This window comes from Herbihabitans rhizosphaerae, assembly GCF_004216555.1.
In the GTDB taxonomy this organism is placed as follows: Bacteria; Actinomycetota; Actinomycetes; order Mycobacteriales; family Pseudonocardiaceae; genus Herbihabitans; species Herbihabitans rhizosphaerae.
In genome coordinates this window covers 48146-162455 of record NZ_SGWQ01000003.1, presented here as the reverse complement: position 1 = coordinate 162455, position 114310 = coordinate 48146, and the positions used below count along the sequence as shown (strand labels likewise).

108 protein-coding genes, 1 tRNA gene and 1 riboswitch (1 of these 110 only partly in view) are annotated in these 114310 nt (G+C 70.1%); of the genes, 59 read left to right on the top strand and 50 right to left on the bottom strand.

The genetic code is table 11. The annotated features are described in order from the left end of the window. Both EV193_RS10380 and EV193_RS10375 read right to left on the bottom strand, forming a co-directional pair. Positions 1 to 1305, bottom strand: partial view of a phosphocholine-specific phospholipase C gene (locus EV193_RS10380; protein ID WP_130343841.1) — the 5' portion only. The gene continues 792 nt to the left of window position 1, outside the view; the window shows 1305 of its 2097 coding nt (coding positions 1-1305); it begins with the start codon at positions 1303 to 1305; the stop codon falls past the left edge of the window. Positions 1306 to 1380: 75 nt separating this feature from the next. Next, on the bottom strand, positions 1381 to 1821 hold the full coding sequence (locus EV193_RS10375) for an OsmC family protein (RefSeq protein ID WP_130343840.1): 441 nt from the start codon (positions 1819 to 1821) through the stop codon (positions 1381 to 1383). 136 nt (positions 1822 to 1957) lie between these two features. On the opposite strand from EV193_RS10375, the gene EV193_RS10370 reads away from it, so the two are divergent. Next, positions 1958 to 2815 (top strand): NAD(P)-dependent oxidoreductase, encoded by an 858-nt coding sequence (locus tag EV193_RS10370; protein ID WP_130343839.1) that lies wholly within the window; start codon positions 1958 to 1960, stop codon positions 2813 to 2815. Here the strand turns inward: EV193_RS10370 and EV193_RS10365 are convergent. Further along, positions 2801 to 3583, bottom strand: coding sequence for a M15 family metallopeptidase (locus EV193_RS10365; RefSeq protein WP_130343838.1), 783 nt, complete (start codon positions 3581 to 3583; stop codon positions 2801 to 2803). The genes EV193_RS10370 and EV193_RS10365 overlap by 15 nt on opposite strands. Before the next feature lie 79 nt (positions 3584 to 3662). Between EV193_RS10365 and EV193_RS10360 the strand changes: the two genes are divergently transcribed. The 3 genes from EV193_RS10360 to EV193_RS10350 all read left to right on the top strand — a co-directional run bounded on the left by EV193_RS10360 (position 3663) and on the right by EV193_RS10350 (position 7663). Next, positions 3663 to 4844, top strand: a complete 1182-nt coding sequence (locus EV193_RS10360) for a glycosyltransferase 87 family protein (protein WP_130343837.1) — start codon at positions 3663 to 3665, stop codon at positions 4842 to 4844. Then, positions 4801 to 5607, top strand: a complete 807-nt coding sequence (locus tag EV193_RS10355) for a putative RNA methyltransferase (RefSeq protein ID WP_130343836.1) — start codon at positions 4801 to 4803, stop codon at positions 5605 to 5607. The genes EV193_RS10360 and EV193_RS10355 overlap by 44 nt, the downstream gene beginning before the upstream one ends. A gap of 277 nt (positions 5608 to 5884) precedes the next feature. Further along, positions 5885 to 7663 (top strand): serine/threonine-protein kinase, encoded by a 1779-nt coding sequence (locus EV193_RS10350; protein ID WP_242613274.1) that lies wholly within the window; start codon positions 5885 to 5887, stop codon positions 7661 to 7663. A gap of 214 nt (positions 7664 to 7877) precedes the next feature. On the opposite strand, the gene EV193_RS10345 is transcribed toward EV193_RS10350, so the two are convergent. Next, positions 7878 to 9374 (bottom strand): dolichyl-phosphate-mannose--protein mannosyltransferase, encoded by a 1497-nt coding sequence (locus tag EV193_RS10345; RefSeq protein WP_242613344.1) that lies wholly within the window; start codon positions 9372 to 9374, stop codon positions 7878 to 7880. Positions 9375 to 9583: 209 nt separating this feature from the next. Between EV193_RS10345 and rsmI the strand changes: the two genes are divergently transcribed. After that, entirely contained in the window at positions 9584 to 10426 is an 843-nt protein-coding gene (gene rsmI, locus EV193_RS10340; RefSeq protein WP_242613273.1) for a 16S rRNA (cytidine(1402)-2'-O)-methyltransferase, read from the top strand. Here rsmI and EV193_RS10335 read toward each other — a convergent pair whose 3' ends face one another. After that, entirely contained in the window at positions 10427 to 10864 is a 438-nt protein-coding gene (locus tag EV193_RS10335; RefSeq protein WP_242613272.1) for a nitroreductase family deazaflavin-dependent oxidoreductase, read from the bottom strand. Between the two features lie 62 nt (positions 10865 to 10926). Between EV193_RS10335 and EV193_RS10330 the strand changes: the two genes are divergently transcribed. The 6 genes from EV193_RS10330 (at position 10927) to EV193_RS10310 (ending at position 15223) form a co-directional block, all read left to right on the top strand. Beyond that, a complete protein-coding gene (locus EV193_RS10330; RefSeq protein ID WP_130343835.1) occupies positions 10927 to 11505 on the top strand; it encodes a pyridoxamine 5'-phosphate oxidase family protein in 579 nt (192 codons plus the stop codon). Between the two features lie 26 nt (positions 11506 to 11531). After that, positions 11532 to 11801: a DUF4185 domain-containing protein gene (locus tag EV193_RS34550; RefSeq protein WP_341273152.1), complete on the top strand. Its 270-nt coding sequence runs from the start codon at positions 11532 to 11534 to the stop codon at positions 11799 to 11801. After that, the gene (locus EV193_RS10325; protein ID WP_341273151.1) at positions 11753 to 12520 is read left to right on the top strand and encodes a DUF4185 domain-containing protein; all 768 of its coding nucleotides are present in this window, start codon (positions 11753 to 11755) and stop codon (positions 12518 to 12520) included. Before EV193_RS34550 ends, EV193_RS10325 begins: the two co-directional genes overlap by 49 nt. Before the next feature lie 61 nt (positions 12521 to 12581). Then, positions 12582 to 13565, top strand: coding sequence for an aldo/keto reductase (locus EV193_RS10320; RefSeq protein WP_130343834.1), 984 nt, complete (start codon positions 12582 to 12584; stop codon positions 13563 to 13565). A gap of 71 nt (positions 13566 to 13636) precedes the next feature. Continuing rightward, positions 13637 to 14896 carry an amidase domain-containing protein gene (locus EV193_RS10315; protein WP_130343833.1) on the top strand — a complete coding sequence of 420 codons (1260 nt, stop codon included), beginning with the start codon at positions 13637 to 13639 and terminating at the stop codon, positions 14894 to 14896. Positions 14897 to 14899: 3 nt separating this feature from the next. Further along, on the top strand, positions 14900 to 15223 hold the full coding sequence (locus EV193_RS10310) for a hypothetical protein (protein WP_130343832.1): 324 nt from the start codon (positions 14900 to 14902) through the stop codon (positions 15221 to 15223). 3 nt (positions 15224 to 15226) lie between these two features. On the opposite strand, the gene EV193_RS10305 is transcribed toward EV193_RS10310, so the two are convergent. Continuing rightward, positions 15227 to 17578 (bottom strand): tetratricopeptide repeat protein, encoded by a 2352-nt coding sequence (locus EV193_RS10305; protein ID WP_165401313.1) that lies wholly within the window; start codon positions 17576 to 17578, stop codon positions 15227 to 15229. 143 nt (positions 17579 to 17721) lie between these two features. Between EV193_RS10305 and EV193_RS10300 the strand changes: the two genes are divergently transcribed. The 3 genes from EV193_RS10300 (at position 17722) to EV193_RS10290 (ending at position 19787) form a co-directional block, all read left to right on the top strand. Further along, complete coding sequence (locus tag EV193_RS10300; protein ID WP_130343830.1) at positions 17722 to 18153, top strand: hypothetical protein; 432 nt, start codon at positions 17722 to 17724, stop codon at positions 18151 to 18153. Positions 18154 to 18164: 11 nt separating this feature from the next. Further along, positions 18165 to 19376 (top strand): transglycosylase SLT domain-containing protein, encoded by a 1212-nt coding sequence (locus tag EV193_RS10295; RefSeq protein ID WP_130343829.1) that lies wholly within the window; start codon positions 18165 to 18167, stop codon positions 19374 to 19376. Positions 19377 to 19583: 207 nt separating this feature from the next. Continuing rightward, positions 19584 to 19787, top strand: coding sequence for a cold-shock protein (locus tag EV193_RS10290; protein ID WP_130343828.1), 204 nt, complete (start codon positions 19584 to 19586; stop codon positions 19785 to 19787). 244 nt (positions 19788 to 20031) lie between these two features. Here the strand turns inward: EV193_RS10290 and EV193_RS10285 are convergent, their stop codons facing one another. From EV193_RS10285 to EV193_RS10275, 3 genes are all read right to left on the bottom strand, one after another. Further along, a complete protein-coding gene (locus EV193_RS10285) occupies positions 20032 to 20799 on the bottom strand; it encodes an ABC transporter permease (RefSeq protein ID WP_130343827.1) in 768 nt (255 codons plus the stop codon). Next, entirely contained in the window at positions 20789 to 21763 is a 975-nt protein-coding gene (locus EV193_RS10280; RefSeq protein WP_130343826.1) for an ATP-binding cassette domain-containing protein, read from the bottom strand. The genes EV193_RS10285 and EV193_RS10280 overlap by 11 nt, the downstream gene beginning before the upstream one ends. A gap of 90 nt (positions 21764 to 21853) precedes the next feature. Next, positions 21854 to 22927 carry an alkene reductase gene (locus EV193_RS10275; RefSeq protein WP_130343825.1) on the bottom strand — a complete coding sequence of 358 codons (1074 nt, stop codon included), beginning with the start codon at positions 22925 to 22927 and terminating at the stop codon, positions 21854 to 21856. 116 nt (positions 22928 to 23043) lie between these two features. Between EV193_RS10275 and EV193_RS10270 the strand changes: the two genes are divergently transcribed. After that, positions 23044 to 23409: a MerR family transcriptional regulator gene (locus EV193_RS10270; RefSeq protein ID WP_130343824.1), complete on the top strand. Its 366-nt coding sequence runs from the start codon at positions 23044 to 23046 to the stop codon at positions 23407 to 23409. Here EV193_RS10270 and EV193_RS10265 read toward each other — a convergent pair. Continuing rightward, on the bottom strand, positions 23366 to 23986 hold the full coding sequence (locus EV193_RS10265) for a PadR family transcriptional regulator (RefSeq protein ID WP_130343823.1): 621 nt from the start codon (positions 23984 to 23986) through the stop codon (positions 23366 to 23368). The two genes, EV193_RS10270 and EV193_RS10265, sit on opposite strands and share 44 nt — an antisense overlap. Positions 23987 to 24034: 48 nt before the next feature. Then, the gene (locus tag EV193_RS10260) at positions 24035 to 25420 is read right to left on the bottom strand and encodes a M20/M25/M40 family metallo-hydrolase (RefSeq protein WP_130343822.1); all 1386 of its coding nucleotides are present in this window, start codon (positions 25418 to 25420) and stop codon (positions 24035 to 24037) included. Positions 25421 to 25505: 85 nt separating this feature from the next. Here EV193_RS10260 and metG point away from each other — a divergent pair, with 85 nt between their 5' ends. The 11 genes from metG (at position 25506) to EV193_RS10205 (ending at position 40244) form a co-directional block, all read left to right on the top strand. Beyond that, on the top strand, positions 25506 to 27299 hold the full coding sequence (gene metG, locus EV193_RS10255) for a methionine--tRNA ligase (RefSeq protein ID WP_130343821.1): 1794 nt from the start codon (positions 25506 to 25508) through the stop codon (positions 27297 to 27299). Beyond that, positions 27296 to 28153 carry a TatD family hydrolase gene (locus EV193_RS10250; RefSeq protein WP_130343820.1) on the top strand — a complete coding sequence of 286 codons (858 nt, stop codon included), beginning with the start codon at positions 27296 to 27298 and terminating at the stop codon, positions 28151 to 28153. Before metG ends, EV193_RS10250 begins: the two co-directional genes overlap by 4 nt. Before the next feature lie 372 nt (positions 28154 to 28525). Beyond that, the gene (locus tag EV193_RS10245; RefSeq protein WP_242613271.1) at positions 28526 to 30034 is read left to right on the top strand and encodes a resuscitation-promoting factor; all 1509 of its coding nucleotides are present in this window, start codon (positions 28526 to 28528) and stop codon (positions 30032 to 30034) included. Positions 30035 to 30325: 291 nt separating this feature from the next. Continuing rightward, complete coding sequence (gene rsmA / locus EV193_RS10240; protein WP_242613270.1) at positions 30326 to 31210, top strand: 16S rRNA (adenine(1518)-N(6)/adenine(1519)-N(6))-dimethyltransferase RsmA; 885 nt, start codon at positions 30326 to 30328, stop codon at positions 31208 to 31210. Between the two features lie 97 nt (positions 31211 to 31307). Further along, a riboswitch (SAM riboswitch) is annotated at positions 31308 to 31399 on the top strand. 185 nt (positions 31400 to 31584) lie between these two features. Further along, complete coding sequence (locus EV193_RS10235) at positions 31585 to 32598, top strand: methionine ABC transporter ATP-binding protein (protein ID WP_130343819.1); 1014 nt, start codon at positions 31585 to 31587, stop codon at positions 32596 to 32598. 82 nt (positions 32599 to 32680) lie between these two features. Then, entirely contained in the window at positions 32681 to 33646 is a 966-nt protein-coding gene (locus EV193_RS10230; protein WP_130343818.1) for a 4-(cytidine 5'-diphospho)-2-C-methyl-D-erythritol kinase, read from the top strand. 105 nt (positions 33647 to 33751) lie between these two features. After that, a complete protein-coding gene (locus EV193_RS10225; protein ID WP_165401312.1) occupies positions 33752 to 35332 on the top strand; it encodes a hypothetical protein in 1581 nt (526 codons plus the stop codon). A gap of 15 nt (positions 35333 to 35347) precedes the next feature. Further along, on the top strand, positions 35348 to 36178 hold the full coding sequence (locus EV193_RS10220; protein ID WP_130343816.1) for a pentapeptide repeat-containing protein: 831 nt from the start codon (positions 35348 to 35350) through the stop codon (positions 36176 to 36178). Then, entirely contained in the window at positions 36175 to 36606 is a 432-nt protein-coding gene (locus tag EV193_RS10215; protein ID WP_242613269.1) for an ASCH domain-containing protein, read from the top strand. Before EV193_RS10220 ends, EV193_RS10215 begins: the two co-directional genes overlap by 4 nt. A 175-nt stretch (positions 36607 to 36781) precedes the next feature. After that, complete coding sequence (locus EV193_RS10210; RefSeq protein WP_130344338.1) at positions 36782 to 38554, top strand: ABC-F family ATP-binding cassette domain-containing protein; 1773 nt, start codon at positions 36782 to 36784, stop codon at positions 38552 to 38554. 19 nt (positions 38555 to 38573) lie between these two features. Continuing rightward, entirely contained in the window at positions 38574 to 40244 is a 1671-nt protein-coding gene (locus tag EV193_RS10205; RefSeq protein ID WP_130343815.1) for a fatty acyl-AMP ligase, read from the top strand. Positions 40245 to 40265: 21 nt separating this feature from the next. Here the strand turns inward: EV193_RS10205 and EV193_RS10200 are convergent, their stop codons facing one another. The 6 genes from EV193_RS10200 to EV193_RS10175 form a co-directional block, all read right to left on the bottom strand. Then, positions 40266 to 40529: a DivIVA domain-containing protein gene (locus tag EV193_RS10200; protein WP_130344337.1), complete on the bottom strand. Its 264-nt coding sequence runs from the start codon at positions 40527 to 40529 to the stop codon at positions 40266 to 40268. 10 nt (positions 40530 to 40539) lie between these two features. Continuing rightward, positions 40540 to 41124, bottom strand: a complete 585-nt coding sequence (pth, locus tag EV193_RS10195) for an aminoacyl-tRNA hydrolase (RefSeq protein WP_242613268.1) — start codon at positions 41122 to 41124, stop codon at positions 40540 to 40542. A 156-nt stretch (positions 41125 to 41280) separates the two neighbouring features. After that, complete coding sequence (locus EV193_RS10190) at positions 41281 to 41925, bottom strand: 50S ribosomal protein L25/general stress protein Ctc (RefSeq protein ID WP_130343813.1); 645 nt, start codon at positions 41923 to 41925, stop codon at positions 41281 to 41283. A 200-nt stretch (positions 41926 to 42125) separates the two neighbouring features. Next, entirely contained in the window at positions 42126 to 43607 is a 1482-nt protein-coding gene (locus EV193_RS10185) for a flavin-containing monooxygenase (protein WP_130343812.1), read from the bottom strand. Next, the gene (locus EV193_RS10180; protein WP_130343811.1) at positions 43604 to 44449 is read right to left on the bottom strand and encodes an SDR family oxidoreductase; all 846 of its coding nucleotides are present in this window, start codon (positions 44447 to 44449) and stop codon (positions 43604 to 43606) included. The genes EV193_RS10185 and EV193_RS10180 overlap by 4 nt, the downstream gene beginning before the upstream one ends. Next, positions 44446 to 45354, bottom strand: coding sequence for a patatin-like phospholipase family protein (locus EV193_RS10175; RefSeq protein WP_242613267.1), 909 nt, complete (start codon positions 45352 to 45354; stop codon positions 44446 to 44448). The genes EV193_RS10180 and EV193_RS10175 overlap by 4 nt, the downstream gene beginning before the upstream one ends. An 81-nt stretch (positions 45355 to 45435) precedes the next feature. Here EV193_RS10175 and EV193_RS10170 point away from each other — a divergent pair, with 81 nt between their 5' ends. Next, on the top strand, positions 45436 to 46068 hold the full coding sequence (locus tag EV193_RS10170) for a TetR/AcrR family transcriptional regulator (RefSeq protein WP_130343810.1): 633 nt from the start codon (positions 45436 to 45438) through the stop codon (positions 46066 to 46068). On the opposite strand, the gene EV193_RS10165 is transcribed toward EV193_RS10170, so the two are convergent. Beyond that, positions 46031 to 46483 (bottom strand): winged helix-turn-helix transcriptional regulator, encoded by a 453-nt coding sequence (locus EV193_RS10165; protein WP_130343809.1) that lies wholly within the window; start codon positions 46481 to 46483, stop codon positions 46031 to 46033. The genes EV193_RS10170 and EV193_RS10165 overlap by 38 nt on opposite strands. 79 nt (positions 46484 to 46562) lie before the next feature. Between EV193_RS10165 and EV193_RS10160 the strand changes: the two genes are divergently transcribed. Next, entirely contained in the window at positions 46563 to 47183 is a 621-nt protein-coding gene (locus EV193_RS10160) for an NAD(P)-dependent oxidoreductase (RefSeq protein WP_165401311.1), read from the top strand. Positions 47184 to 47292: 109 nt separating this feature from the next. On the opposite strand, the gene EV193_RS10155 is transcribed toward EV193_RS10160, so the two are convergent. From EV193_RS10155 to EV193_RS10140, 4 genes are all read right to left on the bottom strand, one after another. Then, a complete protein-coding gene (locus tag EV193_RS10155) occupies positions 47293 to 48273 on the bottom strand; it encodes a ribose-phosphate diphosphokinase (RefSeq protein ID WP_130343807.1) in 981 nt (326 codons plus the stop codon). Further along, positions 48270 to 49781, bottom strand: coding sequence for a bifunctional UDP-N-acetylglucosamine diphosphorylase/glucosamine-1-phosphate N-acetyltransferase GlmU (gene glmU / locus EV193_RS10150; protein ID WP_130343806.1), 1512 nt, complete (start codon positions 49779 to 49781; stop codon positions 48270 to 48272). Before glmU ends, EV193_RS10155 begins: the two co-directional genes overlap by 4 nt. 101 nt (positions 49782 to 49882) lie before the next feature. Then, on the bottom strand, positions 49883 to 51613 hold the full coding sequence (locus EV193_RS10145) for a GGDEF domain-containing protein (protein WP_130343805.1): 1731 nt from the start codon (positions 51611 to 51613) through the stop codon (positions 49883 to 49885). 49 nt (positions 51614 to 51662) lie between these two features. Beyond that, positions 51663 to 51733 (bottom strand) — tRNA-Gln (locus tag EV193_RS10140). 309 nt (positions 51734 to 52042) lie between these two features. On the opposite strand from EV193_RS10140, the gene EV193_RS10135 reads away from it, so the two are divergent. From EV193_RS10135 to EV193_RS10120, 3 genes are all read left to right on the top strand, one after another. Next, on the top strand, positions 52043 to 53008 hold the full coding sequence (locus tag EV193_RS10135) for an acyl-CoA desaturase (protein ID WP_130343804.1): 966 nt from the start codon (positions 52043 to 52045) through the stop codon (positions 53006 to 53008). A 63-nt stretch (positions 53009 to 53071) separates the two neighbouring features. Continuing rightward, positions 53072 to 53674, top strand: a complete 603-nt coding sequence (locus EV193_RS10130) for a TetR/AcrR family transcriptional regulator (RefSeq protein ID WP_130344335.1) — start codon at positions 53072 to 53074, stop codon at positions 53672 to 53674. Positions 53675 to 53844: 170 nt separating this feature from the next. Beyond that, a complete protein-coding gene (locus EV193_RS10120; protein ID WP_207222582.1) occupies positions 53845 to 54639 on the top strand; it encodes a maleylpyruvate isomerase family mycothiol-dependent enzyme in 795 nt (264 codons plus the stop codon). A 75-nt stretch (positions 54640 to 54714) separates the two neighbouring features. On the opposite strand, the gene EV193_RS10115 is transcribed toward EV193_RS10120, so the two are convergent. Further along, entirely contained in the window at positions 54715 to 55926 is a 1212-nt protein-coding gene (locus tag EV193_RS10115; protein ID WP_130343802.1) for a PQQ-dependent sugar dehydrogenase, read from the bottom strand. Between the two features lie 67 nt (positions 55927 to 55993). On the opposite strand from EV193_RS10115, the gene EV193_RS10110 reads away from it, so the two are divergent. The 3 genes from EV193_RS10110 to EV193_RS10100 all read left to right on the top strand — a co-directional run bounded on the left by EV193_RS10110 (position 55994) and on the right by EV193_RS10100 (position 59288). Beyond that, on the top strand, positions 55994 to 57580 hold the full coding sequence (locus EV193_RS10110) for a hypothetical protein (RefSeq protein WP_130343801.1): 1587 nt from the start codon (positions 55994 to 55996) through the stop codon (positions 57578 to 57580). A gap of 52 nt (positions 57581 to 57632) precedes the next feature. Further along, a complete protein-coding gene (locus EV193_RS10105; RefSeq protein WP_130343800.1) occupies positions 57633 to 58403 on the top strand; it encodes an enoyl-CoA hydratase/isomerase family protein in 771 nt (256 codons plus the stop codon). 237 nt (positions 58404 to 58640) lie between these two features. Beyond that, positions 58641 to 59288, top strand: a complete 648-nt coding sequence (locus EV193_RS10100) for an HAD-IA family hydrolase (RefSeq protein WP_165401309.1) — start codon at positions 58641 to 58643, stop codon at positions 59286 to 59288. Positions 59289 to 59485: 197 nt separating this feature from the next. On the opposite strand, the gene EV193_RS10095 is transcribed toward EV193_RS10100, so the two are convergent. After that, positions 59486 to 59911, bottom strand: a complete 426-nt coding sequence (locus EV193_RS10095; RefSeq protein WP_130343798.1) for a VOC family protein — start codon at positions 59909 to 59911, stop codon at positions 59486 to 59488. 23 nt (positions 59912 to 59934) lie between these two features. On the opposite strand from EV193_RS10095, the gene EV193_RS10090 reads away from it, so the two are divergent. Both EV193_RS10090 and mfd read left to right on the top strand, forming a co-directional pair. Then, positions 59935 to 60588 (top strand): GntR family transcriptional regulator, encoded by a 654-nt coding sequence (locus EV193_RS10090; protein WP_130343797.1) that lies wholly within the window; start codon positions 59935 to 59937, stop codon positions 60586 to 60588. A gap of 75 nt (positions 60589 to 60663) precedes the next feature. Then, positions 60664 to 64251, top strand: coding sequence for a transcription-repair coupling factor (gene mfd / locus EV193_RS10085; RefSeq protein WP_130343796.1), 3588 nt, complete (start codon positions 60664 to 60666; stop codon positions 64249 to 64251). Here the strand turns inward: mfd and EV193_RS10080 are convergent. Next, positions 64223 to 65038 (bottom strand): NAD(P)H-dependent oxidoreductase, encoded by an 816-nt coding sequence (locus tag EV193_RS10080; protein WP_130343795.1) that lies wholly within the window; start codon positions 65036 to 65038, stop codon positions 64223 to 64225. The genes mfd and EV193_RS10080 overlap by 29 nt on opposite strands. Positions 65039 to 65179: 141 nt before the next feature. Here EV193_RS10080 and EV193_RS10075 point away from each other — a divergent pair, with 141 nt between their 5' ends. From EV193_RS10075 to EV193_RS10055, 5 genes are read left to right on the top strand one after another with little or no spacing between them, the layout of a single operon-like run. Continuing rightward, positions 65180 to 65479, top strand: coding sequence for a hypothetical protein (locus tag EV193_RS10075; RefSeq protein WP_130343794.1), 300 nt, complete (start codon positions 65180 to 65182; stop codon positions 65477 to 65479). Then, complete coding sequence (locus EV193_RS10070) at positions 65479 to 66618, top strand: DUF6973 domain-containing protein (RefSeq protein ID WP_130343793.1); 1140 nt, start codon at positions 65479 to 65481, stop codon at positions 66616 to 66618. The genes EV193_RS10075 and EV193_RS10070 overlap by 1 nt, the downstream gene beginning before the upstream one ends. A 56-nt stretch (positions 66619 to 66674) precedes the next feature. After that, positions 66675 to 67628 carry a hypothetical protein gene (locus EV193_RS10065; protein ID WP_130343792.1) on the top strand — a complete coding sequence of 318 codons (954 nt, stop codon included), beginning with the start codon at positions 66675 to 66677 and terminating at the stop codon, positions 67626 to 67628. Then, the gene (locus tag EV193_RS10060) at positions 67625 to 68608 is read left to right on the top strand and encodes a nucleoside triphosphate pyrophosphohydrolase (protein ID WP_130343791.1); all 984 of its coding nucleotides are present in this window, start codon (positions 67625 to 67627) and stop codon (positions 68606 to 68608) included. Before EV193_RS10065 ends, EV193_RS10060 begins: the two co-directional genes overlap by 4 nt. Before the next feature lie 9 nt (positions 68609 to 68617). Further along, the gene (locus EV193_RS10055) at positions 68618 to 71824 is read left to right on the top strand and encodes a S41 family peptidase (RefSeq protein ID WP_130343790.1); all 3207 of its coding nucleotides are present in this window, start codon (positions 68618 to 68620) and stop codon (positions 71822 to 71824) included. Here the strand turns inward: EV193_RS10055 and EV193_RS10050 are convergent, their stop codons facing one another. Together EV193_RS10050 and EV193_RS10045 are read right to left on the bottom strand one after the other, a co-directional pair. Further along, positions 71825 to 72142, bottom strand: coding sequence for a DMT family transporter (locus EV193_RS10050; protein ID WP_130343789.1), 318 nt, complete (start codon positions 72140 to 72142; stop codon positions 71825 to 71827). It abuts the gene before it with no gap. Beyond that, the gene (locus EV193_RS10045; protein WP_130343788.1) at positions 72139 to 72765 is read right to left on the bottom strand and encodes an FMN-dependent NADH-azoreductase; all 627 of its coding nucleotides are present in this window, start codon (positions 72763 to 72765) and stop codon (positions 72139 to 72141) included. Before EV193_RS10045 ends, EV193_RS10050 begins: the two co-directional genes overlap by 4 nt. Positions 72766 to 72843: 78 nt before the next feature. Here EV193_RS10045 and EV193_RS10040 point away from each other — a divergent pair, with 78 nt between their 5' ends. Further along, entirely contained in the window at positions 72844 to 73407 is a 564-nt protein-coding gene (locus EV193_RS10040; RefSeq protein ID WP_423202155.1) for a TetR/AcrR family transcriptional regulator, read from the top strand. A 3-nt stretch (positions 73408 to 73410) separates the two neighbouring features. Here the strand turns inward: EV193_RS10040 and hppD are convergent, their stop codons facing one another. Beyond that, a complete protein-coding gene (hppD, locus tag EV193_RS10035) occupies positions 73411 to 74604 on the bottom strand; it encodes a 4-hydroxyphenylpyruvate dioxygenase (RefSeq protein WP_130343787.1) in 1194 nt (397 codons plus the stop codon). A 150-nt stretch (positions 74605 to 74754) separates the two neighbouring features. Here hppD and EV193_RS10030 point away from each other — a divergent pair, with 150 nt between their 5' ends. Beyond that, positions 74755 to 75234 (top strand): Lrp/AsnC family transcriptional regulator, encoded by a 480-nt coding sequence (locus EV193_RS10030; RefSeq protein WP_130343786.1) that lies wholly within the window; start codon positions 74755 to 74757, stop codon positions 75232 to 75234. Between the two features lie 93 nt (positions 75235 to 75327). On the opposite strand, the gene EV193_RS10025 is transcribed toward EV193_RS10030, so the two are convergent. The 4 genes from EV193_RS10025 to EV193_RS10010 all read right to left on the bottom strand — a co-directional run bounded on the left by EV193_RS10025 (position 75328) and on the right by EV193_RS10010 (position 78648). Then, the gene (locus tag EV193_RS10025; RefSeq protein WP_130343785.1) at positions 75328 to 76809 is read right to left on the bottom strand and encodes a DHA2 family efflux MFS transporter permease subunit; all 1482 of its coding nucleotides are present in this window, start codon (positions 76807 to 76809) and stop codon (positions 75328 to 75330) included. Between the two features lie 77 nt (positions 76810 to 76886). Continuing rightward, complete coding sequence (locus EV193_RS10020) at positions 76887 to 77387, bottom strand: MarR family winged helix-turn-helix transcriptional regulator (RefSeq protein ID WP_130343784.1); 501 nt, start codon at positions 77385 to 77387, stop codon at positions 76887 to 76889. Between the two features lie 115 nt (positions 77388 to 77502). Beyond that, entirely contained in the window at positions 77503 to 78003 is a 501-nt protein-coding gene (gene greA, locus EV193_RS10015; protein WP_130343783.1) for a transcription elongation factor GreA, read from the bottom strand. 195 nt (positions 78004 to 78198) lie between these two features. Next, complete coding sequence (locus EV193_RS10010) at positions 78199 to 78648, bottom strand: DUF4307 domain-containing protein (protein WP_242613265.1); 450 nt, start codon at positions 78646 to 78648, stop codon at positions 78199 to 78201. A gap of 133 nt (positions 78649 to 78781) precedes the next feature. Between EV193_RS10010 and mca the strand changes: the two genes are divergently transcribed. Further along, entirely contained in the window at positions 78782 to 79663 is an 882-nt protein-coding gene (gene mca / locus EV193_RS10005) for a mycothiol conjugate amidase Mca (protein WP_130343781.1), read from the top strand. After that, positions 79660 to 79947: a hypothetical protein gene (locus EV193_RS10000; protein WP_423202154.1), complete on the top strand. Its 288-nt coding sequence runs from the start codon at positions 79660 to 79662 to the stop codon at positions 79945 to 79947. Before mca ends, EV193_RS10000 begins: the two co-directional genes overlap by 4 nt. Before the next feature lie 5 nt (positions 79948 to 79952). Here EV193_RS10000 and EV193_RS09995 read toward each other — a convergent pair whose 3' ends face one another. The 5 genes from EV193_RS09995 to EV193_RS09975 all read right to left on the bottom strand — a co-directional run bounded on the left by EV193_RS09995 (position 79953) and on the right by EV193_RS09975 (position 86655). Further along, on the bottom strand, positions 79953 to 80384 hold the full coding sequence (locus EV193_RS09995; protein ID WP_130343780.1) for a roadblock/LC7 domain-containing protein: 432 nt from the start codon (positions 80382 to 80384) through the stop codon (positions 79953 to 79955). After that, on the bottom strand, positions 80381 to 82567 hold the full coding sequence (locus EV193_RS09990) for a sensor histidine kinase (protein WP_130343779.1): 2187 nt from the start codon (positions 82565 to 82567) through the stop codon (positions 80381 to 80383). The genes EV193_RS09995 and EV193_RS09990 overlap by 4 nt, the downstream gene beginning before the upstream one ends. Before the next feature lie 266 nt (positions 82568 to 82833). Then, positions 82834 to 84618 (bottom strand): bifunctional serine/threonine-protein kinase/glutamate ABC transporter substrate-binding protein, encoded by a 1785-nt coding sequence (locus tag EV193_RS09985; protein WP_130343778.1) that lies wholly within the window; start codon positions 84616 to 84618, stop codon positions 82834 to 82836. A gap of 40 nt (positions 84619 to 84658) precedes the next feature. Next, on the bottom strand, positions 84659 to 86068 hold the full coding sequence (locus tag EV193_RS09980; protein WP_130343777.1) for an AAA family ATPase: 1410 nt from the start codon (positions 86066 to 86068) through the stop codon (positions 84659 to 84661). A gap of 23 nt (positions 86069 to 86091) precedes the next feature. After that, the gene (locus tag EV193_RS09975; RefSeq protein WP_130343776.1) at positions 86092 to 86655 is read right to left on the bottom strand and encodes an RNA polymerase sigma factor; all 564 of its coding nucleotides are present in this window, start codon (positions 86653 to 86655) and stop codon (positions 86092 to 86094) included. Positions 86656 to 86858: 203 nt separating this feature from the next. On the opposite strand from EV193_RS09975, the gene EV193_RS09970 reads away from it, so the two are divergent. The 6 genes from EV193_RS09970 to EV193_RS09945 all read left to right on the top strand — a co-directional run bounded on the left by EV193_RS09970 (position 86859) and on the right by EV193_RS09945 (position 95484). After that, positions 86859 to 88340, top strand: a complete 1482-nt coding sequence (locus tag EV193_RS09970; protein WP_130343775.1) for a class I SAM-dependent methyltransferase — start codon at positions 86859 to 86861, stop codon at positions 88338 to 88340. Between the two features lie 92 nt (positions 88341 to 88432). Further along, complete coding sequence (locus EV193_RS09965) at positions 88433 to 89470, top strand: polyprenyl synthetase family protein (protein ID WP_242613264.1); 1038 nt, start codon at positions 88433 to 88435, stop codon at positions 89468 to 89470. A 102-nt stretch (positions 89471 to 89572) separates the two neighbouring features. Continuing rightward, a complete protein-coding gene (locus tag EV193_RS34015) occupies positions 89573 to 91381 on the top strand; it encodes a sunset domain-containing protein (RefSeq protein WP_242613263.1) in 1809 nt (602 codons plus the stop codon). Between the two features lie 318 nt (positions 91382 to 91699). After that, positions 91700 to 92686: an OmpA family protein gene (locus EV193_RS09955; protein ID WP_130343774.1), complete on the top strand. Its 987-nt coding sequence runs from the start codon at positions 91700 to 91702 to the stop codon at positions 92684 to 92686. Between the two features lie 11 nt (positions 92687 to 92697). Further along, positions 92698 to 94899, top strand: a complete 2202-nt coding sequence (locus tag EV193_RS09950) for a sunset domain-containing protein (protein WP_130343773.1) — start codon at positions 92698 to 92700, stop codon at positions 94897 to 94899. 66 nt (positions 94900 to 94965) lie between these two features. Beyond that, positions 94966 to 95484, top strand: a complete 519-nt coding sequence (locus EV193_RS09945) for a hypothetical protein (RefSeq protein WP_130343772.1) — start codon at positions 94966 to 94968, stop codon at positions 95482 to 95484. Positions 95485 to 95488: 4 nt separating this feature from the next. Here EV193_RS09945 and EV193_RS09940 read toward each other — a convergent pair whose 3' ends face one another. The 5 genes from EV193_RS09940 to EV193_RS09920 all read right to left on the bottom strand — a co-directional run bounded on the left by EV193_RS09940 (position 95489) and on the right by EV193_RS09920 (position 100414). Then, positions 95489 to 95872: a hypothetical protein gene (locus EV193_RS09940; RefSeq protein ID WP_130343771.1), complete on the bottom strand. Its 384-nt coding sequence runs from the start codon at positions 95870 to 95872 to the stop codon at positions 95489 to 95491. 72 nt (positions 95873 to 95944) lie between these two features. After that, positions 95945 to 97009 (bottom strand): 2-oxoacid:ferredoxin oxidoreductase subunit beta, encoded by a 1065-nt coding sequence (locus EV193_RS09935; RefSeq protein ID WP_130343770.1) that lies wholly within the window; start codon positions 97007 to 97009, stop codon positions 95945 to 95947. Then, positions 97006 to 98967, bottom strand: coding sequence for a 2-oxoacid:acceptor oxidoreductase subunit alpha (locus EV193_RS09930; protein ID WP_130343769.1), 1962 nt, complete (start codon positions 98965 to 98967; stop codon positions 97006 to 97008). Before EV193_RS09930 ends, EV193_RS09935 begins: the two co-directional genes overlap by 4 nt. A 204-nt stretch (positions 98968 to 99171) precedes the next feature. After that, positions 99172 to 99933 (bottom strand): enoyl-CoA hydratase, encoded by a 762-nt coding sequence (locus EV193_RS09925; protein WP_130343768.1) that lies wholly within the window; start codon positions 99931 to 99933, stop codon positions 99172 to 99174. Positions 99934 to 99943: 10 nt separating this feature from the next. Beyond that, positions 99944 to 100414, bottom strand: a complete 471-nt coding sequence (locus EV193_RS09920) for an Lrp/AsnC family transcriptional regulator (RefSeq protein ID WP_423202153.1) — start codon at positions 100412 to 100414, stop codon at positions 99944 to 99946. Positions 100415 to 100480: 66 nt separating this feature from the next. Between EV193_RS09920 and ddaH the strand changes: the two genes are divergently transcribed. Beyond that, on the top strand, positions 100481 to 101374 hold the full coding sequence (ddaH, locus tag EV193_RS09915; protein ID WP_341273150.1) for a dimethylargininase: 894 nt from the start codon (positions 100481 to 100483) through the stop codon (positions 101372 to 101374). Positions 101375 to 101662: 288 nt separating this feature from the next. On the opposite strand, the gene EV193_RS09910 is transcribed toward ddaH, so the two are convergent. The 3 genes from EV193_RS09910 to EV193_RS09900 all read right to left on the bottom strand — a co-directional run bounded on the left by EV193_RS09910 (position 101663) and on the right by EV193_RS09900 (position 103783). Further along, a complete protein-coding gene (locus EV193_RS09910) occupies positions 101663 to 102589 on the bottom strand; it encodes a hypothetical protein (RefSeq protein WP_130343766.1) in 927 nt (308 codons plus the stop codon). A 270-nt stretch (positions 102590 to 102859) separates the two neighbouring features. Further along, complete coding sequence (locus EV193_RS09905; protein ID WP_242613262.1) at positions 102860 to 103216, bottom strand: hypothetical protein; 357 nt, start codon at positions 103214 to 103216, stop codon at positions 102860 to 102862. Positions 103217 to 103243: 27 nt separating this feature from the next. Continuing rightward, the gene (locus EV193_RS09900) at positions 103244 to 103783 is read right to left on the bottom strand and encodes a dihydrofolate reductase family protein (RefSeq protein ID WP_130343765.1); all 540 of its coding nucleotides are present in this window, start codon (positions 103781 to 103783) and stop codon (positions 103244 to 103246) included. Between the two features lie 102 nt (positions 103784 to 103885). Here EV193_RS09900 and EV193_RS09895 point away from each other — a divergent pair, with 102 nt between their 5' ends. Further along, a complete protein-coding gene (locus EV193_RS09895; protein ID WP_130343764.1) occupies positions 103886 to 104581 on the top strand; it encodes a TetR/AcrR family transcriptional regulator in 696 nt (231 codons plus the stop codon). On the opposite strand, the gene EV193_RS09890 is transcribed toward EV193_RS09895, so the two are convergent. Both EV193_RS09890 and EV193_RS09885 read right to left on the bottom strand, forming a co-directional pair. Beyond that, complete coding sequence (locus tag EV193_RS09890; protein WP_130343763.1) at positions 104572 to 106458, bottom strand: FUSC family protein; 1887 nt, start codon at positions 106456 to 106458, stop codon at positions 104572 to 104574. The genes EV193_RS09895 and EV193_RS09890 overlap by 10 nt on opposite strands. 139 nt (positions 106459 to 106597) lie before the next feature. After that, complete coding sequence (locus tag EV193_RS09885; protein ID WP_130343762.1) at positions 106598 to 107176, bottom strand: helix-turn-helix domain-containing protein; 579 nt, start codon at positions 107174 to 107176, stop codon at positions 106598 to 106600. Between the two features lie 13 nt (positions 107177 to 107189). Between EV193_RS09885 and EV193_RS09880 the strand changes: the two genes are divergently transcribed. Then, positions 107190 to 107717: a GNAT family N-acetyltransferase gene (locus tag EV193_RS09880; RefSeq protein ID WP_423202152.1), complete on the top strand. Its 528-nt coding sequence runs from the start codon at positions 107190 to 107192 to the stop codon at positions 107715 to 107717. A gap of 48 nt (positions 107718 to 107765) precedes the next feature. Here the strand turns inward: EV193_RS09880 and htpX are convergent, their stop codons facing one another. From htpX to EV193_RS09865, 3 genes are read right to left on the bottom strand one after another with little or no spacing between them, the layout of a single operon-like run. Then, on the bottom strand, positions 107766 to 108626 hold the full coding sequence (htpX, locus tag EV193_RS09875; protein WP_130343760.1) for a zinc metalloprotease HtpX: 861 nt from the start codon (positions 108624 to 108626) through the stop codon (positions 107766 to 107768). 58 nt (positions 108627 to 108684) lie between these two features. Next, positions 108685 to 109482, bottom strand: coding sequence for a siderophore-interacting protein (locus EV193_RS09870; RefSeq protein ID WP_165401307.1), 798 nt, complete (start codon positions 109480 to 109482; stop codon positions 108685 to 108687). 19 nt (positions 109483 to 109501) lie between these two features. Further along, positions 109502 to 110572 (bottom strand): TetR/AcrR family transcriptional regulator, encoded by a 1071-nt coding sequence (locus EV193_RS09865; RefSeq protein WP_130343758.1) that lies wholly within the window; start codon positions 110570 to 110572, stop codon positions 109502 to 109504. 103 nt (positions 110573 to 110675) lie between these two features. Between EV193_RS09865 and EV193_RS09860 the strand changes: the two genes are divergently transcribed. The 5 genes from EV193_RS09860 to EV193_RS09840 all read left to right on the top strand — a co-directional run. Further along, positions 110676 to 111833, top strand: coding sequence for a cytochrome P450 family protein (locus EV193_RS09860; protein ID WP_130343757.1), 1158 nt, complete (start codon positions 110676 to 110678; stop codon positions 111831 to 111833). Continuing rightward, positions 111800 to 113017: an ATP-dependent Clp protease ATP-binding subunit ClpX gene (gene clpX, locus EV193_RS09855; protein WP_130343756.1), complete on the top strand. Its 1218-nt coding sequence runs from the start codon at positions 111800 to 111802 to the stop codon at positions 113015 to 113017. Before EV193_RS09860 ends, clpX begins: the two co-directional genes overlap by 34 nt. A gap of 75 nt (positions 113018 to 113092) precedes the next feature. Further along, a complete protein-coding gene (locus EV193_RS09850; protein WP_130343755.1) occupies positions 113093 to 113923 on the top strand; it encodes a helix-turn-helix domain-containing protein in 831 nt (276 codons plus the stop codon). After that, the gene (locus tag EV193_RS09845; protein ID WP_423202151.1) at positions 113920 to 114144 is read left to right on the top strand and encodes a DUF397 domain-containing protein; all 225 of its coding nucleotides are present in this window, start codon (positions 113920 to 113922) and stop codon (positions 114142 to 114144) included. The genes EV193_RS09850 and EV193_RS09845 overlap by 4 nt, the downstream gene beginning before the upstream one ends. Next, positions 114069 to 114310: DUF397 domain-containing protein (locus EV193_RS09840; RefSeq protein ID WP_423202162.1), on the top strand; the 242-nt coding region annotated here is incomplete at its 3' end. The genes EV193_RS09845 and EV193_RS09840, both read left to right, overlap by 76 nt.

The window sequence follows — 114310 nt, the reverse complement described above, 5'->3', positions numbered from 1 at the left end:
GTCCACGAACCCGCCGACCGTCCACGGCGACACGATCGTCATCGGCACCCGCGGCCCGAGCCCGAGCGGTTTGCCGTCGTAGAAGTCGGCCTCGTTCACCGACGCGGGCACGGGCGCCGGCACGTGGTCGAAGTAACCGTCGTTCTCGTCGAAGTTGATCAGCAGCACGGTCTTGGACCAGGTGTCCACATCGGACGCGATCGCGTCCAACACCTGGTAGATCAGGTTCGCGCTGCCGACCGGGGTGGACGCGCCGGGGTGCTCGGACAGCGCGGCGGTCGGCACCAGCCAGCTCACCTTCGGCAGCGTGCCGGCCGCGATGTCCGCGCGCAGCCGGGCCGCCAGGGTGTCCGGCTCACTGCGGTACGCGCCCCGGTCGAACAGCGCGCGCTCCTCGGGCGTAAGCACCGCGCGACCGGCCTCGAACTCCTCGAGCAGCCGCCGCCGCTCCGGCTCAGGCTTGTCGAACAGCGCGTAGTAGAACTCCTCGGTCGTCCGGTACTTACCGTTAACCTTCGAGAAGATTTTGTGGCCGATCTTCTTGTACGGGAGGAAGTACTCGAGCGCGTTGTCGGTGAAGTTGTCCCACTCCTGGTACACCTGCCAGGACACGCCGGCCGCCTGCAGCCGCTCGGGGTAGCTGGTCCACTCGTAGCCGGCATGGTCGTAGGAGTACGCCGCGTTGGTGACCGCGCGCTTGGTCGTGCCCGGCTCGTAGCCCGTCGTGCCGGACATCAGGAAGTTGCGGTTCGGGTTGGTGGAGCCGTGGATCGAGCAGTGGTACGCGTCCAGGATCGTGAACGTGTCGGCCAACTCGTACTGCAGCGGAACATCGGCCCGGTCGTAGTGGGTCATGGTGGCCGCGCCCTTGGCCGGCACCCAGCCGTTGTTCCACCCGTTCGCGCGCGCGGCGCTCGCGTCGGTCCACCCGTGCGGAAGGTCGCCGAGGTACTGGATGTCGGTGCCCGGCCGGCCCTCCCGCGCGGCCGCCTCACGCAGCGAGAACGGCAGCACCTCGCCTATCCCGTTCGGCTGGTGGAACACCGAGCGCCCGTTCGGCTGACGCAGCGGGTCGTGATCGCCGAACCCGCGCACCCCGCGCAGCGTGCCGTAGTAGTGGTCGAACGAGCGGTTCTCCTGCATCAGCACGATCACGTGCTCGACGGCGCGCAGCCCGCCGGGGCGCACCGGTGCCGCCATCGCGCGGTGCAGCGACGGTGGCAGTAGCGAGTGCGTGGCCGCCGCGCCGCCGACCACCGCGCCCGCTCGCAGCAGGCTCCGCCGGGAGATGCCGTCACGTGTCATGCCTGGACTCCGTTCGCGTGGTGGGAGGTCAGCGTCGGACACCGAGATTGCCGACCGGCGAACTGCCGATGACGGCTACTCGGCGATGTGGTTGGCCACCGGGGTGCCGAGCTCGACCGTGCGGGACACCGTGCACAGCCGGTCGTGCGACTGCTGGACCGCGCGCGGCAGCACGCCGCGCGCCGCGTCGCCGGCCTCGCCGTCCGGGAACGCGATGTCGTAGGTGATCGCCAGGTTGGTCATCCGGTTGCCGGACTCGTCGCGGATCTTGTCGCCGGTGACCGTGACGGTGAACGTGTCCGCCTCGGCCCGCTTCGCGGTGATGAAGTCGATGTCGATCGCGCCGCACCCGCCGATCGCGGCCAGTAGCAACTCGACCGGGGTGAAGTCGGTGTCCTCGTCACCGTCTCGGCCGCCGGTGCCGATCTCGATCGTGCCGCCGCGCCGGTTGGTGACCCGGTAGCGGCCGTGCCCGATCCGCTCCATGCTCACCGATCGCAGGGTTTCCTCGGCCATTCTTCCTCCGCTACCGACTCGTTTTCCCATTTACCGGAATGGATTCTTACTTCGCGGTAAGTGACTCACTTAATTGTGCGTACTTGATCGTACTCGGCTGTTTGTTCGAGCATCGGGAGGACCTCGGGAAAGGGGAATGATGAAGGTTTCCGTGATCGGCCTCGGTCTGATGGGCGCGGCACTGGCCAGGGCGATGCTGGCCGACGGCCGCTCGACCACCGTGTGGAACCGCACGGCCGCGCGGGCCGGCGCGCTGGTGGCCGAAGGCGCGGTGCGCGCCGGCACGGTCGCCGACGCGTGCGCGTCCGACCTGGTGATCGTGTGCGTGCTCGATCACGACGCGGTGTGGGAGGTGCTGCGCGACGGTGAGGCTGCGCTGCCCGGCAGGACGCTGGTGAACCTGACCACCGGCACCCCGGCGCAGGCCCGTGCGGTGGCCGTGTGGGCCGCCGAGCGCGGGATCACCTATCTGGACGGCGGGATCATGGCCTCGCCGTCCATGATCCACACGCCGCACGCGACAGTGCTCTACAGCGGGTCCGAGGCGGCGTTCGACCGGCATCGCGGCACGCTGGAAACCCTTGGTACGACGGTGTTCCTGGGGTCGGATGCCGGCCACGCGTCGGCGTACGACCTGGCCATGCTGTGCGGGATGTACGGGATGCTGGGCGGCCTGTTCCAGGGCATCGCGCTGGCCGGCGCGGAGGGGATCACGCCGACCGCGTTCACCGAGCGGCTGCTGCCGTTCCTGCGTGCCACGATCGCGTTCCTGCCCGACGAGGCGCGCGCGATCGAGGCCGGCGATCACTCCACCAAGGAGAACAGCCTCGCGATGCAGTCGTCCGGATTCCGCACGTTCGCCGCCGCGTGCGCGGACGCCGGCGTGCCGTTCGACCTCGTCGCGCCGGTGCGGGACCTGGTCGACCGCCGGGTCGCGGACGGATTCGGCGAGGACGGACTCAGCAGCGTCGTGGAGTTGCTAAGAGCACAGTGATCCCCGGGAAACCGGAAAGTCGAAGTAGGTGTCCGGGAACGGCTCGTCGATGAGCGTGTAGTGCCACCATTCCTCGGGCAGATTGCGGAAACCGACGGCGGCGAGGGTGCCCCGCAGCAGATCGCGGTTCGCCCTCGCCTCGCCGGTGATCCGCGGGTCGTCGGTGTGCGACAGCGTGTCGAAACAGTCGAATCCGGTGCCCATGTCGACCATGTTGTCCGCGAAGCGCTCGCCGGCCGGGGCGAAGCACGGCACCAGCGGCGTGCCCGGCCGGAACGGCGGCTGGTGCTTGGATGGCAGCTTCACCAGCGTCACGTCCAGCGTGCTTCCCCTGCTGTGGCCGGACTTCTCGGCGATGTAGCCGTCGGCGAACAACCGCGACTTGTCCACCCTCGGGTAGAACTCGGTCTTCATCCGCTCGTCGGCGAGATCCTTGGCCCAGCGAACGAAGTGGTCCACGGCGCGCTGCGGGCGGTAGCAGTCGTACACCTTCAGCGTGTAGCCCTGGCGCAGCAGCGTGTGCTGCGCGGTGCGCAGCGCCTCGGCGGCCGGGCGGGTCAGGACGCACATCGGCTGCCGGTACCCGTCGATCGGTTCGCCGACGAAGTTGTGCCGGCCCTTGTACCGGATCTCCTGCACGATCGTCGGGGCCACGTCGCGCAGCGCGACGAACTCGGCCGGCGCGCGAACCGGTGCCGCCGCCTGTGCCGGGGTGACGAGCGCGGTCATGGTGGCCAGTGCCGCCGCGAGCATGGTCAGCGTCCGCATCGCCCCGTCCTACCAGGAAACCGCCTGCGGGTAAACGCGCTTGGGTATCGTGCGGGTCCTGCGTGGCAGAGGGGAATCCATGTCCGACGACGACAGTCGTGTGTCGACGCGCGTGCCGCTCGTGGCATGGGTGGTCGGCGCCGCCGTGCTCGCGGTGTCGGTGTGGTGCTGGGCGACCGGGTATCCGGCCGGCGTGGACAGCGCGGTCTACCGGGCCGGTTCGCTGGCCGTGCTGCGCGGCGAATCGCTGTACCAGCCGCTGACCTCGATGCCGTCCTGGGCGCCCGGGCTCCCGTTCACCTACCTGCCGTGCGCCGCGCTGCTGTTCGCGCCGCTGGCCGTGCTGCCCGCGCAGCTCGTGTGGGGCGTGCTCGGGCTGCTGTCCGCGGTCGCCGTGGGGCTGACGATGCGGCTGGCGGTCGGCGGCGGCCGCGCGCTGACGGTGGGCCTCGGCACGGTGGCCGTGCTCGGGCTGGAGCCGGTGTGGCGGTCGGTCGGCCTCGGGCAGGTCAACCTGTTGCTGATGGCGGTGATCGCGCTGGACGTGTTGGCGCTCAAGGGTTCCCGGTACTCCGGGGTGCTCATCGGCGTGGCGTCGGCGATCAAGCTCACACCGTTGATCTTCGTGCTGCACCTGCTGGTCACCGGGCGGCGGGCGGACGCGGCGCGGGCGCTGGCCACCTTCGCCGGGCTGAACCTGCTCGCCGCCGTACTGTTGCCCGGCGACACGGCCGCGTTCTGGTCCGGCACGCTGCTCGGCGGCAACAAGGCCACCTCCAACGGGTGGGTGGGCAACCAGAGCATCAACGGGTTGCTGCAGCGGTCCGGGCTCGGCTCGGCGACCATGGCGCTGTACGTGCTGCTCGCCGTGGTGTGCCTGGTGGTCGCGGCCGTGGTGGTGCGGCGGCTGCACGACCGTGAACCGATGGGCGCGCTGCTGGTCACCGCGCTGTGCGGGCTGCTGGTGAGCCCGATCTCGTGGACGCACCACTGGGTGTGGGTGGTGCCGGCGGTCGGGCTGCTGCTGCGTCCGTGGACCGGGGTGTGGCGCTGGGTGGCGCTGGCCGCGACGGCCGTGGTGTTCAGCGGCTGGCAGTTCACGCTGGTGCCCAGCGGTGCCGGCGTGGAGGTCGAGTGGCACGCCGGCCAGTGGCTGCTGGGCAATGTGTACCTGCTCGCGGCGGCGGTGGCGGTCGGCGTGCTCGTATGGTTGGCGCGTGCTCAGCGACGTTCTGCCGTTCCTGGCATGCCCGCACTGTGACGGCGGACTGTCCCTTGTGGACGGTTCGGTCCGGTGTCCCGGGCGGCACAGCTTCGACGTCGCGCGCCAGGGATATGTGAGCCTGCTGCCCGGTGACACTCCCGGCGGGGTGGGCGACACCGCGGCGATGGTGGGCGCGCGGCAGCGATTCCTGGCGGCGGGCCACTTCGCGCCGATCGCCGCCGCGGTGGCGTCGGCCGCGCGGGGTGCCACCGGTGCGGTGGCCGATCTGGGCGCCGGCAGCGGCTACTACCTCGCACGAGTGCTCGACGCCGCGCCCGCGTATGGGATCGCCCTGGACGTGTCGAAGTACGCGCTGCGGGTGGCCGCGCGGGCGCATCCGAGGATCGGCGCGGTGGCGTGCGACGTGTGGCGGCGGATCCCGGTGCGCGACGGCGTGGTGTCGGTGGCGCTGAACGTGTTCGCGCCCCGCAACGGTGCGCAGACGCACCGGATTCTCGAGCCGGGCGGCACGCTGGTCGTGGTCACGCCGACCGAGCGGCACCTGGCGGAGTTGGTGGCCGCGTTCGGGTTGCTGACCGTGGACGAGCGCAAGGAGGAGCGGCTCGCGACCGAGCTGTCGCCGCACTTCACGCCGTCGGCGCGGGAGGATGTGGAGTACGCGATGTCGCTGCGGCCGGAGGACGTGGACGCGGTGATCGGCATGGGCCCGAGCGCACGCCACGGCGACACCCGGCTCGACTCCGACGTCCAGACGACGGTCACCGCGTCGGTCACCGTCCGCACCTACACCCGCCGCTGATCTGAGCTCCCGCCGCACCCGCACCCCACACGCGACAGTCCACAGAGGACACCCTTCGCGCTGGCAACGCACCCCCACCCACACCGGGGGCGGCCCTCGAGCCAAGTGTAGTCGGCGATGGTGGTCGAGCGGCGAGAGTCGGTCGGCTTGTGGATAACCTGAGCCTGTGGATAGCCGCGCGGGTGCGCGCGCGAGAGTTGACGGTTCCCCGGTCAGCGATCGGCGATCCACATAGGGTGGTGCGGGGCGCCGGGCGGGCACGACGAGGAGGGATCAGGTGGACGGACTCGTTCAGCTGGCCGCCTCCGTGCTGTCCCTCGCCCACGACATCTTCGGCCCGGACATCTGCCCTGGTGACTGGGTGTGGGCCACGATGATGTCCGGCGTCATCCTCGCGCTGTTCCCCATGTTCGGCGCGATCGTCATCGCCATCGTGCGCAAGGGCACCGGCAACCGCTACAACGGCGGCGTGCTGATCACCATCGGCGTGATCGGCGGCATCCTGGTGTTCCTGCTGCCGTGGCTGTTCGCCAGCGGGATCTCCGAGGTGTTCCACGCGGCGTTCCGCCGGCCGACGCCGGACGCCACCGGTCTGTCCAGCGTCGAGCTGGCGAGCCTGCGCACCGGCACCTGCTGGGTCGGCGAGCAGCGCGTCTACCTCGGTGGCAAGTCCACCGTCTACGAGGCGCTGATCTACTCCTCCGGCAACGCGCTGGACTACATCGCCAGGCTCGTGTTCCTGGTCGTCGTCCCGCTGCTGTGCCTGCTGTTCGTGTGGCTGCAGATCCGCGCGGCGCTGCGCCGTGGCCCGAAGTGGCCCGGCCGCCTGTTCTGGCTGCCGTTCGTCGCGCTGTGGCTGTTCAGCGCCCCGCTCGGCGCGAACGTCGCGACCTTCCTGTGGCTCGGCTTCCTGCCGGCCAGCGTGCTCGGCATGATCCCGGTGCTGCTGGTCGGGCCGCCGCGCTGGTCGGTCATCGGGCGCTCCGAGCAGCGGCCCGAGCCGCCGTTCGTGCCGGCCCAGCAACCGCCGCCGTACCAGCCGCCGCCCTACCGGCCGCCCACCCAGGCACCCGCGCCGCCGCCGTATCAGCCGCCGCCGCCGAGTCCGCCGCCCGGGCCGCCGCGTCAGGAGTTGGCCGCGGCACCGGGTCCGCTGCCGTTCGGGGACAACGAGCGCACCACGAGCATGTGGCATAACACCGGACGGTTCCGCAAGGTCCGGGCGCTCGGCCACGGCGGGTTCGGCACCGTGTGGCTGGCGCGCGACACCCAGCTCGACCGCACGGTCGCGGTGAAGATGGCGCACGCGCCGGACGCCGAGGCCGAGGAACGGATGTACCGGGAGGCCCGCGCGCTGGCCGCCGTGCACCACCCGAACTGCGTGCGGGTGTACGACATCGTGGAGGACACCGACGGGCTGGGCCTGGTGATGGAGTACATCGAGGGGCAGGCGCTGGCCGACGCGGTGCACGACCGCGGCGCGCTGGACGACGTGGCCTCCGCCCGACTGTGGATGACCATGGCCGGCGCGCTGTCCGCCGCGCACGCGAAGGGTGTGTTGCACCGCGACGTCAAGCCCGCCAACGTGATCGTCGACCCGCGCGGCGCCCCGCACCTGATCGACTTCGGCATCGCGCGCAGCCGCGGCGACTCCACGCTGACCAGCGCGGGCATGATGGTCGGCACGCCGGACTTCCTCGCGCCGGAGACCGCCGCCGGCCGGCAGGCAACCCCGGCGTCGGACGCGTGGCAGCTCGCCGCGACCGTCAGCTACGCGCTGACCGGGCACCCGCCGCGCGGAGTGCGGGACAACGCGATGGCCTCGCTGCTCGCGGCGTCCCGGGCCGAGCCGGTGAGCATGCTGCCCAAGCGCAGCGCGCACCGGCGGCTGCTGCTCGCCGCGCTGGACGCGGAGCCGGCGCGACGGCCCACCCTCGGCACGGTGTCCCGTGCGATGAGCGACTGGCTGGCCGACTCCGGGCACGCGGAGGAGGGCCCGGTCACCAAGATCGCCCCGCGCCCCGACCCCGACCGCACCCGCCCGTCCCACGGCTGATCACCCGCACGGTCAACCATCCACAAGTACCGTTTTATCCACATGTGGATCTTGCCGCCCCTCCCGCCCGCCACCCACGACTAGACTGGCTAGCGGGGTGCCCCCGGTGAGGGTGGGGGCAGCCACAACGGTGTAGGGAACGGCCAAAGCGCGCGATGTGGTCCATTGTGGACTGTCTGATGTGGACTGTCGCGTGTAGACGGACGGGCTGGTGTCAGCGCCAGGACGGCAGCCAGAGTTCGGCCTGCCAGCGGTCCTCGGTGATCGCCTCGCCGTTGAGGATCGGCCACAGCCACACGAAGTTCGCCACGACCAGACCGACGTACAGCGCCACCACGAGCGCACCGGTGCCACGTCGCTCGTAGCCGGCGCGCGCGCTGCCCAGTATCTGGCCGAGTATCAACACCAACCCCAGCACCAGGAACGGCGCGATCGGCGTGGCGTAGAAGAAGTACATCTGCCGGTCCAGATTGGTGAACCAGGGCAGCAGCCCGCCGAGGTAGGGCACCAGCACGGCGGCGAACCGCCAGTCCATCCTGGCCATCCACCGCCACAGGCCGTAGGCGACCATCGGCAGCGCGAGCCACCACATCGCCGGCGTGCCGATCAGCATCGTGGCCCGCACGCACTTGTCGTCGCCGCAGCCGAAACTGGTCGCGCTGTTGTCGTAGTAGTAGAGCATCGGCCGCAGCCCCATCGGCCACGTCCACGGCTTGGACTCCCACGGATGCGGGTCACCGTCCGGAGTGGACAGGTTCTCGTGGAAGTTCAGCACGGTGCCGCCGTACTGCCACAGCGATCGCAGCGCCTCGGGGAAGAAGTCGTACCAACCCGAGTGCCTGCCGCGCTCGGCGAGATGCCGGTCGACGCCGGTCTCGCTGGCGAACCACGCCCACCAGGTGGCCAGGTACGCGAGCACCGGAATGACCAGCAGCGCCCACAGCGACGGGAGCAGGTCGCGGCGCAGGGTGCCCAGCCACGGCCGCTCGATCCCCGCCGCGCGCCGCGCCGTGACGTCCCAGAACACGCTGAGCAGGCCGAACGAGGCGACGAACCACAGACCCGACCACTTCGCCCCGCAGGCCAGACCCAGCGAGACACCGGCGGCGAAGCGCCACCAGCGCACGCCGAGCCGTGGCCCGTACCGCGTGGCCTCGGTCCAGCCCTCGCTGACCGCGACGGCGAGCCGGTCGCGCACCTGGTCGCGGTCGGCCAGCAGGCAGGCGAACGCCATGAGCACGAACAGCGCGAGGAAGATGTCCAGCATCCCCATGCGGCTCTGCAGGTGGCTCAGCCCGTCGCAGATCAGCAGCACGCCGGCGAGCGCGCCGAGCAGCGTCGAGCGGGTCAGCCGGCGGGCGATCCGCACGATCAGGATGATCATGATCGTGCCGGCGACGGCCGCGGAGAACCGCCAGCCCCAGCCGTTGTAGCCGAACATCCACTCGCCGATCGCGATCAGCTGCTTGGCCAGCGGCGGGTGCACGGTCAGCTCGTAGCCGGGGTTGTCCTCGATGCCGCCGTTGCGCAGCATCTGCCACGACTGCGGCACGTAGTGCTTCTCGTCGAAGACCGGCGTGGTGCTCGGGTCGGCCGGCCAGCCGAGGTTCTGCAGCCGGATGATCCCGCCGATCAGGCCCAGGATGATCGTGACGACCCAGCCGCGCAGCCGGTCGCTCGGCATGGGCGCGCCGAACAGCGACCGGCGCACCTCCTGGACCTCGGAGGTGTCCTCGGCAGGTGTGTGCGCCGCGCCTTCGTCGTCGTCCAATTGGTCGGCCGACGCCGGCGCGCGCACCTGGCCCTTCGGCACGAGCAGACTCACGGAGGAGGATCGTAGGCGGATCGGTGTGCGATGTGTGTTCGGATTGGCGGTTTAGTGCTTCCATGACGATGTCGAGCCGGCCGTACGGTGTGCTGGTGAATGACGACGATGGGCGACTGGTGCTCGCCGCCACCCCACTCGGCGACTGGCGCGACGCGTCGCCGAGGCTGGTCGAGGCGCTGCGCACGGCGGACGTGATCGCCGCCGAGGACACCCGCCGCGCCCGTGCGCTCGCCGCCGGGCTCGACGTGACGCCGACCGGCCGGATGGTCAGCTTCTACGACGCGGTGGAGACCGCGCGGCTGGGCGGGCTCCTCGAGGCGATCCGATCCGGCCAGACGGTCGTGCTGATCACCGACGCCGGCATGCCCAGCGTGTCCGACCCCGGCTACCGGCTGGTCGCCGCCTGTGTCGCCGAGGACCTGCCGGTCACGTGCCTGCCCGGCCCGTCGGCGGTGACCACCGCGCTCGCGCTGTCCGGCCTGCCGTGCGACCGGTTCTGCTTCGACGGTTTCCCGCCGCGCAAGCAGGGCGAGCGCCGGCGCTGGCTGACCGAGCTGGCCGGCGAGCGGCGCACCGTCGTGTTCTTCGAGTCGACGCACCGCATCGCGGCCACCCTGGCCGACGCGGCCGAGGTGATCGGCGCCGAGCGGCGGGCGGCGGTGTGCCGCGAGTTGACCAAGACGCACGAGGAGGTTCGCCGCGGCACCCTCGCGGAACTCGCCGAGTGGGCCACCGGCGGCCCGCGCGGGGAGATCACCGTCGTGCTGGCCGGCGCGCCCGCTCCGGACACCGCCGATCTGACCGAGCTGGTGCGCGAGGTGGAGGAGCGGGTCGAGGGCGGCGAGCGGCTCAAGCAGGCCGCGGCCGCCGTGGCCGCCGAGTCGGGCGCGAGCAAGAAGGCGCTCTACGACGCCGCGGTCGCGCGCCGGACGTGATCAGCCCGCCCGGCGCAGCCCCACCACCGGAATCGTCCGGTCGGTCCGCTCCTGGTAGACGGTGAATCCGGGAACCTCGCTGGTGATCCGGGCCCAGGCGACCTCCCGCTCGCCGGCGTCCAGCGGGGTGGCGGTCGCCTCGTAGGTCTCCTCGCCGGTCTCCACCGTGACATCCGGGTTCGCCAGCACGTTGTGGAACCACGACGGGTGCCGCGTCGCACCCGCGTTCGAGGCGACCACCAGCAGCCGGTCGCCGTCCGGGAAGTAGACCATCGGCGTGGTGCGGCGCTGCCCGCTGCGCGCGCCCGTCGTGGTCAGCAGGATCATCCGCGCGTCGGCGAACCGGCCGCCGACCTTGCCTCTGTTCGCGCGGAACTCCTCGATGATCGGCTCGTTCATCCGCGCGGCGGCCTCTGCGGTGTTGTGCGGGTGCGCCATGGACCGTGTTCCTCTTCTCACGCTTCGCTTTTCCCGGCCTATCGCACGGTAGCGTGGCGGGTGTGGGGAAGCTGCATGAGCGCATCGACGACCGGCTTCGCGAGTTCATCGCCAAGCAGCCCATGTTCTTCGTGGCCACCGCGCCGGACGAAGGCGGGCACGTGAACGTGTCGCCCAAGGGGTACACCGACTCGTTCGCGGTGATCGACGACCACACGTTCGCCTATCTGGATCTGTTCGGCAGCGGCGCGGAGACGATCGCGCACGTGCGGCAGAACGGCCGGATCACGATCATGTTCTGCTCGTTCACCCGCAACTCCAACATCCTGCGGCTGTTCGGCACCGGGCGGGTGGTGCGCCCGGACAGCGAGGAGTTCGACCGGCTGCGGCCGCACTTCGGGCTCCAGCACCCCGGCCTGAGGTCGATCATCGTGGTTGACGTGGAGCGGATCGCCGACTCGTGCGGCTACGGCGTGCCGTACATGGAACTGGTCGACGAGCGGCCCGTGCTGGACAAGCACCAGGAGCGGCGCACCGCGGACGAGTGGGCCGAGCGCGTCGCGGGCGTGAACGCGAAGAGCATCGACGGCCTGCCGGCGCTGGAGCCGGACCACCCGCTGCCCACGTCGATCGAGCGCTGACCGCCCGCGCCACCTACGGTCGACCCATGGTGCGGGTGACCGGCACGACGCGGCTGGCCCAGGTGACCGGCGACGAGTCGATCAACGAGACGGGCCGGCGGTTCGGCATCGTGGCCACCGATCTCGGCGCGATGTGGGACGACGACGCCGGCCGGGTGTTCGTGGTGTTCGGCGACACGTTCGGCACGGGCTGGGGCGGCCACGGTGGCGGCCCGGCCGGGCGGACTGGCGGTGCAACGTGCTCGCCGTGTCCACGACCACCGAGTTGGACGGCGGCCTGCTGTTCGACGAGGTGATCACCCGCAGGGACGGCATGGCCGGGCAGATCCTGGCGCGCGACCGCAGGCGCGACGAGGTGACGGTGATCCCCAACTCCGGGATCTTCGTGGACGGCCGGCACTTCCTGCACTACATGTCCGTGCGCAAGTGGAACGAGCCCGGCCACTGGAGGACCAACTACGCCGGGCTCGCGGTGTCCTCCAACGGCGGCCGTACCTGGTCCAAGCCGCGGTCGGCGACCTGGATCAACCGTGCGGAAGGCGATCACCCGTTCCAGATCTGCGCGTTCGCACACGACGAGGCGTACGTGTACCTCGTTGGCACCACGAACGGTCGGTTCGGGCCGGCGTATCTGGCGCGGGTCACGCCGCCGGAGATCCTGGACGCGCGCGCCTACGAGTACTGGAACGGCCGGGAATGGTCGCGTGGCAACGAGTTCGACGCCGTGCCGGTGCTGCCGGGACCGGTCGGCGAACTGTCCATCGTGTACAACTCGCACTTCGGTCAATGGCTCGCGTTGTACCAGGACGAGGAGCGCGCGGAGATCGTGTTGCGCACGGCCGGCGAGCTGACCGGGCGGTGGAGCGAGCCGGCGACGGTACTGACCGGTGCGGAATACCCGGGGCTGTACGGCAGCTTTCTGCACCCGCGTTCGGCGGACGGGCCGGCGATGTACTTCACGATGTCGCAGTGGGGGCCGTACAACGTGTTCTTCTTCAAGTCCGCGCTCACTTGACCTGGAGCGCGCTCCAGCGGGTTGAGTCGTCGTCGTGGGAAGAAACGACGGAGGGACTCTGATGGACAAGCGCACACTCGGCGGGCTCGAAGTGTCCGCGATCGGGCTCGGCTGCATGGGGATGTCCAACGTGTACGGGCCGGCGGACACCGAGGAGTCGGTGCGGACCGTGCGGCGCGCGCTCGATCTCGGTGTGTCCTTTGTGGACACCGCGGACGTGTACGGCGACGGGCACAACGAGGAGCTGCTGGGCAAGGCGATCAAGGGCCGCAGGGACGAGGTGGTGCTGGCGACCAAGTTCGGCATCACCGGGGTGGACCTGGCGACGGCCGAGCTGACCGTGGACTCGTCGCCGGCCTACGCGCGCCGGGCGGTCGAGGCGTCGCTGCGCCGGCTGGACGTGGACACGATCGACCTGTACTACCTGCACCGGCGCAACCCGGACGTGCCGATCGAGGACACCGTCGGCGCGCTGGCGGAGCTGGTCGAGCAGGGCAAGATCCGGCACATCGGGCTGTCCGAGGTGCGTGCGCAGACGCTGCGACGTGCGCACGCGGCGCACCCGATCGCGGCGCTGCAGAGCGAGTACTCGCTGTTCGCGCGTGATCTGGAGACCGAGCTGCTGCCGACCTGCGCGGAGTTGGGCGTGGGCGTGGTGCCGTACTCGCCGGTCGGGCGCGGATTGTTCACCGGTACGGTGCGGGACGTGGAAGCGTTGGCGGACAACGACTTCCGGCGATCGCTGCCGTGGTTCGAGCGGGAGAACCTGCGGCGCAACGTGGTGCTGGCCGACCGCGTCCGGGAGATCGCCGACCGGATCGGCGCGACGCCGGTGCAGGTGGCGCTGGCGTGGCTGTTGACGCGGGGAGAGCACGTGGTGCCGATCCCGGGCACCAAGCGGGTGCGCTACCTGGAGGAGAACGCGGCGTCCGCGTCGATCACGCTCACCCGCGGACTGCTGGACGAGATCGCCGAGGCCGTGCCGGCGGCGGAGATCGCCGGCGAGCGCTACCCGGAGGCCGGTCTGGCGTCCGTGAACACGTAGCGGGCGTCCAATCCTGTCCAATCTTGTCCAACGGCCGCGACGGCGTTCGCTGACCGGCGACCATTTCGGGCATGGTCACCTATCAGCAGCTCAGGGACGTGAAGCCGGACAAGTTCGCCGACGCGGCCGACGACTGGCTCAAGCTCGCCAAGGAGGCGGAGGCCGCGTCGGAGGCCCTCTACGAGCGCGGTGGGAAAGAGCTGGCGAAGAACTGGGAGGACGCGCTCGGAGAGAAGGCCCGTGCCCACTGCCGGAAGATCGGACAGGACTTCCAGGCAGCGGGCATGACCGTCCGGGGCGTGGTGACCACGCTCGACGGGCTCGCCGACGCGCTGGAGATGGCCAGGCAGAACCTCGTCTCCGCGGTCGACTTCGCCACCAAGGCCGGCCTCAAGGTCGACGGCGACGGCAAGGTGGCGGTCCCACCGGACGCGAGAGACCCGCGGGCGGCGGAACAGGCCAAGCGGGCCGGCTGGCTTATCTGGGACGCGGTCAACGACGCCACCAAGATCGACAACGAGGCGGCGGCCAGCCTCAGAAGGTTGATCCAGCCCGCCGGCATCACCAAGACGCTGACGCAGCAGGAGTTGGCCGACCAGACCCTGAACGAGCCGGTGAAGCGGTCCGCGCACTCCGTCGTCAAGATGATCAAGCAGACGATGCCGCTCAACGCCGATCCCGCGACACAGGCGGCGTGGTGGAATTCGCTGACCCCGGCCCAGCAGAACGAATACATGCGGGCCGCGCCGGTCGAGCTGCACGACATGAAGGGAACTCCACAGGACGTCCGGCAGCGACTGATCGGCAACGACGGACTGAATCGGATCGAAATGATTCGCTGGGCGGAGAAGAACGGAACGAAATCGACCGGTGACGTGCCGGGCATGGACAACTGCACGAACTTCGTCTCGCATGTGTTGCGGGAAGGCGGCGGTATGCGTGAGAACGACAACTGGAATGAGGATTACCAGAGATGGCTTCCGGACGGCATGGGAATTGACAAGGAAGCCAACCAGCAATTACACACCCCTTCGTGGGGTGCGGCCAGTAATCAGCACGACTTCCTGATCAAGAACGGCGGGCAGACGGTACCCGTCAGCCAGGCGCGTCCCGGCGACATCGTGTACCTGGAGGATCAGAAAGTGCCGAGGCCAGAGAGTATTCATCACAGCTCGGTCGTCACGGCGGTCACCCCGGACGGCGGGCTCATGGTCACCCAACACAACGCGAACCACGCGAACATCAATCTGGACGATCGCCTGCCGACGACCGAGATTCGCGACGGTACGAACGACAAGGTCATCGTTGTCCGCCCCAAGGGTTGGAGTTAGGTCATGCCACCACCGGATATCAAAATGGACGCGAACGGCGTTCGGCAGACGGCTCAAAATCTCCGCGCCGACGCGGACAAGGCGAAGAACACCATCGGCACGCTTTTCGACAGCGGGAACGAGGCCGCCGGCGCGCATCCGGGCTGGAATTCCGCCGCCGCGTTGCGGGAATGCGGTCACACCTGGTGGAAAGAACTGACCACGCTGGTCGACCAGACGGCGTGGACGGCATGGAACATCGACCAGAGCGCGAAGACCAACACGGCCAAGGACAACGAGGCGCGGGAACGGCTCGGGACCGTCCTCGGCGGGCTGACGTCGAGCTGAGGCTCACCGCACCGACAGGGTGCGGACCGCGTCGCCGTCGGGATCGCCCAGCTCCTCGAAGGTGGCCAGCGCCTGGTCGAGGTGCTCGCGCGCCAGATCGTCCTGCCCCATGGCCGCCAGGGTGGTGCCGAGGCTGGCCCGAGTCCGGCCCGCCGCACGCCGGTCACCGACCGACTGGTGCGCGGCGAGCGCGCGCTGGTAGTGGTCGACGGCCTCCGCGTGCCGCTCGGTGTCCCGGTACAGATCGCCCAGTGTGCCCAGGGTGTAGCGCTGATCAGTGCGTTCTTGCAGCGTGAGCGCCTGCTCCAGCAGTTCGATGGCCTTGTCCGGCCGGCCGAGCCTGCGGTAGCCGTCGCCGAGATTGTTGAGGCAGATCGCCTCGCCCTGCGTATCCGCGCAGCGCCGGAACAGCTCCAGTGCGCGCAGGAAGTAGTCGACCGCGCCGGCCGGCCGCTCAAGATCGACGTTGGTCACGCCCAGGTTGTTCAGGCACCACGCCTGGCCGTAGACATCCCCTAGTTCCCCGTAGAGGTCCGCGGCCTGCTGGCAGCATTCGATCGCGTCGCCGAACTCGTGCAGATCACCGTGGGCGACACCCAGTCCGTTGAGGATCTTGGCCTCGGCGCGGCGATTGCCTGCGGACCGCGCGACGTCGAGCGCGACGCGGTGCGTGTCCAGCCAGTCGGTCCAGTGGCTGCGCAGATAGAAGAAGCGCATCAGCACGGCGGGCAACTGCCACGCGGCGTCGGTCAGATCGGCGTCGGCCGCGGCCCGCGCCGCCGCCACGAGGTTGGCGCGCTCGTCCTCGCACCAGGTCAGCGCGTCCGCGTAACTGGCGAAGGTCGGTACCGGTGCCGCCCCGACGTACCGGACCAGGTCGAAGGTCCTGCGGCGGCGCGGCTCGAGGGCCTGCCAGGCGGCGTCGGCCGTGTGCAGATACCAGGTCACGCAGTCGTACAAGGCCTTCCGCTGCCGTTGCGGCGTGTCCTCGGCCTCGGTCATGTCGTGGCCGAGCCGCCGCAGCAGGTCGTGGAAGCGGTACCGGCCGACGGTCTCCTGCTGGAGCAGGTGCTCGTCGAGCAGCGTCTCCAGCGCCGATTCGGTCTCGGCGACCGGACGGCGGACCAGCGCGGCAGCGGATCGGGGGGTGAAGTCGGTGCCGGGGTGCCGGCTGAGAAAGCGGAACACGCGCCGCAGCGCGGGCGGCAGGTTCCGGTACGACAGTTCCAGCCGTGCCATCGCCGGTGAGCTGCCCTCCTCCAGAACCGTGAGCCGCTCGGACAGATCGCGGACGGTCCACGCGGTTCTGGTCCGCAGTTGTCGCGCGGCCAGTGCCACCATGATCGGGAGATGGCCGCACAGATCGGCGACGCGCCGCGCGCCGGCGAGATCGGCGTCGACCCGCTCCGGGCCGGCGATCGTGCCGAGCAGCCTGACCGACTCACCGGGGGCGAACACCTCGATCGGGATCCGCTGCACGCCGTCGAGCCCCGACATGCTGTGCCGTGTGGTGATCATGACCAGGCAGCCGGCCGCACCGGGCAGCAGCGGCAGCACCTGCTCCTCGTTGGCCGCGTTGTCCAGCAGTACCAAGGCTTTCCGGTTGTCGAGGCGGTCGCGGTAGAGGGTCGCGCGCTCGGCGAGGTCGATCGGGATGTCGGACCCGCGCACGCCGAGTTGCCGCAGGAAGGTCTCCAGCACGACGGCCGGATCCGCCGGCCCCTGATTCGGGTCGAACCCGCGCAGGTCCGCCCACAGCTGGATCTCCTCGAATCGTCCCGCGCGGGTCAGTTGGTGTGCGGCGCGCACCATGAACCGGGTCTTGCCGACGCCCGCCATGCCCTCGATCGCGACGACCACGACGGCGTCGGCGTCGTCCCGCTCCGCCTCGCCCGCGAAGGCGAGCACGCGGTCGAGCTCGGCTTCCCGGCCGGTGAACTCGCCGATGTCGCGGGGGAGCTGCCGGTGCACGTCCAGTCCGTGCGCGGCCTCGCCGTTCTCGCGCGGCGGCTCGTGCAGGGCTCGCCAGGCGTTCTGCCAGCGGTGCACCTGATCGCGAACCCGCTGGGTGGACTCACCGCAGGCGGACAGGCAGCCGGTGACGAACGCCTCGACGAAGGTCAGCTTCGGCAGGCGCGGCAGGGTCTTGCCGGTCAGCACGTGCGAGGCGGTGCTGGGCGGCAGTGCCGCCACCTCGTCGCCGTCCGGTGTGGTGGTCGTCCCGGCCAGGCTGGACAGGCGGCGCAACGACGGCTGGCCGGCCCACAGCCGCAGCGCCTTCAGTGCCTCGACGAACTCGGCCGGTGTCGACGCCGTACCCGGGTCTGGCTGTGCGCCGTCCGTGCGGCCATCCATGCGTGCGTCCCCAGTCATTGGTCGTGCACGGTTCAGCGTACCGCGAATCCCGACCTGACCTGCTGATGTCCGTGCGGGCGGCCAATTCTGTCCAATTCCGTACAACACGCGCGCGAGCGCTCGTGGCTGATCACGATGCCGGTATGGGAAACATCGATCGGGCGCTCAACCCGTCGCGCTACGACGCGAACGGGAAACCTGGCGATCCCGCTCCGGCCGGCGGCACCCGCCCCTCGGGTGCCGGCGGCGGTGAGCCGGCCAACGGCTACAACGTCGACCCGGCGGCGCTGACCCGCGCGTCCAAGGCGGCGGCCGGCATGATGGACCGGCTCGGCAAGGACGGCCGGATTCCCGACGACACCAGCCAGTCGGCCGCGGGCCTGCTCAGCGGCGAGAACTTCCAGCTCGGTGGCGCGCTCAAGGGCACCGCCGAGACCTGGTACTCGCAGATCACCACGCTGCACCAGGCGTGTCACAAGATCGAGCAGAGCCTGGCGGCCAACGCCAAGGGATACCGCATGGTCGAGGACCGCAACGAGATGTCCATGGCCCAGATTTCCCAGCACTTCGAATAGGGGGCGGCGACGTGCTCAGTTACGAAAATCTCTACCACGCGCCGGTGCACGGGCTGAAGCAGGCCGTGGACGAATGGAATCAAGTCGCCGGGAAACTGGAGTCACTCGGTTCCGAGATGAAAAGTTCGGTCGGCAAGCCGATCACGGATTCGCGGTGGGGCGGCAAGGCCGCGCAGAGCGCGCAATCGTTCATCGGGGAGACGACGAAGGAATTCGGTGACGCCGTGAAGCAGGCGCGCGGAATTCACCGGATCCTCAACGAGGCGCACGCGAGGATCAAGGAGAACCAGGACGCGCTCTATCGGATCGCCGACCACGAGGCCCCGGCGAAGGGCCTGAAGGTCGACATGGCCGGCAACATCACCGCGAAGTTTCCGTTCGACATCAACGACAAGTCCACCTGGAGAGGGCAGACCAAGCTCGGGAACGGCCCGGCGGACGCGCATGCGCTCAAGGACAAGGTGGCGGCCGACGAACGGCACGCGATCGAGGCGATCAAAACCCGCATCAACCACGTGCTGCGTGCGGTGTCCGAGGTCGACCAGACGGCCGCATGGGCTTTGCGCGGCAATCTGGGGAACGACAAGCACGATTTCAACCAGCCAACGCACACCAGTATCGGCGGTGCGTGGAATGCCGGTGCGTGGAAACTGTCGGTCACCGGAAAGGGCAGCTTTCTCGAGCCGTACGGTCCGGAAATCATCGCGGCCGCCAAGAAGTACGGCATCAATCCGAAGGTACTCGCCGCGCTCCTCATTCAGGAGGGCGAGGGCAGAACGAAATGGAACGCGGGCGGGCTGCTCCGCGAACTGGAGAAGAACGGCGCGGCCGGCAGCTCGGTCGGGATCGGCCAGATGCAGGGGCAGACCGCGGCGAAGCTGTTGGAGAAGTACTACGGCGAGAAGGTGACGCCGGATGAGGCCATGCGCAGGGTCGCCAGCAGTGACTCGCTCGCGATCAACCTGGCCGCCGCGAACCTGCGTCACCTCAAGGAGACCTACGGGATCGACGACGAGAAGGCGTACACCGCCTACGCGGCCGACGACAAGCTGATCAAGGCCTGGTTGCGGGACGACTCGCGCTTCGAGGGCTACGGGAATATGACCGAGCGCTCGCACGGCTTCGCCCAGCGTTACAGCGAGGCCAACGATGTCGGCACCCTGGTGCGGGAGCCCCCGCGGCCGAATCCGCGGCCGGGACCGAGCCCCACACCCCCCGGTTGATCACGCTTGGGAGGGGTGCGATCCGGCCCGGTTGGTGGTTAGATATGCGGCGGTCGTTGTTTTTGTGTTCGTGCTTAACCCACGCATCGCAAAACGATGCGGGCGTATCGGTTTCCTCCAGGTCAGCCGCGGAAATCGCCGTCTGTGAACGGCTACGAACGCGCACAAGGCGCGCTCGTTGAAGGACACTGTCGAGGAGACATGGGTATGGCTCAGGGCACCGTGAAGTGGTTCAACTCCGAGAAGGGCTTCGGCTTCATCGCGCAGGACGACGGCGGCGCCGACGTCTTCGTGCACTACTCGGAGATCGAGGGCAAGGGTTTCCGCACCCTCGAAGAGAACCAGCGGGTCGAGTTCGAGGTCGGCCAGGGCCAGAAGGGCCCGCAGGCCACCGGCGTCCGCGTGATCTGACGAACGCCTCGAAGAAGCCCTCCACGCGATCGCGTGGAGGGCTTCTTCTATATCGAGGGCAAGGCCGCCGCTGGTTCGGCTTCGCTGAAAGGCCTGTGGTGACGTTGCGTGGGTGGTCATCTGCCGGGTTGGTGGGCTGCGTGTTTCGTGGGTGGTCGCCGAGACGCCTTCGGCGTGGCGGCGGTCGCCCTCGACTTTCTCGGCCGACCTCAGCGTGATTTGCGCCGGGGTCGGCTTTACCAGCTCAGGCGTTCTCCCGCTGGAATGTCCGCGCGCCCCACCACACGGCCAGCACCGCCATCACCAGCAGCACCACGCTCCCGGTGAACAGCGCGTCCATCGCGAAGTCGCCGCGGAACACCGCCCGGTTCGCGTCCACCACGTGTGTGAACGGGTTGATCCGGGACACCGCGTACAGCCAGTCCGGTGCGAGCCCGGTGGTGATCGGCATGATGATCCCGGACAGCAGCAGCACCGGGATCAGCACCGCCTGCAGGATCGCCGGGAACGCCTCCTCGCTCTTGATCCGCAGCGCCAGCCCGAACGACATCGACGCGAGGGCGATCGCCAGCAGCCCCGCGATGAGCAGGCTCAGCAGCACCCCGCCAAGCGGCGCGTCCAGGTCGAACACCACCAGCGCCAGCACGATGATCAGCACCGCCTGGAACAGCATCATCACGGCGTTGGTCAGCACCTTGCCGAGCAGCAGCGCCATCCGGCTCGCCGGGGTGACGCGCATCCGCTCGACCACGCCGCTGCGATAGTCGGCGAGCAACCCGAACCCCGCGAACGAGCTGCTGAACAGGCCGAGCTGGATGATCAGCGCGGGCGTCAGCACGGTCCACGCGTCACCGGGCGGGAACCCCGGCGTGTGCTTGATGACCGGCTCCAGCAGCGGCCCGAACAGGAACATGTACAGCAGCGGCTGCATGATGCCGATCCCGATCCAGGCCATGTTGCGACGCGCGCTTGTCATGTCCCGCTTGAAGATCAGCCACGTGTCACGCCACATCGGCCGGCTCCTTCCGCTCCGCGTCGCGCAGTGTTCGCCCGGTGAGGGTGAGGAACACGTCGTCCAGGGTCGGCCGGTGCACCTGCATCGCGGTCATCGTGATACCCTCGGAATCCAGTGCTCGCAACAGTTCTGGCATCGCGGTGTCGCCGCGCGGAACGCGGAACCGGACCGTCGTGTCCACTGTGGACACATCGTGCGCGCCGGGCAGCCGGCCGGCGATCTCGGCGGCGGCCCCCACTGATCCCGCGGGCACCACGATCGACGCCGCGTCGCCGGAAACCCGCTCCTTCAACGAGTCCGGCGATCCCTCGGCGACGATCTCGCCGTTGTCGATCACCAGAATCCGGTCGCACAGCGAGTCGGCCTCGTCGAGATAGTGCGTGGTGAGGAAGACCGTCACGCCGTGCTCGGCGCGCAGTGCCCGGATGTGCTCCCACAGGTTCGCCCGGCTCTGCGGGTCCAGGCCGGTCGTCGGCTCGTCCAGGAACACCAGCCTCGGCGTGTGCACGAGCCCGAGCGCGACGTCCAGCCGCCGGCGCTGACCACCGGAAAGTGTTGCGGCGTAACGCTTTTCCATGCCGGCCAGATCCAGCCGTTCGGCCAGCTCGGCGATCCGCGCCCGCACCGCGGGCACCGACATGCCGTACAGCCGGCCCTGCAACTCGATCTCCTCGGCCACCGTGAACCCCGGCCCGGTGCCGCCGCCCTGGGCGACGTAGCCGATGTTGCGGCGCACCCCGACCGGGTCGGCCAGCAGGTCGCACCCGCCGACGCTGGCCTCGCCCGCGGTGGGGCGCAGCAGCGTCGTGAGCATGCGCAGCGTGGTGGTCTTGCCGGCGCCGTTCGGGCCGAGGAAGCCGACGAGCTCGCCGTCGGCCACGTCGATGTCGACTCCGCGCACGGCGTCAACGGTGCGGCCGCGGGCGGAGAACCGCCGCGCCAGACCGCGTGCCTTGATCATGTGGACCCCTCGATGTAGTCAAGTTTGACCATCCGGTCGAGCCCAGTCTGGCCCAGGCTCGCCGGAATAGTCAAGTTTGACTATCCGAATTCACGTCGAGTACTGATACGCGGGGTAGGTCAGATAACCCGCGTCGCCGCCCTGGTAGTAGGTGGCCTCGTCGACCGGCGCGATCGGCAGTGTGTTGCGCAGTCGTTCGACAAGGTCCGGGTTGGCGATGAACGCGCGGCCGAAGCTGATCAGGTCCGCGCCCAGTTCGAGCCAGTGATCGGCCTCGGCACGTCCGGTCTGCTTGGGCCCCAACGGAAGTGTCGGGTTCATGATCAGGGTTCCCGGCCACGCGCGGCGCAGGTCGACCAGCACCTGCTCGTCGACGGTGGCTTCGAGATGGACGTAGGCCAGCCGGAGCGGAGCCAGCTCGTTCAGCAGCGCGGTGTAGAGCTGGAGGCTGTCGGTCTCGGCGACGCCCCAGAACGACGCGCCCGGCGAAAGGCGAATGCCGGTCCTGGCCGCGCCGACGGCATCGACGGTGGCGGACACCGCGTCGACGGCGAACCGGATCCGGTTGCGCACCGAGCCGCCATAGCGGTCCGTGCGCAGATTGGCGTTGGAGGAAAGGAACTGCGAGATCAGATAGCCGTTGGCGCCGTGCAGTTCCACGCCGTCGAAACCGGCATCGATGGCGTGCCGGGCGGCGACGGCGTAGGACCGAGCGTGCTCGGGCACCTCACTCGTGTCCAGGGCGCGCGGGGTCGGTGCGGGCCGAGGTCCGGCCGGGGTGAACACCTCGCCGGCGGCGGGCACGGCCGACGGACCAACCGGGCGCAGGCCCGTCGTGTCGGGATGTGAGACCCGTCCGCCGTGCATGAGCTGGGCGAAGATGCGCCCGCCGTTGGCGTGCACGGCCGCGGTCACCGGGCGCCACGCGGTGACCTGCTCCTCGGTGTACAGGCCCGGCGTACCCGGATTGGACTGGCCGATCAGGCTCGGCTGCGCCCCCTCGCTCACGATCAGCCCGGCCGTCGCCCGTTGCGCGTAATAGCTCGCCATCGACGGTGTGGCCAGGCCGCCGGGTGCGGCGCGGACCCGAGTCATCGGGGCCATCACCACCCGGTTCGGCAGGGCCAGGTCGCCGAGTCGGTAGCTGTCGAACAGGGTTGTCATGCCAGGCTCCTCGTCTGCTCCGCGGGTGACCGGTTTCGGTCCTGCGGCTACGCTAAAACCTGACATTGACGTCAGAGGCAAAGATGTGTGCCTCAGGTCATAGGCGGGAGCACGGCATGCGTATCGGGGAGTTGGCGGCACAGACCGGAGTCAGCGTCCGGTCCCTGCGCTACTACGAGGAGCAGGGGCTGCTCACCAGCGACCGAAGCGCCAGCGGGCAGCGGCACTACACGGCGGACAAGATCGAGCGGGTCAGGTTCATCCAGCGGATGTACGCCGCCGGCCTGTCCAGCGGCACCGTCTCGGAAGTGTTGCCCTGCGTCGAGTCGCCCAGCGAGGAGACCTCCGACGCCGCGCTGGAGCGAATGACGCGGGAACGCGACCGGTTGTCCGAGCACATCGCCGACCTCATCCGCACCCGGGACGCGCTCGACGCGCTCATCGCGACGAATCGGGAGCATCGCCGGAGTCTGCGGGTGTGACGGGCGAGCCGAACGAGGGGCCGTCGTCGGCCATCACGTACTCGCCGCGCTCCAGCCGCTCGATCAGGCCGCGCGTCCACTCCAGGTTGGTCGCGTTCTGGCTCTCCCACAGCAGGTACAACTCGCGCACGTGCTCCGGCTGACCCCACTCCTCGGCGTGCTCGAGCAGGTGCCTGATCGTGGCCAGCGAGCCGTCGAGCTGAGTCGCCCGGTGCTCGAGCAGGCTGATCGCCCGCGCCCTCGGCAGTGCGGTGAGAAACACGATCGCCGCGTTCAGCTCGGCCAGCGCGTGCACGTCGTCCCGCGAGGAGGACAGCGCCTCGGACAGCAGCCGCAGGAACTCCAGATCACCGTGCTCGGTGATCTGGTACTGCGTCTGGCCGTCGGTCTCGAACTCGGCGACCTTGTCCAGCAGTCCGTCGCGCGCCGAGGACCGCAGCGCGTGGTAGATCGAGCCCTGCTTGACGTTGCCCCAACGGTCCGCCGCCCAGCTCAGCAGCTCGCGGCGCACCTGGTAGCCGTTCGCCTTGCCGGCCATGCGCACCACGCCCAGCACCATCAGCCGCGTCGCCGACACCCTTCGCCTCCCGGACAGCCCGATCGTCTCGGCGAGACGCTACCCGGGTCAGCGCAACGGCGTCGGGAAGGCGACCGGGCCGCGGTGGCCGTCCCGGTCGACCGCGCGCACGCCGAAGAACACGTTGTCCTTGGACAGGTCGACGTGCGCGGTGGTGACGCCCCCGACCTCGATCACGTGTGTCCACTCGGAATCGGTGGTCTCCCGCCAGAGGACCTCGTAGCCGGCCAGATCGGGCTCGGTTCCCTTCTGCCACACCAGATCCGTCTCGTTGGTCAACGTGTCGGTGCGGATCCGCGCGCCCTTCGGCGTGCCGGGCGCGGCCGCGAGCGACCACAGCGCCGCCGCGTTCACCTTGGCCACCTTGGTGATGTAGGGGAAGTCGCAGAACTCGACCAGGTCGCCGTACTGCTTGCCGTCCTGCACCCGCACGTCCTGGTGCTGGTGCGCGAAGTCCTCGTGCGGCTCGGTGAACCGCGCGGCCGGGTAGCCCTGCTCCAGGAACCCGATGTGGTCGCCGCCGCGCAGGTAGCGGTCCCGCCGGTAGATCACCCGCACGTTCGTCTCGGTCGCCGAGTTGTCGGCCACCTCCCGCACGAACCTCGCGAGTTGCCGCGACGGCGAGTCGTTCTCGCCGCCGACCGAACGGCGGATCGCCGCCTCGTCCGGCGTCTCCGACGTGGGCACGCCCTCGGCGAACAGGCGGACCGTGCGCGGATCCCGGGTGCCGTCGTCGGCGGTGCAACTGCCCACGATGTCGTTGGTGAACATGGCCTGCACGTCGGTCCCGGCCGCCTTGTACACCTTGGCCATGTGTCGCGCGCCGTAGAGACCCTGTTCCTCCCCGGCGACCGCGGCGAACACGATCGTCGCCTCGGGCTTGCGGCGCGCCATGACCCGCGCCAGCTCCATCGCCACGGCCACACCCGAGGCGTCGTCGTCGGCGCCAGGCGAGTCGCTGGTCGCGTTCATGACGTCGGAGACCCGCGAGTCGTAGTGGCCGGACACGACGTAGACCCGTTCGGGCGAGGCCGATCCGCGCAGCGTGGCCAGTACGTTGCTGATCTTCGTCGGCACCGGGATCCGGTCGGCGGGCGGCTGGATGTAGGACTGCGTCTCGACGGTCATCCGGCCCTCGGACGGCTCGGCGTAGCGGGTCAGCTCGGCGTGGATCCAGTCCCGCGCGGCTCCGATACCGCGACGCGGATCGTCCTGGCTGGACAGGGTGTGCCGGGTGCCGAAGGACACCAGCTTGCGCACGATCGCCTCGATGTCGCACTGGTCCACCTCACGCAGAATGCTTCGCAGTTCGCGATCGGGGTGCTGGGTGAGCCGGGGCCGGTCCTGCTCGGCGACGGCCTTCTCCACGCCGACCAGGGACACTCCGCCCGCCGCCGCCGAGGCCGCGAGAAACCTGCGCCGTGACTGCGTCATTCCTCATGCCTACACCCGGGACGAGCACGGGTACAGAGCTAACCCGATCGCCTTCGGCGGGTGGCCGTCCGTAGGGTAAGCCGACATGAGCAACCCCGTGTTGACCGCAGTGGCCTGGCCGTATGCCAATGGCCCCCGACACATCGGTCACGTTTCCGGTATCGGTGTCCCGTCCGACCTTTACGCGCGGTACATGCGGATGGCGGGCAACCGGGTGCTCATGGTGTCCGGAAGCGACGAGCACGGCACACCGATCCTGGTTCAGGCGGACAAGGAAGGGCTCACGCCGCAGCAGACCGCGGACAAGTATCACCGGGTGATCGCGGAGGACCTGCGCGGGCTCGGCGTGACCTACGACCTGTACACCCGAACCACCACCGGCAACCACGCCAATGTGGTGCAGCAGGTCTTCCTTGCCTTGTACCGCAACGGATACGTGATACCCAAGAGCACGACCGGAGCGGTCAGCCCGTCCACCGGCCGCACCTTGCCGGACCGCTACATCGAGGGCACCTGCCCGATCTGCGGCTACGACGGCGCGCGTGGTGACCAGTGCGACAACTGCGGCAATCAGCTCGACGCCGCCGAGCTGATCAACCCCAAGTCGCGGATCAACGGCGAGACTCCGAAGTTCATCGAGACCGAGCACCTGTTCCTCGATCTGCCGGCGTTCGCGCGGACGCTCGGCGACTGGCTGTCCACCAAGACCGACTGGCGGCCCAACGTTCTCAACTTCACCAAGAACCTGGTCGACGACATGCGGCCGCGGCCGATCACCCGCGACCTGGACTGGGGCGTGAAGATCCCGCTGGACGGCTGGCGCGACCAGTCGCTCAAGCGGTTCTACGTGTGGTTCGACGCGGTGATCGGGTACTTCTCGGCGACCGTCGAGTGGGCTCGCCGTTCCGGTGACCCGGACGCGTGGCAGATTTGGTGGAACGACCCGGCCGCACAGATCGTGCAGTTCATGGGCAAGGACAACATCACCTTCCACGCCCAGATCTGGCCGGCCGTGCTGCTCGGCCACAACGGCGCGGGTGACAAGGGCGGCGAGCCGGGCCCGTACGGCCGGCTGAACCTGCCGACCGAGATCGCGTCGAGCGAGTTCCTCACCATGAGCGGGTCGAAGTTCTCCACCTCGCGCGGCACTGTGATCTACCTGAATCAGTTCCTCGACGAGTTCGGGCCGGACGCGCTGCGGTACTTCATCGCGGCGGCCGGACCCGAGACCCAGGACGTGGATTTCACCTGGGAGGAGTTCGTCCGCCGGACCAACTTTGAGCTGGCCAACGAGTGGGGCAACCTGGTCAACCGGTCGATCTCGATGGCGCACAAGAACGTGGGTGCCGTGCCGGCGCCGACCGCCCCGACGGCGGCCGACGAGGAGCTGAAGTCGTTGGCGCGCAAGGCTTTCGACACGGTGGGTGACAACCTGCGGCGGTCCCGGTTCCGTGCCGGGATCAGCGAGGCGATGCGCGTGGTGTCGGCGGCCAACAAGTACATCTCCGACATGGAGCCGTGGAAGCTCAAGGACGACCCGGCGCGCCGGGACACCGTGCTACACACCGCGCTGCAGGTGGTGTCGGACGCGAATACCCTGCTCACGCCGTTCCTGCCGCACGCCGCGCAGAAGGTGCACGAGGCGCTGGGCGGCAAGGGCGTGTGGGCCGCGCAGCCGGAGATCACCGAGGTGAGCGACCTGGACGTGCCGGACCGGGAGTACCCGATCATCACCGGCGACTACGCCGGCGAGCAGGCGTGCTGGGAGTCGGTGGACATCGAGGTGGGGCGGCCACTGGAGAAGCCCACACCGCTGTTCGCCAAGCTCGACCCGAAGCTCGGCGAGACCGGCCCCGAGTGGGCTCCCGTCCAGAAGTGACGCCACGCAAAGGCGAGCGGCCGCCGCTCCCCGAGCCGCTCGAAGTGTCCATCGTGGACGCTCACACGCACCTGGATGCCTGTGGTGCCAAGGATTCCGCCGGTGTGTCCACTGTGGTCGATCGCGCCGAGTCGGTCGGCGTGACCCGGGTGATCACGGTCGCAGACGATCTCGACTCCGCGCGGTGGGCCGCCGAGGCGTCCACTTGGGACGACCGGGTGTTCGCCGCGGTGGCGCTGCACCCGACCCGCACGTCGACCTTCGGTGACACCGAGAAGGCCGTCCTGGAGGAGCTGGCGGCCGGCGAGCGCGTCGTGGCGGTCGGCGAGACGGGCCTCGATTACTACTGGGACTACTCGCCACCGGACGCCCAGCAGGAGGCGTTCCGCTGGCACATCGACCTGGCCAAGCGCATCGGCAAACCGCTGATGATCCACGACCGGGACGCGCACGAGGACATCGCGCGCATTCTCGACGAGGAGGGCGCGCCGGAGACCGTGGTGTTCCACTGCTTCTCCGGTGACGCGGAGTTCGCGCGCCGCTGCGTGGACGCCGGATACGTGCTGTCCTTCGCCGGGACCGTGACCTTTCGGAACGCCACGACACTCCGGGAGGCGGCGAGTCTGGTTCCCAGTTACCAGATTCTGGTGGAGACCGACGCGCCGTTCCTGACGCCTCATCCGTACCGGGGGCGGCCCAACGAGCCGTACTGCGCGGCGTATACCCTTCGCGATCTCGCCCAGGTCAGAGGCGAGAACGAAGTCGAATTGGCGGCGGCCGTGCAGGCCAACGCCGATCGTGTTTTCAGGCTTAAAACAGTGACCTCGAGTGACATTGGCGGACGCGCGCGGTGATCAGTAGGACGATCGGGCGACACGGTTGCTCCGGCGGGTTGTGATGGAGGTCACGACATTGCCGGATGTGTTTGCGCAACCCCTCGAGCACCGTTACTGTCCCGTGACCGTACCCAGTGATCAGCGATCATGGGTGCGAGCCGGAGCCGGTCAGTGCAAGTCGGGGTCGAGGGAATGACTGGCTACGGAATGTCGGAACACACGGAGCGTGAGAGTCGCGCCCGCGCGTGCGAGGAGTTGAGGTCAGGGACCTTGTCGCTGAGCTGAACGGAAGCGGCCGCCCCACGGCGGCCGACGCCCGCGAGTGAGACTTCGCGCTGTACCGGAGGTATCGACCCTGTGACTGCTGGAAGCGGTAATCGGGACCCCTTTATGCCCGATCCGGCGACCGAGCACCTGACGCCCATCGACTGGTTCGCCGCGCCATCGGCCGCCCCCACGGCCGTCGCGACGCTGGACCGGCCGACGGAGTGGCTGACCGAGTTCCCCATGCAGGACCCGGACGGCGACTACTCGGACTCGCTGAGCGTCACGCCGCACGACGTCCGCGTCGCACTCGGCCCGCAGGCCGACGAGCTGATGGCCTCGGCCGACCTGGACGTCGACGAGCTCATCCGGCTGATCAACGCCGAGACCACGGTCCTGCCGGTCATCCCGGACTACCTGCCGGACGACTTCACCGCCGACCGGTCGCTCGCCCCGGCCGTCGAGCCGCAGGTGCTGCCGGAGGAGCAGAAGAAGCGCTCCGGGATCGGCGAGGTCGTCCGCACCTGGAAGCGCACGGCGCTGCGTGGCGTGATCGCCGCGATCCTGGTCTCGCTGATCGGCGGCGGCGCCGCGGCGATCGCGATGAACAAGTCGGTCACCGTCGAGGTCGACGGCCAGACCACCGAGGTCAGCACCTACTCCGACACCGTCGGCGAGGTGCTGGACAAGGCCGGCGTGAAGACCGGCCAGCACGACTCGCTGTCCCCGTCCCTGTCCGCGGGTGTGGGTGACGGCAGCCGGATCGTGGTCCAGAAGGGCCGCATGGTGAAGCTGAGCGTCGACGGCGTGCAGCGCGAGGGCTGGGTCCGTGCGCGCACCGTGAGCGACGCGCTCCAGCAGCTCGGCATGACGCCCGCGCCCGGCGCGTGGGTCTCCGAGGCCGGCGACAAGGCCGTGCCGCTGGAGGGCATGTCGATCGCGGTCAAGACGTTGAAGAACGTCACGCTGTACGACGGCGGGAACGCCCCGAGGCAGCTGTCCACCACCTCGGTGAACATCCAGGAGCTGCTCACCGAGCTGGGCCTCACGGTCGGCGCGCAGGACGCGATCAACCCCGGCGCCGACTCCAGGCTTGGCGACGGCGCGGAGGTGCGGATCAGCCGCACCGGCGTGACCGTGATCAACCGTGCCGAGCAGATCGCCCCGCCCGTGCGGTTCGTCGACGACCCGGCCCTGGACAAGGGCAAGGAGATCGTCGAGCACGAGGGCGCGGCCGGCGAGAAGATGGTCACCTACCGGATCACCGTCAAGGACGGCAAGGAGACCAAGCGCGAGCAGCTCCACGAGAAGGAGACCAAGGCTCCGCTCCCGCGCGTGATCAAGAAGGGCACCAAGAAGCCGCCGCAGCCCGCGGTCACCGACGGCGCGGTCTGGGACCGGCTGGCCAAGTGCGAGGCCGGCGGCAACTGGTCGATCAACACCGGCAACGGCTACTACGGCGGCCTGCAGTTCGACTCGCGCACCTGGAAGGCCAACGGCGGCACCCAGTACGCGGCGCTGCCGCACCAGGCCAGCCGCGAGCAGCAGATCGCCATCGCCACCAAGGTGCGCGACCAGCGTGGCGGCTACAGCGCCTGGCCCGGCTGCTCCAGCAAGCTCGGGCTTTCGGGATAGTTTATCGAGGGCAAGGTCGCCGAGTCGGCTTCGCCGACGGCCTGTGGTTGTTTTGCTTGGGTGGTTGAGGGCCGCGAGGTGGGTGGCTGGGTTTCGTGGGTGGTCCAGTCACGCCACCTCCACGACAGCGGGCTCGTTCCTCGCCCGCTGTCCTTCCGGCGTCGTAGGGGCGACCGCCCTCGACAATGAGGGCGACATCGGCGTGGTTTGCGCTCGGTGCGGTCAACACACCCGGCTGCGTGAAGTTGGGTAGGTGGGCCGTCGGGTAGGTGGGCCGAATAGGCTCGGTGGGTGCGCAGCGAATCCTCGGCCGGGTGGGAGGGCGTGTCTCTTCTGGGGCCGGCTGAGGTGCGTTCGCTGGCCGGTGAGTTGGGTGTGCGGCCGACGAAGAAGCTCGGGCAGAACTTCGTGCACGACGCGAACACCGTGCGGCGGATCGCGGCCACGGCGGCGCTGGACGCCGACGACGTGGTGTTGGAGGTGGGGCCGGGCCTCGGCTCGTTGACGCTGGCCCTGCTGGGGCGGTGCCGCACCGTGCACGCGGTGGAGATCGACCCGGTGCTCGCCGGCCGACTGCCCACCACGGTTGCTGAGCATGCGCCGGGACTGGTTGACCGGCTCGTCACGCACACCGCCGACGCCATGCGGATCGCGGCGGCCGACCTCGATCCGGCACCCACCGCGCTGGTGGCGAACCTGCCGTACAACGTGGCCGTGCCGGTCGTGCTGCACCTGCTCGCCGAGCTGCCCACGCTGCGGCACGGGCTGGTCATGGTGCAGGCGGAGGTCGCCGACCGGATGGCGGCCGGACCGGGCGGCAAGGTCTACGGGGTGCCCAGCGTCAAGATCGCCTGGTACGCCACCGCCAGGCGAGTGGCCACCGTGTCCAGGACGGTGTTCTGGCCCGTGCCCAACGTGGACTCCGCCCTGGTGGCATTCACCCGGCACGATCCGCCGAGCGCCACGGTCGACCGCCGGCGGGTTTTCGCCGTGGTGGACGCCGCCTTCGCGCAGCGCAGGAAGACCCTCCGAGCAGCGCTGACGTCGTGGGCGGGTTCCGGGGACGCCGCCACGAGAGTGCTCACCGCCGCCGGGGTCGACCCCGGGGCGCGGGGGGAGCGGCTCGACGTAAGCGCGTTCGTCCGGATAGCGGAAGCGGCCGAGCACACGGGGTAAGGGGTGTTAGGCCTGAGGTGTGATGTGCCGGACGTTGGACCTCAAATGCGGAGCCACTGCTTGATTTCGGCGACCCCTATCGGTTCTACTCGTTGTGCATCCATCCCGAGCGGCCGAGAGACCTGGCTCCGAGACGCCGCAGCAACCACCCCACAGTGGGGCAGGTGCTAACGCCAGGGTCGATGGAGGAATCACGATGGGACTGCTGACCAGCAGGCGCGTCATCGACCAGTGCAGGCGGACCGCGGCGGCATGTCGTCGCATGTACATGTCCAGCTGACGACAACAGCATCCGCCTTTCTTTGTCCACATAGGACAGTCCATTTGCGACGGCCAAACGCGGCCGGAAGTCTTACCCTGCACTGGGAGTAGTCATGATCACCATTGAACATCTGAGCAAGTCCTTCTGGGGAGACAAGGGTCCGGTCCTCGCCCTGCGGGACGTGACCCTGGACGTCGGCGACGGCGCGATCGCAGGCGTGGTCGGGCCGTCCGGGTCCGGCAAGTCGACCCTCGCCCGCCTGCTCGCGCTGCAGGACCGCCCGGACAGCGGCAGCATCCGCTTCAACGGCGTGGACACCGTCGGGCTGGACAGCCGCCGGCTGCGCGAGACCAAGCGCCTGATCGGCACGGTCACCGGCGAGGACAAGCTGGTCGCCCAGCGCACCGCCGCCGGCAACATCGCGCTCCCGCTGGAGCAGGCCGGCATCGACGGCCCGCAGCGCCGCAACAAGGTCGGCACGCTGCTGGACCTGATCGGCCTCACCGACGCGGCCGGCGCGCACCCCGACACGCTCAGCCCCGGCCAGCAGCGCCGGATCGCCCTGGCGCGGGCGCTGGTCGGCAACCCGAGCGTGCTGCTCGCCGACGACGTCACCGCCGGCCTGGACGCGGACGCCGGAGTCGGTGTGCTGACCGCGCTGGACCGGGCGCGCGCCGAACTCGGCGTGACCGTGCTGCTGGCCACCACCGACGCCGGTGCGGTCCGCAGGGTCGCCGACGACGTCGCGATCCTGGACGGCGGCCGGGTCGTGGAGAGCGGCACGCTGCTCGACCTGATCAAGGACCCGTCGAGTCGGGCGGCGAACACGCTGCTGCCCGCACTCGACCCGCTTCCGGCCGCCACCTCGGCGCGCCACGACCGGATCGCCGAGGTGCTGCTGGTCGGGTTCGCCGCGGTCGGCGCGCTGCTGCCGGAGGCGGGCGCGCGGTTCGGCGTGGACATCGCGGTGCTGGGCGGCGGGCTGACCAGGCTCGGCGACACCCCGGTGGCGCGGTTCCGGGTCGGCGTGACCGGTGAGCGTGCGGACGCGACGCTCGCCTGGATCACCGAGCGCGGCGGCCACGTCCACCGCGAGCCCACCGGCCCCCAAGGCGTCGCCGCCTGACCCGAGGGAAATGTCAGGGAGGCGGGCGAGTAATCGCGGGGACGCGGGCAAGTCCACACGGGACACGCCGTAGGCTGGGTGCGTGCTCGCCGTTGTCCCGCCTCCGGTCACCGTGCGCGTGCCGTCCAAGGTCAACCTTCACCTTGACGTCGGCGACGTGCGCGAGGACGGCTACCACGAGCTGACCACGGTTTTCCAGGCGCTGTCGCTGACCGACGAGGTCACGGTCGCGGTCGCCGACGAGCCGGGTGTCGAGGTGCACGGCGAGGGCGCCACGAACGTGCCCGCCAACGCGAAGAACCTGGCCTGGCGCGCGATCGACGAGCTGGCCAGGCACGTCGGGCGGGACCCGGTGAAGGCGAACATCCGGGTGATCATCCGCAAGGGCATCCCGGTGTCCGGCGGCATGGCCGGCGGTAGCGCGGACGCCGCGGCGGCGCTGGTGGCGCTGTCCGCGTTGTGGCGGCTGGAGTTGGGCCGCGACGACCTGGCCACGATCGCCGGCGCGATCGGCAGCGACGTGCCGTTCGTGCTGCACGGCGGCACCGCGCTGGGCACCGGCCGGGGCGAGCGGCTGGTGCCGGTGCTGTCCCGGCACACCTTCCACTGGGTGCTCGCGTTCGACCGGCGCGGGCTGTCCACGCCGAGGGTGTTCACCGAGCTGGACCGGCTGCGCGCCGAGGGCGACCCGCCCCGGGTCGGCGCGGTGGAGCCGGTTCTGGAGGCGCTGGCCTCCGGCGAACCGCGCCAACTCGCGCTGCTGCTCGGGAACGATCTCCAGGCGGCGGCCGTCTCACTGCGGCCGGGGTTGCGGCGCACGCTGCGCGCCGGTGTGGACGCGGGTGCGCTCGCCGGCACGGTGTCCGGCTCCGGTCCGACGTGCGCGTTCCTCTGTGAGGACGCGGACGCGGCGCTGCGGGTCGCCGCCGAGCTGTCGGGTGCTGGTGTGTGCCGAACCGTGCGGGTCGCGCACGGGCCGGTGCCCGGCGCGCGGGTGATCGGGGGCGACGACGCACCTCGACCGACACCGCCGGAAGTGCACGCGTGACATGACGAACCTGTGAACTCGGTGAGCGTTTGGTGAACCCGTGCCCGCGGCTCGCGGGCGGGGCCTAAACTTGCCCGCTGGCAACGGACTTTATGGGAGTTGATGATGAGGGGGAGCTCGAGAGTCGGGCTGCTTGGCGTCGCAGTGATCATCGCCGCCGCCGGATGCGGCACGATAACACCGGGTGCGCCGCTCACCCAGGACCTCTCGCCGCCGCGTGTCGTGCACCCCAAGGCCGAGGTGCCCAAGGACCGTGACGAGCGCGCCGTGATGGTCGCGCTGCGCCAGGTCGACGCGTGCGCGCTGCTCGACCCGGCCGCCGCCGGTTCGCTCGGGTTCACCTCCAAGGTGAAGCCGTGGGCCCAGGGACCGCACCGGTGCATGATCACCAAGAAGAAGGGCGACGACGAGGTCACCGTCCGCGCCGGCGACAAGATCGACCACGCGCGCAAGTACGACGACGCGCTGCTCACCCTGTCCGGCGCGAAGGCCTACCGGAACACCGACGCCACCGGCGACGTGTGCACGGTCAACGTGCCGGTCAGCTTCGACGTCGTGGTCGAGTTCCAGGCGCGCAAGGGAAGCAAGTCCACTTCCGATGACCGCTGCACGCTCGCCGAGACGTTCGCCGCCGCCGGTATGGCCAAGCTCGCCAACCAGGACACCGTGCGCACCGCGGCACCACTGTCGGCATGGGACCCGTGCGCGTTGCTCAACGCCACGTTCGGCACCGAACTGGACCGGTTCGCCTCCAGGCTGGACAGTCGCTCCTACGGCATCGACGGCTGCCAGTCCGGCCGCAAGCGCACCGACGGCTCGCCGGCGTCGGCCGAGTACGAGCTGCTGCTGCACTACCAGTCCGATCCGGCGGCCGCGCCGGACGTGAAGATCAAGGCGATCGGTGACCGGCACGTCGACGTGCGCGACGCGAGTGACGCGAGCGGCGGGTGTGTCGCGAAGTGGAGCGCCGGCCCGTCCGGCTCGCAGTACCCGAACCTGACCGACGCGGTGATCGAGATGCGCGCGCCCGACTGCGCGAAGGCCGAGACGTCGGCGGCCACGGTCGTGGAGCTGCTCAAGACGACTCCGCAGCCCGGGCCGGTGCAGCGCCCGCTGCTGTACAAGGCCGAGGAGCCGGACGAGGCGATCCCCGGCGCGTGCGTGCACATGCGCACGTACGGTCCCGGCAGCTGCGAGCCGTACCACGAGGTGACCCTGCCGGCCGAGGCCAAGGACGTGCTGAAGATGAGCACGGCCGACCCGAACGTCGGGTGCGCGGTCGGGCTCGAGGCGGTGCGCCGGCACTTCGGTCCGAGGATGCTGCCGGTGACCGGCGCGCGCTCGTGCCAGTTCGTCGAGCCGGAGCACGCGGTGGAGGTCGAGGTCACCGTGTCGGCCGACAGTGATCCGAACCGGGACGCCGGTGCGCCCGAGGTGACCAACCGGCGCGCGGTCACCGTGGCGGGGCGGCCCGGCCTGCTGTTCGACCAGCGTTCGCCCGCGACCGGCATCGTGGACCACCGGCTGTCCGTCTCGGCCGGCCCCGGTCCGGGCAGTGGCGCCGTGCAGGTGAGCCTGCGGCAGTTCCCGCAGCGCGGCTCGGTCGGCGACCTTGACGTGGAGACCCGGAAGCTGCACCTGCTGGAGCCGATGCTGGCGGAGATCCTGACCAAGTACTTCGCCTGACGCTGGGAACTCCGGTTGGGAGACGTCATTCCTGTCACGGACCGCGCGACGCTGCGGGCGGACTGCCTGCGCTGTGCCGGGCTGTGCTGTGTGGCCTACAAGCTCCCCGAGGGGCCGGACTTCTCGTTCAGCAAGCCGGCCGGGACGCCGTGCGGCCATCTCGGGCCGGACCACCTGTGCACGGTGCACGAGACGTTGCGCGAGGACGGCAATCCCGGCTGCACGGTGTACGACTGCTTCGGTGCCGGGCAGCGTCTTGTGCAGGTGACCTTCCGCGGGCGGGACTGGACGGAGTCGCCGGAGCTGGCCGAGCAGATGTGCTCGGCGCTGGTCGTGATGCGGGACCTGCACGAGTTGCTGTGGTGCCTGACGGAGGCGCTGGCCCTGCCGGGTGCGGCCGCCGTGCACGCGGAGTTGGCCGGCGCGTGTACGGAGACCGAGCGGCTGGCCGGCCTGGACGCGGACACCATCGCCGGCTACGACCTGCGCGAGCACTGGAGTGACGTGGACGCGTTGCTGCTGCGGGCGAGCGAGTTGGTGCGCGCCGAGGTGCGGCGTGACGATCGCGAGTTCCGACGGGCGCTGCTGACCGGACGGGACTTCGCCGGCGCGGACCTGCGCGGCGCGAACTTCCGGGGTGCGGTGCTCACCGGTGCCGATCTTCGTGGGGCGGATCTGCGGCTGGCCGATCTGATCGGCGCGGAGCTGCGCTGGGCGAAGCTGCACGGCGCGAACCTGTCCACGAGCCTGTTCGTCAACCAGAACCAGATCAACGCCGCGCGCGGGGACGGTGCCACGTTGCTGCCGTCGCCGTTGACGCGCCCGAGCCATTGGACGGCTTCGTGACGGAGCACTCCGACCTGCCGATCGCGGAGTTCGCGTTTCCCGGGCCGCTGCGCGACACGCTCGTGGCGGCGATCCTGTCCGGTGCGAAGACGTCCACGTCGTCGTTGCTGCTGGGGTACGAGCGGGAGGGTGAACCGCTGCCGACGGTCGGCGAGCGTGAGGTGGTCGTCGACTCGGACGGGCGCGGGGTGGCGGTGATCGAGTGCACCGAGGTGCGCTTGGTCCGGCTGGCCGATGTGGATCTCGCGCACGCGATCGACGAGGGCGAGGGGTACGAGACCGTCGCGCAGTGGCGCGCGGGGCACGAGCGGTTCTGGCACTCGCCGGAGGTGCGCGCCGAGTTCGATGATCCGGAGTTCACCGTGGATGACGAAACAGTTGTTGTGGCACAACGGTTTCGGGTGACCGAGCGACTCGACGGAGCCTGATCTCCCCAGCGGTGATCTCCGGCCGCTGATCCGCTCGCCAGAAAGCTTTCGAGAAAGCTATCGGTGAAGCTAGCGCTAAAGCTTTTCTGAAAGCTTTAGCGTGCGTGCCGATGTGAGGACCGGGCCGCACGTTTGAGATGGTCTTCGCGGCGTCAATCGCGTGGAGAGGATGCGGATGGCCAACCTGGTCAACCTGGAGGTCGTGAGCAAGAGCTTCGGCGTGCGCACGTTGCTGGACGGCGTGTCGCTCGGCGTGGACAGCGGCGACCGGATCGGCGTCGTCGGGCTCAACGGCGGCGGCAAGACCACCCTGCTGGAGGTGCTGGCCGGCATCGAGCCGCCCGACTCCGGCCGGGTCAGCCGCACCCGCGACCTGCGGATGGCCGTGGTCACCCAGCGCACCGAGCTGCCGCCCGGCGGCACGGTCCGGCACGCCGTGCTTGACCCGCTCGGCATCCAGGCCGACCACGAGTGGGCCGCCGACCCACGCGCGCGTGCCGTGCTCGATGGCCTCGGCATCACCGCGCTCGGGCTCGACTCGCCGGTGGACACGATGTCCGGCGGCGAGCGGCGCAGGGTGGCACTGGCCGCGGCACTCGTGCGCGAACTGGATCTCGTGGTGCTCGACGAGCCGACCAACCACCTCGACGTCGAGGGCATCGCCTGGCTCGCCGACCACCTGGTGCGCCGCGGGATCGCGCTCGTGGTGGTGACCCACGACCGCTGGTTCCTCGACACCGTGTGCACCCGAACGTGGGAGGTCGTCGGCGGGAAGGTGGAGTCCTACGAGGGCGGCTACGCCGACTGGGTGTACGCGCGTGCCGAGCGGGCGAGGCTGGCGCGCACCCTGGAGGAGAAGCGCCGCAACCTCGCCAGCAAGGAACTGGCCTGGCTGCGCCGCGGTGCCCCCGCCCGCACGTCCAAGCCGCGGTTCCGGATCGAGGCGGCCGAGGAGCTGATCTCCGACGTGCCGCCGCCACGCGACACCGTCGAGCTGCTGGCCTTCGCCAAGCGCCGCCTCGGCCGGATCGTGCTCGAGCTGGAGGACGTGACCCTGCGGATCCCGTCGGACAGCCGCCCGCCGATCCTGGAGGACTACACCTGGCGGATCGGCCCGGGCGACCGGGTCGGCCTGGTCGGCGTGAACGGCTCGGGCAAGACCACGTTGCTGCGGCTGCTGGCCGGCGAGCGCGAGCCGGACGGCGGACGGCGGGTCGAGGGCAAGACCGTGCGGCTGGCGTACCTGTCCCAGGAGCTGCACGACCTGCCGGCCGAGCTGCGGGTGCTGGAGGCGGTCGAGGAGATCGCGCGCCGGGTGACGCTCGGCAAGCAGGAGCTGACCGCGTCCCAGCTCGCCGAGAAGTTCGGGTTTCCCGCCGCGCGACAGTGGACCCCGGTCGGCGATCTGTCCGGCGGTGAGCGGCGCAGGTTGCAGCTCGCACGGCTGCTGATGTCCGAGCCGAACGTGCTGCTGCTCGACGAGCCGACCAACGACCTGGACATCGACACGTTGCAGCAGTTGGAGGATTTGCTCGACTCGTGGGCGGGCACCCTGGTCGTGGTGTCGCACGACCGGTACCTGCTGGAGCGCGTGACCGACACGGTGGTGGCGCTGTTCGGCGACGGCCGGGTGACCGATCTGCCCGGCGGCATCGAGCAGTACCTGCGGCGGCGGGCCGAGCAACTCGCCACACCGGCGCCCAAGCCGGCGGTCCAGTCCGCTCCGTCGTCGGCCGCGGAACGGCGGGTCGCGCAGAAGGAACTGGCCAGGCTGGAGCGCAGGCTGGACACCCTGACCACGCGCGAGGCGAAGTTGAACGACGCGCTGGCCGACGCGGGAGGCGACACCGATCGGCTGATGGAGCTGGACGCCGAGTTGCGCAAGGTGATCACCGACAAAGATGAGGTGGAAAAACGGTGGCTGGAGGTCGCTGATACCGCTGAATAGCCGTATATAAGGTGAACTCATGAGTAGGTTTGTGGACAGGTTGCTGGCGACCGCCCGCGCGGACGATCAGCGGGGCGTCACCACCGGAGAGCCGAACGCGCCGGTGCGCCGCACCTGGGCCGAGGTGCACGACCAGGCGCGGCGCACGGCGGGCGCGCTGCTCAGCCACGGCGTCGGCAAGCACGACGCGGTGGCGGTGCTCGCCGCCGAGCCGGCCGCGATCGGGCCGGCCGTGCAGGCCGTGTGGCTGGTCGGCGGCAGCGTCACGATGTTGCACCAGCCGACCCCGCGCACCGACCTCGCCGTGTGGGCGCAGGACACGCTGCGGGTGCTCAGCATGATCGGCTCCAAGCTGGTCCTGCTCGGCGCTCCGTTCGACCAGGTCGCGCCCGTCCTGGAGGAGCACGGCATCGGCTACCTGTCGCTCGCGGCGCTGGACGGCGGCGAACCGCTCGCCGAGTTCGTCGAGGTGGACGAGGACGCGCCGGCGCTGCTGCAGCTCACCAGCGGCTCGACCGCCGAGCCCAAGGCGGTGCGGATCAGCCATGGCAACCTGATCACCAACATCGACGACATGGCCACGGTCGCGGAGTTGGATCTGCCCGAGGACATCATGGTGTCCTGGCTGCCGATGTTCCACGACATGGGCATGGTCGGGTTCTTCACCGTTCCGATGACGCTCGGCGTGGAACTGGTGAAGATCACGCCGATCGAGTTCCTCGGCGCGCCGCTGCTGTGGGCCGAGCTGATCAGCCGGTACCAGGCCACGATCACCGCGGCGCCGAACTTCGCCTACGCCATGCTCGGCCGCCGTCTGTCCAATGTGGACGAAGGCGCGGTGTACGACCTGTCCCGGCTGCGGATCGCGCTCAACGGCGCCGAGCCGATCGATGAGAAGGCGGTGCGTTCGTTCACCGACGGCGGCGCGCGGTTCGGCATGCCGGCGGAGTGCGTGTTCCCCGCCTACGGCATGGCCGAGGGCACGCTAGCGATCTCGTTCGCGCCGCTGTTCACCGGGCTCACGCTGGACCGGATCGACGCGGACGAGCTGGAGCAGAACAATCGCGCGGTTCCGGTGGACGAGTCCGATGTGGACGATCCGGAGCGCAACGTCCGCGCGTTCGCCAAGCTCGGCCCGCCGCTGCCCTCGTTCGAGGTGGAAATCGTTGACGAGCAAGGAAACCGGCGCGGTGATCGGGAGGTCGGCGAGATCCGGCTGCGCGGTGCCGCGGTGACCGCCGGGTACCTGACCGTCGACGGTCCTGTGTCCACTTTGGACGACGAGGGCTGGCTCGCCACCGGCGATCTCGGCTACCTCGCCGACGGGCAGATCGTGATCTGCGGGCGGGCCAAGGACGTGATCATCCTCGCCGGGCGCAACATCTACCCGACCGACATCGAGCGCGCCGCGTCCACTGTGGACGGTGTGCGGGCGGGCAACGCGGTGGCCGTGCGGATCGACGCGGGCACCCGCCGGGAGCGGTTCGCCGTCGTGGTCGAGTCGAAGCTCGCCGGGGACGCCGAGCAGGAGCGGCGGCTGGTCAAGGAGGTCGGCGCGCGGGTGTTCGAGTCGGTCAACGCGCGGCCGGTCGCCGTGGTGGTGCTGCCCGCCGGCACGCTGCCCAAGACGCCGTCCGGGAAGCTGCGCCGTGCCGCGGCCGGCGAGAAGGTGGCCGATCGGATCGGGTGAACCCGTTGGGGCGCAACGGGTTCAGGTGCGGCTGCGGCGGGACAGTTCCTCGGCGAGGTCCTCGAGGTAGGCGTCCACCTCGTCCTCGGAGTACCCGAGCTCGTTGCGCTTCGGGCGGGAGAAGCTGACCCTGGTGATCTCGACCGGGGTGACCTTGTCGCGCCCGCGCATGGTGGCGGCGACCCTGCGCAGGAACGCGCGCACCTCGTCCTCGCGGTAGGCGCGGTTGCCGATCACCGGCGAGCTGAACCGCTTGCCGGCGACCTCCTTCGGGTTCAACGGCATGGCGGGCAGCTTAATCCACGTGGAAGGTGTTCTGCGCGGCTTCCAGGCCCCCGGACAGCAGTGTCTCGACGGCGTCGGCGCAGCGGTCGATCACGAAGGCGATCTCCTTGCGCTCGGTCGGGGAGAAGTCGCGGAGCACGAAGTCGGCCGGGTCCATCCGGCCCGGTGGGCGGCCGACGCCGAACCGGATTCGGTAGTAGTCCTTGGTACCCAAGGATTTCGTGATCGAGCGCAGGCCGTTGTGGCCGTTCTCGCCACCGCCCAGCTTGAGCCGCACGCTGCCGTACGGGATGTCCAGCTCGTCGTGCACCACGATCATCCGGTCCGGCGTGACCTTGAAGAAGCGCGCCGTGCCGACCACCGGCCCGCCGGACACGTTCATGAACGAGCGCGGCTTGGCCAGCGCGACCCGCCGCCCGGCCAGCCGCCCCTCCAGCACCTCGGCGTTGGCCTTGTGCGCCTTGAACTTCCCGCCGATCCGCGCGGCCAGCTCGTCGAGCACCAGGAACCCGGCGTTGTGCCGGTTGCCCACGTAGCGCGGGCCGGGGTTGCCGAGCCCGACCACCAGTACCGGCTCGCCCTCGATCTCAGGCACCAGCTACTCCCGTGTTGTTCAGCTCGGGCAAAATCCGCGGCCCTCGCCTTTCGACCGACCTCGGCGTGGCTTTCGTTGTGGTCCAGGGCGTCAGACATGCGCGTGCGCCCTGCCCCGACTGGTGTCGTCGGGGGCAGGGCGCACGGTAGCGCGGCGTCAGCCCTCGGCGGACCCGTTCTCGGCGGTCTCGCTGTCGGGCGCGTCCTCGACGATACCGGCGCCCTCGGCGTCGGACTCGGCCTCGAGCTGCTCGGCGGTCGGTGCGGCGTTCACCGCGACCACCAGCGCCTCGGGGTCGGTGGCCAGGACGGAGCCCGGCGGCAGGGTGACCTGGCTGGCCAGGATCTGCGTGCCGACCTCGGCCTCCTCGATGGACACCTCGACCTGGTCGGGGATGTGCAGCGCCTCGACCTCGATCAGCAGCGTGGACAGGTCCTGGTTGACCAGCGTGCCGTTGGCGGCCTCGCCGGTGAGGATGATCGGGATCTCCACGGTGACCTTCTCGCCGCGGCGCACCAGCAGCAGGTCGACGTGCTCGATGTAGTTCTTCAGCGGGTGCGTGGTGACCGTCTTGGTCAGGGCCAGCTCCTTGTCACCGCCGCCCACCTCGAGGGTGAGTACGGCGTTGAGCCCGTGCTGGCGCACGACGCGGGCGAATTCCAGCGCCGGCAGCGACAGGTGCCTGGGGTCGGAGCCGTGGCCGTAGAGCACCGCGGGAATCTTGCCGGCGCGGCGGGTGCGGCGCGCGGCGCCTTTGCCGAACTCGGTGCGCGGCTCGACGGCGAGTCGTACCTCGGACACGGTGATGCTCTCCTTGCGATCTTGAGGCGCTGGGGCGGCGTCTTCTTCTGCTGCGGGGTGGTCGCGGCGGCGGGGGCGCGGACACAGAACACGCGCGGCATTGACACACCGCCGCGTCGATCACGCCAGGCGTGACGCCTGCCCTCGCCGAGGCAACTCACGTAGTTTACGCACCTCAATCAAGCCGTGCCCGCGCGGGGTCACGCATATGCGTAGTCCTCCACCGGGAACCGGCTCGCTTCGCGGAACGCGTTGACCGTGGACGTCGGGCGCAGCAGCACCGCCTCGCCGTGCTGGTTGAAGTAGTAGCTGCGCGCCGTGCCGCACTCGCCGAGCGCGAAAATCGAGTCGCCGACCTTCTCGGTCATCCTGGCGAGGAACTCGTCGTTGGCGCGCTCGGTCACCTCGAACACGTCCGCCCCGCGCCGCTTCATCGACGTGAACAGCCGGTCCATGTGCTTCATCTGCGACTCGATCGTGGTGAAGTACGACAGTCCGGAATAGGAGTATGGGCTGTTCAGCGACAGCAGGTTCGGGAAGCGCGGCACCGTGATGCCCTCGTAGGCCTGGAACCTGTTGTCCCGCCACCACTTCCCGAGGTCGCGCCCGTCCCGGCCGATGATCTCGATCGCCGGGAAGTTGACCTGCCACAGGTCGAACCCGGTGGCCAGCAGCAGCACGTCGATGTCGCGCCGGTCGCCGTCCTCGGTGACGATCCCCTTCGCGTCCACGTGGCTGATCGACGTCGTCTCCAGGTGCACGTGGTCCTTGGTGAACGTCGGGTAGTACTCGTTGGACACCGTCGGCCGCTTGCAGCCGAACGAGTAGTCGGGCAGCAGCTTGCGGCGCAGTTCCCTGTCGGGCACCTGGCGGGCCAGATGCCTCCGGCACAAGCGCTCGCCGAGCTTGTTCGCCAGCGGCATCTGCCGGTAGTGCAGCACGCCGGTGACCATCAGGAGCTCGAGGAACGCGGTGCCGGCCAAGCGCGCGATCCGCTGGGTGAACGGGAGCGCGGCGTACAGGCGCCGGACAGCCTTCGGCACCGTGAAGTCCACTTTCGGGCTCACCCAGATGGGTGTCCGCTGATAGACGGTCAGTTCCGAGACCTTCTTGGCGACCTCCGGAATGAGCTGCACGCCGGTCGCGCCGGTGCCGATCACCGCGGCCCGCTTGCCGGTGAGGTCGTAGTCGTCGTCCCACGCGGTGGTGTGGATGATCTTGCCCGCGAAGGAGTCGATGCCCTCGATGTCCGGCGTCTTCGGCTGCGACAGGAAGCCGGTCGCGGCGAGCAGGTACTTCGCGGTGACCTGGTCGCCGCCGTCGAACGACACCGCCCAGTGCGCCCGTTCCTCGTTCCACACCGCGCCGGTGACGGCGGTGTCGAAGCGCATGTGGCGGCGCAGGTCGTACTTGTCGGCGACGTGCGTGGCGTATCGCTTCAATTCCGCGCCCGGCGCGAACAGGCGCGACCAGTTCGGGTTCGGCTCGAAGGAGTACGAGTAGGTGGCCGACGGGATGTCCACGGCCAGCCCGGGGTAGCGGTTGACGTGCCAGGTGCCGCCGAGGTCGGACTCGCGGTCCACGATCAGCAGGTTGTCGTAGCCGAGCCGGCGCAACTGGATCGCCGCGCCCATGCCGCCGAACCCGGCTCCGATGACGACGGCGTCGAACTGCGTGCTCATGCGTTGTCCTCCTGGGTGTCGCGCTGCAGGCGTTCGCGGTAGGCGGTGCGGTCGGCCGAGTCGGGCCGCAGCGCCCGGTCGTCCTTGATCATGCGGCGGATCGCGTTGAGTACCGGCTCTGGGGTGATCGCGGCCGCCGAGGCGATCGCGCCGACGTAGCCGGGCACGGCGACCTCGGCGGCCCGGGTGCGCACGGTCTTCACCACGGCTTCGGCGATCCGCTCCGGCTTGACCTTGGGGATCGGCTTCATGTCCAGGCCCGAGGCGAGCGCGGTGTCCACGGCCGACGGCAGCACGGCGGACACACTCACGCCGTGCGGCGCGTACTCCAGACGGGTGGCCGCGGTCAGCCCGACCACGCCGTACTTGCTCGCGTTGTAGACCGCGAGCCCGGGCACCGGGAATTTCCCGGCCAGCGAGGCGACGTTCACGATGTGCCCGCGACCGCGCTCCAGCATGCCGGGCAGGGCCAGCCGCATGCCGGTGATCACGCCGAGCAGGTTGACCTCGATGGTGGCCGTGCTGATCTCCTCGGACAGGTCGAGGAACCCGCCGTTGGGCATGATCCCGGCGTTGTTCACCAGCACGCCGAGCGGGCCGTTGGCGGTCTGCGCCTCGGCGAGGAAATCCGCGTACGAGGCACCGCGGCGCACGTCGACGCGGTGCGCGGTGCCGCCGATCTCCGCCGCGGCACGCTTGGCCTCGTCCAGGTCGAGATCGCCGATGGCGACCGTGGCGCCGTGTTTCGCGAACAGTGCCGCGGTGGCACGGCCGATTCCGCGCGCGGCGCCGGTGATCGCGACGTGCGCGCCGTCGAGGTCGATCGTCGGGTAGCGGGTCATGCGGTCGCTCCTTCGAATGCCTCGGCGACCAGGCGCGGGGCGGTGCCGATCGCGGTGTCGAGCACGCGCTGGCGGCGCCGGCCGTCCATGAAGTTGGCGCCCATGGCGGCCAGGTCTTCGCTACTCGGCTCGATCCGGATCACGCGCGCGCCGGCCTGCCGCAGGGCCAGCACCTCGGCGTCGACGCGGCGGGTCATGGCCTTCCTGATCAGGCGTTCCAGTCGTGCCGGCCCGCGTGCGGGCGCGCCGCCCTCGCTGCTCATCGGCGCGACGATCACCACTTCCTCGACGTCACGGTCCAGCAGCAGGTCGGCCGAGGTCGGGGAGACGGTGCCGCCGTCGAGGTAGCGCCCGCCGGCGATCTCCACGGGTGGGAACCAGCCGGGCACCGCCCAGGACGCGGCGATCGCCTCGCCCAGCGTGCACGCCGGCGCGTCCGGCGAGCCGAAGGCCACGCGGTTGCCGTGCGGGTCGGTCGCGACGAGCCAGGTCGCCGGGTGTGTCACCCACCCGTTCGGGGCGAGGGTGTCGCCGAGCCGTTTCAGCCAGGCCGCGTCACCCCGTCCGCGGGGCAGCAGCCCGGCGAGGCGGGCGAGCCCGTCCACCTTGGCGCGGGTCAGGCCGGTGGCAGGCCAGCGCGGCGAGGGCAGCGGCGGGAAGCGGTGGGGGACGGTGGCGAGGTGCGCGGCGACCACCGGATGCGCGTCCGCCGTGCCGGCGAGTGCCGCCATGATCTCCTCCGGCGCGATGCCCGCACCCAGCATGGCGACCATTTCCGCGCCGGCGGACGTGCCGATCAGCACGTCGGCGCCGCGCGGGTCCCACTCGGACAGCGCGTCGAGCACGGCGGCGGTCCAGGTGAAGCCCAGGGTCGCACCGCAGCCGATCACGAGTGCTCGTCTCACTGGCCACCTCGCCTCGCGGAACGGTGTGTCACTTCCGGAACGGTATGTCACTTTCGGGCCTCAGGCAATAGGGTGGACGCCATGACGACCGAGTCCGCGCCCGTGACCAGGGCTGAACGGAAGAAGCAGGAACTGCGGCGCGAGATCATCGAGGCCGCGTTCGACTGCTTCGCCGAGCGCGGCTACCACGGCACGGCGATCGCCGACATCGCCGCGCGCCTCGGTGTCGGGCACGGCACGTTCTACCGGTACTTCGAGAACAAGCGCGACATCGTCGACCACGTGATCACCGACCTGATCGACAAGATCGTGGCGTCCCTGGCCGCGGAGAACGCGCCGGACGCGGTCGGCACGCTGGACGAGTACCGCGAGCAGACCGCGCGCATCGGCGAGGCGCTGACCACGATCTTCGGCGAGGACACCAGGGCGGCACGGTTCCTGCTGCTGGAGGCGCCGGGCATCGACGGCCAGATGCGCGACCGGATCCTGGACTTCCACGAGACGGCGGCGCTGCTCACCGCCGCGTACCTGGAGCACGGCGTGCAGGTCGGCTACCTGCGCGCCGACCTGGACATCCACTCCACCGCGCGGGCGATCAACGGCATGATCCTGGCCTCGGTGATCTCCGAGTTGCGCGCGCCGAGCAAGGCGCGGCAGGCCCGGCTGAGTGCCGCGATCAGGCGCGTGATGTACGACGGGATCGCGGCGCGCTGACCCCGCCGTGCCCGGAGTCGAGACCGGAGTCGAGACCGGAGTCGTGGTCGGCGCGCGCGTCCAGGACCTCCGGCATGTAGTGGTGCGCCCAGCGGTGGATCGCCGCGATCGGGGTGCGCAGTGACGCGCCGAGCGGCGTGAGGTCATAGGTCACCTTCGGCGGCACCTCGGCGTACACCGTGCGGGTGACGATCCCGTCCCGTTCGAGGGTGCGCAGCGTCTGAGTGAGCACCTTGGGCGCGATGCCGGCGATCGCCTCGCGCAACTCGGTGAACCGCCGGGGGCTGCGCCTGCTGAGGTGCAGCACGACGAGCACGGTCCACTTGTCGCCGATTCGGTCCAGTGCGAGCCGGGTATGGCAGTTCGGGTCGTTGAGGTCCTCGTCGCTCTTGAGCGGCACCTGCTTAGTAACCACAAGGTACTTATAGCACTTTGAAGTACTCGATAACCACTGGTTACCTTCGGATCATCCCAACGTTTTCTGGAGGTATCTGATGAAGCTGGTGTTGTTCGGCGCGACCGGGATGGTCGGGTCACGGGTGCTCGCCGAGGCGCGGGCGCGTGGGCACGAGGTGGTCGCGGTGGCGCGAGATGTGTCCACTGTGGACGGTGAGGCGCGTGGCGGCAGCGTGTTCGACGCCGCGTTCGTGGACGAGGTCGCGGCCGGCGCGGACGTGCTGGTGTGCGCGATCTCGCCGAGGGTGGCGCCGGAGGGCACGGTGTCGGAGGCCGGCGTGCTGCTGCTCGACGCGGCGCGGAAGGCCGGTGCGCGCCTTGCCGTGGTCGGTGGCGCGGGAAGTCTCGAGCTGCCGCCGGGCACTCAGGTGCTCGACGCGCACACCGTGCCGGAGGAGTACCGGGCCGAGTCGCTCGCCTACCGTGAACTGCTGGAGTTGTTGCGGGACAAGGGAAACAGTGTCGACTGGACCTATCTGTCACCGGCCCAGCTGATCATGCCGGGCGAACGCACCGGCGAGTTCCGGCTCGGCGGCGACGTCCTGCTGGTCAACGATGCCGGCGAGTCGCGGATCTCCGCGGAGGACTTCGCGGTGGCGCTGGTCGACGAGATCGAGAACCCGGCGCACACCGGCCGCCGCTTCACGGTCGCCTACTGATCCCGCAAACGCGCCACCGATTCATGTTTTGCGTACTTTAGCGGGCTAAAGTACGCAAAACATGAACGGAGCGATCGCTAAGTTTCGGACACCGATGCGGTCTCGCGGGTCAGGCGTTGCCGTCGAAGAGCGAGGTGACCGAGCCGTCCTCGAACACCTCGTGGATCGTGCGGGCCAGCAGCGGAGCGATGGACAGCACCGTCATGGTGCCGAACCGCTTCTCGTCCGGGATCGGCAGCGTGTTGGTGAAGATGACCTCCTGCGCACCACAGGAGGACAGCCGCTCGGTGGCCGGGCCGGACAGGATGCCGTGGGTCGCCGCGATCACCACACCGGACGCGCCCTCGTCCAGCAACTGCGCCACCGCCTTGGCGATCGTGCCGCCGGTGTCGACCATGTCGTCGATCACGATGCACAGCCGGCCCTTGACCTCGCCGACCACGCGGTTGGCGACAACCTCGTTGGGGCGCAACGGGTCCCGCGTCTTGTGGATGAACGCGATCGGGCAGCCGCCCAGATCGTCGGCCCACTTCTCGGCCAGCTTGGTGCGGCCGGCGTCCGGCGACACGACCGTCAGGTTCGACGTGTCGTAGTGCTCGGAGATGTAGCTGGACAGCAGCCGCTGGCCGTGCATGTGGTCCACCGGGCCGTCGAAGAAGCCCTGGATCTGCGCGGTGTGCAGGTCCACGGTCATCAGCCGGTCCGCGCCCGCGGTCTTGAACAGGTCGGCGATCAGCCGGGCGGAGATCGGCTCGCGGCCCTTGTGCTTCTTGTCCTGCCGCGAGTACGGGTAGAACGGCAGCACCACGGTGATCCGCTTGGCCGACGCCCGTTTCAGCGCGTCCACCATGATCAACTGCTCCATGAGCCAGTTGTTCAGCGGCGCGGGGTGGCTCTGGATGACGAACGCGTCGCACCCGCGCACCGACTCGTCGAACCGCACGAAGATCTCGCCGTTGGCGAAGTCGTACGCCGACTGCGGGGTGAGCCCGACGTTGAGGTGCTTGGCCACCTCCTCGGCCAGCTCGGGGTGCGCTCGCCCGGAGAACAGCATCAGGTTCTTCTTGGGCGTACCGGACTTCTGACTCATGCTCGCGACCCCTCCGCGTCGGTTCCGTTTTCGTCTTGCGTTCGCGCGGCCTCGTCGAGCGCACGCTGTGCCGCATCGGCCGCCGGAGTACCCGGCCGCCGCGACAGCACCCAACCTTCGAGATTTCGTTGTGGCCCACCGGAAACCGCGAGCGCCCCCGGTGGGACGTCGCGCCGGATCACCGTGCCGGCCCCGCTGTAGGCACCGTCGCCGACGGTCACCGGGGCGACGTAGGAGTTGTCCGTACCCATCCGCACATGCGAGCCGACCACCGTGCGGTGCTTGTTCACGCCGTCGTAGTTCACGAACACGCTCGCCGCGCCGATGTTGCTGCGCTCGCCGATGGTGGCGTCGCCGACGTAGGACAGGTGCGGCACCTTGGAACCCTCGCCGATCTCGGAGTTCTTCACCTCGACGAACGTGCCGATCTTGCCCGACCGTCCCAAGTGGACACCCGGGCGGAGGTAGGCGAACGGTCCGACGCTGGCGCCGTCGCCGATCTCGGAGTCGCTGCCGTGCGTGCGCACCACCTTCGCGCCCGCGCCGACCGTCACGTTGGCCAGCGTGGTGTCCGGGCCGATGTTCGCGCCGTCGCCGATCGCGGTCGCGCCGTGCAGTTGCACGCCCGGCTCGATGTGCACGTCCACGCCGAGCGTCACGTCCGCGTCGATCCAGGTGCTGGCCGGGTCGACCACGGTGACGCCGGCGCGCATGTGCGCCTCCAGCAGCCGCTGGTTCAGCTCAGCGCCGATCGCGGCGAGCTGCACGCGGTCGTTCACACCCTCGACAAGCCAGGGATCGGTGCTGGTCAGCGCGCCGACCGGGCGGCCGTCGGCGACCGCGATGCCGAGCACGTCGGTGAGGTACTGCTCGCCCTGCCGGTTGTCGGTGGACAGCCGGGACAGCCCGTCGGACAGCACGGCGGCGTCGAACGCGTACACCCCGGAGTTGATCTCGGTGATGGCGCGCTGGTCGTCGGTGGCGTCCTTGTGCTCGACGATCGCGCGCACCGCGCCGTTCTCGCGCACGATCCGCCCGTAGCCGGTCGGGTCGGCGACCACAGCGGTCAGCACGGTGACCGCGTTGCCGGCGCGCGCGTGCTCGTCGAGCAGGGCGGTCAGCGTCGCGGTGTCCAGCAGCGGCACGTCGCCGTAGGTCACCAGCACGGTGCCGCCGAGGTCACCGGGCAGCTCGGCCAGCCCGCAGCCGACCGCGTGGCCGGTGCCGTTCTGGGCGTCCTGCACGGCGACGGTCACCTTCCCGAGCTGCTCGGTGAGCGAGGTGACGTGCTCGGTGACCGCCTCGCGGCCGTGGCCCACGACGGCGACCAGGTGGTCGGGCCGGGTGCCGGCCGCGGCCACCAGCGCGTGTTGAACGAGGGTGCGGCCGCCGACGCGGTGCAGCACCTTGGGCGTGGCCGAACGCATTCGCTTGCCCTCGCCAGCCGCGAGGACGATGGTGCTGAGCGGTCGGTTCGCCGAGGAGGGGGTGTCGCCACCCTCGAGCATGAGCGCTCCCTTGGCAGTGGTCCCGCGTGCTCACCGATTGTTGGGCAGCCGGTTCAACGACACAGCGGTTCGACTCGGATCGCGCCGATCCTACGTTGACGCTACGAGGTCTCTGGGAGCACCCACACCGGGTTGGTCGGCGGGCCGGGCGCGGTGATCGCCTGCGGGGGCAGGTCGACCTGTCCGGAGATCGCGGCCACGTCGTTGCCGCCGTTGCGTTTCGCCTGGTACATGGCCGCGTCGGCGCGGGCGACCGCACGCGCGGCGGGCTCCCCGGCACGCAGCGAGACGACGCCGACGGACAGCGTCACGCTCCGGGACAGGTCCTCCGGCAGGTTGTCCACCGCCTTGACCGCGCGCCGCAGCGCCGCCTCCGCCGCGGACAGTGGCGCGCCGGGCAGCAGCACGATGAACTCGTCGCCGCCGTAGCGGCCGACCATGTCGCTGCCGCGCAGGGTGTCACGCAGCGTGCTGGCCATGACCCGCAGCACGTCGTCGCCGTCCGCGTGGCTGCCGCGGTCGTTGACCTCCTTGAACCCGTCCAGGTCGACCAGCGCGATCGCCAGCGGGTGGTTCTTCGGGTCGGCGGCCAGCGAGTCGAGCCGCTCGTCCAGCGCGCGCCGGTTGGGCAGCCCGGTGAGCGGGTCCTGCAGCGCCTGCTTGGTCGTGGCGTCGTGCTTGCGGGCCAGCCGCTCGTGCTCGCGGCGGGTGTTCAGCGCGGCGATCCGGGACTCGCGCATGCCCCACAGCTGCGCCTCGAGTTCGTGCGTGTAGCGCTCCAGCGCGCTCATCGTGCGCCGGCCGCCTTCCGGGCCGGACAGCCGGGCGTACTCGCGGACCAGGCACAGCCGCAGCGTCGGCTCGGACGCGGTGTCCACCTTCGCGCGGGCGTCGCCGAGTACGGCGATCGCCTCCTCGGTGCGCCCCTCGTGCTCGAGGCACCGGGCCAGCGCGATCGAGGTGATCATCACCTCGCGCGGGTACGGCGCGCTGCGCACCAGCCGGGTCAGCCGCTCGAGGTGCGCCTCGGACGGTGCGGCCAGCGCGTGCGCGGCGCCGACCTCGTGCACCTGCTCGGCGGCGGACAGGTCGGGGTCACGCGGGAACAGCGACTGCTTGAACGGCGCCTCCACGGCGACCGCCACGGACGCGGCGGTGGCGAACCGCTCGGCCGCGTAGTCGTGCTCGCCGGCGCGCTCCAGCCGCAGGCCCCAGCCGATCAGCATCTGGGTGCGGTTGATCAGGTGCACGGCGATGACGTGCGGCCCGGCGCTCTGCCGCACCCGGCGGTGCGCCTGGGTGAGCACGTAGTCGGCCACCTCGTACACGCCGAGCTGGGTGAGCACCTGGCCGATGTCGGTGAGCGTGGCCCCCATGATCAGATCCCAGTTGCGCTGGCCGATCAGCACGTCGGGAGTGAGGTCCTCGTCCAGGATCGCCAGCGCCACGGCCAGCTCGGTGAGCGCCGCGTCCTCCGCGCCGCCGAGCAGCAGCCGCGATCCGCGCAGCGCGTGCGCGTCGGCCTGCAACAGCACGAGTCCGTGCTTGCGGGTGTGCGCGAGCATCTCGTCGAGGAGCGGCTCGGCCTCGTCGGCGCGCTCGGGGGTGAGCACCCGCAGGATGACCGCGGAGCGCAGGAGCTGGGCGAGCATGCGCGGTTCGCCGCGGCGCTGCGCCTCGGTGAGGAGCCGGTCGAGCTCGGCGATGTAGCGGGTGTTGTCCGACCGGCGGCCGCTGTGCGCGATGGCGACGAGTTCACGGGCACGTCCGACCAACCACGCGTCGGACTTCTCGTCCAACGCCGGCCCGTCGTGCCGCTCCTCGGCTACCACTGGCGTCTCCTCGTCGAGCCGTGCTCAGGTGGACGTCACACGCTCACCGCTCCGCCGCCAGGATTCGAACCTGGACCATTGGAACCAAAATCCAAGGTGCTGCCTTTACACCACGGCGGATCGAAAAGGGGTTGCCGTTCGGCTCAACATGGTCGCACGTGGACCTGGTGCGAAGCACTCGTCCCTGGCCAACCCGAATGATCTTGCGTCCGAACGAGTGTTAGCCGCATCACATCTATCGGCGGCGAGTGATCGAGCCGGTGCTGCGCGTTTCTTGCCTGTTCAACCAGTCTGGACAGTTAGTCGCGACACATCGCACATGGTGGGGCTAGCTCTACTAGCGCACGACGGGCCGGCCAACTTACGCTGTCGTAGGTTACGCCTGACGTTAGGCGAGCCTTTCCTTCCGCGAAAGGAAGAGGTGTGCGGATGACGGCGACGGTCGATCGCGACACGGAAAGCAAGCCCAAGAGCGGACCCAGTGGCCCCAAGTCGATCATGTCCGGCCAACGCGACATGGCCACTCATATCGCCGTGTACCTGTTCATCCTGGTGCCGTTCGCCGCGTTGATCGCCGCCGTGCCGCTGATGTGGGGCTGGGGCCTCGGCTGGGTCGACATCGGGCTCGCGGTGTTCTTCTTCTACTTCGCCGGCCTCGGTGTGACCATCGGGTACCACCGCCTGTTCACGCACGGCTCGTTCAAGGCGAACCGGCCGCTCAAGATCCTGCTCGCGGTCGCCGGCAGCGCCGCGGTGCAGGGCCCGCCGATCACCTGGGTCGCCGACCACCGCCGCCACCACGCGTTCTCCGACCGTGAGGGTGACCCGCACTCGCCGTGGCTGTTCGGCACCTCACCCTGGGCGCTGACCAGGGGCTTCTGGCACGCGCACATGGGCTGGGTGTTCGACAAGAACATGACCAACAAGCAGCGCTTCGCTCCGGATCTGTTCCAGGACAAGGACATCGTGCGGGTGAACAAGCTGTTCCCGCTGATCACCGCGCTGTCGCTGGTGCTGCCCGGAATCCTCGGCGGGCTGATCACCTGGTCCTGGGCCGGCGCGCTGTCCGCGTTCTTCTGGGCCGGCCTGGTGCGGATCTCGGTGCTGCACCACGTGACCTGGTCGACCAACTCGATCTGTCACATGGTGGGCGAGCGGCCGTTCAAGAGCCGCGACAAGGCGGCGAACTTCTGGCCGCTGGCGATCCTGAGCTTCGGCGAGTCGTGGCACAACCTGCACCACGCCGACCCGACCTGCGCGCGGCACGGCGTCAAGCGCGGACAGATCGACACGTCGGCGCGGCTGATCTGGATCTTCGAGAAGTTCGGCTGGGCGACCGACGTGCGCTGGCCGACCCCGCAGCGGCTGGCCCGAATCACGGCCGGCACGGAATAGTCGGTAATCGGCGCGCTCCGAGCGCCGCACCGCTCTAGAGTGGGCCCGGTGGCACGGGTCCGGATGACCGGCAAGGAGCGGCGCGAGCAATTGCTCGACGTGGCGCGGGCATTATTCGCCGAACGAGGCTTCGACGGAGCGTCGGTCGAGGAGATCGCGCACCGGGCGAAAGTCAGTAAACCCGTTGTGTACGAACACTTCGGGGGCAAGGAGGGCATCTACGCGGTCGTCGTGGACCGGGAGATGCAGGAGCTGCTGAGCCGGATGACCGAAGCGCTCGCCGAGAACGCGCACCCTCGGCTGCTCCTGGAGCGCGCGGCCGTCTCGCTGCTGGACTACGTGGAAGGTTCCACGGACGGCTTCCGGATCATGGTGCGCAACTCGCCGGTGGCCACCTCGACGGGTACGTTCTCCAGTCTGCTCAACGACATCGCGAGCCAGGTCGAGGACATTCTCGGCGTGCAGTTCGACTCGCGCGGCTACGACCGCAAGCTGGCCGCGCTGTACTCCCAGGCGCTGGTCGGCCTGGTCGCGCTGACCGGGCAGTGGTGGCTCGAGGTGCGCAAGCCGGGGCGTGACGAGGTGGCCGCGCACCTGGTGAACCTGGCCTGGAACGGGCTGTCGCACCTGGAAGGCGGGCCGGTGCTGCGCGAGCGGGCGCGCTGATTCATTCGGGCCAGGCGCGGGGGAACGGCACGTTCAGCGTTTCGGGGTCGACCGGCGTGTGCCAGCAGGTTGATCTTGTACTCCACGGTGAGCACGGTCGACTCGGCGGCGAACAGCGTGAACGCCGCGTAGCCGCCGGCGCTGTCCGCGATCGCGCTGGTGGTTCCGGCGTGGAAGTAGCCGTGCTGCTGGGTCAGCTCCTCGCGGTGGGGCAGCGCGATGTGCGCGAGCCGGGCGCCGAGGTGGCGCATCAGCCCCTGGCGCTCGAAGCTGGCCGTCACGCGGGCGCGCACCTCGGGGGACGCCTGCTCGTCTTCCACCGCAAGTATCACGGTCGCGCGCTAGCCTGCGGCCATGGCGGGGTCTCGGTAGTGGGCGTCGAGGACTACCCGGCGTCGGCGGCGCCGTGGCCGGGGGCGATCGAGTGGTCGCGCGGCGAGCTTCGCCGGTACCTGGACGCCGTGGCCGACCTCGACCCGTCCGTGCCCACGGTCTGTACACAGTGGACGGTCAGCGGGCTCACCGCGCACCTGGCCGCGACGTTCCGGCGGTTCGGCGACATGCTGGAGCGCGGGCGCGCCGGCTCGATGCGGCCGCCGTTCGCGCCGGAGGAGTTGTCCGGGGAGAACCTGCGGGCGGTGCGCGAGTTCACCGGCGATCCGGTGTCGGCGCTGGACGTCGCGGCCGGCTCGTTCCTGGACGCGGTGCGCTCGCCGGAGGAGCTGATGCCGCACCAGCGCGGGCCGATCCCGGTCGCGCTGCAGGTGATGTTCGGGCTGAACGAGCTGGCTGTGCACCACGACGATCTCGCGCCGGCGACCGGTGTGCGGTACCGGCCGGGGAACAAGATCGAGGTGGCGCTCGCCGGGATGTATGACGCCGTTTTCGATCTTCCCGGCGGCGACGATCCGTGGTTTCGCCTGCTCAGGGCCACCGGACGCGAACCTGAGCCCGATTCACGCTGATTCGGCGTCCCCCGATAGGTCCACGTTAAGGAGGGGGACCGACGGAATCGGGGTGTGCGGGCGGGTGAGGGTGGATCAGCCTCGCGTGATGCGCAGGAGCTTGTCGTTGTCGCCGTTGGACGTGGTGACGTAGAGGGCGCCGTCCGGAGCCGTGCGCGCGGCTCGCAGGCGGCCGAAGCGGTCGGTGAACTCCGGGGGAATCGTCACCGAGCGCACCGCGCCGGCCTGATCGAGCTGGAAGATCATCAGCTTGGCGCCCTTGAGCGCGGTGACCACCATCGCGCCGTCCATGTCCGTCCACTGTGGACCGGACAGGAACGTCACCGCGCAGATCGCCTCGGTCGTCTTGCCCGACTCCCACACCGCCGGCACCGCGTTCGGGAACCGTTGCAGATCGGTCATCGGCACGTCCTCGTCGTACCCGCCGACCGTGCCGCCACGCGACGGATCCCACCCGTAGTTGCCGCCCGCGCGCAGCAGGTTCATCTCGTCGTTCTCGGTCGGCCCGTGCTCGGCGACGAACACCTGCTGGCCGCCCGGGCGCACCGCCACGCCCTGCACGTTGCGGTGCCCGAACGTGTACACCAGGCGCTCACGCGGGTTCGCCGCGTTCAGGAAAGGGTTGCCCGGCAAGGGATTTCCGGTGTTCCAGTCCAGCCGCAGCACCTTGCCGCCGAGGTTGCCGCGATCCTGCGACAGGTTCCCGCGCGCCGTGTCGCCGGTGCCGACCAGCAGCGCGCCGTCCGGTCCCGCCGTCGGCCGGCAACCCGAGTGCCGCCCGCTCGGGTTCACCGGCAGGCCGGTCAGCAACTCGCCGACCCGCGTGGCACTGCGCCCGTCCTCGGACAGCCGCCAGTTGACCAGCCGCACGTCCACCGCCCGGCCGCCCTCGGCGTGCGCCTGACACGTCACGAACCGCCGCGACGTGGCGAAGTCCGGATGCGGCGCCAGACCCATCAGCCCGCCCTCGCCGCGCGCGTGCACGTCGGACAGGTCGGCCGCCACCTCGGTCACCGACGCACCGGCACGGCCGCCGGACACCAGCGCGAGCTTGCCGCCGCGCTGCGACACCAGCACCGTGCCGTCCGGCAGGAAACCCATGTCCCACCCGTGGTCCAGCCCGCCGGTCACCTCCTCGACCCGCAGGCCACCCGGCGCGGGCGCGCTGCTCGGCGGGGTGGCGGCTGGTTGGTTCGGGCCGGCCGGCACCTGGCCCACGTTGTCCGACGACGTGCACGCGGTGGCGGCTGTCGCGACCACCGCGATCACCAGCATGTGGCGACGCATGAAACCAGAATGCCGCCCCTCGCATCTCACCCGTGTGTGGTGACCGTGAACGGGGAGGACACGAACGGTGAGTGGCGGGGTCGGTTCGGGCGGCGGCTACGAGTCCAACCGCTGGAACGAGGGGTTCTTCGGTTGGGGCGAGACCACGTGGGACCGTGAACTGCGCGACCACGTCGACGGCCTGCACAGCACGCTGCACGCCACCCGCCGCAACCAGCGGCGGCTGCAGGCCGAGCTGTCCAAGGCCACCGGCTCGCTGGAACAGCGGCTCGACAAACTCTCCACGGCGTTCGACGCGTTCGTCGAGCTGAGCGACCTTCGCCAGCAGTTCACCCCGTACGACGCCGAGACCAAGCTGCGGCACCGGGCGCGCGCGGTGCTCGACGGCCAGCGGCCCACCGGTGCGCAGTCCGATGTGGACGGTTACTGGCTGGCCCCGGCGCTGGCCGCCCATCTGTCCACTGTGGACGGAACTGAGAACGTCACCTCCCTGCGACTGGCCGAGGCCCGGGACACCCGGCGCGCCACCGTGTTCCGCGTGCTGGCCGCCGGGGCAGCCGGTCGCGGCTCGACTGCCATCGGCGCGCTGCCGGACGCATTGCCCGAGCTGGGCGACACGGTATTGATGTATCAGCGCGCGATCTGGGTGCTGTGCGCCGACGGCCACTTCGGCGAGGCCGGCCGCGAGCTGATCCACCGGCGCGGCGCCGCGTCCGTGGCGCGGCTGGACGGTCCGGAGCGGGACAAGCAGATCGCGCGGTGGTGCGCGGCGATCAAGCCGGACAAGACGGTGTCGCGGGCCAGCGGCGAGCTGTCCAACGCGGTCGAACTGGCCGCGGCGACCGACGCGTGCGATCGCCTCGCGGTGTTGCGCTCCTGGGTCGCGGGCCGGTTGGCGGGAGCGCCGGACCCTGGCGAGCCCGACCACCTGGCGCCGGTCGTGCTGCGGCTGCTGGTCGACGAAGGCAGCGAGCCCGAGATTCCGTTGCTGACGCGGGAACGCGAACTGCGCGCCAAGATCGAGGGGCCGGGCGCCGGCGAGTGGACGCTGGACACCTGGGACGGCGAGGTCGGCGACACGATGGGCATGCTGACCGGCGACGTCACCGATACGGACAACCCCGGCCGGGCCAAGGCCGCCGTGCGGATCAACGCGTCACTGATCGTCGCCGCCGCGGAACGACTCGCCGGCCAGGCGCGCCAGGACGTGTCGACCGAGGTCCGGGTGCGCGTGCGCGGCGGCGAGGTGACGATCACGCCGGACGGGCCGGCCGCCGGCATGGCCGACAAGGCGCGGGAGCGCGCGGCGGGGAGGTACACGGTCGACTCGACCACGAAGGGCAAGGCGTGGGCGGCCGGCGGTGTCGGCCTGCTGTTCGCCCTGCTCGCGGTCGCCGCCGGGTGGGGCTGGCTGGTGCCGGCGCTCATCGCCTTCGGCACCGGCGGGATGTTCGTGCGGCAGGCGAAACGCGAGAACGCCGACATGGACCAGGTCCGCGAAGACGCCCGCCAGAAGGTGACCGCCGAGATCCACGGCCGGGTCGAGCAGCTCGAGGCGGCGGTCGCCGTGCTGCGGTCACGCCAGGCCAAGGTGAACGCCGACGTCGAAGGCGTGCGCGCGCTGCTGGCCGAGGACGTGCGCGTGACGGCGTGACGGCGATCTCGGTGCGAGGCCGCGCGGCGCCGCCCGGGTTACGGTGACCCGCGTGACCGAGCACCTGCGACTGGCGCGCGCCGGCGCCGTGGCCACGCTGACGATCGACCGGCCGGCCAAGCGCAACGCGATGAGCCTGGCCATGTGGTCCGCGTTGCCCGAGCTGATGGCCGAGGTCGACGCGGACGAGACGATCCGAGTGCTGGTGATCACCGGCGGGGAGCACTTCTCGGCCGGTGCGGACATCGGCGAGTTCGCCGCGCTGCGCACGGAGCCGGCGGACGCGGAGCGGTACGGCCTGGCGGTGCACGACGGTGCGCGGGCGATCGCCACGCTGCGCAAACCGACCATCGCGGCGATCACCGGCTGGTGCATCGGCGGCGGTTGCGAGATCGCCCTCGCGTGCGACGTGCGGATGGCGGCCGACGACGCGAGCTTCGGGATCACGCCGGCCAAGCTGGGCATCGTGTACGCGTTCGCGTCGACCAAGCAGCTGGTGGACGTGGTCGGGCCGGCGTGGGCCAAGCAGATCCTCTACACCGGCGACATCTTCGACGCGGCGACCGCGCTGCGGATCGGCCTGGTGAACGAGCTGCACCCGGGTGCTGCCGCGGTGCGCAAGCGGGCGCTCGGGGCGGCGGAGCTGATCGCCTCGCGTGCCCAGGTGAGCGTGCGCGGCGCCAAGACGATCGTGAACCGGATCACCGGCGGCCAGCTCACCGAGGACGACGCGGTGCGTGAGCTCTACCAGGAGTCGGTCACCAGCGCGGACTACGCCGAGGGCGTGCGCGCCTTCCTCGACAAGCGCAAACCCAACTTCTGATCCCCGCACCGATCCGTCGATTTCCCTTGCGCCGCACCAACTCCCGGCGTGGACCAACATCCCCCACCCACACCGGGGGCGGCCCTCGAGCCAAGTGTATCGGGGTGGGGCGGGCGATCGGGGGAGCAAGATCCACATGTGGATAACCCGGTGGCTGTGGACAACTTGATGCGGCCGCCGGGAACCGCACGAAAGTGGACCTTGGCAGGCCGACCACCCGCGAGTGAGAGTCAGTGCATGACGATCCTCGAGACCAGAGCCGTGCTGTTCGACCTGGACGGCGTGCTCGCCGACTCGACCGCCACGATCCACCGGATCCTGCGCGACTGGGCCGCCGGGCACGCCCTCGACGCCGAGGCGGCCATCCGCCTGTCCCACGGCCGCCGCGCCGTCGACGTGATCAGCACGCTCGCCCCGCACCTCGACCCGATCGCCGAGGACGCCAGGATCGTCGCCGTCGAGGAACGCGATTTCGACGGCGTGGCAACGGTTCCCGGCGCGGCGGAGCTGATCGCCGGACTGTCGCCCGACGCCTGGGCGGTGGTCACCTCCGGCGCCCGCAACGTCGCGCGCGGACGGCTGCGGGCCGCCGGGATACCCGAGCCGCGCCACCTCGTCACCGCCAACGACGTGACCACCGGCAAGCCCGACCCCGAGGGCTATCTTCTCGCCGCGCGCCTGCTCGACGTGCCGCCCGCCGACTGCGTCGTCATCGAGGACGCCATCGCCGGCCGCCGGGCCGCGGCCGCCGCCGGCATGCGCTGCATCGGGCTCGGCGCCGAGTTCGCGGGCGCGACCGATGAGGACGCGCCGGACCTGTGGATCACCGAACTGCGCCAGGTCACCGCCGCCGCGGGCGGGCTACGCGTTCACCCGAACGCCTGACACACCGAGATCAAGGTGACGGCCGCGTCACCCCGTCGCGGCGGATCACCCGCGTGCACGCCCTGCGCGGAGTGAAGGCCACCTTGGCTCCGCACGAAGGCTCCCCCGATGGGCCCACGGTACGGAAGGGGTACGACAGGAGCGGTGGGCGATGCGGGGCGGTGTGCGCGGTTCGGTTGTGGTGCAAGGGTTTCGGGTCAGGTCGCGAAGACCTGTGAGTCGTCGGCGAACGCCTTGAACTCCAGGGCATTGCCGGCCGGGTCGAGCAGGAACATCGTCCACTGCTCGCCGGGTTGGCCCTCGAAGCGAAGGTACGGAGAGATCACGAACTCGGTGCCCGCCGCGCGCAGCCGTTCGGCCAGCCGGTGGAACTCCGGCACCGTCAGAAGTAGCCCGAAGTGCGGCACCGGGACGTCGTGCCCGTCGACCGGGTTGTGGATCCGCTCCGCGCGCGCCGGCGCCAGGTGCGTCACGAACTGGTGCCCGTGCAGGTTCCAGTCCACCCACGTGTCGGCGCTGCGGCCCTGCGACAGGCCAAGCACCTCGCCGTAGAAGTGGCGCGCGGCGTCGAGGTCGTCGACCGGCACGGCCAGATGGAACCGGGGGATGGTGGATGTGCTCATGTCGTAATGTTAACATTAGGACAATGACTGAGATCGCCCCAGCGCGCAGACGAGGCCTGGCCGACGAGGTCGCGGACCGCATCCGGGACGCGATCTTCAGCGGCGCCTACCCACCCGGCGCGCAACTGCGCGAGCTGGAGCTGTCCGCCGCCCTGGACGTCAGCCGCGGCCCGGTGCGGGAGGCACTCCTGCGCCTGGAGCGCGAGGGCCTGGTCCGCAGCGCCTGGCACCGCGGCGCCACCGTCACCACGCTGTCCACCGAGGACATCGCCGAACTGGACAGCCTGCGCGGCGCGCTCGAACAACTCGCCGTCCAGATCGCCGTCGAGCACGGCACCGACGAGGACATCGCCGCGATCGGCGACGTGGCCGACGCGATGGCCCGCGCCGAGGACGAGCACGCGCTGGTGCGCCTGGACATCGCCTTCCACGACGCCGTCTACGCCGCCGCGCACCACCGCCGCCTCGACGAGGCGTGGCGGGCGATCCGCTGCCAGGTCCACCTGTTCCTGCTCACCCGCGTGGGCCTCAGCACCAAGGACTACCTCGCGCACATTCCCGCCGAGCACCGCGAACTCGCCGCCGCCCTGCGCGCGCGCAACGCCGGCGTCGCGCAGGCGCTGTTCGCCGAGCACCGCCGCCATGCCTTCGAAATCCTTGTCGGTGGGGCGTCGTAGGCTGGAGTCGAGAACCCCTTCCTCGGACTCGTCCTGGGCAGGGGTCTGTCCGCGTCTATCCAGGGAGACCCACCCGTGTCCGGTTCGCTCGCAGGGCTCCTTCCCGCCGTGCTGCCCGACCCCGCGTGCGCCGCCGTGATCGAGGCGGCCGGCGCCCCCACGCTCGAGATCGAGGGCCCGCTGGCCGCTCGCCCGCTGGTCGCCGCCGCGCTGACGAGCGACGCCGGCGCCGGCAAACCCGTGCTGGCGATCACCGCCACCGGGCGCGAGGCTGACGACCTCACCGCCGCCCTCGGCGACTTCCTCGGCCGTGACGCCGTCGCCGTGTTCCCGTCCTGGGAAACCCTTCCGCACGAACGACTCTCGCCCCGCGCGGACACCATCGGCGCGCGGCTGTCCGTGCTGCGCAAGCTCACCCACCCCGAGGAGGACGGTCACCTCAAGGTCGTCGTCGCCACCATCCGCAGCCTCATCCAGCCGATGGCGCCCGGCCTCGGCGAGCTGGCGCCGGTCGACCTCGCGCCGGGCGTCGAGCACGATTTCGAGGAGCTGCTCGACCGGCTCGTCGAACTCGCCTACATCCGCGTGGACATGGTGGAGAAGCGCGGCGAGTTCGCCGTGCGCGGCGGCATCGTCGACCTGTTCCCGCCCACCGAGGACCACCCGGTGCGGATCGAGTTCTTCGGCGACGAGGTGACCGAGATCCGCGCGTTCGCCGTGGCCGACCAGCGCTCGCTGCCCGGCGAGATCGCCCGCGTGGTCGCGCCGCCGTGCCGCGAGCTGCTGCTCACCGAACGGGTCCGGGAACGCGCCGCCGCACTGGCCGAGCAGCACCGGGCCGACGCCGCGCTGGCCGAGATGCTGGACAAGCTCGCCTCCGGAATCCCTTGCGAGGGAATGGAATCCCTCATCCCCGCGCTGTGCGAGGGCGAGCTGGACATGCTCACCGACGTGATGCCGGAGGGCACCCATGTCGTGCTCGCCGACCCGGAGAAGATCCGCACCCGCGCGCACGACCTGGTGCGCACCGGGCAGGAGTTCCTCGAAGCCTCCTGGATGGCCGCGGCCGGCGGCGGCAAGGCGCCGATCGACCTCGGCGCGTCGGCCTACCGCGACCTGGCCGACGTCGCCGCGCACGCCCGCGAGGCCGGCCGGCCGTGGTGGACGCTCAGCCAGCTCACCTCCGCCGCCGAGGGCGTGCTCACGCTGGACCTCAAGCCGGTCGACGCCTATCGGGGCGAGGTGACCCGCGCGTTCGCCGACCTGCGCGCGCACACCGCCGCCGGCGGCGCCGCCGTGCTCGTGGTGCCCGGCACCGGAACCGCGCAGCGCGCCGTCGAGCAGCTCGCCGAGGCCGACGTGCCGGCCACCTTCGTCGAAGGCGGGCTGACCGAGCCGCCCAAGCCCGGCGTGGTGTCCGTCGTGCGCGGCGCGATCGAGGACGGATTCCTTGCCCCGCAACGGAATCTGGTCGTGCTTACCGAGACCGACCTCACCGGCGGCCGGCACGGCACGTCCACAAGGGACATGTCCACGAAGATGCCGTCGCGGCGGCGCAACGCGGTCGACCCGCTGGCGCTGCGGCCCGGCGACCACGTGGTGCACGACCAGCACGGCATCGGCCGCTACGTGGAGATGGTGCAGCGCACCACCAAGGACTCGACCGGCGCCCAGGCGACACGGGAGTACCTGGTGCTCGAGTACGCCTCCTCCAAGCGCGGCCAGCCCGGCGACCGGCTGTTCGTGCCGACCGACCAGCTCGACGAGGTGTCCCGCTACGTCGGCGGCGAGCTGCCCACGCTGAACAAGCTCGGCGGCAGCGACTGGAAGAACACGAAAGCCAAGGCGCGCAAGGCGGTCAAGCAGATCGCCGCCGAGCTGGTGCAGCTCTACGCCGCCCGCCAGGCCGCCCCCGGCTACCCGTTCGGCGCCGACACCCCGTGGCAGCGCGAACTGGAGGACGCGTTCCCGTTCACCGAGACGCCCGACCAGATGGCCGCGATCGACGAGGTCAAGGCCGACATGCGACGCGGTGTCCCGATGGACCGGGTCATCTGCGGCGACGTCGGCTACGGCAAGACCGAGATCGCCGTGCGGGCCGCGTTCAAGGCCGTACAGGACGGCAAGCAGGTCGCCGTGCTGGTGCCCACAACCCTTCTGGCGCAACAACATCTGACCACCTTCACCGAGCGGATGCACTCCTTCCCGGTGACCGTGCGGGGCCTGTCCAGGTTCACCCACGGGCCCGACGCCGAGAAGGTCATCGAGGGTCTGGCGGCCGGCGACGTGGACATCGTGATCGGCACGCACCGCCTGCTGCAGACCGGAGTCCGGTACAAGGACCTCGGCCTGGTGATCGTGGACGAGGAGCAGCGCTTCGGTGTCGAGCACAAGGAGCACATCAAGGCGCTGCGCACGCACGTCGACGTGCTCACCATGTCGGCGACACCGATCCCGCGCACGCTGGAGATGTCGCTGGCCGGCATCCGCGAGATGTCCACGATCCTCACCCCGCCCGAGGACCGGCACCCGATCCTCACCTACGTCGGCGGCTACGACGACAAGCAGGTCGGCGCCGCGATCCGGCGCGAACTGCTGCGCGACGGCCAGGTCTTCTACGTGCACAACCGGGTGTCCTCGATCGAGAAGGCCGCCCGGCGGCTGCGCGAGATCGTGCCCGACGCGCGGATCGTCACCGCGCACGGCCAGATGAACGAGGACCGGCTGGAGAAGGTCATCCAGGGCTTCTGGGAGCGCGAGCACGACGTGCTCGTGTGCACCACGATCGTGGAGACGGGCCTGGACATCTCCAACGCCAACACGCTGATCGTGGAGCGCGGCGACCTGCTGGGCCTCGCCCAACTGCACCAGCTGCGCGGGCGCGTCGGCCGCGGGCGCGAACGCGGATACGCCTACTTCCTTTATCCCCCAGAGGCTCCGCTCACCGAGACCGCGCACGACCGGCTCGCCACCATCGCGCAGAACACCGAGCTGGGCGCGGGCATGGCGGTCGCCATGAAGGACCTGGAGATCCGCGGCGCCGGCAACATCCTGGGCGCCGAGCAGTCCGGGCACATCGCCGGCGTCGGGTTCGACCTGTACATACGGCTCGTCGGCGAGGCGGTGGACGCGTTCCGCCGGCACGCCGGAGCCGGCGAGGGCGAGACCGAGGAGGAGCTGGCCGACGTGCGGGTGGACCTGCCGGTCGACGCGCACATCCCGCACGACTACGTGCCGGGCGAGCGGCTGCGGCTGGAGGCCTACCGCAAGATCGCCGCCGCGGCCGACGCCGACGCCCTGGACGCCGTGCGCGAGGAACTCGTCGACCGGTACGGCGAACCGCCCGTGCCGGTGGCCAACCTGCTCAAGGTCGCCACGTTCCGGCAGAAGTGCCGCGCGCACGGCGTCACCGAGGTCGCCAGCCAGGGCAACATGATCCGCTTCGCCCCGATGGACCTGCGCGACTCGCAGCTCGTGCGGCTCAAACGCTTGTACCCCAAGGCGAACTACAAGCCCGTGGCCAACACCGTCGCCGTGCCGCGCCCCACCGAGGGCGCCGCGGGCGGGCGGATCGGCGCGCCGCAACTGCGCGGCGTGGAACTGCTCGACTGGTGCGCCACGCTCATCGAGTCGATCACCGCGACTCCAGCACCCGTCGGCTGAGCCGGTCCGCCGTCGGGCCACCGTCGCGGCGATGGACCGCGAGCCCGGTCCGTCCCGGCGCGATGTCGGGGCGTAGCACCAGGTCCTCGTCGTAGTCCCCGCTCGCCTCCGGACGGAACGGGATCGGCTCCTCGGTCGGCAGCGCGCGCAGCCGCTCGCGCAGTCCGTGCGCCGCCTCGGCGAAACCGGCGGCGTCGAGCCGGTCCGCGCCGTACACGACGTAGGGCGGCAGCGCGTCCATCCCGGTGTAGAAGAACGTCGCGTGCGACAGCGGGAACAGCACGTCGTCGATGTGGCCGTGAATACCGCGAGGGCCGAAGCTGGACTCCCGGGCGCCCACCGTGGTCACCACCAGTCCGCGCTTGCCGGCGAGACCGCCGTCGCCGTAGCGCCGGGTGCGTCCGTCGGCGTCCTTCACGCCGAACCCGAGGCCCTGCGCCAGAACCCGGTCCAGCCACCCTTTCAGGATCGCCGGCGGACCGAACCACCACAGCGGGAAGTGCAGCACGACGGCGTCGGCCCACTCGAGCTTGTCCTGCTCGGCGCGGATGTCGGCGCGCAGCGTTCCGTCGAGGTAGGCGCGCTCCTGCTCGGCGCCGACCAGCAGCCGCCCGGACGGCTGCTGTTCGAAGTCGGAGCGGTCGAGCACCGGGTTCCAGCCCATCGCGTACAGGTCGGACTCGCGGACGTGATGACCCAGTTCGCGCAGCGCGCACAGTCCCTCGTCGCGCAGGGCGCCGTTCAGCGATCGCTGGTCCGGGTGAGCGAAGATCCACAACACGTTCATGTGATCCATGGTGGGCCGCGAGTAGATCGGAAACGAGTGGCTCGACGGCCCATATTCGAAAGAATCGGGCCACGTCCAGTAGGGAACCCGTCGTTTGGGAACAGCGTCGTACACTGACGACGGCGTCGAACGAGGAGGGCCATGGACGGCTACGAGGTCGAGATCGCCAGCGTGCGCAACGCGGGCAACGCGATGAACGCGATCGGCCGGGACATCGCGGGAGTCGATCTCGCGGGCGCGCTCGCCGGGGTGGGCAAGGGCATGCCGGGCGGCACGGCGGTCACCGAGGCGGCCAGTGCGGGTGACCAGTGGAAGCAGCGCGTCACCTGGGTCGGCGGCGAGTCCACCAAGGTCGGCGGCGACATGATCGGCTCGGCGGACCTGTACGCGAGCAACGAGGAAGCCGCGCGCACCAGCTTCCAGGTCCCGGGAGGCCGCTGATGGTGTCGTTCGCCGACGTGCGGCGCTGGGACGCGGCACATCTGGAGGACGCCGAGATCGCGCTCAAGTCGCGCGGTGAGCAACTGCTCGGGTTCGCCGACGAGATCCAGATCTCCGGCGGCGCGGTGACCTGGATCGGGCCGGCCGCCGACGGCGCCAAGGGGCGGCGCGATGTGGTCGCCGACAAGATCGAGCACCTGGTCGCGGAGACCACCGCGGCCAAGGCGGCGGTCGGCACCGCGGGGGACGCGGTCGCGCGCCTCAAGCAGAGCGTGGACCTCGCCGACAGCATCGCCGCCAAGTACCAGATGGTGATCACGAACGACGGCACGGTCTACGACCCGTACCTGCTCAAGCAGATCGACATGGGGCAGCAGCTGATCCGGCAGTCGGTTCGCAAGAACCTGCAGGACCACGCGAAGAACGTCATCGAACAGGCCGAGCGGATCGATGAGGGCCTCGCCGGCGTGCTCGGCAAGATCGCCCAGGGCAAGATCACCGACGGCGGCGCGACCGACCTCGGCGCCGCGGCCGCCGCCGGTGAACGGCAGGGCTCGCTGCACGACCAACTGCTCAGCCAGTTCCCGCCGCCGAAGATTGGTAAGTTCGTAGATCTTCCGTTTACGGATAAAAAGCTGACAGAAGAAGAGTGGAAGCTGCTCCGCACCCGGCCGTGGGACATCCCGGAGGCCAAGGAGAACGAGGAGACGGCGACCAGCGCGGGCAAGGAGGTCTACAAGGAGGAGACCCCCGGGGACAAGGGCGACGTCGACGGCCACCGCGACGCGTTCCGGCACGCCTACTGGAACGCGTTGAACACCAACAGTTTCGGGCAGGACTTCGCCGAGAAGATCGGCACCGCGCACGAGACCTCGCCGATCGATCCGAACGCCGAGCCGCACCTGCGGCCCAGCGACGTCGGCATCGCCATGGACCTGCACAACAACGAGGTCGGCCGCCAGATCGCGGCCGAGCACCCCGGCGCCTCGCAGGACCAGCTTAAGCAGTACGTCCACCAGGCGGTGCAGGACGGCAGGATGGTCGTGGTCAACCAGGAGGGCCGGCTCGTGCCGAGCAACCAGGTCGAGGTCGGCCAGACCGGGTACTCCGGCGGCGGGCCGCGCAGCCCGGGCAAGTAGCCGGCGGTACCTCCGGATCTTGCGGTGTGAGAAGGTACGCAACTGTGAGGAGTGCCATGCACAGCCGGGGCCTGCTGCTGATCACCGCCGCCGCGCTGACCGTCGGGCTGACCGCCTGCGGATCAGGGCCGAGCCAGGTCGGGTCAGCGGCGATCATCGGGGACAAGGTGATCGCGCTCGACGACGTCCAGTCCGACCTGAAGTGGGTCTTGGACAACGTCCCGCAGGTTCAGCAACAGCAGAAGCAGCACAAGCTGGACCTGGTGTCCCGTGAGCTGGTGAGCAGGCGCATCCAGCACGAGCTGATCGCGATCGCGACGCGGCGGGAGAGCCTGCAGATCGACGAGCGCGAAGTCACCGAGATGATCAACGGGTCCGGCGGCGAGGTGGAGGCCGCCAAGCAGAACGGTGACACCCCGGCCAAGATCCGCGAGGTCGCCAGGGACATTCTCCTGACCCAGGCGCTCGGCTCCCACTACTTCAACAAGCTGTCGGTCACCTTCGACGGCGTGGTGATCCCGGTCCGCGCGGAAAGCGGTTCCAGCGCCAAGGATCGCGCCCAGGCGCTGGCCCGGCAGATCGCCGACAACCCGGCTCGTGCGCGCGACCTCATGCGCACCGGTGCCGGGCCGAACGCCCAGGTCGTGGTCGACCAGCAGGTCACGCCCGCGCTCACCGAGCGCACCGGCGGCGCCGCGTGGGCCGGCGGGCCGCTGTTCGGCGCGAAGGCGGGCACCGTGATCGCCTTCACGCCCGAGGACGACAACGGCTCCTGGCTCGTGGTGCAGGTGCACGACCGCAAGGTCCTCGACCCGGCGCCGACCAACACGCAGGGCAAGCCGCAGACGCTGTACAAGCTCGGGCAGCGCGTGCTCAGCCAGCTCGCCGACGAGGTCGGGCTCAAGGTCAACCCGCGCTATGGCGTGTGGGACCCGCTGGCGGTGAACGTCGCGCCGCGCGTGGAAGAGGCCACCGGGGTCCAGATCCCGGTGCGCCGCACCACGCCGTGACCGGAGCCGTGGTCGTGCTGCGGCCCGGCGGTCTGCTGCCGGCCGCCGCCGTGCCACTGGCCCGTGCGGCGAACGCCTGTTACGTAACGTCCGCTGTGGACGGTGCGACGGCGAGCGCGCTGGATGCTCCGGTCGCACCGGAAGACGTTGTGGCACAAGCGGAATCGCGTGCAGTCGTGGTGTTCGCGGCCAGTGCCGACGACCCGGCGATGGGTGTGCTGCGGCGGGCCGGGTTCGCCGTCGTGGCCGAACCGGGCGTCGGGCTGTTGGACGCGGTGGCCGTGATGGACCGGCTGCGCTCGCCGGGCGGCTGCCCGTGGGACGCCGAGCAGACCCACGAGACGCTTCGCCAGTACCTGGTCGAGGAGTGCTTCGAACTGCTCGAGGCGATCGAGGACGGCGACCGGGCGGCACTGCGCGAGGAACTCGGCGACGTGCTGCTGCAGGTGCTGTTCCACGCGCGTATCGCCGCCGAGGACCCCGAGGACCCGTTCACCGTCGACGATGTCGCCGCCGAGCTGGTCGTCAAGCTGGTCAACCGGCACCCGCACGTGTTCGCCGGCGGTGACCCGGCCGTGCGCGACGCGTCCAGCCAGGAACTCCGCTGGGAGGAGTTGAAGCAGGCCGAGAAGCGCCGCGAGTCCAGTGTGGACGGTGTGGCGATGGGTCAGCCTGCACTGGCGCTGGCCGCCAAACTGGCCCAGCGCACCGCTCGCGCCGGGCTGCCCGGCGAACTGCTGCCCCGGCACGAAAACCCCGGCGCGCGGCTGTTCGAGCTGGCCGCGCTGGCGAAGCTCGCCGGCGGCGATCCCGAGTCCGACCTGCGTGCCGTGGCTCGCGCGTTCGCCGCCGACGTGCGCGCCGCCGAGGCCGCCGCCCGTGCCGCCGGGGTGGATCCGGCCACAATGGACCACGCCGCGTGGACCAGATTTTGGCCGCACACAACGAAATCGGCGGCGCACGGAGACCATCCGAACTAGCGTGGACCGGTGACCCCCGCAGCGATCCCCGCATACCTCCGCTTCCCACACCCGCACGGCGATCTCGTCACCTTCGTCGCCGAGGACGACGTCTGGCTCGCCCCACTCGACGGTGGCCGCGCCTGGCGGGTCAGCGCCGACCAGGTGCCGGTGACCAACCCGCGGTTCTCGCCGGACGGCACGCTGATCGCCTGGACCAGCACCCGCGACGTCGACCCCGAGGTGCACGTCGCGCCGGTCGACGGCGGCGCGAGCAGGAGGCTCACCTACTGGGGCGACCCGAAGACCACGGTGCTCGGCTGGACCCCGGACGGCGAGGTGATCGCCAGCACCTCGACCGGCCAGCCGTCGACCCGCCGCACCTGGGCGCACACCGTGCCAGCCGACGGGGGCACTCCGACCCGGCTGCCGTACGGGCCGGTCGGCGGCGTCGCGCACGGCCCCGGCGGAGCCCTGTTGCTGGTGTCGGCCAACTCCAGCGAGCCGGCGCACTGGAAGCGGTACCGCGGCGGCACCGCCGGCAAGCTGTGGCACAAACCCGGTGACAGCACCGAGTTCACCCGCGTTCTGTCCGAAGTGGACGGAAACGTCAGCTCGCCGATGTTCGTCGGGGAGCGGATCGCGTTCCTGTCCGACCATGAGGGCGTCGCCGCGCTGTACTCGGCGAACCAGGACGGCTCGGACCTGCGCCGGCACGGCGGGCTGGGCGAGTTCTACGCCCGCAACGCCACCACCGACGGCACCCGCGTGGTCTACCACGCCGGCGGGCGACTGTACATTGTGGACAGTCTGGACGGTGAGCCGCGCGAGCTGGAGATCCGGCTCGGCGGGCCGCGCGTCAACCGTCAGCCCTACCCGGTGTCCGCGCGCGAGGAGCTGACCGAGTTCACGCCCGACCACGCCGCGCGGGCCAGCGTGGTCGAGGTGCGCGGCACCGTGCACTGGCTGACCCACCGCGACGGCCCGGCCCGCGCGCTGTCCGCCGCGCCCGGCGTGCGCGCCCGCATGCCCCGGGTGCTCGGCGACACCGGCCGCGCCGCGTGGATCACCGACGCGGACGGCGAGGACGCGCTGGAGATCGCGTCGGTGGACGGCGGGTCCGGCCGGCGAATCGGCGGCGGCACGCTCGGCCGGGTACTCGAACTGGAGGCAGCGCCCGACGGCCGGCGGCTCGCGCTGATCACCCACGACGGGCGGGTGCTCCTGGTCGACACCGACGACGACACCGACACCGACGAGATCACCGAGGTCGCGCGCGGCGGCAGCGCGGACCCGAGCGACCTCGCCTTCTCGCCCGACTCGGCGTGGCTGGCCTGGTCGCATCCCGGCCCGAACCCGTTGCGGCACATCAGGATTCTCGAGATCGCCACACTGTCCACAGTGGACGTGACACCGCTGCGGTTCGCCGACTACGCGCCCGCGTTCACCGCTGACGGCAAGCACCTGGTGTTCCTGTCCGCACGCAGCTTCGACCCGGTGTACGACGCGCACGTGTTCGACATGTCCTTCCTCAACGGCAGCCGGCCGTTCCTGGTGCCGCTGGCCGCGACCACCCCGTCGCCGTTCGCGCCGACCCCCGCCGGCCGGCCGGTCGGTGACCCGGACGGCGACCACAAGGGCGAGGACGGCGCCGCGCCGCACACCGAGGTCGACCCGGACGGGATCGCCGACCGGGTGGTGCCGTTCCCCGTTCCCGCCGCGCGGTACAGCGCGCTGCTGCCGGCCAAGGGCGGCGTGCTGTGGATGCGGCACCCGACCGCCGGCGTGCTCGGCACCGATCTGTCCGATGTGGACGACGACGAGCCGAGGCCGGTGCTGGAGCGCTACGACCTGGCCAAGCGCAAGGTCGTGGAGCTGGCCGACGGCGTTGACGACGTGGCGGTCAGCGGCGACGGCGCCCGGATCGTGATCAGGGACGGGCGAACCCTGCGCGTGCTGCCGTCCGACCACAAGGCCGACTCCGATGACGACGACAACGACAACGTCGAGGTGGACCTGTCCCGGGTGCGGGTGTGGGTGCGGCCGCCCGAGGAGTGGGCGCAGGAGTACGCCGAGACCGGCCGGCTCATGCGGGATCACTTCTGGCGCGCTGATCTCGGCGGGGTGGACTGGTCCGGCGTGCTCGACCGGTACCGCCCGCTGCTGGACACGATCGGCTGCTACGACGAGTTCGTGGACCTCCTGTGGGAGGTGCAGGGCGAACTCGGTACCTCGCACGCCTACGTGTGGGAGGCCGACGGGTACCGCGACGCCCGGGTGCGGCTGGGCCTGCTCGGCGCGGACCTGGAGCGCGACGGCGACGGGCGCTGGCGGGTGGCCGCCGTGCTGCCCGGCGAGTCGTCCGACCCGGAGGCGCGCTCACCGCTGCGCGCACCCGGCGTGGCCGTGCGCGAGGGTGACGCGATCCTCGCCGTGGACGGCCACGACGTCGATCCGGACGCCGGCCCGGCGCCGCTTCTCGTTGGTACGGCGGACAAACCGGTCGAGCTGACCGTCGCGCCGGCCGCCGGGGGAGAGCCGCGCCGGGTGGTCGTCGTGCCGCTGCACGACGAGATGGCGTCGCGCTACCAGGCATGGGTGGCCGGCCGGCGCGACCACGTGCACCAGGCCACCGGCGGGCGGGTCGGGTACCTGCACGTGCCGGACATGGTGGCCAGCGGGTGGGCGCAGCTGCACCGCGACCTGCGGCTGGAGATGGCGCGCGACGCGGTGATCGTGGACGTGCGGGAGAACCGGGGCGGGCACCTGTCGCAGCTCGTGGTGGAGAAGCTGGGGCGCCGGATCGTCGGGTGGAGCACCGGCCGCGACGGCTACCACGCCAGCACCTACCCGGCCGACGCGCCGCGCGGACCGGTGGTGGCCGTGGCCGACGAGTTCTCCGGCTCCGACGGCGACATCGTCAACGCGGCGATCAAGGCGCTGGGCATCGGGCCGGTGGTCGGCACCCGCACCTGGGGCGGCGTGATCGGCATCGACATGCGCTACCACCTGGTGGACGGCACGCTGGTGACCCAGCCCCGGTACGCGACCTGGATGCAGGGACCCGGGTGGGGCGTGGAGAACCGGGGCGTGGAGCCGGACGTCGAGGTGGTCATGACGCCGGCCGACCACGCCGAGGGCCGCGATCCGCAGTTGGACACCGCGATCGCCCTGGCGCTGGACGCGTTGGCCGAGCGCCCGGCCGCCACACTGCCGGAGATCCCGCCGCTGGCGTGATCACGTCGTGGCGACGCGGGCCAGCACGATGCCGCCGATGATCAACGCCAGCGCGAGCATTCGGAGCACGCTGATCTGCTCGCCGTTGCGCAGCGCGCCGATCACGATCGCGCCGACCGCGCCCATCCCGGTGAACACCACGTACGCGGTGCCCACCGGGATCCCGTCCATCGCGCGCGATAGCAGGTAGACCGCGCCGGCCATCAGGATCAGGCACACCAGCGTGGGCAGCGGCTTGGTGAAGTTCTCCGTCGGCCGGATGCTCTGCGCCCACACCACCTCGACGAGCCCGGCCGCCACGAGCAGCAGCCAACTCATCGGGCCAGCTCGTCGGTCCGGCGTTCGGCCGCGGCGGCGGAGTCGCGCTGCTTGCCGGCCAGATTCGCCAGCGTCGGATCGACCAGCACGTTGGTCAGCTCGGAGTTGACGAACTCGACGTCCTCGACGGCGTAGTGCCCCGCGATGAAGTCGCGCAGGTAGCGCTCGTGGTGGTCGAACGGCTCGCGTGGAGTGCCCGGCAGGTAGGAGCCGCCCCGCGCGCCGGCGACGACGAAACGCCGCGGTGCCAACGACATTCGCGGGAAGGTGACCTGATCGATCCACGCCTTCAACGCGGCCGGGATCGAGAAGTTGTACATGGGTGCGCCGATCAGGATCACGTCCGCCGCGAGAAATTCCGATAGCAGAGGATTGACGACCCGCCACGCTGCCCGTTGCGCTGGGGTGCACACGACGTCCTGGTAGCGCGCGGGATCGGTGACCTCGGCGGCGAGCAGGGCGTCACACAACTCGGTCCACCCCTGGCCGATGAGCGGCACGGGGTTCGCGGCGAGATCGCGGTAGGTGTAGCCGGTGTGCGGGAACGCGGCGGCGAATCGTGCGGTCAGCGTGCGAGAGAAGGACTCGCGGCGGGCGCTGCTGTCGAGGTGGAGCAGATGCATGAGCACGGCCTCTCGGAGTAACTGGACATCGTGTCCACTTGCTCAACTGGACACCGCGTCCGGTTATTCCCTACCGTCGTGCGGGTGGGACAGGAGCGCGCCGACGCCGCGCGGAACCGGCAGCGGGTGCTCGACGCGGCCGCCGAGCTGTTCGCCGCGAACGGTCCGGAGAGCGTCACGATGGACGACATCGCGCGCGCGGCCGGCGTGGGCAGGGCGACCCTGTACCGCCGCTACCCCGACCGGTCGGCGATCGCGGTCGCGCTGCTGGACGAGCACGAGCGCGTGCTGCAGGAGAAGCTGATCCGTGGCGAGCCGCCGCTCGGGCCGGGTGCGCCGCCCGCGCAGCGGCTGGCCGCGTTCTACGCCGCGATGGTCGATCTGCTGGAGCGGCACGGCCACCTGGTGCTCGGCAGCGAGGTCGGGCGATCGCGGTTCGAGACCGGCGCGTACCGGTTCTGGCGCGCGCACGTGCGGTCGCTGCTGGTCGCGGCGAAGCGAAAGGACGCCGACCCGCTGGTCGACGTCCTGCTCGCGCCGCTGGCTCCCGAGGTCTACCGGTACCAGCGCGAGGATCTCGGCCTCGGCAAGCGCCGCATCACGGCGACGCTCGCCGGGTTGGCCGAGGCCGTCCTCGGGTGACGGTCAGAGGTTGCCGCGGCGCTCCTGCTCGCGCTCGATCGCCTCGAACAGCGCCTTGAAGTTGCCCTTGCCGAAGCCGAGCGAGCCGTGCCGCTCGATCAGCTCGTAGAACACGGTCGGACGGTCGCCGATCGGCTTGCTGAAGATCTGCAGCAGGTAGCCGTCCTCGTCCCGGTCGACCAGGATCTTGTGCTCCTTGAGCGTCTCGATCGGCACCCGGACCTCGCCGATCCGCGCGCGCAGCTCCGGGTCCTCGTAGTAGGAGTCCGGCGCGTCCAGGAACTCCACGCCCGCCTCGCGCATCGCGGTGACCGTGCGGATGACGTCGTTGGTGGCCAGCGCGATGTGCTGGCAGCCGGCGCCGTCGTAGTACTCCAGGTACTCGTCGATCTGCGACTTCTTCTTCGCGATCGCCGGCTCGTTGAGCGGGAACTTCACCCGGTGGTTGCCGTTGGACACCACCTTGCTCATCAGCGCCGAGTACTCCGTGGCGATGTCGTCACCGACGAACTCCGCCATGTTCACGAAGCCCATCACCCGGTTGTAGAACTCGACCCACTCGTCCATCTTGCCCAGCTCGACGTTGCCCACGCAGTGGTCCACCGCCTGGAACAGTCGCTTCGGCGCGCCCTCGGGCCGGCGGATCGTGCTCTCCCGCGCCTCGTAGCCCGGCAGGTAAGGGCCGTTGTAGCGGGAACGGTCGATCAGCGTGTGCCGGGTCTCGCCGTAGGTGGCGATCGCGGCGCGGCGCACGGTGCCGTGCTCGTCGGACACGTCGTTGGGCTCCTCGAGCACGGTGGCGCCCTTGGCCCGCGCGTGCTCGATGCACCTGTCCACGTCGGCGACCTCGAGCGCGAGGTCCACCACGCCGTCGCCGTGCTTGCGGTGGTGGTCCAGCAGTGCGCTGTCCGGCGTCACCCCGCCGTTGATCACGAACCGCGCCGAGCCGGACTTCAGTACGAACGACTTGTACTCGCGGTTGCCGTTCTCCGGCCCGGAATAGGCGATCAGTTGCATGCCGAACGCGGACTGGTAGAACAGCGCCGTCTGGGTGGCGTTGCCGGACACGAACACGATCGCGTCCATCGACTTGACCGGGAACGGGTCGGTCGACGCGTCGTACTCGACCAGGCCAACCAGCTGCTTGAGCTGGTCGAAGCTGACGTCGTCGAGCTTCTCGCCCAAGGTGTCGGTCATCTCGTCCTCCCGGTGCCTGCGGTGTCAGTCCGTCCGTTCAGCATTGGCTTACGCTGCAGAATGAGCAACACTCGGAAGAATCACTGAACAATGTGCACAGGATTTGCTGGCACCCGGTGGGCAAGCTGGGCAACCTGACCAGGAGGACGCATGACCATCGATCCGGACGGTGAACTGGACACGCTGGACGCGCGGCTGCTGCTCCTGCTGACCGACTCGCCGCGGCTGGGTGTGCTGGAGTGCTCGCGGCGGCTCGGCGTCGCGCGCGGCACGGTGCAGGCGCGGCTGGATCGGCTGACCCGGCGCGGGGTGCTGCGCGGGTTCCCGCCCGACCTGGATCTCGCGGCGATGGGCTACGGGCTGACCGCGTTCGCCGTGCTGGAGATCGCCCAGGGGCGTCGCGAGGAGGTGTCCACCCGGCTCGCGGCGATCGACGAGGTGTGCGAAGTGCACGCCACCACCGGCCAGGGCGATCTCCTGGTCCGGATGGTGGCGCGCTCCAACGCCGATCTGCAGCGGGTGATCGACCAGGTCGTGGATCTCAAGTGGGTGCAGCGCACGTCCACCTCGATCGCGTTGTCCACGCCCGTCGAGCACCGAGTCCGCCCGCTGCTCGAAAGCCTGCTGTGAATGCGCGAGTCCCGCGCCCTGCACCGGTGAGTCCCGCGCTCAGCATGGTGCGGAGCGCGGGACTCACCGTGTCCCAGCGCGGGACTCGCGAGGTCAGGCGGACTCGGTGGCCGGCACGGCGTCGATCTCCCGGGCGTCGTCCGGCGCGTGTTCTGTCACCTGCTCCTGGGGCACCGGCCGCAGTACGGCCACCGCCAGCGCGATCCCCACGATCACGAGCAGCCCGCCGATGCCGAACGCCAGGTGGTAGCCGCCGGTCATCGCGACCGGCTCGGTGTCACCCGACCCGCGCAGCGACTCGGTGTGCCCGGTGGCCACCGTGGTCAGCACGGTCAGCCCGAGCGCGCCGCCCACCTGCTGGGTGGTGTTGGCCAGCCCTGATGCCAGACCCGCCTCGTGCTCCGACGCCCCGGACATGGCCAGCGTCATGATCGCCGGGAACGCGAGCCCGACACCGAACCCGATCAGCAGCATCACCGGCAGCAGATCGCTGGCGTAGGTCGCGACGACCGGCACCCTGGCGAACAGCAGTAGTCCGGCCGTGATCAGCACCAGCCCGGCGATCAGCACCCGACGTTCGCCGAACCGCGAGTTGAGCCGCGCCGACGCGCCCAGCGACATCGCCGCGATCAACACGGCCACCGGCAGGAACGCCAGTCCGATGTCCAGCGCGTCGTAGTCCTGCAGCTTCAGGTACAGCGCGCCGAGCGTGAACGTACTCAGCAGGCCGGCCATCATCAGCACCTGGATCAGGTTCGCGCCGGAGACGTTCCGCGAGCGGAAGATCCGCAGCGGGAGCAGTGGTTTGGCCGCACGGGCCTGGCGCACCACGAACCCGGCCAGCAGCGCCAGCGACAGCGCGCCGAGGCTGATCGTGTGCACGTGCCCCCAGCCGTAGCTCTCGGTCTCCACGATCGTGTACACGCCGAGCATCAGCGCGGAGGTGACCAGCACCGCGCCGATCACATCGGCACCCTCGCGCAGGCCGAGGCCCTCGTCGGCGGGCACGATGCGCGCCGCGAGCACGCCGACCACGACGCCGATCGGCACGTTCACGAAGAAGATCCAGTGCCAGTTGATCGCCTCGGTGAGCACGCCGCCGGCCAGCAGGCCGATGGACGCGCCGGCCGCCGCCACGAAGCTGAACACGCCGATCGCGCGCGCCTGCTCGCGCTGCTCGGGGAACATCGTCACGATCATGCCGAGGATCACCGCGGAGGTGAGCGCGCCGCCGGCCCCCTGCAGGAACCGCGCGATCACGAGCCACTCCGCGTTGCCCGCCACGCCGCACAGCACCGATGCCGCGGTGAACATGGTGACACCGGCGAGGAACACCCGTTTGCGGCCGATCAGGTCGCCGAGCCGGCCGGCCAGCAGCAGCAGGCCGCCGAGCGCGATCAGGTAGGCGTTCACCACCCAGGCGAGCCCGGACTGGGTGAAGCCGAGGTCGTTCTGGATCGCGGGCAGTGCCACGGTCACGATGGTCTGGTCGAGGATGATCATCAACATCCCCGCGCACAGCACGACGAGCGCCACCCAGCGCGATCTGCTCGTCGTACCAATGGTTTCCGGCATGAGCCGCCCTCCCTGGAGTCTTACCTTCCAGGTGCGACCGTAGCAGATAGTTTGCTAGTAGACGATCTATTTTCTGACTAGTGAGACTGTCGCGGTCGTCTCACCTGTTGTTGGCAGTGGGCCGGCTGCGCCAGGCGCTTCCCGACGAGGTGCGCCAGCATCTCGAGGAACAGCTCGGCCTGGCCGTCGGGCAGGGCTTCGAGCACGTCGGCGTACACGTCGGCGACGACATCGTCGGACATGGCGAGGATTCGCTTGCCTGTCTTGGTCACCGCGATGATCCGGGCCCGTCGGTCGGTCGCCGAGGCCTTGCGCTCGGCGTAGCCGTTCTGCTCCAGCTCGTCGATCGTGGCCGTCATCGTGGTCTTGTCCAGCGCGGACATCTCCGCGAGCTGGCTCTGGGTGAACTCGCCCCGGTTCGCGTTGGTGAGCACGCAGCGCGCGCGGGGGGAGATGCCGACCGTCTCGAGTGCGGCGGCCAGCTCGGTGGTCAGCACATGGCTGGCCTGGGACAACAGAAAACACAGATCGGTGGAGACCTGTGTGGCGGGCGGCGCTGCCTGCGCTTCGGTCGTCATGGACCGATCGTAACAAATAGTGTGCTAGTAGATGGTTTTGTCGCAGAACGATCTGGTACGGGAAGACGTGCGAGGTGGAGCCGACCCGTCCGCCGGCTCCACCTCGTCCCGTGCGTCAGCCCGTGTAGGGCACCGCCTTGATCAACGTGACCTTCTGCGTGCCGCCGTTGGGCAGCTCGTAGGACCGCGTCTCGCCCTCCTTGGCGCCGAGCAGCGCCTTGCCGAGCGGAGACTCCGGGGAGAAAACCTCGAGCTCGCCCTCCACGCCCTCTTCGCGGGTGGCGAGCAGGAAGTTCTCGGTGTCCTTGTCACCCTCGTAGCGCACGGTCAGGACCTTGCCCGGCTCGGCGAGGCCGTCGTTCGGCGGCGCCTCACCCACCTTGGCCGTGCGCAGCAACTCCTGGAGCTGCCGGATGCGAGCTTCCGCCTGACCCTGCTCCTCACGGGCGGCGTGATAGCCCCCGTTCTCCTTCAGGTCGCCTTCTTCGCGGCTCGCGTTGATCTTCGCGGCAATGACCGGGCGATTCTCGACAAGCTCGTCGAGCTCGTGCTTGAGCCGGTTGTAGGCATCCTGGGTAAGCCAGGTCACCTGGGCGGTCTCGCTCACGGTCACCAACTCCTCTTGCTCCTAGGTCCGGAACTCGGACCGAACGTGTGCCTCCCGTACCGGCCGGCACGTTCTCCCGGATGGCGGGCACCCGGGAATGGAAAAAACACGGCCCGCCAGGGGCCGTGCCGGTGAACGAGGGTAGCACGTCTCGTGGACGTCAGGTGACCGATTTGTCCGTTTTAGAGGTGTGGACCTCGGAGTTCACTCCGTTGGCCGATGATCAGTAGACAGGTACCCGGGGACCTGGTAGGAGCAGCCGAACACGTCCGCGGTGACCGGTTCGCGGGTCCCCTTGATCACCGTACTGACCGAGGTGGACCTCCCGCCTGGTGGGATCAGCACCTCTTTGCGGCCCGTTTCGGCGCCGTCCACGCTGCGCACCCGCACGATGCACACCGCTGCCTTGCCCGGCTCGTCGCGCACCACGTCGAAGTTCAGCCGCATCGTGGTCGGGTCCACCGAGGAGAACCCGGTCCGCTGCGTCTCGATCGGCGCGGTGCCCAGGTTCGTGTAGCCGAGAAACGTGACCACGCCGCCCACCACGAGCGCCCCGGATACCCACGCGACCAGCTTCCACCGGCGCGACCTGGGCCGATCGCGCGAACCGTACCGGCCCTCCGGCACCCGGATGCCGCCGATCGTGTTCGTCAAGGCGGCCCTCCCCGCGGAGATGTCGTACCCGGCGGGAACAATGGAACCCGCCGTCGACGTTCGAGTATCCGCGAGCACTGGGTACCGGCGTGACGCGGGGGCCACACGGCAGGAAAGGACCGGTAGGGGAAGCATGGGCGAGAAGCTGCGGCTGATGGCGGTGCACGCGCACCCGGACGACGAGTCCAGCAAGGGCGCGGCCACCATGGCCAAGTACACCGCTGCCGGCCACGAGGTCATGGTGGTGACCTGCACGGGCGGCGAGCGCGGCGACATCCTCAATCCGGCCATGGAGCGCCCGGACGTCAAGGAGAACATGACCGACGTCCGCCGCGCCGAGATGGCCAGGGCGGCGGAGATCCTCGGTGTCCAGCACCGCTGGCTCGGGTTCGTCGACTCCGGCCTGCCCGAGGGCGACCCGACGCCGCCGCTGCCCGAGGGCTGCTTCGCCCTGGTGCCACTGGAGGAGTCGGTTCCGCCACTGGTGAAGGCCATGCGCGAGTTCAAGCCGCACGTCGTGATCACCTACGACGAGAACGGCGGCTACCCGCACCCCGACCACATCCGCTGCCACGAGGTGTCGGTCGCCGCGTTCGACGCGGCCGGCGACCCGGATCGCTACCCCGAGCAGGGCGAACCGTGGACGCCGCTGAAGCTGTACTACTCGCACGGGTTCTCCCGGTCCCGGCTGGTCGCCATGCACGAGGCGCTGCTGGCCCGCGGGCTGGAGTCGCCGTACGGGGAGTGGCTGGAGAAGTGGGACGCCGACAAGGGCGACCTGTCGCACCGAGTCACCACGAAGATCGAGTGCGCCGAGTACTTCGAGACGCGGGACGCCGCCCTGCTCGCGCACGCCACGCAGATCGACCCCAACAGCCGCTGGTTCGCCGTGCCGCTCGAGGTGCAGCGGGACGTGTGGCCGTTCGAGGAGTACGAGCTGGCGCGCTCGCTTGTGGACACCACGTTGCCGGAGGACGATCTGTTCGCGGGGATCGAGGAGAAGGTGACCGCGTGACGGAAACGTTCGGGCTCACACCGGTGGCGGCCACCGGCGCGTACGTCGCGCAGCCGCCGCCGAAGCCGGAGGACCCGGGCGGCCGGGGCGCCGACTTCGGCAAGGCCTCGCCGGTGGCCTTCGTCGTGCTGATCCTGTTCTTCGTCGCGGTGGTGTTCCTGGCCCGGTCGATGACCAAGCACCTGAAGAAGGTGCCGGCCAGCTTCGACCCGCCGGAGGACAAGCCGGACGGTGTCACGCAGGACAGGGACAAGCCCGTAGACGACGAGAAGAAGTCCGACTGAGGGGCCTATCGCGGCAGGTGGTCGCGGAGGTCGCTGATCAACGCGGGGGTCAGCACCGCGCCGAACCGCTCGGTGAGCAGGGCGATCTCGTAGCCGATCGTGCCGACGTCCGCCTCGGAGTCGGCGATCACGCCGAGGCAACTGCCACCCGGTATCGAGGACACCAGCATGAGGCCGCGCCGCCGCTCGATCATCATCAGCTTGAGTTCGCCGAGGTCGTAGCGGTCCGACGCGCCCCGGCTGAGGCTGCACAGCCCGGCCACCACCGCGGCCAGGTGATCGCCGGACGCGCGGTCCAGACTCGGCGACATCGCCAGCAGCAGGCCGTCCGCGGACACCGCCACCGCGTCGCGCACGCCGTGCGTGGTGCGCACGAAGTTGGCCAGCAGCCAGCCGAACGTATCCGGGCCGGCGTCGGTGTTCGTGCCGGAGGTCATGCCTGATCCTTTTCGCTCGCGGTGTGGCTGACGGGGTGCGGTTCGGGCCGGGTACGACTGCCGCGCCGGTGGCCGTCGCGGAACGACGACAGCATCACCCGCACGTCGTCCGGGGGCCGGGCGGCGTCGGTGCCCGTGGGCGCTTGCCTGGCGGGCACGGGCCGGCGGGATCGCTTGGGCAGCCCGCTGCTGGTGCGCTCGCCGCCGTCGGCGAGTGAGGCGATCGCCTTCGACGGGCGCTGTGCCGGACGCTCGACCGGGCGCTCGATCGGGCGCGGGGAGTGGTGCTCGGGCGGACTCGGCGGCACCGGTCGAGGCTCGGCCAGCAGCGCCGTCGGCAGCAGCACGCGGGCGCTGACCCCGGACGTCGGCGACTCCACCAGCCGGACCCGCGCGCCCAGGTTCGCGGCGAGCGCACCGATCACGTGGTGGCCGAGGAACCGCGTCGGCGCGACGAGGAAGGTGTCCTCGCCGCGGAACTTCGCGTTCGCCTCGGCGAGCGCCTCCGCCGGCATCCCGATGCCATGGTCGACGATCACCAGCAGGTATCCGTCCGCGACGCGCCTGCCCCGCACCTCGACCTCGCGGTCCGGCGGGGAGAACGTCAGGCCGTTCTCGATCAGCTCGGCGAGCAGGTGCGCGACGTCGGGCACGATCGAGCCGGGGACGAACACCGGGTCGACGTCGCGCAGCCGCACCCTGGTGTAGTCCTCCACCTCGGACACCGCCGCCCGGACGGCGTCCACGATCGACACCGGCGCGCTCGGCCGACGCGGGCCCGTCTCGCCGACCAACACCAGCAGGCTCTCCGAGTTGCGCCGCATCCGGGTGGCCAGGTGGTCGAGCAGGAACAGCCGGCCGAGCGCGTCCGGATCCAGCTCGGTGCGCTCGAACTCGCTGATCGCGCTGATCTGCCGGCGCAGCAGGCTCTGGTTGCGGCGGCCCAGGTTGGCCAGTGACTGGCGCGCGTTGTGGCGCAGCACGGCTTGCTCGGTCGCCAGCGTCATCGCCGAGGTTCGCACCCGGTCGATGGCGCCGGCGAGCACGGTGATCTCGGTGTAGGAGTCGCCGACGCTGACGCCGACCGGCTCCAGCGGCTCGGGCGGCGATCCGTCCTGGACGGCGGCGATGGCCTCGGGAAGGTGGGTGCCGGCCACCGTGTCGGCGTCGCGGGCGAGCCTGGCCAGCGGGCTGGTGATCGACCGGATTCCCTTGTACACCACGCGAATCAGCACCAGGACGACGGCGACGGCGGCCAGCGCGGCCAGCAGCAGCTCGATCACGGCGTCGCGGTGCAGCGCGTCGGCGTGCCCGGCGATGTCCTGGCCGATCGAGCGCTGCACGTCACGCAGGTCGTCGATCACCTTGGTCATCGACGACCACCACTCCAGCGGGTCGACCCGCCCCGGTACGGGGCCGGCCGCGCCGAGCAGCGCGGTGTGCTCGTACCTCGCCGCGGTCGTCGCCGCGATCGAGCCGAGCACGGCGGTGAACCGATCGTTCTGTTCGGCGGTGGCGTGTCTGCCGAACTCGTCGGCCGCGGCGAGCTTCGCGGCCCGGATCTCACTGAACCTGACGTAGTCGTCGCCGGTGAAGCGGCCGGCGGCGAACACACCGTTGAGAAACCCGCGCTCGCGGGCCGCGGTCTCCTTCACGTCGCCGAGCGTCCGGAGTGCGGCCAGCCCGTCGCGCAGAGCGGTGTCGTCGGCGCCGGTGCCGGTCAGCTCGACGCGGGTGAGGCCGACGATCGCGGTGGTGTAGAAGTCGAAGGTCTGTGCCCGGCCCGCGCTTCTCGTGTCCGTTCCCGTGCGGACCGATGCCAGCCCGTCCAGCGTGCGCAGGGCATCGGCCACCCGGTGTTCGTCCGGTTCGAGGTGGCCGCGCAGGTCACGGAGGGCGGCGTCGGTCGCGTGCCGCTGGTCGGCGATCGTGTCGGCGAATCGGGTGTCGCCGCCGAGCAAGCCGTTGGTCATTCCGCGTTCGCGTTGCAATTCGTGAATCGAGTCCTGGATGGTCAACGCGAGCGGCACCGGCTCGACGGCCTCGGTCACCGCACGGTAGCGGCTCAACTCGCCGACCATGGCGTAGCCGATCAGGCCGAGAATGATCGCCAATGAAATCGCGAGAATCTGGGTCAGTTTTCCGCGCACTGAACGGCCGGAGAGGATTTGACGCCCGGTCATGAGTGGTTCGCCCTCTTATCGCCTTGTGGACGAGCACAGTCTTGAGGACTTGCCGCTCCGGTGACAACGGACGGCGGACGGTCGCCGGGGTGCACGCGAAAAGCGTGCCACGCGTCGGTAACACTACTGATTCGTAGTTAACATGTGGGCAGCCTTCATCACGCGTTTGGCGCAGCTATTCGTGGTGCGTAATGGTTTTCGGCGCACCGCGTTAATCATTGTTGACACCTTCGCACGGCGAGCCGCGGTGGGGCGTGAGCCCGACGCTAGCGTTCGGTGACCGCCGGCGGCTGGTCCGGAATCGGGAAGCCCGGCACGCCGCCGAACGCCTTGCGCAGCGATTGCCGCCACTCGCCGGACTGCTCGAACCTCTCCAGCGCCTCGGCGACGGCTCGGCGTCCGTCCGGGTCGTTCTTGTTGACCGCGATGCCCAATCGATAGCTGTCACCGAACGGCTTGTTCACCAGTCGGAGCTGGCCGGGTTTCAGCATGGCCTGGCCGGCGAGCAGGGTGTTGTCGTTGGCCACCGCGTCGACCTGTCCACTCGTCAGCGCGGCGACGCACTCCGCGATTCCCGGCAGTGACACCACCTCGGCGCCCGGCGCCCGCTGCGGGAAGGTCGCCGCGAGCGTCGAGCCGGTCAGGACGCAGACCTTCTTGCCGCGCAACGATTCCGCGCCGGTGATCGAGGAGTCGCCGGTCCTGGCCAACAGGTCCGCGTTGGCGAGGAGATACGGGCCGACGAAGTCGACCGCCTTCTTGCGCTCCTCGGTGATGATGTAGGACGCGACGACGAAGTCCACCTGCCCGTTGGTCAACGCGGGCTGTGCGGACGCGCCGGTCACCGACTTGAATTCGATCGCCTTCGTGTCCACGCCGAGTGCCCGCGCGATCGAGCGGGCGATGTCGATGTCGAATCCGGTGAGTACCCCGGCGGAATCGCGCTGCCCGATTCCCGGCATGTCGAAGCGGACTCCGACCCGGAGCCGACCGTTCGCCGCGGCGGCCAGGATTCCCGTTCGGGCCGGCGCCGGGAGGGCACTCGTCGTCGGCGCGCTGGCCTGTGCGGCCTGGGCGGGCGGGTCGTCATCGGCCGGGCGCATCCAGCCGGGAGCCGCCAAGCCAGTGATCAACACGGCGGCGACGGCCAGCGTGGTCAGCACGGCGGCCACGACCATTCCGGTACGGCGAGCCTGCCGCCGCGGTGGAGGCGCCGCCCAGGCGATGGTGGTGGCGCCGCGCAGGGCCGCGTCCGCCGCGGTGATCAACTCCGACGCGCTCGCGTACCGGTCGGCCGGGTTCTTCGCCATGCCGCGCGCGACCACCGCGTCCAGTGCCGGGCTGATGTGCGGCATCAGCCGCGACGGCACCGGCGGCGGCTCGAACAGGTGCGCGGTGATCTTGGCGGCCGGCTCGGACGCAGGATGCGGCAGCCGCCCGGTCAGGCACTGGAACAGCACGCAGGCCAGCGAGTACACGTCGGACCGCCGATCGATCGCGGTACCGGAGGACAGCCGCTCCGGCGCGATGTAGTCCAGCGAACCGACCAGCACGCCGGACTCGGTGAGCGCGGTGGCCTCCGCCGAGGTGGACCGCGCGATGCCGAAGTCGGCCAGGTAGGCGTGATCGTTCGGGCCGATCAACATGTTGGACGGCTTCACGTCCCGGTGCAGCAGCCCGTTCGCGTGCGCCGCGTCCAGCGCGCTCGCCACCTGGGCCAGGATCCGGACCATTCGCGCCGGATCGATCCGCCCCGCCGTGATCTCGTCGCCCAGATCACTGCCGTCGACCAGCAGCATGTCCAGGTACAACTGACCGTCGATCTCGCCGAAGTCGTTGACCGGCACGACATTCGGGTGGCGCAGGTTCGCCACGATCCGCGCCTCGCGGGTGAACCGGGCACGGAACTCCGCGTCGGTCACCGATGCCGGCAGCCGCTTCAACGCGATCATGCGCTGGTGCACGGTGTCGAACGCGCGGTAGACCTCGCCCATGCCGCCGCGCCCGAGCAACTCGTGGATGCGGTACCGCCCGAACAGCGGCTCGTCCATGGTCTCCTCTGGAGTTCCCCGGTGATCAACGCGGAAGAGGCTACCCGGCGGCCCGTCCGCCGAGAACGGTTCGCGTCAACGCGTTGCGCTCGTCGAGCAGGTCGTCCAACGCGCCGCGCACGGTCGGCTCGTCCAGCACCAGCTCGCCGTCGGTCGCCTCGTCGGCGGCGCGCAACACCGCCCTGCGCGCCAGTTCCCGGATGAACGACGCGGTCACGCCGTCGGTGGCGGCCACGATGTCTCCGGCGTCCGGCACGCGCAGCGTCACGTCCCGCGTGTACCGCCGCAGCAGCTGCTCCCGGCAGTCCGCGTCCGGACGGGGGATCTCCACCGCGAGGTCGACTCGTCCCGGCCGGTCGGTCAGCGCGTGCTCGAGCACCTCGACCCGGTTGGTGGTCAGCACGAAGGTCACGTTCGCGTCCGCGCCGATCCCGTCCAGCTCGTTGAGCAACTGGAACAGCAACGGATTGCTGGCACCCATCGAGCCGTAGGAGCGGTCCTGCGCGATCAGGTCGACGTCCTCGACCACCACGACCGACGGCTGCAGCCGCCGCGCCAGTGCCGTGGCCTCGCCGATCATGGAGAGCGCCTTGCCGGCCACCAGCACGACCGTCGTGTCGGCCATGCGGCTCTCCAGGTAGCGGATCGTGTGCGTCTTGCCGGTGCCCGGCGGGCCGTGCAGCAGCAGGCCGCGTTTGAGGTGCTGGCCGGCGGCGCGCAGCGTGTCCGCCCGTGCCTCGGCGAGCACGACGTGCCGCTCGATCGTGTCCAGCACGCCCGGCGGGAGCACCACGTCGTCGGCGGTCAGCGACGGGCGCGGCTGGAAGGACACCAGCTTGTTGCCCCGATGCTCGCTGAACCCGAAGGAGAGGACCTGGCCGCGGAACACGTCGCGCTCGCGCATCAGGTCCTCGACCCGCTCGCGGACGGTGGTCGCCACGGCCCGGTCGACCGCGAGCACCTGCAGCGTGCAGGACTGGTCGCCGTGGTACGGATTCGAGCCGCGGACCACCACGACGACCGGCTCGCCGCCCGGTGCGACCGCCTGGACGAGGCCGAACTGGACGGCGTCCACGCTGGTGTCCGGTCCGACCGCCACGCTCGCGTAGTCCACCGGGCCGATGTCGGCCACCGTGCCCTGCGAGGTCAGCAGATCGATCAGGTCGGAGTGGCTGCGGCCGGAGCCGCCGACGCCGAACCAGGCCGCGTCCGGCGAGTACTCGGCCAGGTACGCCTCGATGCCGCGATGCAGGTTGGCGTGCTCCCACGCGGCCCATCTCGCGGTGACGTTCGGGATCTGGTTGAGCGGGCAGCCGAGGTGGTCGGTGATCGCGCGGACCAGCGGCGAGTCACCCCGGCTCGGCAGGGCCGCGGTGGCGGCGTCCAGCATCGCGCGCAGCGACGTGGCGAGTTCGATGGCGTCCGACGGGTCGACAGCGGAGTCGGTCATACCGCCACCCTAGGCACAAGTGATCAACCCGCGATGGCCGTTCGTAAAGCCCGCAGTCCGCGCGAGGTCTGACTTGTCACGCTGGACGCGGTGCAGCCCATCCGGGTGGCCGTCTCCTCGACCGAGAGGTCCTGGCCGAACCGCAGCCACAGCGCGATCTTCTGGCGCGTCGGCAGTTCGGCCAGGCGCTGGAGCACGGTGCTCTCGCCGTCATCGTCCGGTACCGGAATGGATAGTTCGGGAATGTTTGCTACCAGAACTTCGCGGGCGCGGCCGGACGTCCTGCGCTCGTCCACGAAGATCGAGTGCAGCACCCGCTGCGCGTAGGACTCCAGCCGCCCGATCCCGGTGAGCGTGGTCCGCCTGCTGAGCAACCGCTCGAACGTCGACTGCACGAGATCCTCGGCCTGATCGCGGCAGCCGCACAGCCGGAAAGCCCTGCGCAGCAACGGACTCCGGATCGCGTCGAGGGTGGAATCGATGGGCGGCGGCGCCGGTTCGAGCGTTCCGGCCAGGGCCGCGAGCACGGTCCGCAGCGCGTCCTCGGACGGCTCGGCCACCGGTCGGATGGTTTGCGCCGTGCTCATGTCCTACCTCCCCGAACCGCGTCGTGCCGTGGCCTCAAACGCTGCTCTGGGGCCAGGGGACCGACAACCCCTATCACCCCCTGCTTCGTCTGGACGGCACACATTCACCGGCGATTTCGTCAGCATCGCGGAGCACCGACTCCGTCTAACCGAGTGCCAGCGGCGGATTTTCCGCCGAGGAGTGCGTCATTTGTGAGGTGCCCATGTGTTCACCCGGCCCCGTGCGCGCGGAGGACCGGCGGTTGCCGCCGGGCGGACGCGCCACCCTCGAGCGGATGCGTGAGGTGGTGCTGGACTACCTCGACGTGACCCCGCGCGTGATCGATCTCGGTTGCGGCACCGGCTGGTTGACCGTGTGGCTGCACGAGAACTTCGGCTCCAGGTACACCACCGGCGTCGACGTCGATCCCGAACTGATCGAGGCGGCGGGCCTGCGGTACGCCGACTTCGAGGGGGTCGACTTCGCCGGACTCTCCGCGCTGGACGCCCTGCCCGACACGGGGGCGGACCTGATCGTCCGCGGCGGAAGCGTGTCACCCGACGGGGTCTACTCGTCCGTGGCGAAGGTGATCTCCGGGCGCGACGGTCTGTTCGTGGACTTGGTGTACCAGTACGACATCGCGCCCCGACCCGAGCCGCGCGCGGCGGCCGGCCGGCTGCGCGACTACGAGCAGGGCGGGCTGGTGCTGCGGCACTGGGAGCGGCACGACTCGGCCACCGACGAGCCCGAGGCGCTGGCCGAGCCGGACGCCGACCGCCGCCACCCGGCCGTCGCCGTGCTGGACACCGCCGGCCCGCTGGCCAAGTCGGCGCCCCGGCGCGACGCCAAGGCCGGCATGCCGCCGACGGTCGACCAGGTGCTGGTGTTCGCCGAGACCTGGTCGGCGCCGATCGACCGGCTGCCGCTGATCGAGATCGACGCGATGTCGCCGGTGCGCAGGGCCAGCTACTTCGGCGTGCCGATTCCGGCGCCGGGCGGGCGGTCCGCGGTGATCGAGGCGTGCCAGTTGCTGCTCGAACTGGGCGCCTCCCAGGACGGCATGCTGCTCGACGTCGGGTGCCGCGACGGGCACTCCTCGCTGATCGCCGCCCAGTACTTCCCGTTCACCGTGGGCATCGACGTGCAGCCGGCGGTGATCGGCGCCGCGCGCAGGATGGCCGAGTTGACCAGCAGCACGGCCAACTTCTCCGTCGAGGACCCGCAGAACACCGAGCGCGAGGCGGGCAGCGTCGAGGCCGCGCTGCTCACCGCCACGCTGGAGATCCACGCCGACCCGCAGGCGCTGCTGCACGAACTGCACCGAGTGCTGGTCGACGACGGGCTGGTGATCGAGTTCCTGTTCGACTACGGCGACCCGGACGCGGTCTCCGAGCAACTGCGCGCGACGGTGTCGCCGTACTTCACCCCGGCCCGGCTGTCGGACAAGATCGCCATGTTCGAGCGCGCCGGGTTCGAGCTGGTGTACGCCGAGCGCAAGGAGCCGCCGGGCATCAGCGCGACCCGCCGCGACGAGCTGACCAGGGCGCTCGTGGACGCCGAGTTGCGCCGCAATCCGGCGATCACCAACGCCGACCGGGACGTGCTGGCCGGACTGGTCGCCGAGGCCGTGCACCCGCCCGACCTGGACGGCGGCAACCCGCACATGTTCCTGGCCGCCTTCCGCAAGGCCCGCAACCAGGGCTGACACCAGGGTTAACACCGTCACGTGCCCCCGCTCACTCAGGTTTGCCCGGTTACGCTGGGGTTCCTGACACCGGCCAGCGGGGGAGCCGCGACGTGACAGCCAACAACAGCGCCGCAGCGGCGGCGGAGTACGCCGTGCCGGATCTGCGGGCATCGCTGGGCCTCGCCGGGGCCGATCCGGCACTGCTGGACACCGTGGTCGACGGCCTCGGCCGGGTCGAGACACTGCTGCGGGAGGTCGTGCACAGCGACGTCTCCGTGGTGCACGACGCGGCACTGCACCTGGTGAACGCGGGCGGCAAGCGGTTCCGGCCGCTGTTCACCCTGCTCGCCGCGCAGTTCAACGACGGCAACACCGACGACGTGATCGTCTCGGCCGCGGTGGTGGAGCTGGTGCACCTGGCCACGCTGTACCACGACGACGTGATGGACGAAGCCACGATGCGGCGCGGCGAGGCGAGCGTGAACGCCCGCTGGGACAACAGCGTCGCGATCCTCACCGGTGACTTCCTGTTCGCGCACGCCTCCCGGTTGTGCGCCGATCTGGGCACCGACGCCGCGCGGATGATCGCGGAGACCTTCGGCCAGCTCGTCACCGGGCAGATGCGCGAGACCGTCGGCCCGTCCGACGGCGAGGACCGGGTGGACCACTACCTCACGGTGATCGCGCAGAAAACCGGGTCGCTGATCGCCACCGCCGGCCGGTACGGCGGGATGTTCTCCGGCGCGCCGCGCGGCCAGATCGACGCGCTGTACGCCTACGGGGAGATCATCGGCACCGCGTTCCAGATCTCCGACGACATCATCGACATCGCGTCGCCTGCCGACGAGTCGGGCAAGACGCCGGGCACCGATCTGCGCGAGGGCGTCAAGACGCTGCCGATGTTGTACGCGCTCGCGGAGAACGCGGACGCCCGGCTGTCGCAGCTGCTGTCCGGTCCGATCACCGACGACGACGAGGTGCACGAAGCGTTGCACCTGCTGCGTTCGTCACCCGGTCTGGACCGTGCGATGGCTACTCTCGGTGAGTACGCCGAGCGGGCTCGCGCTGCCGTGTCCGACCTGCCGACCTGTGCCGCACGCGACGCGCTGGAGTCGCTCGCCGACTACGTGGTGGCCCGAAGCCGGTGACCGCGTCGTTGACCGGATCGGGCGGCGCGATGCTCACCCATCCGAAGTAACGTGCTCCCACTAGGCTGCTCGAAGCGCAGCGCCCCGGAGGGAGTCTGACCCATGCCGATCTTCACACAGGTATGGCTGTGGAGCCTGACCTCGTTCGTGGTCGGTGCTCTGCTGACCTGGGTGTTGATCGCCCGTCCGGCTCGCAAGCGGGTCGCGGAGCTGGAGCGCGACCGCGCCGCGGCCAGGCGCAGGGCGCGCGAGCAGCGCGAACAGGCCGAACTGGCGCGGGCCGAGGAATACCCGATCGAGTCGGCGTCGCGTGAGGACGAGGACTTCGACCCGGCGCGGCTGGGCGGCTACGGCTCCGAGCCGGAGCGGGCGGGAGATGCCGGCACCCAGTTCCTGCCGTACGCGGGTGCGGGAGCGGCGGGTCTGGCCGGCGGCGCGATCGCCGGCTCGGTGCTCGGGGACGCGGACCAGCACGACCCGGCCGCCGCGCGCACGGAGTACACCGAGTACCCGATCCAGGAGCACGACGACCAGGCCGCGCAGCGGGGGCAGTTGAGCCTGTCGACGTCGTCCGGGCCGTCCGGTGAGGCGGGCGGCGGTGCGCTGAGCGGTTCGCTGGACACGTCGTACGCGCCGCCGGAGCCGCCCGAGGTCGGGCCGGACACCGAGCTGGCCGACGGTCCGGCCACCCAGATCGCCGGCCGTCCGTTCGTCACCGGCGGGATGCCCCAATCGTCGTCGCGGTTCCAGGAGTCGGACCTGCTGGCGCCGGCCGAGGTCGAGGAGCCGGCTGGCGGTCGCGACTGGTTCGCCGAGGTCGGCGAGCCCGGCACGTCGGAGCCGGCCGATGAGCCGGTTGCGGCCGAGGTGCGGGACGAGAACCTGGTCGAGGACGTCGACGAGTCCGAGGAGGTCGACGAGGGCGGCACGGTGTTCACCCAGCGCACCACGCCCGTGTCGGCCGAGCTGATCCGCGAGATCGACGAGGCGCCGGCACCGGGGGAACAGGCCTCCGAGGAGGCGGCCGAACCGGGCGCGATCTCCGCGGCGCTGAGCCCGGGCGGCGTGCCGCCCGAGAGTGCCACCGACTACCTCGACACCTCCGCTGAAAGCACGCAGTTCGTTGCGGCACAAGGAGAATCGCCGTCCGGCGAGCTGACCGAGACCGTCGACCCGGAGCGCACGACCACCGTCGATCCGGCCGCACTCGAACAGGAGCGGCAGGCCGCCGAGCAGACCGTCGAGGCGGAGCCGGTCGAGCAGACCCAGGCGGTGCCCCAGACGGTGTCGGAGGCGGCCGAGCCGACCCGGTCGATCTTCGAGCCCAACCGGACGGTCGAGGAGAACACGCAGGCCGTCGACCACGCCACCGTGATGCCCGCGCCGGACCAGCAGCCGATCGAGCACCTGAATCGCCCGCTCGACGAGCCGGAGCGCACCCAGGCCGCGCCGCTGCCGGTGCGCAGGCCGGGCGCGTCCGCGCTCGCGCAGCGGATCAAGCAGAGCGCCAGCCCCAGTCGTCCGCAGCCGGCGGCGCCGCCGCGTCAGCGCGACGTCTCCGGCGAGGCGAGCGCGTCGGAGCCGACCCGGTCGCTGTTCGAGCCGATGATCCCGGCCAAGGACCTCGAGCCGCACCCGCCGCGCGAGTCGCGTGAGGTGCACCGGTCCCCGGCCGCCGGGCGGGCCGGCGGCCAGACCACGACTTTTGTGCCGCCCGGCCCGTTCGGCCCCGGCTCGGCGATGCCGCTGGCCGGGGGCGCCTCGCCGTCCTCCGAGTTCACCATCAAAGCCAGCGTGACGGCGCTGCGCTACTGCACACCGGAATCGCCGGACTTCGGCCGCACGGTCGCCGAGGTGTGGTTCCGGTCGGTCGACGACGCCGAGAAGGTCGGGTTCCGCCCGCTGTCGTGAGCGCCCCGCGTCCCATGTGGACCGTCCACTTGGGAGAGTCGACCCTCTACTGTCGGTAGCGCGGGCGAATTCGTCTCATCGTGTAGTGACCGTCCTTCTGGGACAGTCCGCGAACGTACTACCAGCGAAGATCAAGATCGTGTTCTCCGAGTGTCGCCCGCCGTTCACCGGTGGGTCCGTTCGGGGCAATCGCTTCCGGTGGCGAGTGGTCTGAACCGGTGCTAATACTCCCCTGTATGCCTTGAGTGGCTGTGGGCCACAGGCATGCGTTGAGGTCACCTGACCGGGTGACCCACCGTCGTCGTACTCGGAGCGAACATGCCCGACAACACCAGACGAAGTTCGTGGCTCCCGCTGCTGCTGGCGATCTTGGCCGTGCCCGCGATCGTCGCGGGCGTCGCGACCTGGGTGGAACACAAGGGAATCGAGGACACGCTGGCGCCGATGGCGCAGCAGGCCCTCGCCGACAAGGGTTTCCCCGGCGCCAAGGTCGACTTCAACGGCGTGGACGCGACCATCGAGGGCGTCCCGTCGGACCAGGCCTCCGAGGCCAGCGCCAAGTCCGCGGTGGAGGGCATCCACGGCGTGGGCGACGCGAGGTTCTCCGGGACGGCCGGCACGCCGCCCGCGCTGCCGTCGCCACCAGCGCCCGAGGCGAAACCGTTGCAGGCCAACATATCCGGCAACACGATCACGCTGACGGGCACGGTTGGAGACGAGGCGACGAAGGGCCTGATCGTCAAGGGCGTCACCGATCGGGCCGCCGGCAAGCAGGTCGTCGACCAGCTCACGGTCACCCCGGGCGCACCCCTGCCCAACGGTGTCACGCTGACCGGTACCGCCGCGTCCGAGCAGGAGAAGGCGGGCATGCGGCAGCAGGTCGAGCAGGCCGTGCCGGGCGTCAAGGTGGACAACCAGTTGACCGTCGCCGGCGGTGGCGGCACCGGCAAGAACGCGTTGCAGCAACAGATCAACGCGCTGCTGGCCGGTGCGCCGATCGCGTTCCAGCCGAACTCGCCGCAGCTCACCCCCGCGGGTACGCAGACCGTCAACCGGGTCGCGGACCTGCTCCGCGGCGGCGCGCAGGACGCCAAGGTCGAGGTGCAGGGTCACGTCGCGCGGACGCCCGGCAACGACATCGACCCGCAGGCGCTGAGCGATCAGCGCGCGCAGACCGTCCAGGCCCAACTGGTTCAGGCCGGTATCGGCGCCGACCGGATCACCGCGCGTGGATTCGGGGACACCAAACCAGTCGAATCGAACAACCCGGCGGCCAACCGTCGAGTTGAGATCGTCGTCGCATAGGAGGCAGCACAATGGGTTGGCTTTTTGGACAGGTGTGGCTGTGGTGCCTCATCGCGTTCGTGCTGGGAATCTTGATCGGCTGGCTCATCTGGGGTCGCCGCAAGGCATCGGCGAGCGATGAGCGCGCCGCGTCGGCCGAACGGTCCACTGTGGACCGTGAGCGCGCGGCGGGCCGGGACCGGGACCGGGACACCGACCGCGCCAAGGGCGTCGGGACCGGTGCGGCCGTCGGTGCCGCGGCCGGTGGGGCGGCCGGTGGGGCCGCCGGCCTGATCGGCCGGGACAAGGATGGCAAGCGGGACAAGGAGTCCGCGCTGGACTCCGACGCCGCCGCGTCCGACGCGGGTGTGAAGGCGGACAAGGGCGCGCTGGACGACGAGAGCGGCGCCGAGCGCACCCAGGCCATGCGGCCGGTCGGTCGCGGTGACGCCCGCGACTCGGCGTTGAGCACGGTGGACAACGACGAGCGCACCACCGCGCTTCGGCCCGATGACTCCGAGCCGAAGACCGGCCCGATCCCGGTGATCGGTCAGCACGCCAAGGAGGGCGAGTCCTCCAAGGCCGGTGCGGACGCCGGTGCGAAGGACGACACCGACAGCTCGACCGCGAAGAGCGCGGTCGCGGGTGCGGCCGGAGGTGCCGCCGCCGGTGGCATCACGGCGGCGCTGACCGGCAAGGAGGGCAAGGACAAGGACGGCAAGTCCACGGATGCCAAGGCGGACAAGGCATCCACGGCATCAGCAGTGTCCACGCCGGCGTCCAACGCCGCGTCCAGCAGCACGTCCGGCAAGCTCGACTCACCGTCCACTTCGGACGAGCGCACCACGGCGCTGCGTCCGGCGGCCGGCTCGGCCGCTGGGTCGGGCGGGGCGGCGAGCGGCACCGAGAGCGGTGGTGCCAAGGCGTGGGACTTCGGTGACAAGGGGACCGACGACAAGGTCACCGGCCCGCCCACCGGCGCGCACGCGCTCAAGGACGACGCGCCGGCCGGTGCGCACGCGAAGGAGTCAGACTCAGGTTCCAGTGCCGCCACGGCGGCCGGTGTCGGCGGTGCGGCCGGGCTCGCCGGTGGTGCGGTGGCCGGCGGCGCCAAGGGCTCGGCAGGCACCAAGGAATCGGCGGGAATCGGTGCGGCACAAGGGAAGCAGCCGTACGGTCCCGGTTCGGCCGAGCCGCTGGCGGACGGCGCGGCGCCGTCCAAGGAGTACACGGTCAAGGGCAACGCCGACTCGATGATGTTCCACACCACGGACTCGCCGTACTACGGCCGCACGAAGGCCGAGGTGTGGTTCAAGACGGCGGCCGACGCGGAGAAGGCCGGCTTCACGGCGTGGAACCGCAAGGGCGGCAACGGCTCCACCGCCGCGGCGTCCAGTACCTCGAGCGCGTCCGAGTCCGGTTCCGGCTCCACCGGCGGGTCGGGCGCGACCACCGCGGCGGCCGGCGCGGCCGGTGTCGCCGGTGGTGCCGCGGTCGCGGGTGGTGTCAAGGACAGCACCTCGTCGAGCGGATCCGGCACCACCGCGGTGAAGCAGCCGTACGGTCCCGGTTCGGCGGAGCCGCTGGCGGACGGCGCGGCGCCGTCCAAGGAGTACACGGTCAAGGGCAACGCCGACTCGATGATGTTCCACACCACGGACTCGCCGTACTACGGCCGCACGAAGGCCGAGGTGTGGTTCAAGACGGCGGCCGACGCGGAGAAGGCCGGCTTCACGGCCTGGACCCGCAAGGGCGCCAACGGCTCCACGGCCGAGGCGGCCAAGCCGAGCTACGAGCCCGGTGCCTACGCCAACTCGGCCAAGCCGCTCAAGGACGGGTCGGCGCCCACCGGCGAGTTCGCCGTCAAGGGCAACGAGGACTCGATGCTGTTCCACACCACCGATTCCCCGTACTACACGAGGACGGTCGCCGAGGTCTGGTTCAAGACCGCGGACGACGCGGAGAAGGCCGGCTTCACCGCGTGGAACAAGCGGCGCACGACCGCACCGGCCGCGAAACCGGCGGTGAAGGCGGGTCCGTACCCGGGCTCGGCCATGCCGACCGCGGACGGCTCGGCGCCGTCGGAGGACTACGTGGTGAAGGGCAACGACGACTCGAAGTTGTTCCACACCAAGGAATCGCCGTTCTACAACGTGACGACCGCCGAGGTCTGGTTCAAGTCGGCGTCCGAGGCGGAGAAGGCCGGCTTCCGCGCCTGGAAGTCGGTTCGCTGAGGCTCTACCCGCCCCCCGCCGGGACCACTCCCGGCGGGGCTCGGGTAGACAACCCTCGTGCGCCGCGTGAAGCTCCTCGTCCTGGTCGTCCCGCTGCTGCTCGCCGGATGCGGTGGGGAGGAGGAGCCGGCCGCCCAACCGCCGCCGGGCGCTCCCGGCACGGTCACCACCACGACCGTGCCACCGCCGCCTCCGGTCGCCACCACGACGACGACCACGACGACCACCTCGGAGACGGTGCCGACGAGCACGCCGGACGCGCCGCCGCCGCGTCCACCCGAGCAGCCGCCGACCAGGAACGTGCGCGACTGCGTCGACGGCTACTGCACGATCACGCTGTCCCGGCCGGCCGCGATCCCGCTGGACAAGAACCTGTACGGCGTCCCGAACTTCACCGTGAAGTCCATCAGCCCTGGCGGGATCGAGTACACGATGTTCTTCGACGGCATGGGCACCGTGGGCGGCGGGATCGGGCCGGGCGCCAGCTCGAAGATCAGCTACCGCGAGGTCACCAAGCTGCACATCGTGCTGCTGTCGGTAGCCGGGAGGACCGCGACGATCGCGTTCATCCCCGGCACACCCTGACGCGCTATCTGGGCCCGAGTTCCCGGTACTTCTTGTAGGTCGGGCGCAGCATCAGCCGGTTCTGCAGCGTGTGGATCGCGTCGGCCCAGTCGGCCCGGTCGGACGGGTGCAACTCGGGCAGCGACAGCACCTTCGCGGCGGCCCGGTTCACCAGCAGCCAGGCGTCCGCCTCGTCCTCGGTGAACCCGACCTCGAGCACCCTGGCCCGGTCCTTGAGTTCCTCTTGCGTCCAGTCGCGGTTCTCGCGCGAGGTGGTGGACTCGCTCTCGGAGCTTCCGGGCTTTCTGGGCTCGCTCGCCGTGGCGGCGGCGGGCACGGCAAGCAGCGGTGTCACGGCGGCGACGGCGGCGGTCGACCGGAGCACTCTGCGGCGGCTGATTTCCTCCATGGAAGCCTCCCGGACAGCTCGTGCGCAGCCGTCAAATTAGCACGATGTCGGGGCGACTTTCGTTGGAAGTTTTCAGGCGACCGTCCAGGTCTCCCTGCCGTGAAGCAGCTTGCCGAGATCGGCCGGCTTGGCGTCCTGCGCCTGCTGAACCTGGGCGCGCGCGGTGTCATCGTAAGTGGCCCGCCGCACCGAGCGGAAGACCCCGGTGACCGTGTGGCTCAGGTCCTGCGTGGACAACCGGGACAGCGCGAACGCGTAGGACGGGTCGTCGGTGTGCGCGTCGTGCGTGACCAGAGCGTCCTCACCGACGTCGGCGACCTTGGCCACCTCGAGCGAACCGAAGCCCGAGCGCACCACGCCGAACTCACCCTCGGCGCCGAACCGGATCGGCTTGCCGTGCTCGAGCGGGATCAGCCGCCGCTCGGCCTCGCCCTGCTCCTTGAGCACGTCGAACGCGCCGTCGTTGAAGATCGGGCAGTTCTGGTAGATCTCGACGAGCGCGGAGCCGCGGTGCTCGGCGGCCTGGCGCAGCACCTCGGTGAGGCCCTTGCGGTCGGAGTCCAGCGCGCGGGCGACGAACGTGCCTTCCGCGCCCAGCGCCAGCGAGACCGGGTTGAACGGGTGGTCCAGCGAGCCCATCGGTGTGGACTTGGTGACCTTGCCTTCCTCGGAGGTCGGCGAGTACTGGCCCTTGGTCAGCCCGTAGATCCGGTTGTTGAACAGCAGGATCTTGAGATTCACGTTGCGCCGCAACGTGTGGATCAGGTGGTTGCCGCCGATCGAGAGCGCGTCGCCGTCACCGGTGACCACCCACACCGACAGGTCCGGGCGGGTCACCGCGAGGCCGGTCGCGATCGCCGGCGCGCGCCCGTGGATCGAGTGCACGCCGTAGGTGTTCATGTAGTACGGGAAGCGCGACGAGCAGCCGATACCCGACACGAACACGATGTTCTCGCGCTTGAGGCCGAGCGAGGGCAGGAACGACTGCACGGCGTTGAGCACCACGTAGTCGCCGCAGCCGGGGCACCAGCGCACTTCCTGGTCGGACTTGTACTCCTTGGCCTTCTGCGGCTCGTCGGTGGTCGGGACGCCGTCCAGTCCACCCAACTGCGGTAGTCCTAGGTCGATCGCGGTCATTCGTGTGCCTCCGTCGCCGCGAGCTGGTGCTCGTTCGCGCTGTCGGTGCCTTCGCTGTCGTTGATGACGTTGGTGAACACGTCGGCCAACTCCTCGGCCTTGAACGGCAGCCCGGCCACCTTGGTGTAGCTGCGCACGTCCACCAGGTACCGGCCGCGCAGCAGCAGGGAGAGTTGGCCGAGGTTCATCTCGGGGACGACCACGGTGTCGTAGGCGCGCAGCACGTCGCCGAGGTTGGCCGGGAACGGGTTCAGGTGCCGCAGGTGCGCCTGGGCGATCTTCATGCCGGACTTGCGCACCCGACGGCACGCGGCGCCGATCGGCCCGTAGCTGGAGCCCCAGCCCAGCGCCAGTACCCGCGCCTCGCCGCTCGGGTCGTCCACGGCCAGCCGCGCGACGTCGACACCGTCCACTTTGGACTGTCGCAGGCGGACCATGCGGTCGTGGTTGTCCGGGTCGTAGGAGATGTTGCCGGCGCCGTCGGCCTTCTCCAGCCCGCCGATGCGGTGCTGCAGGCCGGGCGTGCCGGGGATGGCCCACTCGCGGGCGAGCGTCTCGGTGTCGCGCACGTACGGCCAGAACTCGTCCGACCCGTCCATCGCGTTCGGCGCGGACGCGAACTTCACCGTCAGGTCCGGCAGCTCCTCGACGTCCGGGATCAGCCACGGCTCCGAGCCGTTGGCGATCGCGCCGTCGGACAGCAGCATCACCGGCGTGCGGTACTTGAGCGCGATGCGCACCGCCTCGACCGCGGCGTCGAAGCAGTCGGCCGGCGACCGCGGCGCCACGATCGGCACCGGCGACTCGCCGTTGCGGCCGTACATCGCCTGCAGCAGGTCGGCCTGCTCGGTCTTGGTCGGCAGTCCGGTCGACGGGCCGCCGCGCTGCACGTCGATGATCACCAGCGGCAGCTCGGTCATCACCGCGAGGCCGATCGTCTCCGATTTGAGCGCGACACCGGGGCCGGAGGTGGAAGTCACGCCCAGCCTGCCGCCGTAGGAGGCGCCCAGCGCCGCCGCGATTCCGGCGATCTCGTCCTCGGCCTGGAACGTCGTGATGCCGAAGTTCTTGTGCTTGGACAGCTCGTGCAGGATGTCCGAGGCTGGCGTGATCGGGTACGTGCCGAGCAGCATCGGCAGCTTGGCCTGCTGCGACGCGGCGATCAGCCCGTAGGCGAGCGCGGTGTTGCCGGTGATCTGCCGGTAGGTGCCCCTGGGCAGTTTGGCGGGCGCGACCTGGAACGTGGAGGCGAACGCCTCGGTGGTCTCGCCGTAGTTCCAGCCGGCCCTGAACGCCAAAATATTCGCCTCGGCCAAGTCAGGTTTCTTGGCGAACTTCTCGCGCAGGAACCGCTCGGTGCCCTCGGTCGGGCGGTGGTACATCCAGGACAGCAGGCCCAGCGCGAACATGTTCTTGCAGCGCTCGGCGTCCTTCTTGCCGAGGCCGGTGTCGGCGAGCGCGCCCTGGGTCAGGGTCGCCATCGCGACCTCGTGCACCAGGTAGTCCTCGAGCTCGTGGCTCTCCAGCGGGTTCGACTCGTAGCCGACCTTGGTGAGGTTCCGCTTGGTGAACTCGTCGGTGTTGACGATCAGCGTGCCGCCGCGCGGGAGGTCCTTGACGTTCGCCTTGAGCGCGGCCGGGTTCATCGCGACCAGCACGTCCGGCCGGTCGCCCGGCGTGAGGATGTCGTAGTCGGCGAAGTGCAGCTGGAAGGAGGAGACGCCGGGCAGCGTGCCCTGTGGCGCGCGGATCTCGGCGGGGAAGTTCGGCAGGGTCGCGAGGTCGTTGCCGAACGCGGCGGCCTCGGAGGTGAACCGGTCACCGGTGAGCTGCATACCGTCACCGGAGTCGCCGGCGAACCTGATCACCACCCGGTCGAGCTTGGTCACCTCGGTGCGGTGCCCGTTGGGCCCCGGATTGGCGCCGTTCCCGGTGCCGCCTTCGACACTCGTGCTCATGGGCTCCGCCGATCCCTCTCTGCCGACACGTGCGCTCACCTTCGAGGGTAGACCGCAGCCGACCCTGTGTTCCGCCATGTGGTAGCGGCATGTCCACTGTGTGGACCACCGCTCAAGCGCGACTGGACCACCTGTTGACCATTTATCTGTAACCTACGGTAACAGGTACTTCGGTTGGGCTGCCTCGTGGGCTGCCTCACGTCGTCACGCCTTTCGCGAGATCTTCTCCTGCATCGCCGCGATGAGCTGCGCGAACGCCGGTGTGTCCATCGAGGCGAGTTGTGCGATCAGCTCGGTCTCGATGGCCGACGGGTGGTCGGCGGTGGCCGAGGTGGTGCGCAGCGTGCGCTTGGTGGACAACACCAGCTCCCTCGGCGCTTCGGCCGAAGGTGTGGCGAGTTCCACTGCCGCGCGGACCAGATCTTCGTGTTCGCCGTCGACCTTGCGGTGCGCGAGACCGGTGCGTACCGCCTCGTCGGCGTCCATCTTCTGGCCGAACAGCGTCATCGCGGTGGCCGTCTGCGGGCCGACGATCCGCTGCAGCATCCAGGTCATGCCGCCGCCAGGGTGCAGGCCGAGCTGCAGGAAGCGCGCGTCGAACCGGGCGCGCGGGCCGGCCAGCCGCAGGTCGCAGGCGAGCGCGAGGTTGAGGCCGGCGCCGACGGCGGCCCCGCCGACCGCGGCGATCGTCGGCAGCGTGCAGTCGGCGATCGCGAGAAAGCCCTTGTAGATCGCGCGCAGGCCCTCCTCGCGCGCGTCGCCGAGCGCGGTCAGATCGGCGCCGGCGCAGAACGCGGGCGGCGCGCCGGTGACCACGATCGCGTGCGTGTTCTCGTCGGCCTCGCAGGCGTCGACCGCGTCGGCCAGCTCGGCGGAGATCGGCAGCGTCAGCGCGTTACGCCGATCGGGGACGTTGAGCGTGATCACCGCGACCTTGCCGGTCCGCTCCACCAGTACGGCGCACATGAGGGTGACCTTAGTGCGCCGTGTCGTGCGGCTCCGGTGCGGGCGAGCGTTCGAGCAAGGTGGAGAGCACGACGGTGGAGACGGTCCGGTCGATGATGTCCACCGCGCGCAGCCGCTCCAGGGCGTCCTCCAGATGGTGGATGTCCGCCGCGCGAAGGTGAACGATCGCGTCGGCCGCGCCGGAGACGGTGTAGGCGGCGACCACCTCGGCGAGCGGTTCGAGCCGCTGGCGGATCTGGCCGGGGGAGATGTTGCCGCGGCAGTGCACCTCGACGAACGCTTCGGTGCCCCAGCCGAGCGCCTCTGCGTCCACGACTGCGGTGAACCCCCGGAGGATGCCCCTGTCCAGCAGGCGATCGACCCGCCGTTTGACCGCCGGGGCGGACAGTCGCACGACCTTGCCGATCTCCGCGTAGCTCGATCGGGCGTCCGCGACGAGCTGCGAAACGATTAGCTGATCTATGGAGTCCACACGCAACATTCTGCATGGTCAACCGCAACATTACGACATTGATCCGCAGTCAACCGGGCAAATACATTACGTTCCATGACGACGGCTCCTGTTATCGGTCCCGAGGAGCGGCTGCCGCTTGGCGCCGCCGAGGCTGACCCGCGCACGGCGACTCGTCGTCGTTACCTGATGTGCGAGCCGCGGTACTTCACCGTGTCGTACTCGATCAACCCGTGGATGGATCCCAGCGCGCCAGTGAGTACTGATGTCGCGCTGCGCCAGTGGCACGAGTTGAAGGCGACCTACGAGCGCCTCGGGCATGTCGTCGAAACCATCGAGCCCGCGGCCGGTCTGCCGGACATGGTGTTCGCGGCCAACTCGGGGACTGTCATCGGCGGCCGCGTGCTCGGCTCGCGGTTCCGGGCCGTCGAGCGGGCCGCCGAGGCGGACCACTACCGGCGCTGGTTCGTCGAGCGCGGGTACCGCGATGTGGTGATGCCCGAGTCGATCAATGAGGCGGAAGGCGACTTCGCCTGGACCGGCGAGGTGCTCCTTGCCGGAACCGGTTTCCGCACCGACCCCGGCGCCCATGCCGAAGCCCAAGAAGTCCTCGGCGTCCCGGTCGTGTCGCTGCGCCTCGTCGACCCCCGCTACTACCACCTCGACACCGCGCTCATGGTGCTCACCGAAGCCGATCCCACCACTGGTCGGCGTGCCCAGATCGCCTACTACCGCGACGCGTTCTCCCTTGGCTCGCAACGGGTTCTGCGCCACCTCTTCCCCGACGCGGTGATCGCCTCCGACGTGGACGCGGCGTGCCTCGGCCTCAACGGCGTGTCCGACGGCTACAACGTCGTACTGCCCCGCGAAGCCAACCGCCTCGCCACCGAACTCACCGCACGCGGCTACAACCCCGTGATGGTCGACATCTCCGAGTTGCGCAAATCCGGCGGCGGCCCCAAATGCTGCACCATGGAACTCCGCGACTGATCCGGCTACTCCGAGTGCCCCCGCGGGGTTGGATCGGTAACTCTCGAGTCTCGCCCCGGTTCGGCGGTGATCAGACACGCCGGCTAAACTGCGGACCTTATAGGGGTTGCCACGGCGTAAGCTGTCTGGAGTGGACATACCCTGTCCGGTAGGCTACACCTATTGCCCGCACAGTAATTACTAGTTTCGTATTTGGAGTTCTGGTATGGGTGGCACCGAGAGTGGCGGCAAGTAGCGCCAAGCTAGGTCTTCGGGAGCCCGGAACGGTCGATGTGTTCCGGGCTACTGTTATTTTTGTGCGCGACCAGTCAGATCGGCGACGAATCCCATACTTTTGCCTGCCTCTGGGTGATCGCCCGAAAAACTGACAGCTATGTCACGGCCGGAACGTGTTTGCACGAGGTTGTTTGCGCCCAGGTTTCGCATGGTGAACTCGTTGTCCGAATCGACATCGCGAAAGATCACCGTGTACTCGAACATGCTGATCGACTGATCGTAGAACTTGACGTCGAAGTTCTCTGGCCTGTGTCCAGTCATAAGGTCCGCCGAGTACTTCGGCCAGAGCCATTTAACGGTCACCTTGTCACCCTGGTGAACTGTGTTGCCCAGATGTGCGAACACGTCCAGCTTGGGTTCGCCGAACTTGGAGGCGCTCCAGGAGGAGCTTGCCTGTGCACGCACGCCGACGCCGGACGTGTCGCTGTTCGCGTGAAAGACCTCGCATTCCACAAGTCGCTTCTGTCGGTCGGTCAGTGGCGGGCCGCCGTAGTAGATCTGATTTACGAATAGGAAGTGCGGGATGCCGTCCTGTGCTTCGTCGAGAACCATCTCGGTCCAGATCTTCGCGTCGCCATTCGATTCGAGTGTGACCACTTGTCGCCACTCGCGAATCGAGATGGGCGACTTGGAGTCGAGCGCTCTGGCTGCTCCATGGAGCAGTGTTTCGCTCTGAGCAATGCGCGCGCGTAACCTTTCGGTGCCAGCAAATGACACAGCGCTCGCGACCAGAAACAGTACCCCCGCGCTTGTCGCGAAAATCCAGCGCAGCCAGGTTAACCCCAAGACCTGCCCGAGAATCCCGACCAGTCCGAGCATGGTGATCGTTCCGGTCAGCACCCTGAGGTAGCCGTGCCGATGCACGATGTGTTCGATGTCCGCGAACAGAGAGAAGATCCGATGTCGCACTGCCTTGCGTAGTTCATCCCCAGCGCCCATGCCGCTCCGTCCCGAGCCGCGGGTCGTTTTACTCGTTCGGGTGGCGATTGTAACGTTAAGTGTTCGGCCGATTCAACTGTGTGATCGCCCTGTTGTCGTCGCCCGTGGGGACTGCTCAGTGGTCGATGGTCGGGTGGATTTGAGTGCCGTCGGGGAGGTCGTGGATCTGCTGGGCGATCGGGCCGCGGATGCGCATGCATTGGGCTGCGGGTTTGACGACCAGGTTGTCGAGGTCGTATTCGCCGCCGAGGACGAAGAATCGCAGGGGGATCAGCCGCTCGTCGTGATCGAGGGGGCCGTGGGTGTCCTGCCAGGCGGTGGCGATTCCGTAGGCGCCGTTGACGTCCGGTCAGCGAGGAGCCAGGCGGCCCAGTCGGCCAGCGACTCGCCGAGAACGGTGCGGCTCGCCGTTTCGGGGGCGTTCCAGGTTGCGAGGTCGGGGCCGAGGCCGACTTCTCCGGCTCGGAACACCTGGACGCCGGCATTGAACACGGCGAACCCGTTGAGGGAGGACAGCAATTCGGCCAGTTCCGCGAGCGGGCCGGATTCGGCGCCGAAGTCCACGGTGGCGGCCGGACCGGCAGGCCCGCGCGCACGGGTGAGGAGCCTGCTCAGCCGGCCGTCCATCCGTGAACCCTTCGTCGCCTCTGATCGTCAGGCGGGACCGTAGTTCAGGTGGACCACGCCGTTGTCGTAGACGTCGTGTCCGTTGAGGGCGAGCTTGGTCAGGTCGGCGTCGAACAGGCGATCGCCCTTGCCGAGTGCGACCGGGAACACGAACAGGTGCAGCTCGTCGACCAGGCCGTCCCGCAGTAGCCCGCGAACCAACTGCCCGCTGCCGCTGATGTAGATCGTGCCGTCGGTCTCGTCCTTGAGCTTGCGAATGGCGTCGGCGTCGTAGGGCCCGAAGTGCTTGGAGTTGTTCCACTCCTCCTGCGGCGCCTGCGAACCGACGACGTACTTGACCGTGTCGTTGAAGAACGGCACACCCGGGTCGTCCTCCGGCGTGCGGTCTCTCCACGCCGGCGCGAACATCTCGAACGTGAGGCGGCCGAGCAGGATGGCCTTGGCGCCGCCGGTGATCGCGCCGAGGGTCTCGCCCATCTTGGGGTCGAACCCGTATTCGAACGTCCAGCTCGGGTCCTCGATCACGCCGTCGAGCGAGATGAACTCGTGAACCGCGATGGCACCCATGGCGATCTCCTTCGTAGAGTATCGGAAACAGTATCTCTGAGATACAGTGTGTGCGAGACACAGTATGCCGTGGACACAGTTTTGCCAAGAGGGTGACGCGAAGTGGACAGCGATTCGACGCTCGAGCTGCTGTGGGGCCTGCGAGCGCCGTCGACCCGAGGGCCGAAGGCGGCCTTCGAAGTCGCCGACGTCGCCGAGGCGGCGGTCGTCATCGCCGACGAACTCGGCGTCGACGCGGTGTCGATGGAGGCGGTGGCGAAAAAGCTCGGCTACACGAAGATGTCGTTGTACCGCTACGTGAAGAGCAAGGCCGAACTGCTCGCCGTCATGATCGAACTGGGCGTCGGCGAACCGCCGGACCTCAGCCGGGTGCGCGGCGGCTGGCGTGGCGGGGCCCGCCGCTGGACCGAGCTGATGTGGCAGGCCTGGGACCAGCATCCGTGGCTGCCCGCGGTCACGGTCGGCGAACGAGCGGTCGGGCCGAACGAGGTCGGCTGGTCGGTCGCGGCGCTGTCGGTGTTCACCGGAATCGGCCTGACCCGCGCGGAATCGGTCGACGCCGTGTCACTGCTCAGCGGGCACCTGCGCAACACCTACGCGCCCAGCGCCGCCGGATCGCAGCCGTGGAACTCGCAGGTGCGAGCCGATCCGCTGCTCGCCGACGTGATGAGCCGCGCCGGTGTCGCCTATCCGGCGCTGGACGAGATCGTGAAGGGCCGGCCGGTGTCGACGAACCGGCGCGCGTTCGGGCTGGAGCGCATCCTCGACGGGATCGAGGTACTGCTCGATCAGCGCTGAACGGTGGCCGTCAACTCGGTGAGCGCCTCGGCGATCGCGGTCACCGGCTCGTCGTCGGGCAACTCCGGCCGGCGCGGACGACGCTCCTCGCGGACCGCGCCGGCGACCTCGGTGACACCCGAGGCCAGCGTGTCGACGTCGGCGGGATCGGGCGGTTCCGCGCCATGCGTCAGCTCCACGGCGACCCGGGTCACCGCGTCGGTGAGTCGCTCCAGACCGATGATCGTCGGCCACCACGCGGCCGCCGCCCGACCAGGCGCACCCGGCTCGGAGATCAACTGCTGGGCGCGAACCCGCAGGTCGGACAGGTTGCTGTAGGTGCGCCTGCGCAACGCGGACCGGCCGCGCGGGTCGGGCCGCAGCGCCACCCGCAGGTACTCGGCGAGCCCGTCGGCCACCTCGGCGATCCGCGCGTCCAGCCGAGTCGCCCGGCTGCCCGGCCACAGCAGGTACCCGAACACCAGCACGATCAGGCAGCCGGCGAGCGTGTCCACCAGCCGTGCCGTGACCAGCGCCGGATTGCCCGCGTGCGCCAGGTCCAACTGCACGATCACCAGCGGCGTGATGAACATCGAGAACAGGCCGTAGCTGCGCGCCTTCGCCTCCGGCAGCACGAAGGCGAGCGCCGCCATCAGCGCGACCAGCACCCATCCGCCCGGTGCGATCGCCAGCACGGCGGCACCCAGCAGCACGCCGATCACGGTGCCGCCCGCGCGCAGCACCGCACGCCCGAATACCGATCCGAAGTCGGGCTTGAGCACGATCGCCACGGTCAGCGCCACCCAGTACGAGCGGTCCAGCTCGAGCTGGCGGCTGATCACCTCGGCGAGCGCGATGCACAGCGCCAGCCGCAGCGCGTGCCGCCACACCTGCGGACCGGCGCGCACCGAGTCCAGCCACGCGTCGAACCGTTGGCGCACAGGGGTTTTCGTCGTCGGTGGCGCCTCGGCCGCGTCCTCGTCGTTGATCACCGCGACCACACGCGACAGTGATCGCCGAAGCGCCGTGCCGTCCTGTTCGACCGAGGGAGCGCGCGAGCTGGTGCGGATCGCCTCGCCGACCTCCACCACGTCCGCGATGGCCTTGGCCGGCGGACGCTGGCGCGCGTGCAGCAGCGCGACGGTCGCCTCCACCACGGGCGTGGTCTTGGCCAGGATGAGGAACAGCCGCCGGTAGCTCGCGTCCCGCCCCTCCAGCCGCGAGCGCGCGGACAGCAGGATGTCGTGCGCGTCGTTCATGGCCGAGGTGAGCCGCTGCCGCGCCGGGCCGGCCGCGCGGGTGCCGATCGTCCGCAGCACGTCGACCAGGTTGGCGTACACCAGCGCGATCGCCGCCCGCTCGGGGACGGTCGCGCGCACCGGCCACGCGCCGATCGCCAGCAGCACCGCCCACGCCGCGCCGGCCGCGAACAGCAGTGGCGCGTAGTCCGGCGGGCCGAGGCCGCCGCCGAGGATGCCGAACACGAGCAGTTGCAGGCCTGCCGCCGAGGCGTTGGCGCCGATCGAGGAGATCACCGCGGACAGCGCGGCGAGCGCCACCATGACCGCGCTGGTCCACCAGCCGTGCCCGCTGGTGAACGTTCCGACGGTGAACCCGGCCGCGCCGAGGACGGCGGCGAAACCCATGCGGGACAAGCGATAGCGGTACGGGCCGGTGGTCGCCACCAGCGTTCCGCAGAGCGCGCCGATCGACACCAGGACGCCGAGATCCAGTCGGCGAGTGGCCACTCCGAGTGCCAGTGGGACGCCGAGTGCGACGGCCGCGCGGGCCATCAGCCGCCACTGCACCGGTGTCCGTTGTGGACGGACGAGTTGCACTGCCCAGTGCGGCGCGGCCAGCTCGCTCAGCGGCCGAGGTGGCTCCGGTGTCGCGCCCATGATGGCAACCTAGCCGCCGGCACGGTTCGCGCGCGATCGAGTGACACCCGTCCAGTGATCGCCCATGATCGAGGTGCCGCGCGTCCCGTCATGCGCTCACCTTGGCGTACTTAACCCCGCGAAAGTACGTGCACGATCGCTACGGAGCGTGGTGCGGCGACCGGCGTGCGCGGGGGCGCATGATCAGCGCGGCGACGTAGTAGGTGCACGGGGAGTCGGTGCGGTTCGCGTACCGGAGTGTGGTGTCGGCGGCCAGGTAGATCGAGTCACCCTCGGACAGCTCGACCGTGCGCTCGTCGTCGATGGTGAGGGTGACCGTGCCGGACTCCACGTAGATGAACTCGTGCGACCCCGGTGCGTACGGCGGGTAACTGTCCGGCGAGCACCCCGGCGGCAGCGTGGAGGAGATCCACTCGAAGTTCACCCCGGGCACGACCGGGGACAGGATCGTGCGCCGCCAGCCGGCCTCCTCGACCACGTCCTGGTCGGCCGCCCGGCGCACAACCACCCGCTCGTCCTCGACCAGCAGCGTGGACAGCGACACCCCGAGCCCGTTCGCGATCCGGTCGAGCACGATCACGGTCGGCGCCTTGTCGCCCCGTTCCACCGAGGACAGCATGCTCACGCTCACGCCCGACCGTTCGGCCAGCCGGTTCAGCGTCAATCCGGCGTCGTGGCGCTCACGCTGCACACGCTGGCCGAGGGCGATCAGGTTCACGTACACTATGGTAGTGGTTGATTCTGCTATAGCGAACGTCCGGGTGGCGGACGAGCCGGACCTGACCGCGATCGCCGAGATCTACGCCGGCTATGTCGTGGCCGGAGTCGCCACGTTCGAACTGGACCCGCCGGACACCGACGAGTGGCGCCGCCGCTTCCGCGCATTCACCGGTGCCGGGTTGCCGTTCCTGGTCGCCGAGCAGGACGGGCGGATCGCCGGCTACGCGTACTGCGCACCGTGGAAAACGCGGCCCGCCTACCGGCACACCGCCGAGACGTCGATCTACCTCGCCGGCTGGGCCCGCGGGCGCGGCCTCGGCGGCACGCTGTTGGACGCGCTGGTCGATCGGGCCGTCGACGCGGGCGTGCGCCAGCTCATCGCGGTGGTCGCGGATACCGGCGACGACGCCTCGCTGGCGTTGCACCGCAAGCACGGATTCGCCGACGCCGGGCGGCTGCGCGACGTCGGCTTCAAACACGGCCGATGGCTGGACACCGTTCTGCTGCAACGAAATCTGGTCAACTCCACCACGGCGTGACACCGGCGAGATCGCGTTCGGCGTTGGTGACACAGTGGATCTCGCCCCTCAGTGCCGGCGGGCCATCTCCTCCAGCCGGCGGATCCGGTCCTCGATCGGCGGGTGCGTGGAGAACAGCTTGGACATCTGCTCGCCGGGCCGGAACGGGTTCGCGATCATCAGGTGGGACTGGGACACCAGCTTCGGCTCCGGCGCGAGCGGCGCGGCGCGGGTGCCCGCCTCCAGCTTGCGCAGCGCGGAGGCCAGGGCCAGCGGGTCGCCGGTCAGCTCCGCGCCGGACGCGTCGGCCTGGTACTCGCGCGACCGGCTGACCGCCATCTGCACGATGCCGGCCGCGACCGGGCCGAGAATGGCGATCAGGATCGCGAAGATCGGGTTCGGCCGGTCCTCGTCGTCGCCGCCGAACAATCCGGTGAACATCGCGATGTTGGCCACGAAGCTGACCACCGACGCCAGCGCGCCGGCCACGCATGAAATGAGAATGTCGCGGTTGTACACGTGTGACAGCTCGTGCCCGAGCACGGCGCGCAGCTCCCGCTCGTCGAGCAGTTCGAGGATGCCCTCCGTGCAGCAGACCGCCGCGTTGCGCGGGTTGCGCCCGGTGGCGAACGCGTTGGGCGCCTGCGTCGGGCTGACATACAGGCGCGGCACCGGCTGGCGTGCCGCGCGGGCGAGCTCGGCGACGATCCGGAACATCGCGGGCTGCTCGGCTTGCGACACCGGACGCGCGCGCATCGCACGCAGCGCCAGCTTGTCGGAGTTGAAGTACGCGTAGGCGTTCATCCCGAGAGCCAGCACCACGCCGATGATCAACGCCGTACGTCCGAAGAGGGAGCTGATCAATATGATCAGCGCGCTCATGCCGCCGAGCAGGAGCGCTGTCTTCAAACCGTTGACATGGCTGTGCACCGGTGGTGCCTCCGTGGTGGGAAAAGTCTCTCAGCAGGGAAAACGACTCACGTCGCGGTTAGGTTCCCTCCTGTCCGGCGCGCCAGTACGTGGTCGCCCGCACATGCTTCCGATCCAGCCGGCGCTCGTCGAGCAGGTGCCGGCGCACGGCCAGCACGGGCGCGCGCTCGGCGCCGATCCACGCGTCGACCACGCCGTCCAGCGTCGCCGCGGTGATCGCGTTCACCAGCAGCTCGCTGTCCTGAGGCGGCACGCCGTCGCGGTGCAGCCAGGTGATCTCCGCGTCGGCGTCGGTCGGCAGCGGCAGTTCGTCGGCGGCGTTGTCCACCTCGACGAACACCCGGGCCCGCGCGCCGGCCGGCAGCCCGCGCAGGGTGACGCCGATCGCCGGGAGCGCGGTCTCGTCACCGGCGAGCAGGTACAGATCGGCGTCCGGATCGGGCCGGTACGCCGGCGACGGGCCCACGAAGATCAGCTGATCGCCCGGTTTCGCGGCCGCCGCCCAGGCCGACGCCGGCCCGCCGTGTCCACCGTCGCCGTGCAGCACGAAGTCGATGTCGATCTCGTTGGCGTCCGGGTCGTGCCGGGCGATCGTGTAGCTGCGGATCGTCGGGCGCACCCGCGACCACATGCCGCGCGCGCTCTCCAGGGTCAGCGGCTCGGGCAGCTCGACGGCGTCGTCGTAGAAGTACAGCATCACGTTCTGGTCGGTGCCGTCGTGGACGAAGTCGACCAGCTCGTCGGATCCGAGGGTGATCCGCACCATTCGCGGCGTGACGTGGTGCACCCGGCGCACCGGCACCCGCCACAGCCTGGTGGTCTGCCGCCGCGATCGCCGTCTCGTGTCTGTGCTCATCGCCCCCATCTTCGCAGGGTCAGCGAGCACTGGCGGCGGCGTGGCAGGCGCCGAAGCCCTCCGCGCGCGCGACGATCTTGCCGTTGACGACCCGGACGGCGACCTCGGTCGCGTCGCTCACCGCCGGCACGCCGGCCGCCGCGGCGAGCGCGCCGGTCTCGTCGGACACCATCCGCAGCATGGGCAGCGCGGAGGTGGGGAACGCGAGGAACAGACAGGCGCGCAGCTCGGCGAGCACCAGCCGGGCCAGCGGGGCCAGCTCGGCCGGCGTGCTGGTGACCATGATCATGGTGAGCGGGAGGTCCGGCGCCGCCCGCACCGCCTCCTCGGCGGCGGACAGCCGGTGCATGCCGAGCACCGCGATCACGCCGTCGTCGGCCAGCCGGACCGGATCGCCGGTCATGATGTCCACAGTGGACGGTGGGGTCCACGCGCGGTCGGCGGGCCGGGCCTGCGGCACGTACGGCAGGTGTGGCGGCTGCCAGACGTCCTCGACCTCCAGGCTGGCGAGCTGCTCGCAGGCGCCGATCACGTTGAACGGCTCGATGAATCCGGGCGCGGCGGCGGCGAGCTGGCTGGTGCCGTGCAGCGTGGTCAGCACGGCCTCGGCGACCCGCACCTGGCGGCCGGCGCGGGTGCGCCTGGGGTGCAGGCCTTCCAGGGCGAGCCCGAGCAGCAGTGCCGAGAGCTTGGTGAGCTGACCGAACGGGCGCCGGACCCGCTCGTCGGCGAGCACCTCGGGGAGCAGGTCGACGCCGAGCCGCTCGGGGGCCATCGGATCGTCGGTGGTCAGCGGCAGCCGGGCCACCCAGGCGCGGGCGAACGCGCCCAGCGCCTCGCGTGGGGTGAGGCGCGTTTCCCGTTGCGAGGCAAGGGGAGCGCGCTTGGCGAGGTCGGCGAGTACGGCGAAGTAGAGCGCGCGTTTGCCGGGGAAGTTGGAGTACACCGCGCCGCGGGTCAGCTCGGCCCGCTCGGCGATGGTGTCGATCTTGGCTTCCCGGAATCCGCGCTCGGCGAACTCCTCCTTCGCGGCCTCGAGCACCTTCGTGCGGTTGCGCTCCTGCGTCTGCGACCTGGTGAGCCTGGCCATCGGGGGAGTCCTCGCGCCTCGTTGCGGCTGGGTTCGGGATGACGATACCGTCAACGTCAGATGTTCTCATCATCTGACTTCAACATCTGAATGGGGCGATCATATGACCGTGCAGGAGATCGAGCTGACCGACCCGGAGGTTCTTCGTGACCCGTTCACCGCGTACGGGCGCCTGCGGGAGCGCGCGCCGCTGGCTCGGATCGGTGGACCGGGCTTCGGGCCGATGTGGATGGTGACCAGGTATGCCGACGTCAAGGCGATGCTGAGCGACGCCCGCTTCGAGATCCGGGCGGAGAGCTTCCAGCTGCGCGACGTGCCGGAGGACTGTCAGCCCTACATCCGCACCATGACCGAGCGAGGCGGCCAGGAGCACGCGAGGCTGCGCGGCCTGGTGTCACCCGCGTTCACCACCCGCCGCGCGGCCGAGTTCCGCCCGAGGATCGAGCCGATCGTGGACCGTCTGGCCGACGATCTGAATGGCGAGGTCGACCTGATGGATCACTTCACCGGCCCGCTGCCGATGGAGGTCATCTGCGAACTGGTCGGCGTCGAGGAGGCCGACCGCCCTCGGTGGCACGAGTACGGCGCGATCGTGGCCGCCCGGCGCGGCGGGGCGTTCGCCGACGCCATCCCCGGCATCATCGCCGGCGCGAAGGAGGTCGTGGCCCGCCGTCGCGAGCAACCGCGCGACGACCTGCTGTCCGACCTGATCACGGCGCAGGACGGCGACCGGCTCACCGACGCCGAACTGGTGACCCTGGTGTGGCACCTGGTGCTGGCCGGGCAGACGCCGACCAACCTGATCGCCAACGCCCTCGCCGAACTGCTCGCCCAGCCGTCGCTGGCCGAGCTGCTGCGCGCCGAGCCGGAGCTGATGCCGCGCGCGGTCGAGGAGCTGACCCGCTGGACCGGCCCGACCCTGCTGACCGTGCCGCGCTACGCCCGCGAGGACGTCGACCTGCACGGAACCCTTGTGCGCCAAGGAGAACCGATCACCGCGTCGATCGCGGCGGCCAACCGCGACCCGCGCGCGTTCACCGATCCCGATGTGCTCGATCTGCGCCGTGAACCCGCGTCGGGGCATCTCGGCTACTCCCACGGGCCGCACTTCTGCCTCGGCGCGGCCCCGGCACGGGTGCAGACCGAGGTGGCGCTCGGCGTCCTGCTGCGCCGATTCCCGGACATGACGCTGGCCGGCGAGCCGGAGCGGCTCCCCGATCCGGGCACCTGGCGGCTGCGATCGCTCGTGGTGCGGCCGTGAAGTGCTCGTTCTGCGGCAAGGGGAACAAGCAGGTGCGCCGGCTGATCGCCGGCCCGCTCGGCGTGAGTATCTGCGACGAGTGTGTCGCGGCCAGCACCGAGCTGATCACCGACGACGTCCCGGTGTCCACTGTGGACGGTCCGGCGGAACTGCCGAGGCCGCGCGAGATCCACGAGTTCCTCGACCGGTACGTGGTCGGTCAGCACGACGCGAAGCGGGCGCTGTCGGTGGCCGTGTACAACCACTACAAGCGTTTGCTGTCAACGGTTTCCGATGATCACGACGTGGAGGTCGCCAAGTCCAACGTGCTGCTGCTCGGCCCGACCGGCTGCGGCAAGACCCACCTCGCGCGGACGCTGGCGAAGCTGCTCGACGTGCCGTTCGCGATCGCCGACGCCACCGCGCTGACCGAAGCCGGCTACGTGGGCGAGGACGTGGAGAACATCCTGGTCGCACTGCTCCAGGCGGCCGACTACGACGTGGCCAAGGCGGAGCGCGGAATCGTGTACATCGACGAGGTGGACAAGATCGCGCGCAAGGCGGAGAACCCGTCGATCACCCGCGACGTGTCCGGCGAGGGCGTGCAGCAGGCGCTGTTGAAGATCGTCGAGGGCGGCGTGGTGAATGTGCCGCCACAGGGTGGGCGCAAGCACCCGCACCAGGAGTTCGTCCAGGTCGACACGACGAACGTGCTGTTCATCGTGGCCGGCGCGTTCGCCGGTCTGGACGGGATCGTGGAGCGGCGGTCCGGGGTGCGCTCGATCGGATTCGGGGAGCACACCCGGTCGCGAATCCCCAGGTTGGCCGACGTGCGGCCGGAGGACTTGGTGGCATATGGGCTGATTCCCGAGTTCGTCGGCCGGCTGCCCGTGGTCACCACCGTCGAGCCGCTCGACGTGGCCGCGCTGACCAGCATCCTCACCCAGCCGCGCGATGCGCTGGTGAAGCAGTACCGCGCGCTGCTCGCCATGGACGGCGTCGAGCTGGTGCTGACCGAGGGGGCGGTCGTCGCGGTGGCCGAACTGGCGCTGCTGCGCGGCACCGGAGCGCGCGGGCTGCGCTCGATCATGGAGGAGGTACTGCACGGCGTGATGTACGAGGTGCCGAGCCGGCCGGACGTCGCGCGCGTGGTGATCGACGCGGACACCGTGCGCAACACGCGACCCCGCCGCGAGTCGGCGTAACCCCCCGATCGGGATTCACGTTCAGGATCACCCACATGCAAGTATTCGGCTACTTCGTGTGACTGAGGGAGTTCCATGAGCGGAGACGGACCGGTGCCCTTCCGTGCGCGACGGCTGGGCCGGAAATTTCGTGAGATGCGTGAGGCCGCCGGCTTCACCCTAGAGCGGGCAGGCAAGTACTTCGACATGAGCGGCAGCGCGCTGCAGCGCTGGGAGACCGGTGAGACGAAGCCGAACGTCAATGTCGTGCGCTCGATGATGGATCTGTACGACTGCCGCCCGGAAGGGTTGCTCGACGAGGTCCGCGCGGTCAGGAATCTCAAGGCCGGGGAAGGATTCGATTACGCCGACGCAGAGGAGGAGGCGGATCTCGCGCGAGAGCTGACCCTGCTGCATGTGCCTGGCCTGCTGCAGACCGAGCACTACATGCGTGCGTTGTTCGCTCGCGTCTTCCCGCCATGGGGAATGGACAAGATCAATCGGGTGACGCTCAGTCGTCTGAACCGCAAGGACAGACTCATGAGCGTCGAGCGCCCGCTACAGGCCCACGTGATCATGGCGGAGTCGGCGTTGCACACTCCCGTTGGCGGGCGTGAGGTTATGGGTGCGCAGCTTCGCCTCATTGCTGAGCTGGCGGCGCTGCCCACGGTCACCGTGCAGGTGATTCCCCTGGCGCGCGGCGCGCATGGCGGCATGCGTGCGGAGTTCGCCCTCCTGACCTTTCCGTATCCCGACTACCCGGGGATGTTGTTCGTGCCCTTCGTCAACGGCGCCAAACGCGAGGACAAAGAAGGAGCGCTGGAAGGCGCTAGACTCCTCTTTGAGCACGTCTCGTGCGAGGCACTTGCCCCAAACGAGTCGGTCGAGCTGATCGAGCGCTTGGCCGGTGATCTCTATGGCCCGTGACGAGGAGGCGACCACTCTTGCCCACCGTGGACACGTCGGGATTGGCATGGCGCAAGAGCAGCCGAAGCGGAGCCGACGAGCAGGTGTCCTGTGTCGAGGTGGCGTTCGCCGGGGCGGCGGTGGCCGTTCGGGACTCCAAGAATCCTTGTGGGCCAACGCTTTTCTTCCCGACGAGCGGCTTCGCCGCCGTGACCCCTCAGCTCGACCAGCGTTCGAGCTGATCGTGGACACGTCGGGATTGGCTTGGCGCAAGAGCAGCCTGAGCGGGGCCGACGAGGGTGACTCCTGCGTCGAGGTGGCGTTCGCCGGGGCGGCGGTGGCCGTTCGGGACTCCAAGAATCCTTGTGGGCCAACGCTTTTCTTCCCGACGAGCGGCTTCGCCGCCGT

Coding starts and splice junctions, on each gene's coding strand:
- EV193_RS10315 (WP_130343833.1), top strand. CDS start 13,637: ATGGTCACCTATCAGCAGCTCAGGGACGTGAAGCCGGACAAGTTCGCC.
- glmU (WP_130343806.1), bottom strand. CDS start 49,781: ATGCTCGAGGGTGGCGACACCCCCTCCTCGGCGAACCGACCGCTCAGC.
- EV193_RS10160 (WP_165401311.1), top strand. CDS start 46,563: ATGAAGCTGGTGTTGTTCGGCGCGACCGGGATGGTCGGGTCACGGGTG.
- EV193_RS09930 (WP_130343769.1), bottom strand. CDS start 98,967: ATGAGCACGAGTGTCGAAGGCGGCACCGGGAACGGCGCCAATCCGGGG.
- EV193_RS10300 (WP_130343830.1), top strand. CDS start 17,722: ATGGGAAACATCGATCGGGCGCTCAACCCGTCGCGCTACGACGCGAAC.
- EV193_RS10065 (WP_130343792.1), top strand. CDS start 66,675: ATGCACAGCCGGGGCCTGCTGCTGATCACCGCCGCCGCGCTGACCGTC.
- EV193_RS10260 (WP_130343822.1), bottom strand. CDS start 25,420: ATGACGCAGTCACGGCGCAGGTTTCTCGCGGCCTCGGCGGCGGCGGGC.
- EV193_RS09940 (WP_130343771.1), bottom strand. CDS start 95,872: ATGGAGGAAATCAGCCGCCGCAGAGTGCTCCGGTCGACCGCCGCCGTC.
- EV193_RS10100 (WP_165401309.1), top strand. CDS start 58,641: ATGACGATCCTCGAGACCAGAGCCGTGCTGTTCGACCTGGACGGCGTG.
- EV193_RS10020 (WP_130343784.1), bottom strand. CDS start 77,387: ATGACGACCGAAGCGCAGGCAGCGCCGCCCGCCACACAGGTCTCCACC.
- EV193_RS10030 (WP_130343786.1), top strand. CDS start 74,755: ATGACCATCGATCCGGACGGTGAACTGGACACGCTGGACGCGCGGCTG.
- EV193_RS10095 (WP_130343798.1), bottom strand. CDS start 59,911: ATGAGCACATCCACCATCCCCCGGTTCCATCTGGCCGTGCCGGTCGAC.
- EV193_RS09995 (WP_130343780.1), bottom strand. CDS start 80,384: ATGACCTCCGGCACGAACACCGACGCCGGCCCGGATACGTTCGGCTGG.
- EV193_RS09975 (WP_130343776.1), bottom strand. CDS start 86,655: ATGAGCACGGCGCAAACCATCCGACCGGTGGCCGAGCCGTCCGAGGAC.
- EV193_RS10365 (WP_130343838.1), bottom strand. CDS start 3,583: ATGCGGACGCTGACCATGCTCGCGGCGGCACTGGCCACCATGACCGCG.
- EV193_RS09920 (WP_423202153.1), bottom strand. CDS start 100,414: ATGTTGCGTGTGGACTCCATAGATCAGCTAATCGTTTCGCAGCTCGTC.
- EV193_RS10225 (WP_165401312.1), top strand. CDS start 33,752: ATGAGGGGGAGCTCGAGAGTCGGGCTGCTTGGCGTCGCAGTGATCATC.
- EV193_RS10335 (WP_242613272.1), bottom strand. CDS start 10,864: ATGGCGCACCCGCACAACACCGCAGAGGCCGCCGCGCGGATGAACGAG.
- EV193_RS10235 (WP_130343819.1), top strand. CDS start 31,585: ATGATCACCATTGAACATCTGAGCAAGTCCTTCTGGGGAGACAAGGGT.
- EV193_RS10170 (WP_130343810.1), top strand. CDS start 45,436: ATGACGACCGAGTCCGCGCCCGTGACCAGGGCTGAACGGAAGAAGCAG.
- EV193_RS09865 (WP_130343758.1), bottom strand. CDS start 110,572: ATGGCCAGGCTCACCAGGTCGCAGACGCAGGAGCGCAACCGCACGAAG.
- EV193_RS09850 (WP_130343755.1), top strand. CDS start 113,093: ATGAGCGGAGACGGACCGGTGCCCTTCCGTGCGCGACGGCTGGGCCGG.
- EV193_RS09990 (WP_130343779.1), bottom strand. CDS start 82,567: ATGACCGGGCGTCAAATCCTCTCCGGCCGTTCAGTGCGCGGAAAACTG.
- EV193_RS10025 (WP_130343785.1), bottom strand. CDS start 76,809: ATGCCGGAAACCATTGGTACGACGAGCAGATCGCGCTGGGTGGCGCTC.
- ddaH (WP_341273150.1), top strand. CDS start 100,481: ATGACGACGGCTCCTGTTATCGGTCCCGAGGAGCGGCTGCCGCTTGGC.
- EV193_RS10115 (WP_130343802.1), bottom strand. CDS start 55,926: ATGCGTCGCCACATGCTGGTGATCGCGGTGGTCGCGACAGCCGCCACC.
- EV193_RS09955 (WP_130343774.1), top strand. CDS start 91,700: ATGCCCGACAACACCAGACGAAGTTCGTGGCTCCCGCTGCTGCTGGCG.
- EV193_RS09985 (WP_130343778.1), bottom strand. CDS start 84,618: ATGGACGAGCCGCTGTTCGGGCGGTACCGCATCCACGAGTTGCTCGGG.
- EV193_RS10200 (WP_130344337.1), bottom strand. CDS start 40,529: ATGCCGTTGAACCCGAAGGAGGTCGCCGGCAAGCGGTTCAGCTCGCCG.
- EV193_RS10135 (WP_130343804.1), top strand. CDS start 52,043: ATGACGGCGACGGTCGATCGCGACACGGAAAGCAAGCCCAAGAGCGGA.
- EV193_RS10180 (WP_130343811.1), bottom strand. CDS start 44,449: ATGACCCGCTACCCGACGATCGACCTCGACGGCGCGCACGTCGCGATC.
- EV193_RS10205 (WP_130343815.1), top strand. CDS start 38,574: ATGAGTAGGTTTGTGGACAGGTTGCTGGCGACCGCCCGCGCGGACGAT.
- EV193_RS10070 (WP_130343793.1), top strand. CDS start 65,479: ATGGTGTCGTTCGCCGACGTGCGGCGCTGGGACGCGGCACATCTGGAG.
- EV193_RS09950 (WP_130343773.1), top strand. CDS start 92,698: ATGGGTTGGCTTTTTGGACAGGTGTGGCTGTGGTGCCTCATCGCGTTC.
- EV193_RS34015 (WP_242613263.1), top strand. CDS start 89,573: ATGCCGATCTTCACACAGGTATGGCTGTGGAGCCTGACCTCGTTCGTG.
- EV193_RS10320 (WP_130343834.1), top strand. CDS start 12,582: ATGGACAAGCGCACACTCGGCGGGCTCGAAGTGTCCGCGATCGGGCTC.
- EV193_RS09900 (WP_130343765.1), bottom strand. CDS start 103,783: ATGGGTGCCATCGCGGTTCACGAGTTCATCTCGCTCGACGGCGTGATC.
- EV193_RS10210 (WP_130344338.1), top strand. CDS start 36,782: ATGGCCAACCTGGTCAACCTGGAGGTCGTGAGCAAGAGCTTCGGCGTG.
- EV193_RS10080 (WP_130343795.1), bottom strand. CDS start 65,038: ATGAACGTGTTGTGGATCTTCGCTCACCCGGACCAGCGATCGCTGAAC.
- EV193_RS09925 (WP_130343768.1), bottom strand. CDS start 99,933: ATGTGCGCCGTACTGGTGGAGCGGACCGGCAAGGTCGCGGTGATCACG.
- EV193_RS10075 (WP_130343794.1), top strand. CDS start 65,180: ATGGACGGCTACGAGGTCGAGATCGCCAGCGTGCGCAACGCGGGCAAC.
- metG (WP_130343821.1), top strand. CDS start 25,506: ATGAGCAACCCCGTGTTGACCGCAGTGGCCTGGCCGTATGCCAATGGC.
- EV193_RS10305 (WP_165401313.1), bottom strand. CDS start 17,578: ATGGATGGCCGCACGGACGGCGCACAGCCAGACCCGGGTACGGCGTCG.
- EV193_RS09870 (WP_165401307.1), bottom strand. CDS start 109,482: ATGAGCACAGACACGAGACGGCGATCGCGGCGGCAGACCACCAGGCTG.
- EV193_RS09980 (WP_130343777.1), bottom strand. CDS start 86,068: ATGACCGACTCCGCTGTCGACCCGTCGGACGCCATCGAACTCGCCACG.
- EV193_RS10370 (WP_130343839.1), top strand. CDS start 1,958: ATGATGAAGGTTTCCGTGATCGGCCTCGGTCTGATGGGCGCGGCACTG.
- EV193_RS09910 (WP_130343766.1), bottom strand. CDS start 102,589: ATGGGCGCTGGGGATGAACTACGCAAGGCAGTGCGACATCGGATCTTC.
- EV193_RS10155 (WP_130343807.1), bottom strand. CDS start 48,273: ATGAGTCAGAAGTCCGGTACGCCCAAGAAGAACCTGATGCTGTTCTCC.
- mca (WP_130343781.1), top strand. CDS start 78,782: ATGGGCGAGAAGCTGCGGCTGATGGCGGTGCACGCGCACCCGGACGAC.
- EV193_RS09890 (WP_130343763.1), bottom strand. CDS start 106,458: ATGGGCGCGACACCGGAGCCACCTCGGCCGCTGAGCGAGCTGGCCGCG.
- EV193_RS09905 (WP_242613262.1), bottom strand. CDS start 103,216: ATGGACGGCCGGCTGAGCAGGCTCCTCACCCGTGCGCGCGGGCCTGCC.
- EV193_RS10245 (WP_242613271.1), top strand. CDS start 28,526: ATGCCCGATCCGGCGACCGAGCACCTGACGCCCATCGACTGGTTCGCC.
- hppD (WP_130343787.1), bottom strand. CDS start 74,604: ATGACCGACACCTTGGGCGAGAAGCTCGACGACGTCAGCTTCGACCAG.
- EV193_RS10375 (WP_130343840.1), bottom strand. CDS start 1,821: ATGGCCGAGGAAACCCTGCGATCGGTGAGCATGGAGCGGATCGGGCAC.
- EV193_RS10290 (WP_130343828.1), top strand. CDS start 19,584: ATGGCTCAGGGCACCGTGAAGTGGTTCAACTCCGAGAAGGGCTTCGGC.
- EV193_RS09860 (WP_130343757.1), top strand. CDS start 110,676: ATGACCGTGCAGGAGATCGAGCTGACCGACCCGGAGGTTCTTCGTGAC.
- EV193_RS10090 (WP_130343797.1), top strand. CDS start 59,935: ATGACTGAGATCGCCCCAGCGCGCAGACGAGGCCTGGCCGACGAGGTC.
- EV193_RS10275 (WP_130343825.1), bottom strand. CDS start 22,927: ATGACAACCCTGTTCGACAGCTACCGACTCGGCGACCTGGCCCTGCCG.
- EV193_RS10285 (WP_130343827.1), bottom strand. CDS start 20,799: ATGTGGCGTGACACGTGGCTGATCTTCAAGCGGGACATGACAAGCGCG.
- EV193_RS10130 (WP_130344335.1), top strand. CDS start 53,072: ATGACCGGCAAGGAGCGGCGCGAGCAATTGCTCGACGTGGCGCGGGCA.
- EV193_RS10360 (WP_130343837.1), top strand. CDS start 3,663: ATGTCCGACGACGACAGTCGTGTGTCGACGCGCGTGCCGCTCGTGGCA.
- EV193_RS09935 (WP_130343770.1), bottom strand. CDS start 97,009: ATGACCGCGATCGACCTAGGACTACCGCAGTTGGGTGGACTGGACGGC.
- EV193_RS10185 (WP_130343812.1), bottom strand. CDS start 43,607: ATGAGCACGCAGTTCGACGCCGTCGTCATCGGAGCCGGGTTCGGCGGC.
- EV193_RS10045 (WP_130343788.1), bottom strand. CDS start 72,765: ATGCATCTGCTCCACCTCGACAGCAGCGCCCGCCGCGAGTCCTTCTCT.
- EV193_RS10310 (WP_130343832.1), top strand. CDS start 14,900: ATGCCACCACCGGATATCAAAATGGACGCGAACGGCGTTCGGCAGACG.
- EV193_RS09970 (WP_130343775.1), top strand. CDS start 86,859: ATGTGTTCACCCGGCCCCGTGCGCGCGGAGGACCGGCGGTTGCCGCCG.
- EV193_RS34550 (WP_341273152.1), top strand. CDS start 11,532: ATGGTGCGGGTGACCGGCACGACGCGGCTGGCCCAGGTGACCGGCGAC.
- EV193_RS10050 (WP_130343789.1), bottom strand. CDS start 72,142: ATGAGTTGGCTGCTGCTCGTGGCGGCCGGGCTCGTCGAGGTGGTGTGG.
- EV193_RS10280 (WP_130343826.1), bottom strand. CDS start 21,763: ATGATCAAGGCACGCGGTCTGGCGCGGCGGTTCTCCGCCCGCGGCCGC.
- EV193_RS10270 (WP_130343824.1), top strand. CDS start 23,044: ATGCGTATCGGGGAGTTGGCGGCACAGACCGGAGTCAGCGTCCGGTCC.